Annotated in this window: 94 protein-coding genes; 29 read left to right on the top strand and 65 right to left on the bottom strand. The window is 61.2% G+C overall.

The annotated features are described in order from the left end of the window. The 5 genes from BLP99_RS15240 to BLP99_RS15260 form a co-directional block, all read right to left on the bottom strand. Positions 1 to 8,330, bottom strand: an 8,330-nt coding sequence (locus BLP99_RS15240) for a non-ribosomal peptide synthetase (RefSeq protein ID WP_143007952.1), incomplete at its 3' end; no start/stop codon positions are given. Positions 8,331 to 8,385: 55 nt separating this feature from the next. Beyond that, complete coding sequence (locus BLP99_RS15245; protein WP_092180711.1) at positions 8,386 to 11,448, bottom strand: non-ribosomal peptide synthetase; 3,063 nt, start codon at positions 11,446 to 11,448, stop codon at positions 8,386 to 8,388. 107 nt (positions 11,449 to 11,555) lie between these two features. Continuing rightward, complete coding sequence (locus BLP99_RS15250) at positions 11,556 to 12,602, bottom strand: TauD/TfdA family dioxygenase (RefSeq protein WP_072398401.1); 1,047 nt, start codon at positions 12,600 to 12,602, stop codon at positions 11,556 to 11,558. 17 nt (positions 12,603 to 12,619) lie between these two features. Then, positions 12,620 to 16,048, bottom strand: a complete 3,429-nt coding sequence (locus BLP99_RS15255) for a condensation domain-containing protein (RefSeq protein ID WP_092180714.1) — start codon at positions 16,046 to 16,048, stop codon at positions 12,620 to 12,622. Positions 16,049 to 16,056: 8 nt separating this feature from the next. After that, a complete protein-coding gene (locus BLP99_RS15260) occupies positions 16,057 to 17,034 on the bottom strand; it encodes a TauD/TfdA family dioxygenase (RefSeq protein WP_072398399.1) in 978 nt (325 codons plus the stop codon). 247 nt (positions 17,035 to 17,281) lie between these two features. Here BLP99_RS15260 and BLP99_RS15265 point away from each other — a divergent pair, with 247 nt between their 5' ends. The 5 genes from BLP99_RS15265 (at position 17,282) to BLP99_RS15285 (ending at position 25,726) form a co-directional block, all read left to right on the top strand. Beyond that, a complete protein-coding gene (locus tag BLP99_RS15265; RefSeq protein ID WP_072398413.1) occupies positions 17,282 to 19,351 on the top strand; it encodes a TonB-dependent receptor in 2,070 nt (689 codons plus the stop codon). A 108-nt stretch (positions 19,352 to 19,459) separates the two neighbouring features. Then, on the top strand, positions 19,460 to 20,881 hold the full coding sequence (locus BLP99_RS15270) for a diaminobutyrate--2-oxoglutarate transaminase (RefSeq protein ID WP_083532849.1): 1,422 nt from the start codon (positions 19,460 to 19,462) through the stop codon (positions 20,879 to 20,881). A gap of 60 nt (positions 20,882 to 20,941) precedes the next feature. Continuing rightward, positions 20,942 to 22,096, top strand: coding sequence for an efflux RND transporter periplasmic adaptor subunit (locus BLP99_RS15275; protein ID WP_072398398.1), 1,155 nt, complete (start codon positions 20,942 to 20,944; stop codon positions 22,094 to 22,096). A gap of 19 nt (positions 22,097 to 22,115) precedes the next feature. Continuing rightward, entirely contained in the window at positions 22,116 to 25,256 is a 3,141-nt protein-coding gene (locus BLP99_RS15280) for a multidrug efflux RND transporter permease subunit (RefSeq protein WP_092180717.1), read from the top strand. Between the two features lie 86 nt (positions 25,257 to 25,342). After that, positions 25,343 to 25,726 carry a hypothetical protein gene (locus BLP99_RS15285; RefSeq protein WP_072398396.1) on the top strand — a complete coding sequence of 128 codons (384 nt, stop codon included), beginning with the start codon at positions 25,343 to 25,345 and terminating at the stop codon, positions 25,724 to 25,726. A gap of 75 nt (positions 25,727 to 25,801) precedes the next feature. On the opposite strand, the gene BLP99_RS15290 is transcribed toward BLP99_RS15285, so the two are convergent. Then, positions 25,802 to 26,230, bottom strand: coding sequence for a DUF2628 domain-containing protein (locus BLP99_RS15290; protein WP_072398395.1), 429 nt, complete (start codon positions 26,228 to 26,230; stop codon positions 25,802 to 25,804). A gap of 264 nt (positions 26,231 to 26,494) precedes the next feature. On the opposite strand from BLP99_RS15290, the gene BLP99_RS15295 reads away from it, so the two are divergent. Next, entirely contained in the window at positions 26,495 to 27,421 is a 927-nt protein-coding gene (locus BLP99_RS15295; RefSeq protein WP_092180720.1) for a Gfo/Idh/MocA family protein, read from the top strand. 110 nt (positions 27,422 to 27,531) lie between these two features. On the opposite strand, the gene BLP99_RS15300 is transcribed toward BLP99_RS15295, so the two are convergent. The 4 genes from BLP99_RS15300 to BLP99_RS15315 form a co-directional block, all read right to left on the bottom strand. Next, positions 27,532 to 29,772: a xanthine dehydrogenase family protein molybdopterin-binding subunit gene (locus tag BLP99_RS15300; protein ID WP_092180723.1), complete on the bottom strand. Its 2,241-nt coding sequence runs from the start codon at positions 29,770 to 29,772 to the stop codon at positions 27,532 to 27,534. 12 nt (positions 29,773 to 29,784) lie between these two features. Further along, positions 29,785 to 30,258: a (2Fe-2S)-binding protein gene (locus BLP99_RS15305; protein WP_072458945.1), complete on the bottom strand. Its 474-nt coding sequence runs from the start codon at positions 30,256 to 30,258 to the stop codon at positions 29,785 to 29,787. A 499-nt stretch (positions 30,259 to 30,757) separates the two neighbouring features. Beyond that, positions 30,758 to 31,018 (bottom strand): hypothetical protein, encoded by a 261-nt coding sequence (locus BLP99_RS15310; RefSeq protein WP_072398391.1) that lies wholly within the window; start codon positions 31,016 to 31,018, stop codon positions 30,758 to 30,760. 183 nt (positions 31,019 to 31,201) lie between these two features. Then, entirely contained in the window at positions 31,202 to 32,305 is a 1,104-nt protein-coding gene (locus BLP99_RS15315) for a polyamine ABC transporter substrate-binding protein (RefSeq protein ID WP_072398390.1), read from the bottom strand. 136 nt (positions 32,306 to 32,441) lie between these two features. On the opposite strand from BLP99_RS15315, the gene BLP99_RS15320 reads away from it, so the two are divergent. After that, on the top strand, positions 32,442 to 33,233 hold the full coding sequence (locus BLP99_RS15320; RefSeq protein ID WP_072398389.1) for a helix-turn-helix domain-containing protein: 792 nt from the start codon (positions 32,442 to 32,444) through the stop codon (positions 33,231 to 33,233). A 45-nt stretch (positions 33,234 to 33,278) separates the two neighbouring features. Here BLP99_RS15320 and BLP99_RS15325 read toward each other — a convergent pair whose 3' ends face one another. Genes BLP99_RS15325 through BLP99_RS15345 form a run of 5 tightly spaced genes read right to left on the bottom strand, consistent with a single transcriptional unit; the run spans position 33,279 to position 37,839 of the window. Next, positions 33,279 to 34,214: an alpha/beta fold hydrolase gene (locus tag BLP99_RS15325; RefSeq protein WP_072431200.1), complete on the bottom strand. Its 936-nt coding sequence runs from the start codon at positions 34,212 to 34,214 to the stop codon at positions 33,279 to 33,281. Between the two features lie 47 nt (positions 34,215 to 34,261). After that, on the bottom strand, positions 34,262 to 34,984 hold the full coding sequence (locus BLP99_RS15330; protein WP_207956433.1) for a TetR/AcrR family transcriptional regulator: 723 nt from the start codon (positions 34,982 to 34,984) through the stop codon (positions 34,262 to 34,264). Between the two features lie 14 nt (positions 34,985 to 34,998). Continuing rightward, positions 34,999 to 36,369, bottom strand: a complete 1,371-nt coding sequence (locus tag BLP99_RS15335; RefSeq protein ID WP_243750386.1) for an ATP-binding protein — start codon at positions 36,367 to 36,369, stop codon at positions 34,999 to 35,001. Further along, positions 36,332 to 37,018 carry a response regulator transcription factor gene (locus tag BLP99_RS15340; protein WP_072458943.1) on the bottom strand — a complete coding sequence of 229 codons (687 nt, stop codon included), beginning with the start codon at positions 37,016 to 37,018 and terminating at the stop codon, positions 36,332 to 36,334. The genes BLP99_RS15335 and BLP99_RS15340 overlap by 38 nt, the downstream gene beginning before the upstream one ends. Further along, the gene (locus BLP99_RS15345) at positions 37,018 to 37,839 is read right to left on the bottom strand and encodes a MipA/OmpV family protein (protein WP_231991071.1); all 822 of its coding nucleotides are present in this window, start codon (positions 37,837 to 37,839) and stop codon (positions 37,018 to 37,020) included. The genes BLP99_RS15340 and BLP99_RS15345 overlap by 1 nt, the downstream gene beginning before the upstream one ends. Positions 37,840 to 38,043: 204 nt before the next feature. Between BLP99_RS15345 and BLP99_RS15350 the strand changes: the two genes are divergently transcribed. Both BLP99_RS15350 and BLP99_RS15355 read left to right on the top strand, forming a co-directional pair. Beyond that, a complete protein-coding gene (locus BLP99_RS15350) occupies positions 38,044 to 39,237 on the top strand; it encodes an efflux RND transporter periplasmic adaptor subunit (RefSeq protein WP_072458942.1) in 1,194 nt (397 codons plus the stop codon). Further along, positions 39,234 to 42,365 (top strand): efflux RND transporter permease subunit, encoded by a 3,132-nt coding sequence (locus BLP99_RS15355; protein WP_092180726.1) that lies wholly within the window; start codon positions 39,234 to 39,236, stop codon positions 42,363 to 42,365. The genes BLP99_RS15350 and BLP99_RS15355 overlap by 4 nt, the downstream gene beginning before the upstream one ends. 107 nt (positions 42,366 to 42,472) lie before the next feature. Here BLP99_RS15355 and BLP99_RS15360 read toward each other — a convergent pair whose 3' ends face one another. From BLP99_RS15360 to BLP99_RS15375, 4 genes are all read right to left on the bottom strand, one after another. Next, positions 42,473 to 42,718 carry a hypothetical protein gene (locus tag BLP99_RS15360; protein ID WP_143007953.1) on the bottom strand — a complete coding sequence of 82 codons (246 nt, stop codon included), beginning with the start codon at positions 42,716 to 42,718 and terminating at the stop codon, positions 42,473 to 42,475. A gap of 463 nt (positions 42,719 to 43,181) precedes the next feature. Then, a complete protein-coding gene (locus tag BLP99_RS15365) occupies positions 43,182 to 43,823 on the bottom strand; it encodes a TetR/AcrR family transcriptional regulator (RefSeq protein WP_092180732.1) in 642 nt (213 codons plus the stop codon). After that, entirely contained in the window at positions 43,810 to 44,661 is an 852-nt protein-coding gene (locus BLP99_RS15370; protein WP_092180735.1) for a 3-hydroxybutyryl-CoA dehydrogenase, read from the bottom strand. Before BLP99_RS15370 ends, BLP99_RS15365 begins: the two co-directional genes overlap by 14 nt. Positions 44,662 to 44,675: 14 nt before the next feature. Next, positions 44,676 to 45,860 carry an acetyl-CoA C-acyltransferase family protein gene (locus BLP99_RS15375; RefSeq protein ID WP_072458940.1) on the bottom strand — a complete coding sequence of 395 codons (1,185 nt, stop codon included), beginning with the start codon at positions 45,858 to 45,860 and terminating at the stop codon, positions 44,676 to 44,678. A gap of 133 nt (positions 45,861 to 45,993) precedes the next feature. On the opposite strand from BLP99_RS15375, the gene BLP99_RS15380 reads away from it, so the two are divergent. The 3 genes from BLP99_RS15380 to BLP99_RS15390 all read left to right on the top strand — a co-directional run bounded on the left by BLP99_RS15380 (position 45,994) and on the right by BLP99_RS15390 (position 51,624). Then, positions 45,994 to 47,010 (top strand): AraC family transcriptional regulator, encoded by a 1,017-nt coding sequence (locus BLP99_RS15380; RefSeq protein WP_092180737.1) that lies wholly within the window; start codon positions 45,994 to 45,996, stop codon positions 47,008 to 47,010. Positions 47,011 to 47,213: 203 nt separating this feature from the next. After that, complete coding sequence (locus BLP99_RS15385) at positions 47,214 to 48,731, top strand: sensor domain-containing diguanylate cyclase (RefSeq protein WP_231991072.1); 1,518 nt, start codon at positions 47,214 to 47,216, stop codon at positions 48,729 to 48,731. Between the two features lie 352 nt (positions 48,732 to 49,083). Next, on the top strand, positions 49,084 to 51,624 hold the full coding sequence (locus tag BLP99_RS15390) for an EAL domain-containing protein (RefSeq protein WP_072398378.1): 2,541 nt from the start codon (positions 49,084 to 49,086) through the stop codon (positions 51,622 to 51,624). Positions 51,625 to 51,716: 92 nt separating this feature from the next. Here the strand turns inward: BLP99_RS15390 and BLP99_RS15395 are convergent, their stop codons facing one another. The 3 genes from BLP99_RS15395 to BLP99_RS15405 are packed head-to-tail and all read right to left on the bottom strand — an operon-like array spanning position 51,717 to position 54,495. Then, the gene (locus tag BLP99_RS15395; RefSeq protein WP_072398377.1) at positions 51,717 to 52,637 is read right to left on the bottom strand and encodes a sugar ABC transporter substrate-binding protein; all 921 of its coding nucleotides are present in this window, start codon (positions 52,635 to 52,637) and stop codon (positions 51,717 to 51,719) included. Positions 52,638 to 52,682: 45 nt separating this feature from the next. Further along, positions 52,683 to 53,474 carry a TIM barrel protein gene (locus BLP99_RS15400; RefSeq protein WP_092180740.1) on the bottom strand — a complete coding sequence of 264 codons (792 nt, stop codon included), beginning with the start codon at positions 53,472 to 53,474 and terminating at the stop codon, positions 52,683 to 52,685. Positions 53,475 to 53,478: 4 nt separating this feature from the next. After that, on the bottom strand, positions 53,479 to 54,495 hold the full coding sequence (locus BLP99_RS15405) for a Gfo/Idh/MocA family oxidoreductase (RefSeq protein ID WP_072398375.1): 1,017 nt from the start codon (positions 54,493 to 54,495) through the stop codon (positions 53,479 to 53,481). A gap of 164 nt (positions 54,496 to 54,659) precedes the next feature. On the opposite strand from BLP99_RS15405, the gene BLP99_RS15410 reads away from it, so the two are divergent. After that, positions 54,660 to 56,681, top strand: coding sequence for a sigma-54-dependent Fis family transcriptional regulator (locus BLP99_RS15410; protein WP_072398374.1), 2,022 nt, complete (start codon positions 54,660 to 54,662; stop codon positions 56,679 to 56,681). Between the two features lie 30 nt (positions 56,682 to 56,711). Here the strand turns inward: BLP99_RS15410 and BLP99_RS15415 are convergent, their stop codons facing one another. The 3 genes from BLP99_RS15415 to BLP99_RS15425 are packed head-to-tail and all read right to left on the bottom strand — an operon-like array spanning position 56,712 to position 60,235. Further along, entirely contained in the window at positions 56,712 to 57,824 is a 1,113-nt protein-coding gene (locus BLP99_RS15415) for an FAD-dependent monooxygenase (RefSeq protein WP_072431212.1), read from the bottom strand. A gap of 4 nt (positions 57,825 to 57,828) precedes the next feature. Beyond that, positions 57,829 to 59,406: a GMC family oxidoreductase gene (locus BLP99_RS15420; RefSeq protein WP_092180743.1), complete on the bottom strand. Its 1,578-nt coding sequence runs from the start codon at positions 59,404 to 59,406 to the stop codon at positions 57,829 to 57,831. A gap of 55 nt (positions 59,407 to 59,461) precedes the next feature. Next, positions 59,462 to 60,235 carry an alpha/beta hydrolase gene (locus BLP99_RS15425; protein WP_072398371.1) on the bottom strand — a complete coding sequence of 258 codons (774 nt, stop codon included), beginning with the start codon at positions 60,233 to 60,235 and terminating at the stop codon, positions 59,462 to 59,464. An 87-nt stretch (positions 60,236 to 60,322) separates the two neighbouring features. Between BLP99_RS15425 and BLP99_RS15430 the strand changes: the two genes are divergently transcribed. Further along, positions 60,323 to 61,762, top strand: a complete 1,440-nt coding sequence (locus BLP99_RS15430) for an HD domain-containing phosphohydrolase (protein WP_092180746.1) — start codon at positions 60,323 to 60,325, stop codon at positions 61,760 to 61,762. A 90-nt stretch (positions 61,763 to 61,852) separates the two neighbouring features. Here the strand turns inward: BLP99_RS15430 and BLP99_RS15435 are convergent, their stop codons facing one another. The 5 genes from BLP99_RS15435 to BLP99_RS15455 all read right to left on the bottom strand — a co-directional run bounded on the left by BLP99_RS15435 (position 61,853) and on the right by BLP99_RS15455 (position 64,787). Further along, positions 61,853 to 62,152, bottom strand: a complete 300-nt coding sequence (locus tag BLP99_RS15435; RefSeq protein WP_072398369.1) for an antibiotic biosynthesis monooxygenase family protein — start codon at positions 62,150 to 62,152, stop codon at positions 61,853 to 61,855. A 41-nt stretch (positions 62,153 to 62,193) separates the two neighbouring features. Then, positions 62,194 to 63,168 (bottom strand): zinc-dependent alcohol dehydrogenase family protein, encoded by a 975-nt coding sequence (locus BLP99_RS15440; RefSeq protein ID WP_092180749.1) that lies wholly within the window; start codon positions 63,166 to 63,168, stop codon positions 62,194 to 62,196. A 65-nt stretch (positions 63,169 to 63,233) separates the two neighbouring features. Then, on the bottom strand, positions 63,234 to 63,536 hold the full coding sequence (locus BLP99_RS15445) for an ArsR/SmtB family transcription factor (RefSeq protein WP_072398367.1): 303 nt from the start codon (positions 63,534 to 63,536) through the stop codon (positions 63,234 to 63,236). A gap of 85 nt (positions 63,537 to 63,621) precedes the next feature. After that, positions 63,622 to 64,299, bottom strand: a complete 678-nt coding sequence (locus BLP99_RS15450) for an HD domain-containing protein (protein ID WP_092180752.1) — start codon at positions 64,297 to 64,299, stop codon at positions 63,622 to 63,624. A gap of 110 nt (positions 64,300 to 64,409) precedes the next feature. Beyond that, positions 64,410 to 64,787, bottom strand: a complete 378-nt coding sequence (locus BLP99_RS15455; protein WP_072398365.1) for a MerR family transcriptional regulator — start codon at positions 64,785 to 64,787, stop codon at positions 64,410 to 64,412. A gap of 84 nt (positions 64,788 to 64,871) precedes the next feature. Here BLP99_RS15455 and BLP99_RS15460 point away from each other — a divergent pair, with 84 nt between their 5' ends. Continuing rightward, positions 64,872 to 65,786, top strand: coding sequence for an alpha/beta fold hydrolase (locus BLP99_RS15460; RefSeq protein ID WP_076406978.1), 915 nt, complete (start codon positions 64,872 to 64,874; stop codon positions 65,784 to 65,786). Positions 65,787 to 65,796: 10 nt separating this feature from the next. Here BLP99_RS15460 and BLP99_RS15465 read toward each other — a convergent pair whose 3' ends face one another. Both BLP99_RS15465 and BLP99_RS15470 read right to left on the bottom strand, forming a co-directional pair. Further along, positions 65,797 to 67,092 (bottom strand): OprD family porin, encoded by a 1,296-nt coding sequence (locus BLP99_RS15465; RefSeq protein WP_092180755.1) that lies wholly within the window; start codon positions 67,090 to 67,092, stop codon positions 65,797 to 65,799. 226 nt (positions 67,093 to 67,318) lie between these two features. Beyond that, the gene (locus BLP99_RS15470; RefSeq protein ID WP_072431219.1) at positions 67,319 to 67,810 is read right to left on the bottom strand and encodes a DUF1543 domain-containing protein; all 492 of its coding nucleotides are present in this window, start codon (positions 67,808 to 67,810) and stop codon (positions 67,319 to 67,321) included. A gap of 149 nt (positions 67,811 to 67,959) precedes the next feature. Here BLP99_RS15470 and BLP99_RS15475 point away from each other — a divergent pair, with 149 nt between their 5' ends. From BLP99_RS15475 to BLP99_RS15485, 3 genes are read left to right on the top strand one after another with little or no spacing between them, the layout of a single operon-like run. Then, on the top strand, positions 67,960 to 68,490 hold the full coding sequence (locus tag BLP99_RS15475; RefSeq protein ID WP_092180758.1) for a chalcone isomerase family protein: 531 nt from the start codon (positions 67,960 to 67,962) through the stop codon (positions 68,488 to 68,490). An 11-nt stretch (positions 68,491 to 68,501) separates the two neighbouring features. Next, positions 68,502 to 69,038 (top strand): DUF3833 domain-containing protein, encoded by a 537-nt coding sequence (locus BLP99_RS15480; protein ID WP_092180761.1) that lies wholly within the window; start codon positions 68,502 to 68,504, stop codon positions 69,036 to 69,038. Next, positions 69,035 to 69,340, top strand: a complete 306-nt coding sequence (locus BLP99_RS15485; RefSeq protein WP_092180764.1) for a DUF6482 family protein — start codon at positions 69,035 to 69,037, stop codon at positions 69,338 to 69,340. Before BLP99_RS15480 ends, BLP99_RS15485 begins: the two co-directional genes overlap by 4 nt. A gap of 17 nt (positions 69,341 to 69,357) precedes the next feature. Here the strand turns inward: BLP99_RS15485 and BLP99_RS15490 are convergent, their stop codons facing one another. The 7 genes from BLP99_RS15490 to BLP99_RS15520 all read right to left on the bottom strand — a co-directional run bounded on the left by BLP99_RS15490 (position 69,358) and on the right by BLP99_RS15520 (position 74,866). Further along, positions 69,358 to 69,846, bottom strand: coding sequence for a DUF2878 domain-containing protein (locus BLP99_RS15490; RefSeq protein ID WP_072398408.1), 489 nt, complete (start codon positions 69,844 to 69,846; stop codon positions 69,358 to 69,360). Next, the gene (locus BLP99_RS15495) at positions 69,846 to 71,108 is read right to left on the bottom strand and encodes an SAM-dependent methyltransferase (protein ID WP_072431220.1); all 1,263 of its coding nucleotides are present in this window, start codon (positions 71,106 to 71,108) and stop codon (positions 69,846 to 69,848) included. The genes BLP99_RS15490 and BLP99_RS15495 overlap by 1 nt, the downstream gene beginning before the upstream one ends. Next, positions 71,083 to 71,892, bottom strand: coding sequence for a DUF1365 domain-containing protein (locus BLP99_RS15500; RefSeq protein ID WP_072398358.1), 810 nt, complete (start codon positions 71,890 to 71,892; stop codon positions 71,083 to 71,085). The genes BLP99_RS15495 and BLP99_RS15500 overlap by 26 nt, the downstream gene beginning before the upstream one ends. Next, complete coding sequence (locus BLP99_RS15505; RefSeq protein WP_072398357.1) at positions 71,889 to 73,136, bottom strand: NAD(P)/FAD-dependent oxidoreductase; 1,248 nt, start codon at positions 73,134 to 73,136, stop codon at positions 71,889 to 71,891. The genes BLP99_RS15500 and BLP99_RS15505 overlap by 4 nt, the downstream gene beginning before the upstream one ends. 6 nt (positions 73,137 to 73,142) lie before the next feature. After that, positions 73,143 to 73,895 carry an SDR family NAD(P)-dependent oxidoreductase gene (locus tag BLP99_RS15510; protein WP_092180767.1) on the bottom strand — a complete coding sequence of 251 codons (753 nt, stop codon included), beginning with the start codon at positions 73,893 to 73,895 and terminating at the stop codon, positions 73,143 to 73,145. Beyond that, positions 73,892 to 74,314: a nuclear transport factor 2 family protein gene (locus tag BLP99_RS15515; RefSeq protein WP_092180770.1), complete on the bottom strand. Its 423-nt coding sequence runs from the start codon at positions 74,312 to 74,314 to the stop codon at positions 73,892 to 73,894. The genes BLP99_RS15510 and BLP99_RS15515 overlap by 4 nt, the downstream gene beginning before the upstream one ends. 105 nt (positions 74,315 to 74,419) lie before the next feature. Continuing rightward, a complete protein-coding gene (locus tag BLP99_RS15520) occupies positions 74,420 to 74,866 on the bottom strand; it encodes a PAS domain S-box protein (protein WP_092180773.1) in 447 nt (148 codons plus the stop codon). A gap of 129 nt (positions 74,867 to 74,995) precedes the next feature. On the opposite strand from BLP99_RS15520, the gene BLP99_RS15525 reads away from it, so the two are divergent. From BLP99_RS15525 to BLP99_RS15540, 4 genes are all read left to right on the top strand, one after another. After that, a complete protein-coding gene (locus BLP99_RS15525; protein ID WP_256327861.1) occupies positions 74,996 to 75,883 on the top strand; it encodes a MerR family transcriptional regulator in 888 nt (295 codons plus the stop codon). 227 nt (positions 75,884 to 76,110) lie between these two features. Then, complete coding sequence (locus tag BLP99_RS15530) at positions 76,111 to 77,199, top strand: hypothetical protein (protein WP_092180776.1); 1,089 nt, start codon at positions 76,111 to 76,113, stop codon at positions 77,197 to 77,199. Between the two features lie 214 nt (positions 77,200 to 77,413). After that, complete coding sequence (locus BLP99_RS15535) at positions 77,414 to 78,301, top strand: DMT family transporter (protein ID WP_072398351.1); 888 nt, start codon at positions 77,414 to 77,416, stop codon at positions 78,299 to 78,301. 117 nt (positions 78,302 to 78,418) lie between these two features. Beyond that, positions 78,419 to 79,054, top strand: coding sequence for a hypothetical protein (locus BLP99_RS15540; RefSeq protein ID WP_072398350.1), 636 nt, complete (start codon positions 78,419 to 78,421; stop codon positions 79,052 to 79,054). 42 nt (positions 79,055 to 79,096) lie between these two features. On the opposite strand, the gene BLP99_RS15545 is transcribed toward BLP99_RS15540, so the two are convergent. Further along, the gene (locus BLP99_RS15545; protein WP_072398349.1) at positions 79,097 to 79,642 is read right to left on the bottom strand and encodes a hypothetical protein; all 546 of its coding nucleotides are present in this window, start codon (positions 79,640 to 79,642) and stop codon (positions 79,097 to 79,099) included. A 229-nt stretch (positions 79,643 to 79,871) separates the two neighbouring features. Continuing rightward, on the bottom strand, positions 79,872 to 80,780 hold the full coding sequence (locus BLP99_RS15550; protein ID WP_092180779.1) for a LysR family transcriptional regulator: 909 nt from the start codon (positions 80,778 to 80,780) through the stop codon (positions 79,872 to 79,874). A gap of 126 nt (positions 80,781 to 80,906) precedes the next feature. On the opposite strand from BLP99_RS15550, the gene BLP99_RS15555 reads away from it, so the two are divergent. Beyond that, positions 80,907 to 81,659 carry an SDR family oxidoreductase gene (locus BLP99_RS15555; protein ID WP_072431229.1) on the top strand — a complete coding sequence of 251 codons (753 nt, stop codon included), beginning with the start codon at positions 80,907 to 80,909 and terminating at the stop codon, positions 81,657 to 81,659. A gap of 125 nt (positions 81,660 to 81,784) precedes the next feature. Here the strand turns inward: BLP99_RS15555 and BLP99_RS15560 are convergent, their stop codons facing one another. The 16 genes from BLP99_RS15560 to BLP99_RS15635 all read right to left on the bottom strand — a co-directional run bounded on the left by BLP99_RS15560 (position 81,785) and on the right by BLP99_RS15635 (position 99,992). Beyond that, the gene (locus BLP99_RS15560) at positions 81,785 to 82,654 is read right to left on the bottom strand and encodes a DUF6282 family protein (RefSeq protein WP_072398346.1); all 870 of its coding nucleotides are present in this window, start codon (positions 82,652 to 82,654) and stop codon (positions 81,785 to 81,787) included. Then, positions 82,651 to 83,427, bottom strand: coding sequence for an alpha/beta hydrolase (locus tag BLP99_RS15565; RefSeq protein WP_072431230.1), 777 nt, complete (start codon positions 83,425 to 83,427; stop codon positions 82,651 to 82,653). Before BLP99_RS15565 ends, BLP99_RS15560 begins: the two co-directional genes overlap by 4 nt. A 17-nt stretch (positions 83,428 to 83,444) precedes the next feature. Then, positions 83,445 to 84,434, bottom strand: coding sequence for an NAD(P)H-dependent flavin oxidoreductase (locus BLP99_RS15570; protein WP_092180782.1), 990 nt, complete (start codon positions 84,432 to 84,434; stop codon positions 83,445 to 83,447). A 61-nt stretch (positions 84,435 to 84,495) separates the two neighbouring features. Then, positions 84,496 to 84,864: an antibiotic biosynthesis monooxygenase family protein gene (locus tag BLP99_RS15575; protein ID WP_072398343.1), complete on the bottom strand. Its 369-nt coding sequence runs from the start codon at positions 84,862 to 84,864 to the stop codon at positions 84,496 to 84,498. Positions 84,865 to 84,892: 28 nt separating this feature from the next. Then, complete coding sequence (locus BLP99_RS15580) at positions 84,893 to 85,453, bottom strand: flavin reductase family protein (RefSeq protein ID WP_083526354.1); 561 nt, start codon at positions 85,451 to 85,453, stop codon at positions 84,893 to 84,895. Further along, on the bottom strand, positions 85,450 to 86,619 hold the full coding sequence (locus BLP99_RS15585) for an LLM class flavin-dependent oxidoreductase (RefSeq protein ID WP_072398342.1): 1,170 nt from the start codon (positions 86,617 to 86,619) through the stop codon (positions 85,450 to 85,452). Before BLP99_RS15585 ends, BLP99_RS15580 begins: the two co-directional genes overlap by 4 nt. Positions 86,620 to 86,657: 38 nt before the next feature. Continuing rightward, a complete protein-coding gene (locus BLP99_RS15590; protein ID WP_072398341.1) occupies positions 86,658 to 87,365 on the bottom strand; it encodes an RraA family protein in 708 nt (235 codons plus the stop codon). Further along, entirely contained in the window at positions 87,362 to 88,552 is a 1,191-nt protein-coding gene (locus BLP99_RS15595; RefSeq protein ID WP_072398340.1) for an isocitrate/isopropylmalate dehydrogenase family protein, read from the bottom strand. Before BLP99_RS15595 ends, BLP99_RS15590 begins: the two co-directional genes overlap by 4 nt. Then, a complete protein-coding gene (locus BLP99_RS15600; RefSeq protein WP_231991073.1) occupies positions 88,552 to 89,682 on the bottom strand; it encodes an aldolase catalytic domain-containing protein in 1,131 nt (376 codons plus the stop codon). The genes BLP99_RS15595 and BLP99_RS15600 overlap by 1 nt, the downstream gene beginning before the upstream one ends. A 207-nt stretch (positions 89,683 to 89,889) precedes the next feature. Then, a complete protein-coding gene (locus tag BLP99_RS15605; protein ID WP_083526353.1) occupies positions 89,890 to 90,810 on the bottom strand; it encodes a LysR family transcriptional regulator in 921 nt (306 codons plus the stop codon). A gap of 90 nt (positions 90,811 to 90,900) precedes the next feature. Beyond that, complete coding sequence (locus BLP99_RS15610; RefSeq protein ID WP_072398338.1) at positions 90,901 to 92,091, bottom strand: MFS transporter; 1,191 nt, start codon at positions 92,089 to 92,091, stop codon at positions 90,901 to 90,903. Next, entirely contained in the window at positions 92,088 to 93,089 is a 1,002-nt protein-coding gene (locus BLP99_RS15615; protein WP_072458923.1) for a zinc-dependent alcohol dehydrogenase family protein, read from the bottom strand. The genes BLP99_RS15610 and BLP99_RS15615 overlap by 4 nt, the downstream gene beginning before the upstream one ends. A 78-nt stretch (positions 93,090 to 93,167) precedes the next feature. Next, on the bottom strand, positions 93,168 to 96,341 hold the full coding sequence (locus tag BLP99_RS15620; RefSeq protein WP_072458922.1) for an efflux RND transporter permease subunit: 3,174 nt from the start codon (positions 96,339 to 96,341) through the stop codon (positions 93,168 to 93,170). Further along, positions 96,341 to 97,357: an efflux RND transporter periplasmic adaptor subunit gene (locus BLP99_RS15625; RefSeq protein ID WP_231991074.1), complete on the bottom strand. Its 1,017-nt coding sequence runs from the start codon at positions 97,355 to 97,357 to the stop codon at positions 96,341 to 96,343. Before BLP99_RS15625 ends, BLP99_RS15620 begins: the two co-directional genes overlap by 1 nt. Positions 97,358 to 97,533: 176 nt before the next feature. After that, complete coding sequence (locus BLP99_RS15630) at positions 97,534 to 98,682, bottom strand: acyltransferase family protein (protein ID WP_092180788.1); 1,149 nt, start codon at positions 98,680 to 98,682, stop codon at positions 97,534 to 97,536. Positions 98,683 to 98,861: 179 nt separating this feature from the next. Further along, entirely contained in the window at positions 98,862 to 99,992 is a 1,131-nt protein-coding gene (locus BLP99_RS15635) for a serine hydrolase domain-containing protein (protein ID WP_371128605.1), read from the bottom strand. Between the two features lie 182 nt (positions 99,993 to 100,174). Here BLP99_RS15635 and BLP99_RS15640 point away from each other — a divergent pair, with 182 nt between their 5' ends. From BLP99_RS15640 to BLP99_RS15650, 3 genes are all read left to right on the top strand, one after another. Beyond that, on the top strand, positions 100,175 to 101,053 hold the full coding sequence (locus tag BLP99_RS15640) for a LysR family transcriptional regulator (protein ID WP_072431235.1): 879 nt from the start codon (positions 100,175 to 100,177) through the stop codon (positions 101,051 to 101,053). A gap of 544 nt (positions 101,054 to 101,597) precedes the next feature. Beyond that, on the top strand, positions 101,598 to 101,888 hold the full coding sequence (locus BLP99_RS15645) for a DUF3144 domain-containing protein (protein WP_072458953.1): 291 nt from the start codon (positions 101,598 to 101,600) through the stop codon (positions 101,886 to 101,888). A gap of 123 nt (positions 101,889 to 102,011) precedes the next feature. Next, positions 102,012 to 102,530: a hypothetical protein gene (locus tag BLP99_RS15650; protein ID WP_072458918.1), complete on the top strand. Its 519-nt coding sequence runs from the start codon at positions 102,012 to 102,014 to the stop codon at positions 102,528 to 102,530. A 103-nt stretch (positions 102,531 to 102,633) separates the two neighbouring features. Here the strand turns inward: BLP99_RS15650 and BLP99_RS15655 are convergent, their stop codons facing one another. Further along, positions 102,634 to 103,260, bottom strand: coding sequence for a tetratricopeptide repeat protein (locus BLP99_RS15655; protein WP_256327862.1), 627 nt, complete (start codon positions 103,258 to 103,260; stop codon positions 102,634 to 102,636). A gap of 74 nt (positions 103,261 to 103,334) precedes the next feature. Beyond that, positions 103,335 to 104,015: a hypothetical protein gene (locus BLP99_RS15660; protein WP_176776509.1), complete on the bottom strand. Its 681-nt coding sequence runs from the start codon at positions 104,013 to 104,015 to the stop codon at positions 103,335 to 103,337. 347 nt (positions 104,016 to 104,362) lie between these two features. Between BLP99_RS15660 and BLP99_RS15665 the strand changes: the two genes are divergently transcribed. After that, entirely contained in the window at positions 104,363 to 105,010 is a 648-nt protein-coding gene (locus tag BLP99_RS15665; protein WP_076406991.1) for a hypothetical protein, read from the top strand. A gap of 184 nt (positions 105,011 to 105,194) precedes the next feature. Here BLP99_RS15665 and BLP99_RS15670 read toward each other — a convergent pair whose 3' ends face one another. Beyond that, positions 105,195 to 106,055: an AraC family transcriptional regulator gene (locus BLP99_RS15670; RefSeq protein ID WP_371128603.1), complete on the bottom strand. Its 861-nt coding sequence runs from the start codon at positions 106,053 to 106,055 to the stop codon at positions 105,195 to 105,197. A gap of 569 nt (positions 106,056 to 106,624) precedes the next feature. Here BLP99_RS15670 and BLP99_RS26885 point away from each other — a divergent pair. After that, positions 106,625 to 106,933 (top strand): tyrosine-type recombinase/integrase, encoded by a 309-nt coding sequence (locus BLP99_RS26885; protein WP_371128606.1) that lies wholly within the window; start codon positions 106,625 to 106,627, stop codon positions 106,931 to 106,933. 13 nt (positions 106,934 to 106,946) lie between these two features. After that, positions 106,947 to 107,459, top strand: coding sequence for an NADAR family protein (locus BLP99_RS15680; RefSeq protein ID WP_092180803.1), 513 nt, complete (start codon positions 106,947 to 106,949; stop codon positions 107,457 to 107,459). A 1-nt stretch (position 107,460) separates the two neighbouring features. On the opposite strand, the gene BLP99_RS15685 is transcribed toward BLP99_RS15680, so the two are convergent. From BLP99_RS15685 to BLP99_RS15705, 5 genes are read right to left on the bottom strand one after another with little or no spacing between them, the layout of a single operon-like run. After that, positions 107,461 to 108,528 carry a PfkB family carbohydrate kinase gene (locus tag BLP99_RS15685; RefSeq protein WP_092180806.1) on the bottom strand — a complete coding sequence of 356 codons (1,068 nt, stop codon included), beginning with the start codon at positions 108,526 to 108,528 and terminating at the stop codon, positions 107,461 to 107,463. 28 nt (positions 108,529 to 108,556) lie between these two features. Further along, complete coding sequence (locus BLP99_RS15690) at positions 108,557 to 109,600, bottom strand: hypothetical protein (protein ID WP_092180809.1); 1,044 nt, start codon at positions 109,598 to 109,600, stop codon at positions 108,557 to 108,559. Between the two features lie 5 nt (positions 109,601 to 109,605). Next, the gene (locus BLP99_RS15695; RefSeq protein ID WP_092180812.1) at positions 109,606 to 111,504 is read right to left on the bottom strand and encodes a hypothetical protein; all 1,899 of its coding nucleotides are present in this window, start codon (positions 111,502 to 111,504) and stop codon (positions 109,606 to 109,608) included. Beyond that, entirely contained in the window at positions 111,497 to 112,615 is a 1,119-nt protein-coding gene (locus tag BLP99_RS15700) for a phosphoribosyltransferase-like protein (RefSeq protein WP_092180815.1), read from the bottom strand. The genes BLP99_RS15695 and BLP99_RS15700 overlap by 8 nt, the downstream gene beginning before the upstream one ends. Before the next feature lie 19 nt (positions 112,616 to 112,634). Beyond that, positions 112,635 to 114,332 carry an HAD hydrolase family protein gene (locus BLP99_RS15705; RefSeq protein ID WP_176776510.1) on the bottom strand — a complete coding sequence of 566 codons (1,698 nt, stop codon included), beginning with the start codon at positions 114,330 to 114,332 and terminating at the stop codon, positions 112,635 to 112,637. Positions 114,333 to 115,343 lie beyond the last annotated feature (1,011 nt).

The raw sequence follows: 115,343 nt of genomic DNA on the forward strand, positions 1-115,343 counted from the left end.
AAGGCGTCCTGCATCCAGTACAGGCGGTTCATCAAGGCGCCGTGTTCGTTCATCACGCCTTTTGGCTGGCCGGTGGAACCGGAGGTGTAGAGCACGTAGGCCAGGTCATTGGCGGCGACGCTGATGGGTTCGAACGCCGGGGCCTGGGGCAGGGCGTCGAGGGTCCAGGCCAGGTGCCCGGCCGGCAGGCGCTCCAGCCACTGCGCCTGGGTCAGGGTGACCTTGGCATCGGCGTCCTGGATCAGGAAGGCCAGGCGCGCGACCGGCAATTGCGGGTCCAGCGGCAGCCACGCGGCGCCGGCATGGACGATGCCGAGCAAGGCCACGACCATTTCCACCGAGCGTTCCATGCACACCGGCACGATGTGCTCGGCGCCGATACCGGCGGCGCGCAGGGCGCGGGCGACGGCCTGGGCACGCTGGTCCAGTTCGGCATAGCTCAGGCGTTGGCCTTCGAACACCAGCGCCGGGGCGTTGGGGCTCAGGGCTGCCTGCTGGCTCAGGGCCGTGTGCAGGTTGGTCGGGCCACTGTAGTGGCGGTCAGTGGCGTTCCATTCGACCAACTGGCGTTGGCGCTCGGCTGCCGCCATCGGCGTCCATTCCCCGAGACGGGTCTGTGGCGCGTCGAGCATGGCTTCCAGCAGTTGCTGCCATTGCGTCAACCAACGCCGGGCGGTGGTTTCGCTGAACAATGCGGCACGGTATTCCAGCAACACCGACAGCACTTCGCCGTCGTGCACTTCCCAGTTCAGGTCGTACTTGGTGGCCTGGGCGGTCACCGCTCGTTCGCTGACGTGCAGTCGCGGCCAGTGCCGGCCGCAGGCATCGGCGTTCTGCATGGCGAAGAGCACCTGGAACAGTGGCGTCTGGCCGAGGCTGCGGGAAGGCTTGAGGTGGTCCACGACCTGCTCGAACGGCACGTCCTGGTGCTGCTGGGCGTCCAGTACGCGGTTGCGCACCTGGCTCAGCAAGCCTTCGAAATCCAGGCTCGGATCGAGATCGGCGCGCATGACCACGGTGTTGACGAAGCAACCGATCAAAGGCTGCAGCTCGGCGAACGGCCGCTGGGCCACCGGACTGCCGACCCGCACATCGCGCTGGTTGGCGTAGCGGCCCAGCAGCAGTTGTGCCGCACTCAGCATCAGCATGTACAGGGTGGCGCCGCGTTGCTGGGCGAATAGCCGCAGACGCGCTACCAGCGCTGGTGGCAGTTGCAGTTGGACGGCACCGGCGGCCGGCGCGAGGTGGTCGGGACGACCTTGCTCGGTGGGCAGGTCCAGCAGGTAATCGCCATCCTCCAATTGGTTGCGCCAGTATTCCAGTTGCTGGCTGAACAGGCGCTGCTGGGCGGGTTCGCGTTGCCAGAGGGCATAGTCCGGGTATTGCAGGGCCAGCTCTGGCAGTACTGTCGCGGTGCCCTGGCATTGGGCGGCGTAGAAGCGACCCAGCTCATCCAGCAGGTTCTGGCTGGACGCATCGTCGGTTGCGCAATGATGCACGGTGAGCAACAACAGCGACTGGTCACCGCCACTGCGCTGTATCAAGGTGGCGCGCACGGGGATTTCGCGGGCCAGATCGAACGGACGTCCGGTTGCTTGGCGCAGGGCATCGTCGGTCAACTGCTGCCAGGCGGCGTCGCAGGCAGCTTCCAGCACCGTTGCCTGCAGCGGGACGTCGACCTGCCCATCGACCACCAGCATCAGCTCGCCGTCGGTGTCGCGCACGATGCGGCTGCGCAGGATCTCGTGACGTTGGATCACGTTGTTCAAGGCTACCTGCAGGGCCTGGGTATCGAGTTCGCCGTCCAGCTGCACCGCGCTGACCACGTTGTATTCACCGCCACCGACGCTCAGTTGTTCGAGGAACCACAGGCGCTGCTGCTCGAACGACAACGGCAAGCGCGCCGGGCGTGGCGCCGGGACGAAGGCCGTCGCCGCTTGCAGGGGATCGCCCAGCAAGGCGGCCAGGGCTTGGAGGGTCGGGTGTTCGAAAACGGCCCGCAGCGGCGGTACCGTGGCGAACTGTTGGCGCAGGCGGGCGAACAGTGTCGCCGCCAGCAGCGAGTGGCCGCCAAGGTAGAAAAAGTGGCTGTCGCGACCGATCTGCGCCGCCGGCACCTTCAGCAGTTCGGACCACAGGGCCGCCAGTTGCCGCTCGGCACCGCCGCGTGGCGGATCCAGCGCGTCCGGCGCGGCCTGGATGTCCGGCGCCGGCAACGCCTTGCGGTTGAGCTTGCCGTTGTCGGTCAACGGCAGTTCATCGAGCACCACGAAGGCCGAGGGCACCATGTAGTCGGGCAGGGCTGCGCCAATGGCCTTGCGCCAGGCATCGATATCGGCCTGCTGTTCGCAAGTGACGTAGGCCACCAGGCGCTTGTCGCCGGGCACGTCTTCGCGAGCCAGCACCACGGCCTGGCGCACGCCTGGTTGCGCACCGAGCAGGGTTTCGATTTCCCCCAGTTCGACGCGGAAGCCACGGATCTTCACCTGATGGTCCATGCGTCCGAGGTATTCGAGCTGGCCATCGGGCAACCAGCGCACCAGGTCGCCGGATTTGTACATCCGCGCACCGGACAGGGACGAGAACGGGTCTTCGATGAAGACCTTGGCGGTCTGCTCGGCGCGGTTGAGGTAACCCAGGGTCACGCCGGCACCGCCGATGTGCAGCTCCCCCGGGACGCCCACCGGCATCGGGTTGAGGAAGGCATCGAGCACGTAGGTGCGCACGTTGGCGATAGGGCGGCCGATGATCGGGCGCTGGGGGAAGTCGTCCACCGCGCAACCGGTGGCGTCCACCGTGCATTCGGTGGGGCCGTAGGTGTTGAAGAAGCGGCTGCCGGCAATCGCTGGCAGGCGTTGCCACAGCTGGGTGTCCACGGCATCGCCACCGAACAGCACGAAGCGGGGCAGGTACACCTCGCCACGTCGCACGCCTTCGCTTTCCAGCAAGGCCTTGAGCTGTGCCGGGGTGCACTCGAAGGCCTCCAGGCGGGTCTCGCGAAAGAACTGCGCCAGCGCCTCGGGGTCGTAGCGCACGTCTTCCGGCGTCAGGTACAGGCTATGGCCGTCGAGCAGCAGGATCAGCTCGGCCACCGAACTGTCGAAGGCGAAGGAGTAGTTGAAACTGGTACGCATCGGCTGGTCGGTGTAGCGCCGGTACAGGCCATGGATACGTGCCCAGGCCAGGTTGACCACCGAGGCCTGGGTAACCAGGGTGCCCTTGGGCTTACCGGTCGAGCCGGAGGTGTACATGATGTAGGCCAGGTCTTGCGGGCCGGAAAGCGGCGCCGGGTTGCTGTCCGGCTGGTGAGCGAACAAGGCCGCGTCGCTGTCCAGATGAACGCGTGGCAGCCCGGCCCCCAGTTGTTCCAGCAGCCCGTGCTGACCGAGGAGCAACGTCGGCTGCGCGTCTTCGAGCATGTAGGCCAGGCGGTCCGCCGGGTAGCTCGGATCCAGCGGCACATAGGCGCCCCCGGACTTGAGGATGCCCAGCAGGCCGATCAGCAGTTCCAGGGAGCGCTCGACACACAGCGCCACCGGGCTGTTGGCGCCCACGCCACGCCCGCGCAGGTAGTGCGCCACCTGGTTGGCCCGGCGGTTCAGTTCGCCATAACTCAGGCAGCGTCCTGCGAAGGTCAGTGCGTCACGCTCCGGAGTTCGCTCGGCCTGTTGTTCGAACAGTTGGGCGAAGGTCAGGTGGCGCGGCACCTCCATTTCGGTGCGGTTCCACTCGACCACGGTGCGCTGCCATTCGTCCGCCATCAGCAACGGCAACGCTGCCACCGGACGTTGCGGTTCGGCGAGCATCCGCTCCAGCAGATGCTCCAGGCGGGCCAGGGTCTGGCGGGCGCTGTCGGCCACGAACAGGTCCAGGGCGAACATCAGTTCCAGCTGGATCGGTGCATCGGCCGGACACAGCACATGCAGGTCCAGGTCGCATTCGGAGTGGCGCAGCGGGGTGTCCAGGGCCTCGAATGCCAGCCCGGGGAAGCGCAGGCGCGATTCCATGGCCAGTTGCTGGGCGACCATTACCTGGTACAGCGGTGCATGGCTGAGGCTGCGGGGCAGTTGCAGGCTGTCCACCAGCTGTTCGAAAGGCAGGTCCTGGTGCCGCAGGCCGTGGCGCAGCCGCTCGGCCACCTGTTGGACCAGGGCGGTGAAGTCCGCTTGTGGCTCGAAGTCGGCGCGGATCGCCAGGTTGTTCAGCAAAATACCCAGCAGGCCTTCGGTGCCCGGCTGTTCACGGTGGGTCACCGGGGTGCCGACCAGCACCGTGGCGTCGCCGCTCAAGCGGTGCATCAGTACGGCGAAGCCAGCGAACAGAACGGTGAATGGCGTGGTGCCGAGGCGACTGGCAAAGGCCTGAACTCGCTTACTGAGGTCGGCGCTGAGTTCGCGCTGGACGATCCCGGCGCGGTAGCTCTGCACCGATGGCCGCGGATGGTCGGTGGGCAGGGCCAGCAGTGGGCTGCCTTCGCTGTCGCGGCGATCCAGGGTGGCGGTCCAGTAGTCCAGTTGGCGCTTGAGTTCGGCGCCCTGCAAATGCTCCCGCTGCCAGAGGGCGAAGTCGGCGTATTGCACCGGCAGCGCCGGCAGCTCGGCGGCGGCACCGTTGCAGCGGGCTTCGTAGCCCAGGGCCAGCTCGCGCAGGGCGATGGTGGCCGACCAGGCGTCGGAGACCATGTGGTGCAGGGCGATGCCCAGCACATGTTCATCCGGCGCCAGGCGCAGCAAGCGGGCGCGCAGCAACGGCGGGCAGGCCAGGTCGAAAGGCTGTTCGAAGGTCTCTTGCAGGGCATTGAATTGCGCACCCGCCCGAGCGGTGGCGGTCAGGCCCGACAGGTCCTCGAAGGGCAACGCGATGTCCAGGGTTGCGCTGATGCGCTGGCACGGTACGCCGTCGACGCTGTGGATGCCGGTGCGCAGGATTTCGTGGCGAGCCAGCAGGTCGTTCAGGCTGGCGTGCAGCGCCTGGACATCGAGTTCACCCTTAAGGTGCAGGGCGAACGGGATGTTGAACAGGGTAGTGCCCGGTGTCAGTTGCTCGATGAACCACAGTCGTTGCTGCGAGAACGACAACGGCAGCAACGCCGGACGCGGCTGGGCCTTGGGGGCACTGATGGGCGCGGCTTGCGGTTCGGCGGCCTGGGCCTGGCGGGTGGCGATGGCCACGGCCAGCAGGGCCACGGTGGGATGCTCGAACAGCACACGCAACGGCAGGTCGAGTTTGAAATGGGTACGCAGGCGAGCCACGATCTGGGTCGCCAGCAACGAATGCCCGCCAAGGGTGAAGAAGTTGTCTTCCACCCCCACTGTGTCCCGACCCAGCACCTCGGCCCAGATCTTCGCCACGCTGCTTTCCAGGTCGTTGCGCGGGGCGATGCTTTGCCGGGTGTCGCCCTGCCAGTCCAGTTCCCGTGCGGCGAGGGCCTTGCGATCGACCTTGCCGTTATTGTTCAGGGGCAGTTTGTCCAGGCAGACGAACGCGGCCGGCACCATGTACGGTGGCAGCTGCGCCCGCAGGTGTTCACTCAGGCCGTCGCTGCCCTGGGCCTGGTCATGGGCCGACCAGTACGCCACCAGCCAGGCTTCGCCGACGGTATTTTCCCGCAGCAGGACTGCGGCTTCGCGCACGTTTTCATGCTGCGCCAGACGGTGTTCGATTTCGGTCAGTTCGATGCGGTGCCCACGCAGCTTTACCTGCTGGTCACGGCGGCCGAGGTATTCGATCACGCCATCTGCACGCCAGCGTCCCAGGTCACCGGTGCGATACAGGCGTCCTTCGAGTTGCGGATGGTCGATGAACGCCTGCGCGGTGCGCTGTGGATCGTGCAGGTAGCCACGGCCGACGCCGACGCCGCCGACACAGATTTCCCCGGCCACGCCAACCGGCACCGGGCGCAGGTAATCATCGAGCACATACAGGCGGTTGTTGGCCGTCGGACGGCCGATGGGCATGTGGCTGACTTCGGCCGCCGGTGCTTCGAAAATGGCCTGGAACGCCACGTCATCGGCGCATTCGGCCGGCCCGTAGGCGTTCATCAAGGCAATGTCGGGAAAGCGCGCGAACCAGTCCCGGGCCACGGTCGGTGGCAGGGCTTCGCCAGTGGGCAACACCCAGCGCAGATCGGGCAATTGCAGGTCGCACGGGCACAGGGCGAGCAGGGTGCGCATCAGGCTCGGAACGATCTCCAGCACGCTCAGGCGCTCCTCGGCCAGGACCTGTAGCAGGCGCTGCGGGTCGTGGGCGACTTCGTCCGCAAGGATATGGACGGTAGCGCCGAGCACTGGCGCGGCGAGGAACTGCCACACCGAGATGTCGAAGGCCACCGAGGCGGTCTGGGGAATCCGGTCGTCGGCGCCAAGCCCCAGGGCCGGCACTTTGCCGAAGATATTATTGAGCATGCCCCGTTGCTCGATCATCACGCCCTTGGGCGTACCGGTCGAGCCCGAGGTGAACAGCACGTAGGCCAGGCTGTCCGGGCCGGCGAGGGCCGGCAAGGGCGCGTCGTTGCCGGATGCCCAGCAGGCTTGGGCGAACAGGGCTTCGGGGGCCTGGTCGAGGCCGCTGAGCAATTGATCGAGCAGGCCGCTGCAACCTTCGCTGGCGATCAGGAACGGGGCACGGGACAGGCCAAGGATTTCCCGCAGGCGCTCCGGCGGATGATTGACTTCCAATGGCAGCATCGCCGCGCCGGCCTTGAACACCGCCAGCATCATGGTCAACAACGCCAGGCCCCGAGGGGCCAGCAGCGCCACCAGGTCACCCTCGCTGGCGCCGGCGGCGCGCAGGGCATGGGCCAGGCGGGTGGAAAGCCGGTCCAGCTCGGCGTAGGTCAGGGATTCACCGGCGCAGACCGCGGCCACCTGCCCACCTCGCTGGGCGACCTGGGCGGCGAACAGTTGCGCGTAGCTTTGATCCAGGGGGAACTCATGGGGATTGACCGCCCATTCGCCCAGCAGTTGCTGGCGCTCTTGTGGGGCGAGCAGTTCGAAGCTGCCTAGGGGCGCGTCGGGCGCGGCCAGCATGCTGTGCACCAGGCTGGCGATGTGACCCAACAGGCGCTGCACGGTAGCGGCATCGAAGCGCTCACGGTCATAGGACACCCGGATACCCAGCTGTTCACCGGGCAGGATCACCACGGTCAGGCCGTAGTGGGTGTGCACGCTGTGGTCCATGCCTTCGAGGCTGAACTGGAAGCCCCCTTCGAGGATCTGCTCGTCGATGGGTGCGTTCTCGAACACCAGGATGCTGTCGAACAGGGTTTCGCCGCGAGGGAAATCGCTCCAGCCCTGGATGTCGGTCAGCGGTGTGTGCTCGAAGTCGCGCATGTCGACATTGAGCCCCTGCAAGGCTTGCAGCCAATTGCCGAGGGCAGCGTCCGGGTCCACTGAAACCCTCAAGGGCAAGGTATTGATGAACAGGCCGATCATTTCAGCCACACCGGTCAGGTCGGCGGGCCGACCGGCTACGGTGACGCCGAACACCACGTCCCGTTGCCCGCTGTAGCGCGACAGCAGCAACGACCAGACCCCTTGGAAGAACGTGTTCGCAGTGATGCGACGTTGGCGGCAGAAAGTGGCCAGCGCCTGGGTTTGCTGTTCGTCCAGGTGGATCAATTGATCGTCCACCAGCACCGCATCGGTGTAGCGGTCGCGGCTCACGCCGTTGTCCACGGTCAGCGGCGTGGGCGCACTGAGACCTTGCAGCTGGCCGCGCCAGAACTGCTCGGCCTTGCCGGCATCCTGGCGCTGCAGCCATTGGATGTAGTCGCGAAAAGGCCGCGGGCTTTTGAGTTCCGGCGTGCGGTCGTTGCACAGCGCTTCATAGACCTTGAGGAAGTCCACGGTCACCAGGGAAATGCACCAGGCATCCATCAGGATGTGGTGGAAGCTGCGAATGAACTCGTAGGACTCGTCGGCCAGGCGCACCAGGCGGAAGCGGATCAGCGGTGGCTTCGACAGGTTGAAGCCAACTTTCTGTTCGTCCTCCAGCAGTGTGCGGATCCGCGCTTCCTGCTCGTGGGGCGCCAGGCCGCGCAGGTCGAGGGTGTCCAACGGCACCTTGACCTCCCGGTGGATCACCTGCACCGGTTGCTTCTGGCTTTTCCATTGGAAGCTGGCACGCAGGGACGGGTGCAGCGCTACCACCCGACGCCAGGATTCGAGGAACGCCACTTCGTCGATGGCCCCGCCGATGCGGTAGCGATCCTGCATCAGGTAGACGCCGGAGTCTTCATGCAGCAAGGAGTGAAACAGCATCCCCTGTTGCAGTGGCGACAGCGGGTAGATGTCTTCGATCGGATTGCTGGTGGTTTTTTCGGTGGTCATTGAAAGCGTCCTGCGTAAAAAGGGGCGACGGCGGCACGGCGGCGCAAGGAACCGGTCACAGGTCGGTCTCGTTCAGTTCGGCCATCAGGGCTTGCATTTCGTCATCGGACAGGCCCGAGGCGCTGAATTCGGTGCTCTCGGCCACGGGCTCGACGGCGTCGGCGGCCAGCGGTTGCGCAACTTCGGCCATGGCCGCGATGGTCTGGCGTTCGAAGACTTGCTTGGCCGACAGCGCGATGCCTTGCTCGTGGGCCTGGGCCACCACTTGCAGGCTGAGGATCGAGTCGCCGCCGATGGCGAAGAAGTTGTCGGTGACGCTCACGGTGGACAGCTTCAAGACCTTGGCGACGATGGCTTGCAGGGTGGTTTCCATGGCATTGCGCGGGGCCACGTGGGCGCTTGCGTCGAACTGGTCCGGATCAGGCAACTGGCGAATGTCGAGCTTGCCGTTGGGGGTACGCGGGAAGGTCGGCAGGGTCAGGACCTGGGCCGGCACCATGTACGAGGGCAGGCGCTCACCGAGGAAGCGCTTGATCGCCTCCGAGTCCGGGGCGTAGCCGTGGGCGGCCAGGATGTAGGCGAGCAGGCGCTTGCCGGCGGTGTGCTCCTGGACGATCACCGCGGCTTCGCGTACGTCGCTGTGGCTGCACAGCTGGCGTTCGATTTCTCCCAGTTCGATGCGGTAGCCGCGAACCTTGACCTGATGGTCCTTGCGGCCAAGGAACGCCAGGCGTCCATCCGCCAGCCAGCAGGCCAGGTCGCCGGTACGGTAGGCGCGGGTGCCGTCGGCCAGGGTGACGAAGGCCTTGGCGGTTTCTTCGGGTTTGTTGCGATAGCCACGGGCCAGGGTCGGGCCGGCGAGGACGATTTCACCTGGCTCGCCGACGCCGCAGGCAACGTCCTGTTCGTTGAGCAGGCGCAAGTCCATGCCGGCGATGGGACGCCCGATGCTGACACTGCGGTTGGGTTCCAGAACTTCGTAGGTGGCCCATACCGTGGCTTCGGTGGGGCCGTATTCGTTGACCAATCGGGCTTGTGGCAGGGTCTTGCCGTGTTGCGCCACCAGGGACGGCGGACAGGCTTCGCCGGCGACGATCCAGCATTCGAGGCTGTCGCTCCCGCCGCTGCGCTGCAACTGATCGAGCAAGGCCTGGTACAGCGATGGCAGCGACAGGCCGTGGCTGACCTGGTGCTCTGTGATCAATTGGGCCAGGCGCGCCATTTCCAACTCTTCGCCGGTGGCGGGCAATACCAGGCGTCCGCCCTGGGCCAGGGTCCAGAAAATCCCGGCGACCGAACTGTCGAAGGCGAAGGAGGACAGCAGCAGATAGGCCCGCACCGGCGTCTCATAGGCGGCCATGCGCACCTGAGTGGAGAAGCTCAGGGCACCGTGAGTGATTTCCACGGCTTTGGGTGCACCGGTGGAGCCGGAGGTATAGATCAGGTAGGCCAGGTCGTCCGCTCCTGGCGTCGGCAGGGCTGGCAGATGGCTGGCGTCCTCGGCGCTCAGCTCGTCGAGCACGAAGCGTTGCAGGCTGGCCGGTACGCTGTCGGCCAGCTCGGCGCTGACCACGATATGGTCGATGGCGCTGTCGGCGAGCATGTAGGTCCGTCGGTCGGCCGGGTAGGTCGGGTCGATTGGCACATAGGCACCGCCGGCCTTCAGGACCGCGAGCATGGCGACAATGGCGGCATTGCCGCGCGGGAACACAATCCCCACGGGCACCCCCGGGCCGATGCCGACGCCGACCAGTCGATGAGCCAGGTGCGTGGCGCAGGCATCCAGGCGGCTGTAGCTCAGCTCGCCGTCCTGGTCGCTGAGGGCGATGGCATCCGGCTGCTGGCGAACGCGGCGGGCAATCAGTTCCACCAGCGTCAGCGGTTCGATGTTCGGCCGGTTCGGCTCGTTCGCCACCACCTGCGACTGGAGCGGTCCACCAAGGGGCAGATGGGCCCAGGCCCGTTGCGGTTCCGCCAGGGCACCCTGCAGCAATTGCAGCCACTGCTCGGCCAGGCAGGCGGCGGCTTCGGCGCTGAGTGTGTGGCGATCATAGACCAGATGCGCCTGCACGCGGTCGGGGAGCTGGCGTACGTTCAGGCAGGCCTTTGCCGGCGCCATCACCGCCCCGGCAAAACGTTCCCGGGCATCGCCGCAACGCCAGGCGAAGGCGTAGCCCGCAGAGAGATCGTGGGTATAGTAGTCCTGCCAGCCCATGGCTCGTTCGACGCAGGCATCGACCTGGGTGCTCTGCTCCAGCAACGTCGCCTGGGCATCCAGTTCGAGGCTGACGGGCAGGCATTGCTCGAACAGGCCCAGGGCGTTTTCCAGTTCCGGGCCACGGCTTTCATGGACCACGGCAAGGGGAACCTGTTGCTGGCCCGCCAGCCGGCCGAGTACGACGGCCCATGCGGTCAATGCCAGGTTCGCCGTCAGGGCCGGGTGGGTGGCCAGGGCGGCGGGCAATGTCAGGTCGTAGCGGGCAGGGGCGAAAGCGCCGGCGCTCGCCGCTTCGAGGGACAATTGCAAGGCAGCCTGTTCGGTTTCGCTCGATGGTTTCCAGAAGCTGACGCCGGGATGATCCGGTTCGTCTTCCACCAGGCTCCAGCGCCATTCGGCGTAATCGGCATATTGCAAAACGTCCGACAGCGGCGCGGTGCTGTCCTGCAGCAATGCACCGGCCAGCCACTTCAGGCTGGCCAGATCCAAATGGCTGCTGGCGGCCGCCAGGTCCAGCACGCTTTGCTCACCGGGCAGGCGCACCAGGGTCACGTACAAGGGTGTCGCCCAGTCGCGGGCCTGGATGGCCAGTCGCTTCAAGGCGCTGTCCTGTTTGGCGGGGCTGTGTTGTTGCAAGTCCAGCAGCTCCACTTTCAGGGAGCCAGTCTCGTCGATCACCTGCACCGGATGGCGCAACCCCGGCACCGGCATCAGGCGTGTGCGCAAGACCTCGTTGTCGGCCACGAGCGCGAGCAGGCGCTCGTTCAACGCATCGACCTCCAGCGGCAGGGACACCGCCCACTGTAGATGGCAGCTGAACGAATGGGCGGCCACGCCGTTGAGGTGGGGATATACCGATGCCTGTTGCGGCGAAATGCGAAAACCTTGAAGTCCGTTCATGTTGATCTCGACTGAAAAAGGGCTTGAACCTGGGGTGCGGCACAGCGCTCGGGGCTTGTCGACAGGTCGGCCAGGCCTCCGGGGAACGGTGGGTGCCCCCTTGAATGTCAGACGGCGACGTCGCTCGACAGCAGGGCTTCAGCCATGCCGGTCATGATTGCGCGCTTGCCGGTAAAGGGTTCACGACCGTGGACGGCGAGCATGTTGTCGATGAACAACACGTCGCCCTGTTGCCAGCTGAACCGCACCAGCGAGTCGAGATAGGCCGTGCGCAGGGACTCCAGCACGTGCGGCTCGATGGGTTCGCCGTCGCCATAAAAGGTGTTGGTCGGCAGGTCCAGGTCGTTGAAGTTGCTCTGCAGCGAATCGCGGATCGCCGGGGGCAGGGTGCTGATGTGAAAAAAAGTCGCGTGGTTGAACCAGACTTCCTCGCCGGTGCGTGGATGACGCACCACGGCCGGGCCGCGCTGGCGGGTGCGCAGGCGATTGTTTTCTTTCCATTCCACTTCGATGCCAACGCTGGCGCAATACGCCTGCACCTCGTTGCGGTCTTCGGACTGGAACACGGTTTGCCACGGCAAGCCGAAACCGTCGCCGTAGTTGCGCACGTACAGCACGCCCTTTTCCCGGAACCGCGCCTCGATCTCGGGACTGATCCGGGCTTTCACGGCTCGGGTGGAACCGATCGGGGTTTGCCCGCCAGTCTCGGACGGCTGCTGGCAGTAGAAGAACAGGCGCAGCGGAAAGCGTGGCGAGTAGGAATGTTCGTTGTGGGGAAAGATCATCTGGTCGGCCGGGTAGTCGGTCGAGGTATAGATGTTGCCGCCGACCCGGGTACGGGGCGAAGCCCGGAACATGTATTCCAGCGCCCCGGGGGAGAGGGCGGCAATCACCTGGTCGAACTGTTCGACGGACGTTACGTTGAAGCCGCGAAACAGCAGCGCGCCGTACTGCAGCACTTTCTTTTCCAGCGACTCGCGTTCACGGGCAGCCCAGGCGGCCAGATCGACGCCACTGACAGCCGGCTCGATCACCAGGGGCAGGGCATGTTCCGGGCTGAGCAGGCGCTCGCTGACCAGTTGTTGTTCAGAGACGTTCATGGCTTTACGACGCACGGCGCCCAGGGCGCGTGGCGATGAGGGCAGGGTAGACATAACGGCATCCGACTCGGTTAAAGGGACAATGAGCGACGTTTGGCTTGCATCATCTGGCTGCGACCGGCCAGCGCCTGGGACTGTTGTCGTTCACGCTGAAAAGCCTGGTCCCAGCCATCGATGCGCTCGGCCAACGCCGGCAATGGCTCATCCAGCAGGTTGCGGGTCTGCTCCAGCAGGCACATCCACAGGTGTTGCAGCCGCGCGGCGCGATCCTGGTCGAAGTATTCGCCGCGGTACTTGAGCGTCGCGTCGAGGCCTTCGGCGCCATGCACCAGGTCGAGGACCAGATGGAAGTCCCCCGGTGCCTGGGCTACGTCCAGCGCCGATAGCTGCGCGCCGGCGATTTCGGTCGGTGTGACGCGTGACGGTTGATAGTTGAGTTTCACCTGGAACAGCGGCGAATGGCCGGCACGGCGTTGCGGCGAGAGGGCCGAGACCACCAGGTCGAACGGCAGGCCCTGGTGGGCGTAGGCCCGTCGGGCTTCATCGCGGACACGTTCGAGGAAACCGGCCAGGGTCGCTTCGCCGTGCAGGTCGCAGCGCAGCGTCAACTGGTTGACGAAGAAACCGATGACATCCGCGTGTTGCGCCAGCGGCCGGCCGCTGACATCGGTGCCCAGCAGGAACTGCTGCTGGCCGCCCAGTTGCCGCAGGACCAGTTGGTAACTGGCCAACAGCAGCATGAATAAAGTCATGCCCCGGTCGCGAGCCAATGCCGCCAGCTGGTCGCAGGTGGCCTGGGGCACCTTGAAATCCAGGCTGTGCTGGCCCGGATTCCTGCCGCTGCCGCCCAGCGCCAGGGACTGAGGCACGCCGGCCAGGTACTCGCGCCAGAATGCCTGCTCCGTGGCAATCCGTTGTTCGCTCCAGTGCAAGGCTTCCCATTGTGCGAAGTCCAGGTATTGCACCGGTGGCGCGGTGTCTGCCGAACCGGCCAGTTCCTCCAGCAATACTTGCGCCGAGCGCCCATCGAAAGCGATGTGATGCAGGGTCAACAGCAGGTCGTGTCGCTGGTCATCCTGGCTGAGCAACTGCGCGCGCAGCACCGGCCCGGCGTCAAGATCCACGGGCGTGGCATGTTCGTGGGCCAGGCGGTCACGCATCGCCTGCTGTTGCTGCGCCTCGCTCAAGCTGCGCAAGTCATGCTGCTCCAGCGCTACCGCCGTCACCGGCAGCACCCGTTGTTGCGGGCCGTCGACGCTGTCGCGGTATACCGTGCGCAGCACGCCATGGCGCTGGACCAGGGCGTTCAGCCGCGATGCCAGCGTCTCGATGTCCAGGGGACCGTGCAGTTGCAGGTGCAGTACCAGATTGTGCTGGGTGTCGTCCGGGTTCAGTTGACGCAGGAACCAGAGGCGGCTCTGAGCGAACGACTGGCGACCGGCCTGGAGGTCGGCGCGCTGCATCGAAGTGGTGGCGCTCGGTGCCGGGGCGCGGAGAAACTCCTCCAGGGCCAGGGCCCATTGCCCGAGGGTTCGTTCGCCGAACAAGTCCTGGGTGTCGAGGTTCCAGCCCAGGTCGTTGTACAGCCGAGCGGCGAAGTCGGCCACGCCGATGGAATCCAGGCTCTGGCCAACCAGGCTGAGTTCGAAGTCTGCCGAGCAATAGGGATTGACCTTGTGCAGGGTCTGCTCCAGCCACTGACGGCATGCGGTCGGCGCCAGTCGAGCGGTTTCGGCTACCAGGCGCTTGAGGTCCTTTGGTTCGAGCGTCTCGCCGCATGCGGCGAGGCTGCCACCGCTCTGGGCAATGATGCTCAGCGTTCCCGCCGCCAGCTGCTTGCGTGCGCCCTGTCGGGCAATCTTGCCGCTGGTGGTCATCGGGATAGTGCCGGCTTCCACCAGGACAATCTGGTCGATGCCACAATCGGCGGCTTCCCGCACGGCGTTCTGCATCGAGGCAAACAGGTCTGGGTGGCGCGCCGGGTCGACGAACCTGCGCTGTGGCTCGGCGACGATCACCAGCTTCTCGCGGCCCAGCACCGGGTCCATTTCCGAGAACGCGGCGATGCGCCCGGTGCGGATGCCCGGCTCGGCATCAGTGATGGCGAACTCGATGTCGTGGGGATAGAGATTGCGACCGTTGAGAATCAGCAGATCCTTGAGCCGTCCGCAGATCACCACCTGGCCTTCGTGCATGAAGCCCAGGTCGCCGGAGCGCAGGTAATGTTCCGATGAGCCGACAATGCGCGCCTCGAAGGCTTCGCGAGTGGCCTGGGGATTGTTCCAATAGGATTCGGCGTTGCTCGGGCCCTTGAGCCAGACTTCGCCGATGCGATCGGCGGCGCAGCGCTCGAAGGTCTGCGGGTCGACGATGGCAATGCTGTGCAAGGGCTGAGGGAAGCCGCAGGCGACGAACTCCACGGCGGGGGCATCGTCGGCGGCCAGTGCGACGCGACCGGTTTCCAGCATCGCCTTGTCCAGGCGCAAGACCACCGGCAGGGCATCGGCCGGCGTGGCGCTGACGCACAGCGTGGCTTCGGCCTGGCCATAGCCGGGGCTGATGGCCAAGGGGTTCAGGCCGCAGGCGGCAAACCGTTCGGCGAACGCTTCGAGGGTGCCGGGGTGGATCGGTTCGGCGCCGTTGATGGCGTGCTTCCAGTTGCTCAGGTCCAGTTGGGCGATCAGGTTGTCACTGACCACCCGGTTGCACAGGGCGTAGGCGAAATTGGGGGCAAAACTGGCGGTGGCGCGGTAGCGGCTCAGCGCCTGCAGCCAGGTGGATGGCGCGTTGACGAAGGTCTGGGAGGCTATCAGGTAGCACGGCATGCCGCTGTAGAGCGGCGCCAGCATGCCGCCGATCAGGCCCATGTCATGGTACAGCGGCAGCCAGTTGACCATGGCGCCGTGTTCATCGAAACCGTAGGCCCGGCGCATCAGTTCGACGTTGGCAATGAGGTTGCGCTGACGCACTTCGACGCCCTTGGGCGACCCCGTGGAACCGGAGGTGTATTGCAGGAATGCCACGGTGGATCCGTCGATGGCCGGTGGTTGCCACTGGCTGGCCGGCGGCGTGCCCAACTGCTGCACGGTCAACACATCGACCTGGCCTTGCACCAGCTCCCGCAGGCCTTCGCAATGATCCGCCGGTGCGAGGATCAGGCCCGGCTCGGCATCCACCACCACATTGCGTACGCGGTCCAGGTGGCGTGGCTTGCGCGACGGTGGCGGAAACAGCGGCACGGCGATCAGCCCGGCATATAGGCAGGCGCAGAACGCCCGGGCGTAGTCGAGGCTGGTCGGCAACATCAATAGCATGCGGTCGCCCGGCGCGTAGCGCGATTGCAGCGCCGCGGCCAGTGACCGGGCTTGCTCGTCGAGCTGGGAAAAAGTCAGGGTTTCGCCGATCTCTACACCGTCCGGCAGAAAGTGCAGGGCAGCACGCTGGGGGAAGTGCTGAGCGTTGGCTTGCAGCACCTCGATCCAATGTTCGAATGAAAACATGAGTCAATTCACGCCATGGCCACGATGACCTTGCGGTCACCGGTGAAAGGATTGCGACCGTGTGCCACCAGTCGGTTGTCGAGCATCAGGATGTCGCCGGGCTGCCAGGGGAAGCTGATGGCAGTCTGGCGATAGACCTCGCGCACGGTGTCGAGCATCTCGTCGGCGATCGCCGAGCCATCGCCGAAGTAGACATGGCGCGGCAGGTTCTCTTCACCTACCGCCGCCAGCAGGCTGGCGCGTACGCTCGGCTCGATGGCCGACACATGGAACAGGTGCGCCTGATTGAACCAGACCCACTCACCGGTATCGGGATGCTGTTGCACCGCGGCGCAACGCTGGCGGGTGCGCAGGTCACCATCGGCTTTCCATTCCCACTCGATGTCGTTGTCCTGGCAGTAACGTTCGACCTGGGCACGATCCTCGGTGTTGAAGACTTTCTGCCAGGGCAAGTCCAGGGCGCCGCTGTAGTTGCGCACGTAGAGCAGTTCGCGGCTGGCGAACAGCTCGAGGATCTCGGCGGGCATGCGCTGGTAGACCAGGCGGCTGTCGGCAATCGGCGTTTCGCCGCCCGTGTCGCTGGCTTTCATGCAGTGGAACCAGATGCGCGAAGGCCAGGGCCGGGTGTAGGCCTGTTCGTTGTGCAGGGGAATGAATTGATGGGCCGGGTATTCGGTGGAGCTGTAGACCCCGGCAAAGACTTTGCTGCGAGGCGTGGAGCCGAATTCGTAACTGGCCAGCGGCGCGCCGAAACTGGCGGCGAAGCGCTTGAAGTCGATGGGCGTGGCGACAGTGAAGCCGCGAAACAGGACGCCACCCACCGTCGCCAGGGTATTGGCCACGCTGTCGCGAATCGAGGCGTCCAGATCGTGGATCGACTGTCCGGCTGTCGCGTGCACCACCACGGGGAGAGTCCCCGCGCTTCCTTGCGTGGATGCGATTGAAAACGGCTCGGAACGCCCGTGCAGGTGTTCGATTGAGGTCATCCTTGTGCTTCCTCTTTTATCTTTTTCGACCCATCAAAGACCGTGAAAGCAAGGCAGTGGTCTATGGTGCGAGACGGGGCGGCAAATGTATCCAGATCAATACACGGCGGCATATTAGGTACAAATGAGATGGATTATCAATACTATTTATTTAAAATTTTTTTTGGATTAGACTCCGCTCCGCTGGCCCGAGATGGGGTTCGGCTGGCTCAAAAAAACCAAAAAAATCTGTCGCAGGGGACGGGGCGTGAATTTCAAAAAAAATACAATTGCGTTGGCGGTGGGGTCGGCGATCGGTCTGCTCAACTGCGCATGGGCGGCTGAAGAATCCGATGCTTCCAACACTCTGGAAATCGCTCCGATCACGGTGTCGGGGGAAAAGATCGACCGTACCCTTGAGCAGACTCAGTCCAGCGTCGTGGTAGTGACTGAAAAGAACCTGCGCGAGCATGCCGACAAGGACCTGGTGGATGTATTTGCCCGCACGCCAGGCGTCTATAGCCAGGCCGGCAACGAGAACTGGGGTATCCGTGGCGTGCCGGTGTCCGGTTTCGACGACCAGGGCCCGGCGGCCCTCAACGGTGCGGTATCGGTGTATGTCGACGGTGCCGTACAGCCCAACCGCGCACTGACCCTCAGCCCGGTCCCGCTCTGGGATGCCGAGCAGGTCGAGGTTTTCCTGGGGCCGCAGTCCACCACCCAGGGCCGTAACTCCCTGGCGGGTGCGGTGGTCATCCGGACCAAGAACCCCACCTTCGAACCGAGTTTCTCGGCGCAGACCAACGTGGGCAACTACGGTGAGCACGGTGCTGCCGTGGCGGGCGGCGGCTCGATCATCGACGACAAGGTCGCGGGCCGTATCGCCGTGGACTATGGCGAAGGTGATGGCTACATCCGCAACACCGCCCTCAATGACGACGCCAACCCGCGTCGCACCAGCAACGTGCGCGGCAAACTGCTGATCCTGCCCAATGACGACACCGACGTCCTGCTGACCTACGCCCACAGCGAACACCGCCAGGGCGACCGTTCTACCATGCGCGTCAACGGCAAGCCGAGCTATTACGACATCTCTTCCAACACAAAGGCTTTCGACAACCTCAAGCAGGACACCCTCAGCGCCAAGGTGGACTATCGCCTGAACGACGCGTGGTCGCTGACGAGCATGACGGCCAATACCCATACGGATTACAGCAACCGGTTGGACTCTGATCAGACTGCCTCGCGAAATATCGTCATTCTGCGTAAGCATGACGGCGATTTGTTTAGTCAGGAATTGCGTTTGAATTACGCCTCGGACACGGTGAAGAGTTTCGTCGGTGCATACTATGGTCATAACACCAACAACTTCGACGACCGGAGGTTTAACAACGACTTGCCGGCTGGCAACGTCAAGGGTGATACCAGCATCGAGAACAAGGCGATATTTGGTGAAGTCAACTGGACGTTTGCCCCACGCTGGACCTTGATCACCGGCCTTCGTTACGATCACGAGACGAACGATACTGACGTTGAACAGGACAGTTTCTCTACCTCTGAACAAGTCAAAAAGTCGTTTGATGCGGTACTGCCGAAACTCGGTGTTGATTACGAGCTGGCCACGGATCAGTATCTCGGCTTCATGGTGCAGAAGGGCTATCGTGGTGGCGGTGTCAACGTCCGCGCAGGTAGTAGTCACCAGGCTTACGATCCGGAATACACCACCAACTATGAGCTGTCTTACCGCGGTTCGTTCTTCGACAAGACCCTGCGTACTCGCGCCAACCTGTACTACACCGACTGGAAAGATCAACAGGTCAGCGTGATTGAGCCGAACACCGAGGTTCTTAATGTTTTCAACGCCGGTCGCAGTGATATCAAAGGCCTGGAAGTTTTTGTCGAAAAAGATATCACCGAACAATTGACCCTGAACGTCGGTGGTGCCGTTACCGATAGCAGGTACAAAGATTTCGTCGCTGACGATGGACAGGACAGAAGTGGCGAATCGTTTCTCTATTCGCCCAAGTACAAGGTGTCGGTCGGTGGCGTCTATCGCTTCGATGACCGCTTCACTTTCGGCACCGATGTTACCTACCAGAGCACCGCGCCTTCGGAATACGAGTTCGACGCCAGCGGCAAGGTGAGCGGTGAGCGCCGTAGCGACAACTACGTACTGGTGAACTTCAACACCGAGTACAAGGTGACCAAGAACGTTGCGGTGTCCGCCTACGTGAAGAACGCTTTCGACAAGGAATATGTCACCGTCAACCGCAGCGGCGACACCCTCGACGTCGGCGCGCCGCGTACGTTGGGCATGATCCTGCGTTACGACATGTAAACCCACGAGCGCGGGGAGGCAATCTCCCCGCGCCTGGTTTGCAACGTCACGGATGTTTGTTTTCAGGCTGTTTGTTCCCTTCCAAACCCAGCCTCCATGGAGGAAATCATGAATACTTCTTCGAATGCCACGGCGGGTGGCGCGCAACAGCTACGTCTGTTGCACACCGGTCTGTCGACCCCTTACTGCCTCGATCCGACCCCGTTGCTGGAGCGTCAGCAACAGCAGGAATCCAATGCCCGCAGTTATCCGCGACGCATCCCCCTGGTGCTCGAAAGGGCCCACGGCATCTATGTACAGGACAGCCGAGGGCAAGTATTCGTCGATTGCCTGGCCGGCGCCGGGACCCTGGCGCTGGGCCACAATCACCCGGTCATCATCCAGGCCATCACCCAGGTCATGGCGGCGGGTGTGCCGATGCATACTCTGGACCTCATGACTCCGGTCAAGGACGCATTCGTCCAGGAAATTTTCGGGTGCCTGCCGGCCGAGTTCGCTCGTAACGCACGCATCCAGTTCTGCGGCCCCAGCGGGGCCGATGCGGTCGAGGCCGCCCTCAAGCTGACCCGCACCGCGACAGGGCGTCACTCGGTCCTGGCGTTCGAAGGCGCCTATCACGGCATGACCCTGGGCACGCTGGCCATCAGCGGCAACCTGTCGCCGAAAAACGCCCTGGGCGCCCTGATCGCGGGGGTGCAGCGCCTGCCATACCCCAACGATTACCGTTGCCCGTTCGGCGTCGCCGGCGAGCAAGGAGTCACGTTGAATGTGCGTTACCTGGAGCACCTGCTCAACGACCCGGAAAGCGGTGTGACCGCGCCGGCGGCGATGATCCTCGAACCGATCCAGGGGGAGGGCGGCGTGATCGCCGCGCCTGACCGCTGGCTCCAGGAACTGCGCCGGCTGACCCAGGCCCACGGTATTCCCCTGATCGTCGACGAAATCCAGTGCGGCATCGCCCGCAGCGGGCGCATGTTCGGCTTCGAGCAATCGGGCATCACGCCGGATGTGATCACGTTGTCCAAGGCCATCGGCGGCGGCCTGCCGCTGTCGGTCGTGGTCTACAACGATTCCCTGGATGTCTGGCAGCCGGGGGCCCACGCCGGAACATTCCGAGGCAACCAGCTGGCGATGGCGGCGGGCACGGCGACCTTGCGCTTCATCCGCGATGAGGGCCTGGTGAAGCACGCCGAATCCATGGGGGCGCATCTGCGCAAGCACCTGCTGGCCCTGCAAAGCGAGTTCGCCTGGATCGGCGATGTGCGTGGTCGTGGCCTGATGCTCGGCATGGAAGTCGTCGATCCCCAAGGCACTGCGGACGTCCAGGGCCATCCGCCGGTGGACACTGCCAGGGCCAAGGCCTTCCAGCAGGCTTGCCTGCGACATGGCCTGATCCTCGAACTGGGAGGCCGTCATGGCGCGACCGTGCGCTTCCTGCCGCCGCTGATCATCACCGAGCAGGAGATCGATTTCGTCGCGCAAATCCTGTTCCGTGCCGCCAGCGCGATCAATGAGCGTCCGGCTGGCTGATCGGACACCGTACAAGGCCTGCCTGCCATGGCAGGCCTTTTTCATGGACAGGGAGCGACGATGCCCAGGGTTCTTGCCTCGATGAAACCCGCCTGGCTGATGCTGGCGGTGCTAGGGATAGGCGGTTGCGGCGAGCCGAAGCCATCCAACGAACGTAACGTGCCGGTACCCCGGGTCAAGACGCTGACGGTACAGCCGCAGGCGTTGGCCATGACCACGGAGCTGCCCGGCCGTATCGAGCCGGTACGCATTGCCGAGGTGCGCGCCCGCGTGGCCGGTGTGGTGCTGACCCGGCACTTCCAGGAGGGCGCCGACGTCAAGGCGGGGCAGTTGCTGTTCAGCATCGACCCGGCGCCGTTCAAGGCCGCGTTGATGCGCGCCGAGGGGGCGTTGGCCAGGGCCGAGGCGGATGTCTATCGGGCCAAGGCCCAGGCAAGGCGCTTCAAGGAACTGGTGGCGATCAATGCCATCAGCCCACAGGCCTTCGACGACGCGGTCTCGGACCTCAAGAGTGCCGAGGCCGATCGCCTCACCGCCCGGGCCGACCTGGACAGCGCCCGGCTCAGCCTGGGGTACTGCCAGGTGCGGGCGCCGATCGATGGTCGTATCGGCCGGGCCCTGGTCAGTGAGGGATCGCTGGTCGGGCAGGACGAGGCCACGCAGATGGCGCGGATCCAGCAACTGGACCCGATCTATGCCGATTTCACCCAATCGGCCGATAAAGTCGTGGCGCTGCAGCAAGCCCTGGCCGACGGCCGCCTGACCCAGGATGGCAGTGGCTCGGCGCAGGTGACCGTACAGGTGGGCGACCCACCCCAGGTGCGACATGGCAAGTTGATCTTTTCCGATATTTCCGTCGATCGCAGCACCGGCCAGGTCACTCTGCGTGGCGAATTTGCCAACCCGGACAACCTGCTGTTGCCCGGCATGTATGTGCGCGTCAAGGCGCCGGCCGGCGTCGATCCGCAGGCGTTGTTCGTTCCGCAACAGGCGGTGCAGCGCGGTGCCGATGGCCAGGCCCGGTTGATGCTGGTGGACAGCGGCGCGGTGGTGCGCGAGCGGGTGGTCAGCACCGGTGTAATGCAAGGTTCCAACTGGCAGATCACCCAGGGGTTGTCGGCCGGCGAGCGGGTCGTGATCGAACGGGCCGACAAGCTCGGCGCCGGGACCCAGGTCAGCCCTATCACGCTGGCCGAGCAACAGGCCCAGCACTGACGGTCAAGGAACAACAACCGTGCCGCAATTTTTCATCAATCGTCCGAATCTTGCCTGGGTCATTGCCCTGTTCATCGTGCTGGCGGGGCTGCTGACCCTGCGTACCCTGCCGGTCAGCCAGTACCCGGACGTGGCTCCACCGCAGATCAGTGTCAGCGCCAATTACCCCGGGGCGTCCGCGCAGATCGTCGGCCAGAACGTCACCAGCCTGATCGAGGAGGAGCTCAACGGCCTCAAGGGCTTGATCTATTACGAGTCCACCAGCGCCAATGGTGGGGCCGATATCACCGTCACCTTCACTCCGGGGACCGACCCCGACATGGCACAGGTCGATGTGCAGAATCGCCTGCAGCGAGTGATCGGGCGGTTGCCTCAAGCCGTCATCGAGCAAGGCCTGAAGGTGGAACAGGCGCGCTCCAACTTTCTCCTGGTGTATGCCCTGTCCTATGTCGACGGACAGGCCGACTCCGTGGTGCTGGCGGATTATGCGGCCCGGGCCATCAACAACGAAATCCGCCGGGTGGCCGGTGTCGGGCGGGTGCAGATGTACACCTCCGAACGGGCCATGCGGATCTGGGTCGATCCCGCCCGCCTCGTGGCGTACAACCTGTCGATGGCCGATGTCGGCCGGGCCATTGCCGCGCAGAACGTGCAGGTGCCCGCCGGCAGCACGGGAGAACGGCCGGGGCCCGCCGAGCAGCACATCACCGCCACCGTGATGGTGCAGGGGCAACTGGAGTCGGTCGAGGCGTTCGGCAATATCGTGTTGCGGGCCAACGACGACGGCTCCAGTGTGCGAATCCACGACGTGGCGCGGGTCGAACTGGGGCGCAAGGACTATCGTTTCGACGCGCGCCTGAACGGCAAGCCTGCCGCCGCCATGTCGGTGCAGCTGGCCCCCGGCGCCAACGCGCTGCAGACCGCGCAAGCGATCAAGGCGCGGCTTGGGCAACTGTCGAGTACATTGCCGGCGAACATGGCCCTGAGCGTGCCTTATGACACTTCCTACTTCGTCGATGTGGCGATCGAGCAAGTCCTCTACACCCTGGCCGAAGCCATGGTCCTGGTGTTCCTGGTCATGCTGCTGTTCCTGCAGAACCTGCGTTACACGCTGATTCCCGCCGTGACCGTGCCGGTCTGCCTGCTGGGAACGATCGCGCTCATGGCGCCGTTGGGTTTCTCCATCAACATGATGACCCTGTTCGGCATGGTCCTGGCCATCGGCATCCTGGTGGATGACGCCATCGTCGTGGTGGAAAACGTCGAGCGGCTGATTTCCCGCGAGCACCTGTCGCCCGGGGAGGCGACCCGCAAGGCCATGCAGCAGATCAGCGGGGCGATTGTCGGCATTACCCTGGTGCTGTCCGCGGTATTCGTGCCACTGGCGTTCATGGGCGGATCGGTGGGAGTGATCTACCAGCAGTTCGCCATGACCTTGTCGATATCCATCCTGTTTTCCGGGTTCCTCGCCCTGAGCCTGACGCCCGCCCTGTGCGCGACCCTGCTCAAGCCCCACGACCCGACCCGCCGGGCCGGCGCTCATCGCTGGGCGCACGCCTTCAATCGGCGCTTCGATGCCCTGGCCGAGCGCTTCGAGGGACTGGGAGCCAGTTGGGTCCGACGGTCCGGGCGCAGCATGGCTGTCTACCTGGTGTTGCTGCTGGTACTGGCCTTGGCCTACCTGCGGCTGCCAACCTCGTTCCTGCCGGACGAGGACCAGGGCTACATCGTCACCGATATCCAGTTGCCGCCTGCGGCGTCCGCCTCTCGTACCGATGTCACGGTCCGGGCGTGGGAGGACTATGCCCTGGCGCAACCGGCCACCGAGCACGTGCTGGCGATCATGGGCTTCAGCTTCTCCGGGGAGGGCGCCAATGCGGCGCTATCCTACGTCACCCTCAAGGACTGGTCGTTGCGCAGCAGCGGCCAGGCCAGCGACGAAGTGGCCGAGCGGGCTAACGAGGCCTTCGAGGACATTGCCGACGGTACGCTCTACAGCGTGGTGCCGCCGCCGGTGGATGGGCTCGGTACGTCCGGTGGTTTCGACTTGCGCCTGCTGGACCTGGCGGGCCGGGGGCACGAAGCGCTATCGAAGGCGCGTGACCAGTTGCTCGAGGGCGCCAAGGCATCGCCGCAGATCGGGCATCTGTCGGAAGACGGCCTGGCTGATGCGCCCCAGATCAATGTCAGCATCGACCGTGAAAAAGCCGAGGCCCTGGGGGTGAGTTTCGACGTGATCAGCTCGGCATTGGCCGCCGCCCTGGGCTCGGAGCAGATCAACGAATTCGCCAATCAGGGGCGGATGCAGCGGGTGATCATCCAGGCTGACGGCGTCAGCCGGCAGACGCCCGAAGCGCTGCTGCGCCTGCAAGTGCCCAACCGGCAGGGGCGCCTGGTGCCGCTGGATGCCTTCAGTCGTTTCGAGTGGCAGGTCGGGCCCCTGCAGATCGCCCGCTACAACGGCTCGGCGTCGTTGCGTTTTTCCGGAGAGCCGGCGCCGGGGTACAGCACCGGCCAGGCGATGGAGGCGTTGCAGGGCATCGCGCGGCAGTTGCCGTCCGGGTTCAGCCTGGAGTGGGCGGGGCTTTCCCTGCAGGAACAGCAAGCCAGCGACCAGGTCCCCTGGCTGGTGGGCTTGGCATTGACCATGGTCTTGCTGGTGCTGGTCGCGTTGTATGAAAGCTGGTCTATTCCCTTCGCCGTGTTGCTGGTGGTGCCGCTGGGCATGCTCGGTTCGGTATTGGCGGTGACGGTGATGGGCATGCCCGATGACGTCTATTTCAAAGTAGGGCTGATCACCATCATCGGCCTGTGTGCAAAGAACGCCATCCTCATCGTCGAGTTCGCCAAGTCCCTTCATGGCCAGGGCGTCAGCCTGGCGCAGGCGGCGGCCCGGGCGACCCGCCTGCGCTTTCGGCCGATTGTCATGACGTCCCTGGCTTTCATCCTGGGGGTATTGCCCCTGGCGTTGGCCAGCGGCGCCGGAGCGGCGAGCCAGCGTGCAATCGGCGTCGGTGTCATCGGCGGCATGCTGGCGGCGACGGTGCTGGGCATTCTGTACGTCCCGGTGTTTTTCGTCTGGGTGCTGTCCATCGCCCAACGGCGACGTGATCGCCGGGGGCCGGTCAGCGCGCCAGTGCCCGGGGAAGCGGGGCCATGACTCGCACCGCAGGCTGACAAGGGCAACGCGACGGCCGGGAGCGGTCGTTTCCGGTTTTACCAGGTAGGTGTTGAAAAGGATTTCTCATGAACGACCCATCGGCCTCGTTGCCGCGTATCAGACCACAGCAACCCTCCCTCGGCGTCGGCCGAGGGCTTGCCGAGGATGATCGCGACACGAATCGACGTATCCGTGAATTGCTGCGCTTCTATGGGCTGCGCACCAGCCTGATTCGTTTGAAGGTGATCGAGGCCATGCTGGTCGCGGCCAGGGCGGATCATGCCCTAGAGGTGCGTGAACTGCATGCCGCCCTGGGCGAGCCTTGCGCACAGCTGTCATTCATCAGCGTGAGGGAAGTGCTGCGGCGCTTATGCGAGGAGGATGTCGTTCTCCTGCGGGACAAGCGTTACAGCTTCACCGTCGACGCCCGGGCGATGTTGCACCTGGACACTGGTCAAGCGTTCGGATGAGGTTGTTCACTGCACAAAGTGCAGCGCCCGCGCCCTTTTTACGGGGCGCGGGCGCTTGAGCGGACCGGCGTGCAATCACAAACGCATGCCCTGGAACGGGTTCCAGCCTTGCTCGCCTTTGACTTCCTTGAGGTAGTAAGCGTAGTTGGTCATCAACGCGTAGGTCATGGAGAACGCGATGCTCAGGCCGGTATTCAGAGGCCTTGGCACCTCCATGCCCATGATGGCGAAAAGCACGCTCAGCGCGATGTTGATGGCGATGATGAGGCCGATCATGGCCAGGTTCTTCTTCCACAGCCCCAGGACGAAGAGATAGATCGGGCCAAAGAAGAAGGCGATGATGTTGGCGTTGATGAGGATCTTTGTCCTGAAGTCGGGCAGCTTTTTCATCGCTTCCTTGTAGCGCGGGTCGCTCGGCGCTCCGTAGGTGTCGAAGAAGTTGAAGCGCTCCTGCCACTTGGCACTGTATTTGCCGCTATCTTGCAACTGTTCGGTGGTGCTCATCCGGGGCTCCTTGGGGTCCATGAGGGGGCAATCGTTCTTCCGGGATTTTCCTGTGCTTGCGCTGCAAGCTTTATAAGCGTTGGGGCGAAAAAATACTCCACCGCCTGCCCGTGGGACCGCCTGATCTGTGACCCGTATCACTTTCCTGCGCACACCGGCCCGCCCTCATTCGGAACGTGCCCATTGTCTGGCACGGCAATTACGTCTAGTTTGCTGCCCGACCCTTAAATAAAAACCAGCGTACAAAAAAATCAGGAGTCCCAGATGCAACCGATTCGTCTCGGTCTGGTGGGCTATGGCAAGATCGCCCAGGACCAACACGTTCCCGCCATCCAGGCCAACCCCGCCTTCCAGCTGGTGGCCGTCGCTACCCAGGGCAAGCCCTGCGCCGGCGTGGAGAATTTCCAGTCCCTGGGCCAGTTGCTCGATAACGGCCCGCAGGTCGATGCCATTGCGTTCTGCACGCCGCCCCAGGGTCGATTCGCGTTGGTGCAGCAAGCGCTGGCCGCAGGCAAGCATGTCCTGGTGGAAAAGCCGCCGTGCGCCACGTTGGGCGAAGCCATGGAACTGGTGAGCCAGGCGCACAAGCACGGTGTCAGCGCGCTGTTCGCCTGGCATTCTCGCTACGCGCCGGGAATCGAAGCCGCTCGCAACTGGTTGGCCACCCGGACGTTGCAGAGCGTGCAGATCGACTGGAAGGAAGACGTGCGCAAGTGGCATCCCGGCCAGGCGTGGATCTGGCAGCCGGGTGGCCTGGGTGTGTTCGATCCCGGAATCAACGCGCTGTCCATCGCGACCCATCTGCTGCCCTTGCCACTGTTCGTCGAATCTGCCGAGCTGCGGGTTCCGGACAATTGCCAATCACCTATCGCCGCCAGCATCAGGATGTCGGATGCACGCCACCTCGATGTCCGGGCGGAGTTCGATTTCGACCATGGTCATGATGAGCTCTGGAGCATCGAGATTCGCTGCGCCGAGGGTGTCCTGCGGCTGGACAACGGTGGCGCGTTGTTGAGTATCGATGGCGTGCGCCAGGCCGTTTCGGAGGAAGGGGAATACCCGGCGGTGTATCGGCATTTCCGGCAGTTGATCACGGACAAGGCCCGCGACCTGGACCTGCAGCCCTTGCGGCTGGTGGCGGACAGCTTCTTCGTGGGCAGCCGGACGCTGGTCGAACCGTTCTACGATTGAAGATCGGGCAACGGCACTGCACCCATTGGCGTGGCAAGGTCATCGCCAGGCCCCATGTGAGGCTGCCGGACACTGCGACTCGCTCGCAGAGTCCGGCAGCCTTTTTCATGTCATGCCAGCTGGAACGGCAACTGGCGTAGCGGCTTGCCCGTGAGGCTCGCGATGGCGTTGGCAAAAGCAGGTGCCAGGGCCGGCAGGCCGGGTTCACCCATCCCCGTGGGAGGCTCGGCGCTGGGTACGACATGGACGGCGATGTCCGGCATGTCGGTGATGCGCGGCACGCTGAAGTCGGCGAAGTTGCTCTGCTGCACCACCCCGTCCTTCAAGGTGACAGCGCCGCCTGGCAGGCACATGGACAAGCCCATCACGGCCGCGCCCTGTACCTGGGCTTCCACGCTGCGCGGGTTGACCACCAGGTTGCAGTGCACGCCAGCGGTGGCGCGATGCAGCACCGGGCGACCGTCTTGCACGGAGGCCTCCACGACATAGGCCACCACGGAACTGAACGACTCATGGACCGCCACGCCCCAGGCATGGCCGGCGGGAAGCTGACGCTTGCCATATTCGCTCTTGTCCACGGCCAGTTGCAGGGCCGTGCGATGGCGAGGGCTTTGGTCGCCGAACAGCTTCATCCTGTAGGCCACCGGATCCTGCCGGGTGGTGCGGGCGATTTCGTCGATCAAGGTTTCCATGACGAAGGCGGTGTGGGTGGAACCCACGCTGCGCCACCAGAGCACCGGTACGTTGAGTTTGGGATGATGGACCGTCAGGCGCATCGGCAGCGGGTAAGGGTTGCGCATGCCCTCGGTCGCGGTAGGATCGATGCCGTTTTTCACCCGGCCACCGAACAGGGTGCCGCTGAGGATCGACTGCCCGACCAGGGCGTGGTCCCAGGCCAGTACCTTGCCGTTGTCATCGAAGCCTATTCGCGCGCGGTGCAGGTGCATGGGCCGGTAGTAGCCGCCCTTGATGTCGTCTTCCCGGCTCCAGAGCGTGCGTATCGGGACCTCCAGCCCACTGGCGCGGGCAGCCTTGGCCACCTCGCAGGCCAGGGCGACGAAATCGCCGCTGGGGACACCACGCCGGCCGAAGCCTCCGCCCGCCGTCTGCACGTTGACCAGGACCTGTTCCGGCTTGAGATTCAGCACCTTGGCGGCCACGCTCCCATCGCCGCCGGGAAACTGCGTGCCGACCCACAGGCGGGCGCCATCGTCGGCAAGCTGCACGGTGCAGTTCAGGGGCTCCATGGGGGCATGGGCGAGGTAGGGGAATACGAATTCGGCTTCGAGCTTGTGCGGTGCGGTGGCCAGGGGCGCCATGTCGGCCTCGAAATGCAACGGGCCGGGCTGGCCGGCGAGTTCCCGGTACTGGACCAGTTGCTTGTCGCTGTCGACTTTCTCCAAGCCAGCCAGGTTCCATTCCAGCTTCAAGGCGTCTCGGGCGAGCTTGGCTTGCCAGTAGCCATCGGCGATGACCGCCACGCCTTCGGCACCGCCATCCAGCGGCACCCGCACCACGGCTTTCACGCCCTTGGTGGCACGCGCCGCGCTGTCGTCCAGGGAGCTGATTTTCGCGCCGAATACCGGTGGCCTGGCGACGACGGCCGTAAGCTGCCCAGGCAGGTGCATGTCGATGCCGAAATCCTGCTGGCCGCTGCTCTTGGCCTTGGCATCGATGCGGGTGGTGGCCTGGCCGATGATGCGGAAGTCCTTGGGGTCCTTGAGCGTGATCTGCTCGGGCACGGGCATTTTCATTGCGGCTTCGGCCAGTTCCCCATAGCTTGCCTGGCGTCCTCCAGGCCCCAGCACCTTGCCAGATTGCGTGCTCAGGCTCGCCACGTCCACGTTCCAGCGCGCGGCCGCGGCGGCAAGCAGCATGGCGCGAGCGCGGGCGCCGAGTTCGCGGTATTGGATGTAGCTGTTCTTGATCGAATTGGAGCCGCCGGTGAGGTGGATGCCGAAGATCGGGTCCTGGTAGGCGGCGTCGCCGTTGCCGTTGCGACTGCGCACCAGGCTCCAGTCGGCATCGAGTTCTTCGGCGAGAATCATCGGCAGGGCGGTCTGCACCCCTTGGCCGAACTCCAGTCGATTGATGATCACGATGACCTCTCCGCTGGGGGCGATCTGCACGAAGGCAGACGGTTGCTGGGCCGGTTTGAGAGGGGCGCCGGCAGTGTCGTCGGCCTGTTGGGCCATGGCCAGGTGCGGAAAGGCACCCAGCGCCAGCCCGCCGATGCCGACGATCTTCAGGAAACTGCGACGGGGCAGGGTGGTGGGGCCGTCGGCAAGATCGCGCTCGAACATAGGCTGCAAGGCGCGGGGAACCTCACCGGGAAAGATGTCGTTCAGCATGACGAGCTCCGATCAGGCAAGGGCCTTGGCGGCATCAGCCACCGCGGCGCGAATACGGGCATAAGTGCCGCAACGGCAGATATTGCCGGCCATGGCTGAGTCGATTTCAGCCGCGGTGGGTTGCTTGCCCTTGGGTTGGGCCTTGAGGAAAGCGGTGGCACTCATGATCTGGCCGCTCTGGCAGTAGCCGCACTGCGCCACGTCGTGCTTGACCCAGGCTTCATGGACGGCGGTGCCGACCGGATCGCTGCCGTTGGTGGCCGCTTCGATGGTGGTGATGTGCTTGCCTTCGGCGGCGGCAATGGGCGTCACGCAGGAACGAATGGCCTGGCCATCGAGGTGAACGGTGCAGGCGCCGCACAGTGCCGCGCCGCAGCCGAACTTGGTGCCGGTCATGCCCAGCGTGTCGCGCAGGGTCCAGAGGATGGGCGTTCCAGGGTCTACGTCGACCGTGTATTCACGGCCGTTGATAGTGAGTGCACTCATGATGGGCTAGCTCTCCGGACAAGAGTGGGTCAGTGCTTGGATACGACGCGTGTTGAAGACAAGGGGAGGCCGGTAGCGGAAGGTCAATCTGGCCCACTTCCGCTGTGGACACACCGCATCATCAGGCTTTGCACGAAAAGCCTTGATACTCGCTCATGCTGCGTTGAAAACAGCCTCGCCTGAACTTCGTCTCAAGACTTTTCGTATAGAGCCTGGCGCCGTGACTCGATCAGATACCGATTTGATGTGAATGACTCTAACCCACTATAGAAGTCATTGCGTTAGACCGGATTGCCTGATCCTCTCGAATAATTGCCTGATCTGGCAAATTGGCGGGTCAGTCGAATCGAAGTTGTCGATAGCCGCTTCGCCTCATCCAGGGCTCCTGAGGGCGCTAGGCTCGGTACGGAAAGCCTTGACACTCGTTCAGGCTGCGTTGAAAACCGCCTCGCCTGATCTTCGCCTCAAGACTTTTCGTACAGAGCCTGACTGTCAGGATTCAGCGCGTTGAGCGTCTGTTCGATTCGTGATCGGCCGTTGCGGCCGGGGCAAGTTCCGGGAACTGCGCCAGCAGCGCCTTGTTCCCGGCGGCGATGAGTTTCTTCACTGCCTGGGTGATGTTGAGTCGGACCATTCCGGTGGAAATGGAATACATGGCCCAGGCTTGTTCGGGTGTGCAATGGATGATTTGCTCTTCAATTTCCTTATAGGCCTTGCGGTCGTCTGACTCCGGATAGCCCTGGTGGTTACTTTGGTGCATGAATGGATTCCTTCCCTCTATGACAGCCCTGGCGTCGGGCTGTCTTTTCCCTGGGTGACGTTCATGGCTTCAGATAGCCGCGTCAGAACTGCAGCGGTTCTCCCACCCTGGGCGCTGTCTGAAAAGCCTCAAACAGAGCCTGATTCAAGCGTTGCAGGAGGCGTCAACGACAACTCCGTCAGATCAAGTGCCGCTCTTTACCTTGGTCCAGACCCGGGTGCGGATGCGCTCCAGTTTCAAGGGCAGGGGTTCGAGAGGAACCAGTGTGGCAATCGTCTTCTTGTCCGGATAGATCCAGGGATTGTCGCGCAGCTGTTGCTCGACGAATTCCGTGGCGTCTTTATTGGCGTTGGGATAGAGGGTGTGATTCGAGGTCTTGGCGATGACTTCCGGACGCAGCATGTAGTTGATGAATGCCATGCCTTCCTTCGGGTGGGGGGCGTCTTTCAATAGAACCAGGTTTTCCGACCAGACCAGCGCACCTTCGCGGGGAAGGCTGTAGGCGATCTTGCGACCAGTGTTGTTCTTTTCGTTGATGGCCTGCGCCGCAAGCGCACCGTTTGCCCAGCCCACGACCGCGCAGATATTGCCATCGGCCAGGTCGGCGTCGATTCGCGACGAGTCGAAATAGAGGACGTAGGGACGGATTTTCAGCAGCAGCGCCTGGGCCTTCTGGTAGTCGTCCGGATTCTTGCTGTTGCTTGGCAGCCCAAGGTAATGCAAGGCAATGGAGATGATCTCGCTGGGAGAGTCGAGCATCGCCACGCCACACGACTTGAGTTTGCTGATGTTCTCTTCCTTGAAGATCAGGTCCCAGCTGTCCACCGGCGCATCGTCGCCCAGGGCGGCCTTGATCTTGTCCACGTCATAACCAATGCCGGTGGTCCCCCACAGATAGGGCACGGCATAGCGGTTGCCTGGATCATTGACTGCCAGTTGGGCCAGGATGTCAGGGTCGACATGGGACAAGTTGCCGAGCTGGTTGCGATCCAGCGGTTGCAGCACACCTGCCTGGATGAGGCTTGGCAATACATTGGAGGTGGCCACCACCACATCGTACCCTGTACGCCCGGCCATCACCTTGCTCTGCATGATTTCGGCGCTGTCGAATGGGTCCATGTGGAATCGGGTGCCGGTTTCCTGCTCGAACTCTTTCGGAGTCTGCGGTGCGATAAACCCGAACCAGTTATACAGATACATCGTCGGTTCTGCGGCACCCGCCGAGCTGTTTATCCCGATACAAAGAAGCGAAGCTGAAAGAATGCGGCGCAGGCGCGACTTGCTCATACAACTATCCTTGTCAAGGCGATGGCCTTCATGGCCGTCGTAACCCGGGACCGAATATACCCCGCATTGACGAATAGTAAATACCTACGAATACTTATCCGCGCCCGACGAATCCCTAACCCTAAAGGGGTAGAAAATGCCGCTCGACCTTCACAGCCTGGCTTGGCATCGATCGATCGGACAACTGATCATGCGGTTGAATCGTCCAGAGTTCTGGAGCTCTCTTGTCCGTCTTTTGAATGAACATGTGCAGGTCGATAACTGGGTCGTATTGATTTTCAGCAATCAGCAAGTTCAAGTGGTCAGCCTTCCTGAAGTGGCCGACACGGAAGAAGTCGATGCGTTCATTCATCGCTATGTAAAAGGGCTCTACATGCTGGACCCGTTCTATATAGCCGATCGGGAAAATCCGCAGACCGGTTTCTTCCATATGTTGGATGTGGCGCCGGAGCACTTTCTCGAGACAGAGTATTACCACCAGTATTTTGAACAGTACATCTCGGTGGATGAGGCGCAATACAACGTCAAGCTCGATCCCGAAAGAACGCTATGCGTGTCCTTCGGCAGCAATGTTCGCTTTACCCAGGAACAAATCACGACGCTCGATATCATCAAGCCCTGGGTGACAGCGTTGATGCACCAGCGCATGGCTTTTGAAGTTGACGTGGCAAAACATCCTGGCGAGCCAGCACCCTGGCCAGAGACCATCGCCTCGCTGGGGGCACAGATCACCGTGCGTGAAAAAGATGTGCTCAAGTTGTTATTGAGTGGCTTTTCAAACAAGGAAATCGCAGGAAAGCTTTCCCTGTCGGCGGAAACCATAAAAGTGCACCGTCGTAACATCTACGCCAAGTTGAATATCAAGTCACAGTCCGAATTGTTTGCACGATTCTTTACCTCCAAGCAGGACGCCATGGCGTTGAGTTGAGGCCGGTATGCCTTTGCAGAATGAGCAGAGGCACCGCTATTTCCCTCACGGCTTGCCGAAGAAATCAACCAACAGGTCGGCCACGCGGTTGGCCGCTTCCTCTGGCAGGTAATGCCCGGCATCGAGGATCACCTCGCCTTGCACATCTGCCGCCAGAGGCTTCAATGCATCGATGATGTGATTCGCGACACCTCGCTGCGCTCCGAGGGCCAGGACGGGGATGCCGAGTGGCGTCTCGGCGCGGCGACGGTTCGCGGCGACCCCTTCGCCGGACAATGCAGATTGGTAGTAGCCGGTCACCGCCCGTAATGCGCCAGGGGCCGCAAGCTGGCGTGCATAGACGGCGATGTCTTCAGGCGTGATGGTCCAGGGCTGAAGGGCCTTGGCCCTGAACAGCCAGGTGAGAAAGGCCTCTTCGCGCCCGGATATGAGTAGCTGGGGGAGGTCATCGAGCTGGTTGAACGCAAAGTGCCAACTGCGTCGGTTGGCCTCATCGACAGGCAGGTCGGTGCGAGGCGTTGAAAGGCCGGGTATCAACGCGTCGAGCAGTGCGACGCGACGGATGTCCGAGCGCCAGTCCGCGGCCCAGGCGTAGGCGATCCAGGTGCCTACGTCATGCCCCGCGACATCGATGGGGCCGTTTTCGAACAATCCGAGGACCTGGGCGAACTGGTGCAGTTCGGTGGCGACAGTGGCCAGGTCATAACGACCGGCAGGCGCATCGCTTTCACCCATGCCGCGAGGGTCGAGCGCGATGACCCGATAACCGGCGTCCACCAGTTGGGGCATCACATAGCGCCATGCATACCAGCTTTGCGGCCAACCTGGGATCAGCAGGATGGGTGGGCCTTCGCCGCCCTCGACGTAGTGAATATTGACGTCACTTACCTGTGTGCTGGCATGGCGAAAACGCTGCCAGAAGTCGGTGCGGAGCAGGAAATCCTGACCGACGAAATCAGGCTGTGCTGATCGAGTGTTCATGTGGTTTCCTCAAATGGAACTGAATGTTTCCTAATTGGGCAAAAAAATCATTCGAGCAAGCGCATCAACTCGAAAACCATGCCAGACATTGCCTCGCTGCTGGATCCGGTCTTTCCCAATACCCGCATGCCTTGCTGGAGTGCCAGCAGGAGTTTGGCCAGGGGAGCGGCATCGATCTGTGCATTGACGGACCCGTCGAGCTGCCCTTCTTCGATCAGGCGACGCAACTGTGCCTCCCGCCTGTTCTGCTGTGCAGCGATCCGGTCTGCCACGTCCATATCGGCCTGGGAAAGCTCCACGGCGGCTTCGACCACCAGGCATCCGGTGCGGCCCGGGATCTCGCCGCTCAGCTGCGCGTATTGAGTGAGCAAGGCCTGGATTTTGTCGCGGCCCGAATGCCTGTCCAGCAACTGAGCGGCGATGGCTTCGGCGCGCAGCGCCATATAGCGATCGAGCGCCGCCAGAAAAAGTCCGCGTTTGTCGCCCCAGGCCTTGTAGATGCTGCCCGACGTCAGCCCCAGGCAGGCGTTCAGGTCGGCGATGGAGGTGCCGTGATAGCCATATTCGCTGAAGCGCTTGATTGCCTTGTCCAGCACCGCATCCGTATCGAATTCGCGGGGGCGGCCTGGGCGGATGGATATTTCGGATTGAGTCGTCATGGCGACAGCATAGGAAACATTTGTTTCCAAATAAAGGGGGGGAAACAAAAAATACCGTTGCCCCCACAGAAAGACAGGCGGGTCCAGGCGAACCCGCGCCTCCTGATGCATGGCTCCGGGGCGTCTCACTGCTGCCGGATAAGCTGGAACCGTAGCCCGGGATCCGCTCGCTGTACGGACAGTGTCCAGCCGTGGGCCGTGGCGATTTCCTGGCAGATGGCCAGGCCCAGCCCCGCGCCGTGATCACGCCGATGGGCCCCGCGCCAGAACCGCTCGAAGAGATGCACCAGATGCTCTTTGTCCACGCCCGGACCGTGATCGCGCAATGTCAGGGTGTCGGCATCCACTTCGATATGAATGTCGCTGCCTCGAGGCGCATGCTGGAGAGCGTTTTCCAGCAGGTTCTTGAGTAGCGTGAAGAGGGCGCCTCGATCCGCCAGCCACTGTGTGTCGGCATCGCCGCCGACGAGCAGTTTCACCTGTGCCGTGTCGGCCATTCGTTGCAGGTAATCGACGGTTTCCCTGACCACTTCGCGGACGTTGACCGTAGCGAACCGGTAGCTCTGGATCTCGCTCGCTTCGGCCAGGTGCAGCAATTGATGGACCTGGCGGGTCATGTGCTCGACGTCGTTGAGCAGCGCTCCGCGTTCATGGCCTTGATCCAATAATTCGATCTGGGCACGGATCAAGGCCAGCGGCGTCTTCAGCTCATGCGCCGCTTTGGCCAGGAATTCCTGCTGCACGCGATAACCACGTTCCAGGCGCATCAGCACGTGGTTGAAACTCTCGACCAGGGGCGCGATTTCCGCCGGAACCGAAGCGGTTGGCAGGCGTGCGTGAATGGACCGGGGGGAAATGGCGGCGGCCAGGTTCGATATGTCGCGCAGTGGCTTGAAGGTGTATTTCAAGGTGACGTAGACGCAGGTGCCGAAGACGAACAGCAGCACCAGGCTGAACAGGGCGATTCCCAGCCCGGTGAAAGGCAGTGCGAAGGCCCGGTAGACCAGGTGCAGGAACCTCGTGCTGGCGGCGAATTGCAGATACCAGACGCGTCCCTCGTGTTCGACGACCGCGGTGGCGCCGTGCATCCGCACGTCAGCATGCGTGAACACGAAGCGCTCCGGTGGCGGCAGGCTGGCCGCGCTGTAGGGCGGCCATTGGACTTCGCTGGCGGAAGCCAGCGCGACCTTGCCGGAATCGTCCAGCACGCGGTAAGCCGTTTCCTGTTTAAGGCTGTCGAACACCCATTCGACGTCGAAGTCGGTGACGTCCAGGTCCACCGGATTGCCCTGGCTGTCGAACACCAGGTCATCGACCATGTCGTGTGTCGTATCGGCCACTTCTGCGCCCGAGAGCAGGTCGCTCTGGGAAGAGGACATCGAAACCACCACCAGCACCACCAGCGCGGTGGTCAGCGCTGCCCCGGCGACATACGCGAGCAACACCTTAACGGCGAGGCTATTGAACCTGATCATGCGTGCCCAGGGCATAGCCATGTCCCCTGACGTTCACGATGGTGTATTGCGACCCCACCATGATCAATTTACGACGAATGCGGTGCAGGGCGACGTCCAGTGCATTGGGTGTGACCGCATCGGTCAATCCCCAGGCTGCCGCCTCCAATGCTTTGCGTCGCACCACATCGGACTGATTGCGCACCAGAAGCAGCATGATCTGCATTTGCGCAGCGGACAGGGCCATGCTCCTGTCCCCTCGGCACAGTACGCCGGTGTCGGGTCGCAAGGTCAGGTCGCCATGGCTGGGATTGAGGGTGCTGAGCTGGACGGGGCGGCGAAGCAGCGCCTTGACCCGTGCCACCATCTCATCCATGGCGAAGGGTTTGGGAAGATAGTCGTCCGCGCCGGCGTCCAGGCCTTCGACGCGATCATGCAGCGCATCCCGCGCCGTCAAGACCAGGCACGGCAAGCCCAGGGCGACCCTGCGCATTTTCTGCAGCAGCACGAGCCCGTCGCCATCCGGCAGCCCTCGGTCCAGGACCATTGCCTGGTAAGGAAGCCGCTGCACGGCCGCCCAGGCGGTGTCGATGCGGCCGACCACATCCACCGCGATGCCGACGCCGGCCAGGCCCTTGCAGATCAGCTGCGCAAGCCGTTCGTGGTCCTCGACCAGGAGTATGCGGCTCATCAGAAACGGTACAGGTAACCGAAGCGCACGCTGTTTTCGGTAGAAGCATCCACCAGCGGGCTGTCCTTGATCTCATTGGCCAGGCGTACCGCTTCCAGGTCGAGAAATACCGAGTGGTGTCGATCGAACAGGTAGGTACCACGCAGGCCGAATTCAGTGTTCATAGCGGACTTCCCGTCATAGGCTGGGCGATCGGAACGGGCTTCCTCGTCGCGAACCCCGAAATAGTAGTCGACATAGTCCTTGTCCTGCCAGACGGCGGCCAGCCGCGGAGTGAGCCTGATCCGGTCGCCCAGCTCCCACGTCCTGTCCAGGCCGAGGGTGAAGCGCTGTCCATCGCTGTTGCCCGAGGCGTCGGCCGTCCACTGCGCCGTGACGTTCGCCCATGGGTTTTCCCATTTCACGTTCCCCCCGGCCCATAGGCCGCCGTCCCGGTCATCCATACCGTCGAGAATCCGTGCGTCGTCGTCCTCATAGCCGCTGGAGTCGTAGTGGATCACTGCGTTGAACTTCAGTTGCTGAGTGTCATCGAGGCGCAGGCTCGGCAGCTTGATCTCGGCAGTGGTGCCGAACACCTCCAGATAATCGTTCTCGAAATAGATCAGCGGTATGACCTGGTTATCCCGATCGATATCGGTATAGGGCTGTTGGCTGCTGGCGGCACCGATCCCCAGCCCCCAGGATGAACTCCCTTCGGCGCGTTCCGGTTCGGCGGCGCGGACCACCAGGGACGTACTCGACCCAACCAGAGCGGCTGAAATGACCATGCAGCGCGTCAGCGCCGTCAAGCGTTTCGGAGCAGGGAAGCGTGAAAGAGACATGCAGCTCTCCAGAGCGAGGATAAGGACGCCGCGATGATCGGCAGCTTCGTCTTACCGAACACTTACCGGGCGACATCTTTCGCTCCTTGTCCCTGGTAAGGATCTGGAAAGGCTTCCCGCTGGATAGTGGCCGCCTTGCAGCGATTTGCGCACAAGCCCCATCAGCATCGCGCCGACAGCGCTGTGTCCAGGAATACCACCCGCATGAAATCGATCTCCCGCCAAACGGCTCTCGTGGCCGTGAGCACCGCCGCAGCGATCATTTTGGTGATCGTCGCCCTTGCAACGAGCCCCTCTGAATCCACGCCGGATGTCAGCCAGACAGCCCCCGCGGCAAAGCCTGCGCTTTCGGTCGCGGTCACCACGCTGCAGCCGTTGCGGCTTCCCGTGCGGATTCATGCCAACGGCGACATCATGCCGTGGCAGGAGGCGAGCATCGGGACCGAGGCGGACGGGCTGCGCCTGGCGGAGGTCAAGGTCAATGTCGGCGACCGGGTCCGGCGCAACCAGTTGCTCGCCACCTTTGCCCCCGACACGCCTGGCGCCGAGCTTGCGCAAAGTCAGGCCGCCACGGCGGAGGCGCGGGCTGCCCTTGTCGAAGCCGAGGCCAATGCCAAGCGGGCGCGCTTGCTGGAGGTCGACGGTGCGATGTCAGCGCAGCAGATCACCCAATACCTGGTGGCCGAGCGCACCGCGCAGGCCCGGCTGAAGTCCGCCGAGGCCACCGAGCAGTTGCGGCGCCTTCGACTGGCCCACACCCAGGTACTGGCCCCGGACGACGGTGTCATCTCGTCTCGAACCGCCACCGTGGGCGCCGTGCTGCCGGCTGGCCAGGAACTGTTTCGCCTGATCCGTGGCCAGCGGCTCGAATGGCGGGCCGAAGTCGCGGCCGCCGATCTTGCGCGGTTGAAACCCGGCCAGGTGGCCAGGGTACGCCTGGCCGATGGCCAGGTGGCGCAGGGCACCCTGCGGATGATCGCGCCCACGGTGGATACGCAAACCCGCAACGGGATGGCCTATGTCGATCTGCCGGCCGGTGGCGTCGCCCGTGCCGGCATGTTCGCACGAGGCGAATTCGAGGTGGGTGCCGATCGGGCGATGACCTTGCCGCAGAGCGCGGTACTGTTGAGCGATGGCTTCAGCTACGTGCTGCGCGTAGGGCCGGACGCCAGGGTCATGCGAAGCAAGGTATCGGTCGGGCGCAGCGTGGGCGAGCGGATCGAAATCATTCATGGCCTCGACCCTGCTAGCCCCGTGGTCCTGGCCGGTGGCGGCTTCCTGAACGAAGGCGATCATGTCCGGGTCGTTGAGGCGCTGCCGGCTCCCGACCCTGACCAGGTGACATCCAGTTCGAGGGTGGGTGCTGGCAGCCTGCGTTTGCCGGAGAGCCAGCCATGAGCCTGAACGTGTCGTCCTGGTCGATCCGAAACCCGACACCGGCCATTCTGCTGTTCATCCTGCTGACGTTCGTTGGCCTGATGAGTTTCGCGATGATGAAAGTGCAGGAGTTTCCCGATATCGACTTGCCGGTGGTGACGGTGACGGCTGAATTGCCGGGCGCTTCGCCGGTCCAGCTGGAAAACGACGTCGCCCGCAAGATCGAGGATTCCCTCGCCACGGTGCAGGGCGTCAAGCACATTCGCAGCACCCTGTCCGACGGCACCGTGGACATCTCCGTCGAGTTTCGTCTGGAGAAGTCCAGCCAGCAAGGGTTGGACGAGGTTCGCGACGCCGTGGCCCGTGTGCGCGCGGACTTGCCCGCCGACCTGCGGGACCCGGTGATCAGAAAGGTCGACATCGCCGGCTCGGCGATATTGATCTATACCCTGGCATCGACGCGCCTGGACGATGAAGCCCTGTCCTGGTTCGTCGAGCACGAACTCAGCAAGGCGCTGCTGGCGGTTCGGGGTGTCGGGGCGGTTTCCCGCGTCGGTGGGGTCAGTCGTGAGGTGCGCATCGACCTGGATCCGGTGAAACTGCTCGCCCTCAATACCAGCGCCTTGGATATCTCCCGCCAGCTGCGGCAGATGCAGCAGGAGGCGTCCGGCGGCCGGGCCTATCTGGGTGGCGCGGAACAGTCGATCCGCATGCTGGCCAACGTGCAGTCGAGCGAAGAAATCGCCCGTTTCGAAATCACCCTGAGCGACGGTCGCCGTGTCAGGCTCGACGAAATCGCCTCCGTGGCCGATACGGTGGCCGAACCGCGTTCAGCCGCACTGCTCAACGGCCAGCCAGTGGTCGGTTTCGAGGTGCTGCGCGCGCGCGGCGCCGGGGAGGTCGAAGTGGGCGAAGGCGTCCAGGCCGCCCTCGACGCCCTCAAGGCCAGGCATCCTCATATCGTGGTCACAGAGGTATTCAACTCGGTGGAGCTGGTGGTGGAGAACTATGACGGTTCGATGCGCCTGCTCTACGAAGGTGCCGCCCTTGCCATCCTGGTGGTGTTTTTCTTCCTGCGTGACTGGCGAGCGACCGCCGTTGTCGCCGTCGCGCTACCCCTGTCGGCCATTCCGACCTTCGCCGTGATGCACTGGATGGGATTCACGCTGAACACCGTAACGCTGTTGTCCTTGTCCCTGGTGATCGGTGTGCTGGTGGACGATGCCATAGTCGAGATCGAGAACATCGAGCGCCATATGCGGCTGGGCAAGACTCCTTATCAGGCCGCGCTGGAGGCCGCTGATGAGATCGGGTTGGCAGTGATAGCCACCACGTTCACCTTGATCGCGGTATTTTTGCCGACGGCGTTCATGAGCGGGACCGTCGGCAAGTTCTTCGTCCAGTTCGGCTGGACAGCTGCCATTGCGGTGTTCTTTTCACTGCTCGTCGCGCGAATGTTGACCCCGATGATGGCGGCCTACCTGCTCAGAGCACCGAAGTCGTCGAACCGACAGTCTTCACGGTGGATGAACCTGTATCTGTCCTGGGCTCGCTGGTGCTTGCGTCATCGTCTGTTGACGGTGACGATCGCGGCGGCCTTTTTCGCCGGTGGCCTGATGCTCGCGGTGTCGTTGCCAGGAACGTTCATTCCTGCCGATGACGATTGGCAAACCCAGGTCACGCTGACACTCGCTCCGGGCAGCAAGATGGCCGATACCCTTTCCCTCGCCGAACGGGCACGCCGGATCGTCGAACAGAACCCCCAGGTAAAGCGGGTTTACACCGCCATTGGTAAAAGCGCCGCCGAGGATGATCCAGGCGAACCGCCTGCCAGTTCCGCCGGGGACGTGCGTACCGCCGTACTCACGATCAGCATCGCACACCGCAATGACCGCCCCGGCCTGAGCAAGCAACAGATCGAGGGCGAACTGCGCGAAGCGCTGGGCGTGTTGCCGGGAGTGCGGGTCGGGGTCGGCATGGGCGGTTCGGACAACTTCGTGCTGGTGTTGGCGGGTGAAGACGCTCTGGTGCTGACCCGACATGCGCAGCAGGTAGCGCGCGAGCTGCGTACGCTTCCAGGGGTCGGCGCGGTCACTTCAACCGCCAGCCTGGTGCGACCCGAGTTGATCGTGCGTCCTGACTTTGCGCGCGCCGCCGACCTGGGCGTCACCTCCGCTGCGATCGCCGATACCCTGCGGGTCGCTACCCTGGGGGATTACGACCAGGCGCTCGCGAAGTTGAGTTTCAGCGAGCGACAGGTGCCGGTGGTGGTAAGGCTTGCCGATGCTGCCCGGGCAGACATCGAGGTGCTCAAGCGGCTTCCGGTTCCCGGGGCCAGGGGGCCTGTAGCGCTGGAGAATGTCGCCACGCTGGAAATCGGCAGCGGTCTGGCTGAAATCGCACGCTACGACCGCATGCGCAACGTCGACATCGAAGTCGAGCTCAACGGCCAAGCCTTGGGAGACGTAGAGCAGGCGGTGCTGGCGTTGCCCAGCCTGCGGACGTTGCCGGCAGGGGTGGTGCAAACCTCCGGTGGCGATGCCGAGGCCATGGGCGAGCTGGCCATCGGCTTCGGCCTGGCGATGCTGACGGGCGTCCTGTGCATCTACATGGTGCTGGTCTTGCTGCTGAAGGATTTCATGCAGCCGTTGACAATCCTGGCGGCGCCGATGCTATCGATCCCCGGGGCATTCGTGGCCTTGTTCTTCACCGACACCGAGATGTCGATGCCGGCGATGATCGGGCTCATCATGCTGATGGGCATCGCCACGAAGAACTCTATCCTGCTGGTCGACTACATCATCCTCGCTCGCCGGGATCATGGCCTTTCCCGCTGGGATGCGATTATCGATGCCTGTGGCAAGCGTGCCCGTCCCATCATCATGACCACGATGGCCATGGGGGGTGGGATGCTACCGGTGGCCCTGGGTATAGGGGCCGATCCGAGTTTTCGAGCGCCCATGGCCATCGGCGTATTGGGCGGCCTGATGACGTCGACCCTGCTCAGCCTGCTGGTGATCCCGGTGGTCTTTACCTATGTGGACGACGCCGCCCAGTGGATCGGCAGACTCACCGGCACCTTTGGCGGGCGGCCGATGGCGGGCAAGGAAGGGCATGCCGATCTTTCTGGTGGAGGTGCTGGGTCATGAGTGGACGATGCCGCCCGAGAACCATACGCCTTACGAAAAACCGTGCTACTCGTTCAGGCCGCGTTGAAAACAGCCTGACCTTGGGCTCAAGATTTTTCGGACAGAGCCTAAGGCTGCCTTTTGGTGTCGGTCGAGACCACGTTCTCGAGACCGGCCGCATGGGGTATGTTGATCGGCACGATCAATTGCACTTGCTGACGGCGGCATTTGAATTTCACGCCCTTGCGGGGCGCCATGCCCCTGGCCGTTTCCATGCATATTTCCTTGGTGGCATAGGTCGGTCCCGGCTTGCGTTCTTCCACGCAGCCTTCCTTGCCACTGCAGATCGCCATGACCATAACGTATACAGTCATCATCCCGGTGTTGCTCCCATAGAAGCGATGCGATTGTTGCGTCCTGCGCCAGCCCTTGAAGGGGCAAACGAGTAGCAATGACACGCGGATGATGAGCCTTCATTCGAACACCCAGCAATGGCATGGTGATGCCATTTGTCGGAAAAGCGTCACTATTTTAGTTTATGGCATTTTTGCCAAAAATGGCGACAGTATATTGGCGCTATTGCTTGGAGGGCTGGGTTAATACTATGGGTTGAGCTGAGGTAATGGCCCGTAAATAAAGGGTTGTAAGTGACGCTGCGGCTGGGTGGGGGGACTGCTGTTTCGATCCGTGGATTCTGCTCAAAAATGATCGTGCAATACCTTGATTCGAATCACTTTTAAAGGGCCCAGGGCTGCGATGGCGGGGGTACATGCCGCTGTCAACGCGATCTGGATGAGGGCGATAAGGGTGGGGCACCGCGGCGGGTCTCGAAGCAATTCACCCTTCGCAAGCCTGACCTGATTGACGAGCGGATTGTTTTCTCGCGCTGGGGCGAGAAACTGGCGACAGCAAGCGCTCGATGGCACCGCCCACCATATTTGTCATCATCAGGCCGCGTGCTTGTTCATCCAGCGCATATTGACCAAGCCAACTGGGCGCGCTGTTGAGCAAGGCGGCAATGGCATGAGCGGCAGCCATCTGGCCTTGTTCGTCGAGTTGCAGGCGCACGCCGAGCAGCAGCAAGAGCTTGCTCTCATACTGTTCGCGCAACTGCCGGACCCGTTCCTGTTGCGCCTTGTTCAGGCAACCGCTGTCACGTTCCGCCAGACGGAAATGCCAAGGCATCTCCAGATGCAGGTTCAGGTGCGCGCGGATCACAAGGTCGAGCCTGTCGCGTTTCGCCGGGGCGGTTCGTTCGACGCGTTGCAGGGTGGCGAGCAACTCTTCGTAGAACTCTTCGATCAGGTCGAGCAGCAAATGCTGCTTGCTGGGGTAATGGTGATACAGCGAGCCTGGGGCGAGCCCCAGGCAGGTTGCGAGCTCACGCATGCCGACCTGACCGAAACCCTTGCAGGCAAAGAGCTCCAGCACCTTGTCCCGGTATTCGGCGAAGCGTGAGCAGCGCTCAGGCATAGGCATGGAAACCACGCCCCGTCTTGCGTCCCAGGTAACCGGCGGCGACCATTTCCTTGAGCAACGGGGCAGGGCGGTACTTGCTGTCGTTGAAGCCCTCGTAGAAGGCTTCGAGGATTGCCAGCACCGTGTCCAGGCCGATCAGGTCCGCCAGGGCCAGAGGGCCGATCGGCTGGTTGCAGCCCAGGCGCATGCCCGCGTCGATATCCTCGGCACTGGCCAGGCCTTCCTGGAACACCAGGATCGCTTCATTGATCATCGGCACCAGGATCCGGTTGACCACGAATCCCGGACGGTTGCCGGCGGTGATGGCGGTCTTGCCGAGCGCGGTGGCCATGTCCAGCGCCACGGCGTGGGTGGCGTCGCTGGTCTGCAGGCCACGAATCACTTCGATCAGGCCCATCACCGGCACCGGATTGAAGAAATGCAGGCCGATGAAGCGCTCAGGTCGGCTGACGCTGGCGGCGAGCTGGGTTATGGACAGTGACGAGGTGTTCGAGGCGATCACGCAATCGGCGCCGACCTGGGCCGCGATCTGTTGCAGGACGCGCAGCTTCAAGTCGAGGTTTTCGGTGGCGGCCTCGATCACCAGTTGCGCATCCTGGAGGCTGTCGTAATCGCAGCGGGTGCGGATCCTGTCCAGGGCTGCGCATTTTCGCTCGGGTGTCAGCGTGTCCTTGGCGACCTGGCGGTCGAGATTTTTATCAATCGTCGCGATGGCTTTCTGCAGGGCCGTCTCGCTGATGTCGATCAGCGTTACGTCGAAGCCGGCCAAGGCGCAGACCTGGGCAATACCGTTGCCCATGGTGCCGGCGCCAATGACGCCGATATTTCGTGGATTCATGCGCATCTCCTGGATCACACCCGTTCGAACAACACGGCGATGCCTTGGCCGCCGCCAATGCACATGGTTGCCAGGGCATAGCGGCCCTGGCAGCGATGCAATTCATGGATGGCCTTGGTGGCGATGATGGCGCCGGTCGCGCCTACCGGATGCCCCAGGGAAATGCCCGATCCGTTCGGGTTGACCTTCTGCGGGTCGAACCCCAGCTCTTGCGCGACGGCACAGGCCTGGGCAGCGAAGGCTTCGTTGGACTCAATGACGTCCAGGTCGGCGACGGTCAGGCCGGCGCGCTTGAGCACCAGGCGGGTGGCGGGAATCGGTCCCAGGCCCATCATCGAAGGCTCGACGCCGGCATGGGCGTAACCCACCAATCGGGCCATGGGCTTGAGGCCTTGAGCCTGGACGACCTGGCCCGTGGCCAGGATCAATGCACCGGCCCCGTCGTTGAGGCCGGACGCATTGCCGGCGGTAACGCTGCCGTCCTTCTTGAAGGCGGGTTTCATGCGGCTCAATTGCTCGACATCCACCTCACCTCGGACATGCTCATCCGTGGCAAAGGAAACCGTTCCTTTGCGGGTGCTGATTTCGATCGGCACGATCTGCCCATCGAAACGCCCTTCGGCAATCGCCCGGGCGGCCCGCTGCTGGCTGAGGACCGCCAATTCATCCTGGGCCTGACGACTGATGCCGTAGTGCTCGGCGATGTTTTCAGCGGTGATGCCCATGTGGAACCCGCCAAACGGGTCCTGCAGGACCCCAAGCATGTAGTCGATGGCCTGCATGTCGCCCATTCGTGCGCCCCAGCGGGCCTGCGGCAGCAGGTACGCGCCTCGGCTCATGGACTCGACGCCACCGGCCAGCGCCGCGCCGGCATCTCCCAGCATCAGGCTTTGCGCGGCGCTGACGATTGCCTGCAGACCCGAACCGCAAAGGCGGTTGACGTTGAAGGCAGGCGTCTCTTTCGGCAGGCCCGCATTCATCGCCACGGCCCGTGAAATATAGGCATCACGCGCTTCGGTGGGGATCACATGGCCCATCACCGCATGGCCGATGTGTTCGGGCGCCAGGCCCGACCGCTCGATAGCGGCGCGGCAAATGTCGGTTGCCAGCTGGACAGGCGGCACATCCTTGAGCGAACCGCCGAAGCTGCCGATGGCAGAACGGACGGCGCTCATCACAAAAATATCGGAAGGGTTCATGGCGACTCTCCAGGCAGGTCTTTTTTGTTGGCTAGGAGTCTAGAATCTGCAGCGCCACTGGCCTATGCCAAAACTGTCCAGGGGTGATGGCGTTTTTTGCCATGTCCAGGGGTGACGAGAGGGGCGTTCAACAATGCGGGAAACGGACTCGGTGGCGGTCTACTTCATGTACCCCATGCTTCATGCACTGCGTGACGAGCCGCAGCGCCTGCGCTCGGTGCTCGAGCAGGTGGGGATCGATCCGGCATGGGTGGATCAGCCGACGGCACGGGTACCGGCCAAGGCTTTCGCCGCGTTGTGGCTGGTGCAGATTCGTGAGTTGAACGACGAGTTTTTCCAGCTGGACTCCCATGGCATGCCGCCGGGCAGCTTTGCCTTGATCTGCCGGGCATTGATCCAGGAACCGACGCTGGAAAAAGCCATGCGCCAGTGCCTGGCCAACTTCGGACTGTTCCTGCGTGATTTCCGTGGCACGTTGAGTGTGCGGGGCAAGCGCGCGGTCATCAGCTTGCAGACCCGTTCGCAGAGCCGTGAGCTCGTCAGACTGGGGGAGGAAACGTTCATGGTATTGATGATCAGCCTGCTGTGTTGGCTGGGCGGACGGCGCATCCCCATCGACCGGGCGGATTTTCACCATACCCGCCTGTCACTGCAGGATGATCCCTTGCTCTGGGGGCCGAACCTGACCTTTGGCACCGAACACACCGAAATCGAGTTCGCCAGTCACTACCTGCGGCTGCCGGTGGTCCAGGACCTGGCCTCGCTGAAAGTATTCTTGCGTACCGCTCCCCAATGGCTGGTGATTCGCTTCCGCAACCAGCATGGGTTGGCATCCCAGGTCTACCAGCGCCTGCGCCATAGCCATTACAGCGAATGGCCCACCTTGCAGGCCTTCGCCCTGGAACAGCGCCTGAGCCCCAGCACCTTGCGCCGCAAGCTGGGGCGTGAGGGCTGTTCATACCAGGAAATCAAGGACGAGGTACGGCGCGGGGTGGCGTTCGAACGGCTGCGCCAGGGCCAGGCGAACATCAGCGAGATCGCCGAGCAGCTGGGGTTCCAGGAGCCGAGTGCTTTTCACCGGGCATTCAAGAAATGGACCGGAGAGAGCCCTGGGCAGTACCGGTTGCGGTTTCAGGGGCGCGATGGTTGATTGCTTTGCGGCGGCTGGCGCGAGCAGGCTCCACTTAAGGATTATCCCTAAGTCGGTTATGAATGCATCCTGGCATTTGATATCATTCTGCTATTGAGAGTGGGCGGAGGTCCCTGACGGCACGCGGCGCGAACCTGGAATGTTCTGATGGCCTGGGTGAATTGAAATCCCTTCGCTGGAGGCATCCATTGTTACGACATCGAGTGACCAAGACCAAGGCTGGGTTAGTGGCTGCGGCAGCCTTGCTGCTGACTTTGGTACCCATGTGGGTCACCCTGAGCGCATGGCTCAAGCATGAGCAGGTCCTGGTGGAGCAGGCGGCGGGCAATGATGCCATGAACCTGGCCATTGCCTTCGAAGAACACATCCAGAGTGTGGTGCGTTATGCAGATGCTCTGGTCCAGGACATTCGAGAGGATGTCATCGAGGACCCGAGCGAATTCGAAGAGATCGTCAAGGAAGAGACCCAGGTCTACGGAGACATGGTTGCCCAGGTCGCCGTGATCGATGCCCAGGGCAAGTTGGTCTATTCCTCGCTGGGTCCGGTGAACGGTACTGTGGACCTGAGCGGCCGTGAACATTTTCAGGTGCATCGCAACAATCCGTCCCAAGACAAACTGTTCATCAGCAAACCCGTTCTTGGGCGGATATCGGGGATCTGGTCGATGCAGTTCACTCGGCCCATTCTCGATAAGGGCAAGTTTGCCGGTGTCTTTGTGCTGTCGATCCCTGTCAGCTTCTTTACCGACTTCTATCAGAAGATCAATGTGGGGCCGAACGGCCTCATTGCGCTCGTGGGGCAAGACGGCGTTCCTCGAGCCGCCGCTTCCAAAGTTGGCGTCAACACGGCTTTGGACGGAATCGTTCTGGCCCGGCATGAACCCTATTTCGCCTCCGACAAGCCGCCGCAAGGACTCTATCGGGGGCTGAGTGCCTTAGACAAGAAAGATAGCCTGGTTGCCTATCGACGCCTGATGCAGGCCGAGCTGGTGGTACTGGTTCAACTTTCGCCTGTGGACTATCTGGCGTCCTTCAATGAACGTCGTCAGTTTCTGTTGTTTTCTGCTGCAGCCATCTCGCTCTTGTTGGTCGCCTTTGCCGTGTTCATCTATTTCGCCACACGGCTGCATTTGGGCAATACGGCCGCGCTCAAGCAATCCCATAGTGCGCTAAGACAACTTGTCAGTATCGATGCGCTGACCGGTGCCCGTAGCAGGAGCGACTTTCTCAATGCCCTCGATAATGAATTCAGTCGAGCGAAGCGCCATGGCACGGAGCTCAGTCTCATATGGCTTGACCTCGATCACTTCAAGCGAGTGAACGATACGTTTGGTCATCCGATTGGTGACATCGTGTTGAAACAGGTGGCCACTCTCTGCAACGGCGTGCTTCGGGCCCATGACGTGTTCGGCAGGCTTGGAGGAGAGGAGTTCGGGGTGGTCCTTGCTCATACCAGCGGGGTCGATGCGCTGGAGGTGGCCGAGAAGCTACGCGTGACCATCGAAGCGGCCATTATTCAAACGGACCGAGGCCCATTGCAGATCACGATCAGTTGTGGAGTCGCCTCCCTGTCGCTGGCGGGAGACAGTCCGAGCCAACTGATCGTGCGTGCGGACGATGCGCTATACAGCGCCAAGCACGCAGGTCGCAATCGAGCACGAGCTGCTCCTGCCTGTGTCGAGCAGCCGACGCAATCCCAAGGGCGATCTGCAGACTGGTAGCAGGTCGTCAACGGTCAGGATCGAGGCCTGTCTCAACCGGTAGCAACCCACTGCTGCGGTTCGTTGATTTGAGTCAAGGGAGGAATGTCGGGTAGTGGCACATTGGTATTCATTCGCCTGTGCTTCTACCAATAAGAGATACGCCCGTATATGCCAGCCTGCAGCCGTGTTCGCAGAGGTTTCTTGCCGACCCGACGTCTTGCTTCAGTTCTTCCCGCCACCCCGTCACTCTTGGCTTGCATCTCCATTGCAACGTCTTCGCAGGATCGCAGCGAGGCTGGATTCGCCTCGCCAAGCATCAAGTACTGGAAGGGATTCTGCTCATGCCCATCTCCTTCAGTAGATCACTGCCATGCCGGATCATAAGGATCTTTCGCAAGTCTTCATCCAGACCCTGGAGCAGAGTGTCGACAGCGTCGTCGTCATCGACAGCCATAACTCCATCATCTTGTTCAACGAGGCTGCCCAGAAGCTTTGGGGGTACAGTCCTGACGAAGTCATGGGCCGAAATGTGGACCTGTTGGTCCCGCAGAAGATTCGCCCTCATCACGATGGGTTCATCGATGCCAACCGCCGCACCGGCATCAACAAGATCGTCGGCACCAGTCGCACTGTGCCGATCGAGCGCAAGGACGGGTCTCGTCGTTGGGGGGCGATGTCCATTTCGAGGGTCGAGACTCAAGGGCAGATCCTGTATACCGCCTTCATCAAGGACATTACCCAGCAACATGAAGAACAGCATCGCCTGTATCTCTTGTCGCTGGTCGTCGACACCACCGAAAACGCCATCCTCATAACGGATGCCTCCTGGCGGATCATTTTCGTCAATGACGGTTTCGTCCAGATGTTCGGCTATGGCGCTCAAGAGGCTGCCGGCAAGACGCCAATCGAGCTGCTCGCGCCGCACCTTGAACACCGCCAGGTCGCAGGGATTCGCCACCAGGTGGCCAGACACCATGTCTATCACGGACAGAACTATGGCTATCACCGGGAAGGGCCGCGGGTGTGGTGCAACATCACCAGCCATTCGGTCCACGATGCCCATGGACAACTGGCCAACACCGTAAGCGTGTTGACGGACGTGACGCATACGCGGATGCATGAGGTGCTGCGCCACAAGATTCTCGAGGCGATGGTGCGCGAGGAGTCATTGAAAACCGTCTTGAACCTGGCATGCCTCGAAGTCCAACGTATTGCCCCTGAAGTCACTGCTTCGGTCCTGCATGTCGATGACCGCGGGTGCCTGCAGACATTGGCTGCCCCTGGCTTGCCGTCAGGCTTTTGCATGGCCCTGGACGGCACTGCCATAGGAGCCGGGCTCGATGCCTTGGCTGCGACGGTATTCAGCGGCGAGGCCGCCACGATAAGCGAACTCGACGCTCATCCGTTCTGGGCACGATTCAAGGAGCAGAAGCAGCCACTGGGCCTGACGAGATGCTGGGCGACGCCCGTCAAGTCCAACGACGGACGAGTGCTCGGCCTGTTCGCTTTCTACTACCGCGACTCAGGCCAGCCAAGCAGGCTTCATCAGTTGCTTGTCGACGCCTGCATTCATTTGTGTGCCTTGGCGCTGGAGCGGGAAGAGTCGCGCCAGCACATACGCAAGCTGGCGTTCTATGACGAACTGACGGGGCTGGCCAATCGCAATCTGCTCCACGCCCGGGCCGAGCAGGCGATCGCCGATGCGTCCAGACATCAGTCGAACCTGGCTGTGGTGTTCATCGACATGGACCGGTTCAAGCAGGTCAACGATTCGTTGGGGCATCCGGCCGGCGATGAGTTTCTGCGTCTGGTCGCCCATCGCCTGTCCGAGGACCGGCGTGAGCACGATATCGTCAGCCGGTTATCGGGCGATGAGTTCGTGCTGGTGCTGCCTCAATGCGACTCGGCGCAGGCGATCGACCTGATCGAGAAACTGCGGGCACGCCTGAATGTTCCTAGCCAGGTGTGCGGTGTGACCCTCAGGCCCTCGGCGAGTATTGGCGTCAGCCTGTTTCCCGAGGATGGCTGCACCATGGAGGTGCTCCTGCACCGCGCCGACATGGCGATGTACCAAGCCAAGACTCGTGCGCGGGGAAGCGTCTGTTTCTTCAACGATGGGCTTAGCCAACTGACCCAATGCCGGTTGCGCCTGGAAGCGGCGCTGCGTGAGGCGATGGATCAGCGATCCCTGCACCTGGCCTATCAGCCGCAGATCGATCTGGGCCGGTCGGCGTTGTATGGGGTGGAAGTGCTCGCGCGTTGGACGCATCCCCAACTGGGAGAGATTTCGCCCGCTCGTTTCATTGCGCTGGCGCAGGAGTGCGGGCTGATCAGCGAGCTGGGCCTCTGGGTGCTCAGCGAGGCCTGTCGTCAATTGGCCGCGTGGCGCAAGCAGGGACTGTTGGTGCCGGCGGTATCGGTGAACATGTCGCCCACCCATTTTCATGACCGTGACCTTCCGACGATCCTGATGCGGACGCTGCGGGCCCATGGCCTGCAAGCCAGGGACCTGACGTTGGAGATTACCGAAAATGTGCTGATGGACATCAATCCGGACACGCTGACCACCATCGAGCAGGTTCATGCCTTGGGTATAACCCTGGCAATGGATGATTTCGGTACCGGTTATTCAAGCCTCAGCTACCTGCGGCGCTTGCCGATCCAGGAGCTCAAGCTTGATCGAAGCTTCGTCCACGACCTTGAGTGCGATACGACCAGCCAGGCCTTGAGCGAGGCCGTCATCCGTATCGGCGAAAGCTTGCAGATGAGAGTGGTCGCCGAGGGCGTCGAGACGTTGGCGCAACAGCAAGTCTTGCAAAACCAGGGGTACCGGATCGTTCAAGGGTTCCTGTATTCGAGGCCCTTGGTGGCCGAGGAAATAGGCCCCTGGATCAGGGCGCGCTACGTGTAGATGTGGTTGACCCGGCCCACGAGCCGGGTTTTTTATGGCCACCTGCTCGGGGCGCTGGGAGCGAACCGGCTTCAAGCGTGCATCGGCCTGCACTATTTGAAGCGTGCCGCATAGGTCGCCAGATTGTCTGCGGTGATCAGTTCGTAGGGGACCCAGACGTCTCCCTGCACCGGCTCCTTGCGGATCATCTTCAGCGCGGCCTGCACGGCCTGCAGCGCCTGGCCCCTGGGATCCTGAAACACCGAAGCCGCCAACAGGCCGCGCTTGATGGCCGCCTGGCCATCGGGCAAGCCATCCACACCCACCACGGGGACGTCCTCCCTGCCAGCCTGGCGCAACGCCATGGCAGCGCCGATCGCCATTTCGTCGTTGTTGGCGACGACGGCGTCGAAGTCTGTACCAGCGGTCAACCAGTTGCTCGTCAGGTCCATGCCCTTGCTGCGATCCCAATCGGCGTTCTGCTGCACCACCACCTGAATGCCCGGAAAGGCCTTGAGGCCCTCCTTGAGGCCTTCGGAACGGCCCCGGGTGGCGTTTTGGGTCAGTTCACCCATGATCAGGGCGATGCTGCCCTTGCCGTTCAACCGCTTGGCAATGAACCGGGCCTGCAGCTGGCCGGCCTGCAGGTCATCCGAGGCCACGGCAACCACGCCGTTGGGAATGCCGGGATCGTCGGGGCGGCGGTTGACGTAGACCAGCGGGACCTTGGCGGAGGTGGCGGCCTGGGTGATGTTGACGGTGGCGGCGGTGTCCACCGGCAGCACGATCACGGCGTCGACGTTCTGGGCCAGGAAACTCTGTACCTGGTTGAGCTGGCGCACGACATCGCCCTGGGCGTCCTCGAATTGCAGGGAGACCTTTTGCGTCTTGCCGGCTTCCTCGAGGTTACGGCGAACGTAGGTCATGAAGTTGTCGTCGACCTTGGCAATGCTGACACCGATGCGGTAGTCGGCCAGGGCCAGGGGAGTGAGGGAAAGCGCGAAGGCGGCGCACAGCAGTTTGCGAAGTAGCATGTCCGGTTCCTTTTGTTGTTATGCAAACGGGATGAAAACCTGGATCTATAACGTGAAGGCACTTTTGAAACGCTGGAGCGCACGTTCGCAATTGCCATCCGCCGCCCAGCCCTCCAGACCGACCACGCCTCGATAACCCAGCTCGGCAAGCGTCCGGGCGATGGCGGGGTAATGGATTTCGCCGGTGCCGGGTTCGCAGCGGCCCGGCACGTCGGCCACCTGGATCTCGCCGATAGCCGCCCCGGCGCGCCGGATCAACTCGATCAGATTGCCCTCGCCGATCTGGGCGTGATAGAGGTCCAGATTGAGCCGCAGGTGTGGGCTGTCCACGGCCTCGATCAGCGCCAGAGTGTCTTCGGCACGCGCAAAGGGAACCCCCGGATGATCCAGCGCGGTGTTGAGATTCTCCAGGAGGAAGACTTTGCCAGCGGCCTCGCCCAGGCGCGCGATCGCCATGAGGGTGTCCCGCGCGGCCAGCCATTGCGCGCCAGTCACGGTGGGCAGGGGCCTGACCGGCAGGCCGTTGCTGTCCAGGCCGGTGCCATGCAGGTTGAGGGAGGGGCAGCCGAGCCGCTCTGCGACGGCCAGAGACTCCCGGGCACTGGCCAGCAGTGCGGCGCGTCCCTCGGCGGTGACCAGGTCGCCCGAAACATACCCGGTCATGGAGGTGAAGCGGGCGCCGGTAGCGGCCAGGGCGTCGATGTCGTGGCGCGTCCAGTCCCAGATTTCCACTGCGAAACCCAGGGCGTGCAAGCGACGAACCCGCTCGACGAAGGGCAGGTCGATAAAGACCATCTCGGCGCTGACGGCCAGTACAAAAGGTGTGGTAGAGGTCATGGCATCACGCTCCGACGGCGACCGGCTGGCCGGATTTCACCGATTCGATGGCCGCCAGAGCGATGGCCAGGGCGGCCCGGGCGTCGGTTCCGTCCACCGGCACGGGGGTGCCGCCGCGCACGGCGTCGACGAAGGCGCGCAGCTCGGCCAGATAGGCGTCGCGCAGCAGCTGCGCATCCGAGCGCTGGGTGGTCTGGCTGATGCCTTCGGCTCCGTAGCAGACCAGCTCGCTGGTGCGCACGTCGCCGGCGGTGAGCATGCCTGCGCTGCCGAACACCTCGCCACGTACGTCATAGCCGTATACCGCCTGGAAGTTGGCCTCGGCGGTAGCGATGGCGCCGTTATCGTAGCGGACGGTGACCACTGCGGTATCGAGCAACCCCTGGTCGCGCAAATCGGGTCGTACCAAGGCGTCGGCCACCGCATACACCTGGGTGGCTTTGGCGCCTGGGTTGAAAAAGTTGAGGGTGTCGAAATCGTGGATCAGGGTTTCCAGGAAAATGGTCCAGGGTTTCACCGCGGCGGGATTGTGCAGGGCCGGATCCCGGGTGAGCGAGCGCAGCAGTTGCGGCGTGCCGATGCGACCCGCGAGGATCAAGTCGCGCGCCGTACGAAAACTGGTGGCGAAGCGCCGATTGAAGCCAACCTGCAGGGCGACACGGGCTTGGGCGCAGGCCGCGATGGCCCGGTCGGCTTCTTCCAGGGTCACTGCCATGGGTTTCTCGCAGAATACCGGCTTGCCAGCGCGGGCGGCCGCCACCACCAGTTCGGCGTGACTGCGTGCCGGAGCGACGATCACCACCGCGTCCACGGCGCGGTCCTCGATCAGTGCCTGGGGATCGGTGTAGATGCGCTCGACATCCAGGGTCTCCCCAAGTCGAGCGGCGGCACCCGGGGCTGGATCGGCCAGGGCAACCAGGCGGGCGCCGTAAAGATGCCGGGCGAGGGCGGTGGCGTGGAATGTGCCCATGCGACCGGTACCGATGAGGCCGAGGGACAGAGGTGTCTTGGAATGCGGCATGGAAGGGCGTCCTTTTGTGGTTGTTATAGGCGGCCGTGGGCCTTGATAGCCCGGGAGCAATCGCCATGCCACTCCTCCAGCCCCCGTTTCCAGGCGCTTTGGCGGCTTGCCTGCTACTGTCTATGTCTAGCTGGACATGTCCAACCTCTGGACAAGACTGACCCATGACGCCCCTGACCGCCGCGACCGACCTTGAACAAGAGCTGCTGTTCGTCACCGAGCTGCAGCAGCCTTCATCCGCCGACGCCACCCAGCATTCCCTGCACGCGGCATGGGAAGCCTGCCTGGCTGGCGATTGCGATCTGGCCGCTGTACGACCGGTGATTCGCGCGTCCTGGCTACGCAGCCGGGAGGCAGGCATTGCCGCGGATGAATTCCACTATGAATTCGTCTCCCCCGAGGATCTGGCGAGCCGTCTCGCTGCCCATCGCGAGCTGCTGGACATCGCCGCACCGATCATGGCCGACCTGTTGCGCTACAACCCGGACGGCCACCTCAATCTGGCGGACGCCGATGGCGTGACCCTCAGCGCTTGTGGGGTGGACCTGACCCCGTTGGGGAGCCGCCTGCTGGAGCAGGTTCAAGGGACCAATTGCACGGGTTTGGCGCTGCGCGAGCAGCGCCTGGTATTCGTCCTGGCCGCAGAGAACTTCAAGCGGGAACTGCGCGAGCGACACATGCATTGTGCTTCGGCACCGGTGCGCGATACCCAGGGACGCCTGCTGGGCGCCCTGACGCTCACAGCGGCCGTGGGCAATTTCCATTGCCACACCCTTGGCACCGTACAGGCAGCGGCCGAGGCCATCTCCCGGCAACTGGCGCTCAAGGCGTTGCTGGAGGAGCAACAGCGGGTACTGGAGGTGCTCAACGAAGGGGTCATCCTGCTGGACGATGACCGCCGGATCCGTAGCCTGAACGGCTATGCCCGGCGGCTGTTGCAGCTCGACGAGCCGCAGCAGGGCCGCCCCTTCGCCAGCCTCATCACCCAGGACACCGACCTCGATGTCTGGTTGGACCGGCGCTGGGAGCGCCAGGATCGCGATCTTACGCTGCTGCTGCCCGATGGCAGCGGTCTGCCGTGCCTGGCCTCGGCCTGTCCCATCGCCCAGGGCGGCTGGGTGCTGTCGCTCCGTGAAAACCGCCGCATCCGTGAGATTACCCGCCAGTTGCTGGGGACCCGGGCGCGCTACAGCTTCGCCGATATCCAGGGCCGTTCGGCGGCGCTGCAGGCCAGCCTGCAACTGGCACAGGCGGCCAGTCGCAGCGAAGCCACGGTGCTGGTGCTGGGGGAAAGCGGGGTGGGCAAGGAACTGTTCGCCCAAGCCATCCACAATGCCAGCGGACGTCGCCACGGTCCTTTCGTGGCGGTGAACTGTGGCGCCATCCCAAGGGATCTGGTGCAGAGCGAGTTGTTCGGTCATGTCGAGGGGGCCTTCACCGGTGCTGCGCGGGGTGGCGCGGCCGGCAAATTCGAACTGGCCGACGGCGGGACCCTGTTTCTCGATGAGATCGGCGACATGCCCCTCGAGGCCCAGATCAGCCTGTTGCGGGTGTTGCAGGAAGGCGAGGTCACCCGCGTCGGGGCGAGGAAGGCCCAGGCGGTGGACGTGCGGGTCATCGCCGCCACCCACCGCGACCTGGCCCAGGCCGTGGCGGAAGGAACCTTTCGCGAAGACGTCTTCTATCGCCTCAACGTCCTCACCCTGCAGGTGCCTGCGCTGCGCGAGCGCCGCGAGGATATCCCGCTGCTGGTGGCAACACTGCTCAAGCGCCTGGGCCGCAACCTGGAGCGACCGCCGCTGGCCATTTCCGACGAGGCGCTGGCGCGGTTGATGGCTCACGACTGGCCCGGCAACGTCCGGGAGTTGGAAAACGTCATCGAGCGAGCCATGAATCTCGCCCAGGGTGCGTTCATCGAGCCTGCCGACTTTCCCCCCGCGCTGCTCGTCGATACCGCAAGAACAGCGCAGGACGAGGAGCGCCTGACGCCCTTGGAGCAGGGGCAGCGCGAACTGATCCGTGCGGCCTTGAAAGACTCGGGGGGTAACTTGCGCCAGACGGCGAGTCGCCTTGGCATTTCGCGGGCGGGACTCTACGTCAAGCTCAAACGCTACGGGCTTAGCGCAGCCAACTTTCGAGGGGCCTCGGCGCCTTCGCCACGAATGTCAGGCCGGCGCCACGAATAGGAGGGCGTCGGCGCCTCGTCCAGCCGCGGTTCATATCGGTTCGGTCAATGGCGTGTAGCTTCGCCGGTACAGCAGATTGCCCGCCAGCTTGAGCACAGACGCGCGGCCCCAGCCAGGCAGCCTGCGCATCTTGTCCCGGGCGATGCATTGCTTCTGGACCCAATCGACGCGTGGCTTGCGTCGTTGCGTATAGCCAGCAAGGGCATCGCCGATGCGCTCACTGGCGGATAGCATCTCAGCCAGCACCAGCGCATCCTCCATCGCCATCGCAGCCCCTTGTGCCATGCTCGGAGAAGACGCGTGCGCCGCATCGCCGATCAGCACTACATGCCCCGAGACCCAATCCTCCATGACCACCTGCTCCAGACGACCAGCATGGACCTGGGTGTGTGCAGGCATCTGCTCGACAAGCGCGGACAACGGTGCCGGGAATGTCTCGAGCAGGGCATTGCGGGGTAGTTGGGCCAGGTCCTGCTGCGCTTCCCGTTCGCTGGCGCTCCTATCGGCATACATGTAGACCTGCCCGTCACCGATGGGCAGCGCCAGCAGGCTCATCGAGTCCCCGAGCATCACTGTCCAGGCATCGATGCCCACGGTGTCGGCGGTGATGAAGCGCCAACAGACGTTCCCGACATACTGGCTCAAGACCTCAGGGAACACGCTTTGACGTACCTTCGAATGAACGCCGTCGGCGCCGATGACGAGGTCGTACTCGACCATGGTCCCGTCGGAAAAGGTCGCCAGGCTGGTCTTTTCGAGGGGTTCGATCTCGCTGATCGAAGTCCCGAAACGCAGGTGTGTTTCACGCAGCGATTGGCGCAGCGTCGCGTGGAGGACGCCACGGGGAAGCGCCAGGCACGGCCCGCAGGATGCCCAGACGTCCTGGGTCTGGGTAATGCTCAACGGTCGGCCTTTGTGGTCCAGGATGCGCTGGGTCTTGATCGGTGTCGCCAGCGCTGAGGTCGCATCCAGCAATCCCAGGGCTTGCAAGGCCCGGGCTGCGTTGCCTGGCAAGTAGAGCCCGGTCCCGCCTTGGGGCACGTCGGCCTTGCGTTCGATCAGGTCGGGGCGCAATCCCTTGAGTTCCAGCGCCCTGGCCATTGCCAGGCCAGCGATACCGCCGCCCACGATCAGTATTCTCATTGCATTACCCGATGGTTGCTGTGGTTGGCGCGATCATACCGTGCGCGGCGAGGAGGAGATCTGCGGCTCGTTCGCCGATGACCACGCAAGGGGCCATGGTATTGCCGACGGTGATCCTGGGCATGATCGAGGCATCGGCGATGCGCAGTTTCTCGAAGCCATGCACCCGCAGCCGATGATCGACCACGGACATCTCGTCGCGGCCCATTCTGGCGGTGCAGCACGGGTGCCAGTAGGACACGGCGGCGTTGCGGATGAATTGCTCCATGGCGCGGTGATCCCTGGGGCCGGGTACGACTTCGCGCTTGACCAGGCCGTCGAAGGCTTCGCTGTTGCCCAGTGCCCGGCAGAGATCGACCGATGCGAATGCCGCCGCCATGTCCTCGGGCGCGCTCAGCGAGTTCGGCTCGATGAGCGGGGCATCCAGGGGGCCGGCCCCCGACAGGCGCACGGCCCCTCGGCTGACGGGACGGGCCAGCCCGGCGAACATCGTCCAACCCTGTGGCGGTGGCTGGATGTCGACTTCGGCTGGGGAGGGCACCGCGAATTCCAACTGACAGTGCAGAAGGTCCGGGGCATCCAGGCGGCTGTCGCTTTTCCAGTACAGCGTGGTCTCACAACCACCGCCGCCCACCGCCTGGGGATGCAGGTACTCCCAGGTGCAGCCAAAGGCGATATGGTCCTGGAAATTGCGACCCACGCCGGGCAGGTGACTGATCGGCGCGATGCCATGGGGGCGCAGTTCGCTTTCCGGGCCGATACCTGACTGCATCAGCACCTTGGGCGTGTTCACCGCGCCCATGGACAAGATGACCTCGGCGTGGGCATGGAAGCGCTGGCGCTGACCATCGACCACCGCTTCGACTCCGATCGCCGTTGTGCCGCGCAACAGCACCCGGCAGACCCATGCGCCGGTGAGCACCGTCAGATTCGGCTGCTTCAGCAATGGTCGAAGATAGGAGTCGTAAACGGATTCGCGCCTGCCCTGGTTGATGCGCAGATCGGTGATCGCGACCCCGCCCGGGCTTTCCATCATCGCTCCGTTGGGACTGTCATAGCGGGGAATGCCCAGGCGATTGGCCGCTTCCAGCGTTGCCCAGGCCAGGGGCTGGGGCTCGGCCGGTTGCTCGACGTGCGCAGGACCACCCGAACCGCGCCGTGCGGCGTCCGGTATGCCTTGCCAGTTCTCGATCCGCCGGTAGTAGTCCAGTACCGAGTCGTAACCCCAGGCAGGATCGCCGGACTCGGCCGCGAAATGATCCCAGTTCGTTCGATGCCCGCGGGCCCAGACCATCACATTGATGCTGGAGCCGCCCCCCAGGCCCTTGCCCATGTTCAAGGCCAGGCGGCGACCGTTGAGATGGGGGTTGGGCTGCCCGGCGAAGGCCCAATCGCGCTCGGAGCCGAGGTTCAACGGCCATTGGCCGGGCTCGACCACCTCAGGGCCGGCGTACGCCTGGCCGGCTTCGATCAGCAGTACGCGTACGTTGTCCTGGCGAGCGAGGCGGGCCGCGACCACGCAGCCCGCCGTACCTGCGCCACATACGATGAAGTCATAGTGACGATCATGCAGATGATCCATGCGTCCGTTCCGTACAAATGCAGCGGTTGAGTTCAGGGCTGTGAAGAGGCGGCGATCACTGTTTGTCGACGCTGTTCACTGCCTCGAGGATCACCTTGGCCACTTCGGCTGGCTGCGACTGCTGGGGAACATGGCTGGTGCGCAGCTCCGTCAGGGTGGCGCCGATACGCTTGGCGGCGGAACGCTGGACATCGGGATGGATCATCCGGTCTTCGCGGGCGAGCAGGTACCAGGACGGCTTGGTCTTCCAGGCGGAGACGGTCGTCTTGTCCTCGAAGGCGGAGGCCTTGATAGGGCCTTGCGTCGCAGTCATCACGGCGGTCTGTGCCGCGGGGAGATCCTGGGCGAAGTCCTTGGCCATGCCTTCTGGCGTGAGGTAGAGGAAACCGTTGCCGTCCGCCTTGATCTGACTGATACCAGGAGGCGTGGGCGCGCCTTTGCCCTGTTCGCCGCTGGTTTGTCCGGCATCGGGCGCGAAGGCGGCGACGTAGACCAGGGCGCGGACTTTCTCGTCGTTGCCGGCCTGGGTAATGACAGTGCCGCCCCAGGAGTGACCGACCAGCACGACGGGGCCCGACTGGTTGTTGAGTGTTCTCTGCGTGGCGGCCACGTCGTCGGCCAGGGAGGTGAGCGGGTTCTGCACCACCGAGACGGCCACCCCTTTGGCCTGCAGAAGCGGCACGACTTTGGCCCAATCGGAGCCGTCGGCGAACGCGCCGTGTACGATGACGACCGAAGGCGTTGTATCTTTGGCCTGGCTGACACCGGCGGCGAATGTGCTTGCAACGGCAAAGGCGACGGTGATGGCTTTCAATCTGAATGTTTTCATGGGATGAGCTCCTGTGTAGGTGCTCGAATTCTGCTGACTGGCCTGCTCGCTGGGCATCGGTCATTTATCCGACCCCAAGGTTTTTCCATGGATAGTGCGTTGCGGCTGGACATTTCATTGAGCGGAGCGCTGCGGGCGATCGGCCAGGTTGGCGACCTCAGCATGGGACAACCCCTGGGGCACTCCCGCCGCGTCGCCACGTTGGCGCAGAGGTTGGCGCAGGCCGCGCACGGCGAAGGCGAGCACCTGGCAGTGGCGGAGCAGGTCGCCTTGCTGCGCTGGTCCGGCTGCACCGCCAACGCCGAAGGTTTTGCCGACCTGCTGGGCGATGACGTCGACGGCCGCCGCGCGATGCTCGACCTGACCTTGAGCCGCGAGGAAATGACCGCGGTGCACCAGGCGACCCCGTTGGCGGTGGTGCACTGCGAGGTATCCGGCGAAGTCGCCAGGACCCTCGAACTAGGTGAGGCGGTGCAGGCAGGCTTGTGTCGTGTATTCGAAACCTACGATGGGACCGGCCGGCCGCTGGGCCTGACCCATGAGCACATTCCGGAAGTCGCTTATCAGGTGGTGCTGGCCGGTGACCTGGATATCCTCAGCCGAGCCCATGGCCTGGACGCCGCCCTGCGCTGGATCCGGGACCAGTCGGATCGACGTTATCCCGCCGCGCTCGCATCGTTGCTGGCGGATAACGCCAATGATTGGCTGACCGAGCTGGAAAATTCTTCTCAAGCCCCGGCCGGTGAGCATGCCGAGCGTTCTGTCTCACTGACGTTGGTGGGGGATGTGATCGACTTGAAGCTACCCTGGCTGGCGGGCCATTCGCGGCGGGTGGCCCTCCTGGCGATGGAAGCAGCCCGTCTGTGGGGGGTGAGCGAGCCCACCCTGACGGCGCTCGGGAAGGCCGCGCTTGTCTACGGGCTCGGTCGGGCAGCAGTGTCCAACCAGCTCTGGAACACCGCCGGGGCACTGCCTTATGGCGCCGTGGAGCGGGTGCACCTGGTTCCCTACTGGACGCAACAGGCGCTCAGGCCGATCAGCGAACTGGTCGTGCCCGCGCAGATTGCAGCCCATGCCTACGAGCGGCTCGACGGCAGTGGTTATTTTCGAGGCGTGATGGGCGATGCGCTGTGTGCCGAACATCGGCTGTTCGCTACTACCGTCGCCTGGGTCGCGCTGAGGGAGGCCAGGCCGTGGAGGGCGGCCCATGGAGAATCGGAAGCGGCCAGGCTGCTCGAACAGGAGGCCGTCCGTGGCTTGTTCGACAGGGATATCTGCGACGCGGTGATCGCCGCCGCCCGTGGCGAGCGTCGAGCGCATCAGCCCAAGGCGTCGTTACTCACCGCGCGCGAGTGTGATGTGCTCCAGGAGATCAGTCGCGGCGCCAGTAACAAACAAGTGGCGCGACTGCTGGACATCAGTCCGAGCACGGTTCGCACACACATGGAGAGCATCTTTCGCAAACTGCAATGCTCGACCCGAGCCGCCGCGACCCTCAAGGGATTGACGCTGGGGTTGATCTCCTGAAGTCGGACAATAGCGTCAGTTCTCCATCAGGCTGGAAGTGCCATGGAAGATCGTCCCATTCGGCTGGCGAACACGAACGCACCGATGGCGTCAGCCCTCAAAGCTGCCCCCCTCGATATGGTAGACCTGCGGTTCTTCGGAAAAATATTCCTCCAGGCCCATCATGAACAACCGATGGTCTTCACTCGCTTCGAAGCCTGGCGTGTGATCTTCCAGTGATTGCCATCTCACGATCAGATTGAACACCTCGGGACTTTCGATCCCTTGTGCGAGCAGATGGCCGCCGTAACCTTTCGCACGGCTGAGCAAAGGGGCGACCTCGGCAAATGCGCCTCGGAACATTTCAATGCGTTCTTTGTGAACGGGAAGTCGAGCGATCTCGTAGATCATGGCGTTTCCTCTGGCTTGGCTTGATGATTGAAATTACCCACTCAAGGAATCAGCGATGGCTCCACTGCGATCGCGATTTTTCCTTGGAGACCGTTGTTGGGCGTTTCCAAACGGGCATGGGCGAGGGCAATGTCGGCGAGCGAATAGACGGCGCCGACATGAGGCCGCAGCTGACCGCGCGTTATCAATGCACTGAGCTCATCCAGCTTGCCGCGGTTTTGCCGGGTGAACACGAAGTGATAACTGGCGTTCTTGCCCCAGGCCTGGATGAGGTTTTGTGGCTGTGCGATGTCCACGATGGTGACGACGCGGCCAAGCTGGGCCAGCACGTCGGAGCTGCGTGACAATGTGTTGCCGCCAATGGTGTCGAAGACGACATCGACGCCGCGACCATTCGTTTCCCCCATGACGGCGTCGACGTAATCCTGTTTTTCGTAATCGATGGTCACGTCGGCCCCCATGCTGCGGGCGAATGCGGCGTTTGTCTGGCGTACGGTGGTGAACACCCGGGCTCCCATGGCTTTGGCCAGTTGAATCGCGACATGACCGACGCCGCCCGCGCCGCCGTGGACAAGAATGCTTTCCCCGACCCTGAGCGCCGCACGCACCACCAGCGCTTCCCATACTGTCCCGCCGACCAGGCTCAGGCTTGCCGCCTCGAGGTGGCTCAGCGAGGAGGGCTTCTTACCGACAATGCTTTGGGCGACGACGTGGTACTCGGCATAACTGCCTGGGCCTTCGAATATCTGTGGCGTGTACCAGACTTCGTCTCCCGGAACGAAGGCCGTCACCCCTGGCCCCACTGCTTCGACAACGCCCGATACGTCGTGCCCGGTAATGGCCGGCAGTGGTACCAGGTCGGGATAGTCGCCACGTCGAACCTGGTAATCCAGCGGATTGATGGACGTGGCGTGGACCCGCACCAGCACTTGCCCGGCTTGCGGTACGGGCTTGGGTACTTCGCAGAGCTCGAACGATTCAGGACCGCCGAATGCCTTGAGAATCATCGCTTTCATGGTTGAAAACCTCGTATCGATAAAAAGGGATATCGAGATATCTCGATATATTGCGGCAAAAAAATCTACAGCTCTTTCCCTATGATCTCGGCCAGTGCACCGATGGCCGCTTCATTGCGCTTGTAGTACGTCCACTGGCCGATGCGCCTGACTTCCACCAGGCCGACTCGTTGCAACGTAGCGAGGTAACCCGACACCGTCGACTGCGACAGCCCGATACCTTCCTGGATACTGCTGACGCAGACGCCGACCGTGAGAACGTCCCCTTCATCCTGTGGAGGGAAGTTCTTTACGGGGTCCTTCAAACCTTTCAGGATCTGAAGACGCGTAGGGTTCGAGAGGGCTTTGAATATTTCGATCAATTCCATGCGCCGAGGATATCGAGATTTACCGATATGTCAATACGAAAAAATTGGTCCGCCCGGTTTTTCCTCGGCCGAAGCATGCCGCTCTTCAGTCGAGGCGGCCGATGGCGTGGGCAAGGTTCGCACGTGCCTGTGTTTCAAACGCGTCGAAGTAAGTGGCAGTCGTATAGAGCCGCCCCCGGGCCAGAAAGCCCTCCAGCACCTGGCGCCGCTTTTGGCGGTAAAGGGGCAGGGGCACGTAGCTGTATTCCTGACGGATTTGCCGGTCGTACTCCTCGAAGCGTTCGGGCGGCGCCCCGAGAATCGCCAGATCCGTGTCCACCAGCACTGCCTGGTCTGCCGAAGCAGGGGCTGCGTCGTGCCGCGTCACCATGACCAGGTCGTACAGCCTGCGCTGTGTTTCGGCACACAAGCCGTGATCCCGAGCGACCTCGGCCAGCCACTGGGCACTGCGCAGCTCGTTGTCGTTGCGAAGTGGATCGTAGATCGCATCATGGAACCACAGGGCGAGGTCGACCTCGGCGGCTGCCTGGCAGCTGGCGTCGACGCCTCGTCTCACCCGCAGGCACTCAGTCAGGTGCTGGCGGTTGTGGTAAGCGCGATGTGGTTCGTCGTAGCGCCGAATGAGTGCTTCGTATGTCTCGTGCGACGCCGCTGTGACGCCCAGCACCGACCAGGCACGAGCCCAGGCCGAAAAGTCCATCGCGCCGGTGTCTTCATGTGTATTGGCTGGAAACGGGGTGCTTTTTTCTGATGATGCCGTCATTTCGTGTCCTTACCATCAATCCAGGGGCTTAGCTGCATGTGCTGGCAATAACCAGAGGAGGCGATACCTGATACAAGGATTGATTCGCCGGTCAAACCGAGCGATCTCGATCAGCCTCCTGAACTTTCAATCAGCATGGCGCGCAAGCGTTGGCGTTGTTCTTCGAGTGCATCGATCTGTCGTTCGAGCCTCGCCAGCCGCTTGCGTTGAGTCTCGGTGATGTCCGCGCAGGCTTTCGCTCCTTCGATCAACAGCATGCAATCGGGAAAGCTGCGGATTTCATCCAGGCTGAAGCCCGTGGCGATCAGGCGCTGGATCTGCTTCACCTGGGTGATGGCTTTTTCCGGGAACGCCCGGTAGCCATTTTCGCTTCGCGTGGAGGCCAGCAGGCCATGCTGATCATAATGACGAATCGAGCGCACGCTGACGCCGGTGGCCCGGGCCAGGGCACCGATCTTGAGCACGGTGGGGGGCGATATCTGGTTCATGGGCGAACGATAGCATTGCGGCTTGACTGTGACACTAATGTCAGGGTCCAGGCTGTGCTCTTTCAATACTTGAGGAGCTTGAACATGATGTCGTTCAAATGCATCAACCACGGGCGCAGCTGGCTGGCTGGCCTGCTGCTGATGGGCGCGTCCTGGCTGGCACAGGCCGCCGTGCAACCGTATACCGTGACGGCGCCTGACGGTGTGTCCATCGCGGTGCAAGAGGCGGGGGACCCGAACGGTCAGCCCATCATCTTCATTCATGGCTTGCTGGGCAGTCATCTGAGCTGGGAAAAACAAGTCGAGAGCCCTGAGCTTCAGCGTTATCGCCTGATCACCTACGACCTGCGTGGGCATGGGCGTTCCGGCCAACCCGGGGAGGGCGATGCCTACAGCGACGGACGACGTTGGGCCGATGACCTGGCGGCGGTGATCGCAGGATCAGGCGCCCGACGCCCCGTCTTGGTGGGATGGTCCCTGGGGGCTGCCGTAGCGACCAACTACCTGGCCGCCTATGGCGACGAGAAGATCGCCGGCGCCGTTTACGTCGGCGGCGTCATTGAGCTCAAGCCTGATCAGATCGTTGCGCACCCCTCTGTGTACAGCGGCATGACGTCGCCTGATCTCAAGACCCACCTCGATGCCGAGCGTGAGTTCGTCGCGCTGTGTTTCGCCACACGGCCTGATGCCGATACTTTCCAGCGTTTGTTGGCCAATGCGGCCATGGCTTCCGAAAACATGCAGAAAGCCGTGCATGGCATGTCGCTGGACGCCCCCAAGGGCCTGGGTGCGATGCACAAGCCGTTGCTCTTGATTTATGGGGCGCGTGACGCCCTGGTGCAGGCCGAACCGTCCTTCAATCGCGCCAAGGCGTTGAACCCCAGCGTCCTCGGCAAGTTCTACCCGAGTTCGGGGCATTCTCCCTTTCTGGAAGAGGCGCAGCGGTTCAATCATGACCTGTCTGCGTTCGTTGACGCTGCGATGCGCGCTCGGCGATGAAGCCGGCCGCTCACAGCTTCAACGGGTATTCGATCACGATGTAAATCCGGTCGATGTCATCCCCGCCCCGAGCGCTGTTGGCCCGATGGGACACGTGGGATACCTGCATGGACAAATCCTTGGCCGGCCCGGAGGGCACGATGTAGTGCAGGTCTATATCCCGTTCCCAGTGGCGTCCGCCATCCCCTTGTTGCGGGACGAACTGGCCGGTGTCCGGGTCGAGTGGGTTATACGCTCCACCTTGGGGGGCATGGGTGCCGTCGATACCGCGACCGGTGACGTAGCGGGTCATGAATTTCAACCCCGGGACGCCGAAAGCGCCCAGGTCAAGGTCATAGCGGGCCTGCCACGAACGTTCGCCGGCACCGTTGAAATCAGCGTATTTGATGGAGTTGGCAAGGTAGATCGAGTCGCCGCCCACAAAGTCGAATGGCGTGTCGCCCTGGATCTTCTGATAGGCCAGCGTGAATCCCTGTGCGCCAAGGGTGTATTTGCCCGACAGGCTGTACGCAGTGTTATCGATCCTGCCGGACGTAGCGTTGCCGTAATCCCGGGTGTGGTAGACGTTGCTGTCCAGGAAGAACCCGGATCGCTTCAGATGTGCATTGGCGTAGTACTGACGCCAGGTGTCGGTCAGCTCGGAAGCGTACAGGGCGCCGCCCAGGGGCTGGTCTTCGAAAAATTGGGTACCGAGAAAACTGATGCTGCCTGGGTCAGTGCTTGCCCCGTAGCCCGTGAAGTCCCCTTCGCTGGTGGAGGCGTCCTGATTCTTGAACGCGGTGAACCGCCCGGCCTGCAAGTGCACATCGTCGAACTCCCGACTGTCGAGCAGAAACCCTGTGGCATATTCCGGTTGCAGGCGTTTGTCGGCGGTGTCGAACACCGGGGTTTGCACGGTCATTTCACCGTAGGCCAGGGTGGTTCTGGACGAGCGCAGTTTCAACGCGCCACCGGCACTGGAGTATTCGCGCTCACTGCGGCCTTGCGAATCCAGCGGCAGCAATCCCGTTCCGGAATGCCCTCGGCCGCCATCCAGTTTCAATCCGAGAAAACCATGGGCATCGACACCGAACCCGACAGTGCCGGAGGTAAAACCGGAGGAAAACGAGGCGATGAAACCTTGGGCCCACTCCTGTTTGTAGTTTTTGTTCGCCGGGGAGGGGGATCGGTAGTCGTTCTGCAGGAAGAAATTTCGGCTCAGCACGCCGAAGGTCGAGCCGGCCATGACATCCTGCACCGAAGGCTCGGCAGCCAGGGCCGTGGTGCTGGAGCCGATCAGCACCATGGATAACCAGAGTCTGTGCATGGGTTGTGGCCACCGTTGCGTGCAAGCTTCATTGCTGCAAAGGCGCCGGGTTTTCACCGCGTGATTTGTCGTGTGCATGCTACAACCGGTTCGGTGACTTCAAAGGGGGGCGTCGGGCCATGTATGCGGGCGTGTGAAAGGCTCGCGCAGAGGGCTTGATTATTGGCTGCGGGGCTCTGGCGAGTGAGTTAAACGTTGTTAATTTCAAGCGGAACGCGTCGGGGCCTCAGATCAGGATGTAATCGCTGCGTTGGCCAATCCCCTTATGAGCGCCTGGAACCAGATGCACGTAACGGCCATTCACCAGGTCGACCGGCAAGCAATCGTCCACCTCGAGTACCGCGTCGGTGTGTGACTTGAGCCACCCGGCCGGCATGCGTTGCCTGCCCAGTTGTCTGGCCTGGGCCTTGTTCTGCGCCACCACCAGCAGGTAACGATGTGCCTCGCCAAACACACCGGGTTCGTAGCCCCCAAGGTTGATGAAAAACAGCCTCGGATCGTCGGGCCCCGGGGCCAATTGGCCGAGTTCGACACGGTAGGAGTCGATGCCGTCGACCTCCAGCCACGAGTCGATGTGCAGGCCCTTGGGGCTGCCGAACCAGGCGTCGCGCAGTTGCGGATACGCCTGTTGCAGTGAGTCCGCCTGGGCGAACAGCACATCATGTACCTCAATGCTCGCCCTTGGATGACGGCCACCGAGCATGACGATGTACAGCATGGATAACTCCTTCGGGACGCGTAAGGCGCGACATTCTGCGGATGATGGGGCGTTTATTCAAAGTCGTGAAAAACCTATACATGGTTTGAAATTATCTGTACAAGAAACTAGTCTTGTACAAGTATTTCTCTCGCCCTGATAGGTGCCTCATGGCAAATCCGGCTCGTTGGGCCTGCCTCTGCTTGCTGTTGACGGTGATGTCGTCGGCGGCAGCGGACTGGCGCACGACATTGCCCACGGCGCAACGGCTGGGAGGCGGTGATTTCACCTGGTTCGGCCTGCGCCTCTATACCGCACGGTTGTGGACTGTCGGTCTTGTACATGACTGGAACCAGCCTTTCGCCCTGGAACTGCTTTACCACCGATTCATGTCCCGGGAGACGCTGGTGCAGGCCAGCCTCGAGGAGATGCGCCGCCTGGGTTCCGGTAGCGTGCCTCCGCAAGACATCACGACCTGGACTGAAGCCATGGAAGCGGCTTTCGTGGACGTGCGCCCCGGCATGCGGATCACGGGACTGTATCTGCCAGGAGAGGGCTGCCGCTTCTATGTCGACGGCAAGCTCAGTCGGGAAATTGCCGACCCGGTCTTCGCCCGGGCGTTCTTTTCCATCTGGCTGGATCCCCAGGCCCGAGACCCACAACTGCGTCAACGCCTGCTTGGCCTGGCTGACAACGACTGAGGAACATGAACATGTACAAAGCGCTTGTGCTGGTAGCCTGCCTGTTTCTGGGCAGTTGCGGCAATGTCGGGGTCGAGCATTACACCGGGGAGCAGCCACGTCTGGACCTGGCGGCTTTCTTTTCTCGACCGGTGCAGGCCTGGGGCATGTTCCAGAAGCGCTCCGGGGAGGTGGTCAAGCGCTTTCATGTGCGTATCGACAGCCGTCGGGAAGGCGAGCAGCTGATCCTCGACGAACATTTCCTCTACAGCGACGGCACGCGTCAGCAACGCACCTGGACGCTGGTGCCGGATGGCCCGGGCCGGTGGAGCGGCACGGCGGGGGATGTGATTGGCCAGGCCCGCGGCGAAGTAGCCGGCAATGCCCTGCGTTGGCGTTACCGATTGGACCTGCCGGTGGACGGAGAACACTGGCAGGTGGATCTGGATGACTGGATGTACCTGATGGATGAGGACACCCTGATCAATCGCTCGAGCATGAGCAAACTGGGCGTGGAGATCGGTCAGATCACCTTGTTCTTCCGCCGCCTGCCGGAGGGCACACCATGAACCTGAACAATCTCGCCGAGCGAGTCACTGCCGGGGAAGTCCAAGAGCTTGAACTGCTGTCGCTGGAAGGAGGTTTCTACATCCTGCGGGCCCTTACTTGCACGGGGCCGATCACCCTGAGCGATGCGCAGGGGCAACCCCTTCGATTGCGCTCCACCACCGAGCTGCGCCAGTTACTGGCGGACATGCCTGCGGTGCCGTGCATGCTGGTGCAGCAAGTGGTGCATGACGAGATGTGCGGCCTGCGTGATGGCCCCGTTGCACCGCTGCGGGTACCGGTGTCGCTGACGACCCAGTGGTAACCGGTGGATGCTGGGGCTCAGCGCCACGCCGCGATGCGCACCAGCAGCATAAAGACCAATGCCCACACCACGGATAACAGCAGCGCTGTTTCCACGGTTCCCAGGGGCAGGCCCACATTCGCCAGCCTGGCGCCGCCCAGATACGCCAATGGCCCCCCAAGGGCACCCAGCAGTGCGCCGCGCCAGATGGGCCGGCCTGCCCAGGCCAGGCTGTGACGCAAGCCGCTGGCCAGCACCAGCCACAGCAACCCCAGCCACAAGGGCAGCGGCCTGGCGTCGAAGCTGAACACACCCAGTGCCCCCAGCACGCTGTCGAGCACGCAGCCGGCCAGTGCGACGCGCAACAGTGCCTTGGCCTCGGCAGCCAAGTCCGGGCAAAGCCACAGGTGCACTGCCAGGCCAAGGGGTACCAATAGCAACAGCCAGGGGCGCTGCGCGCCCAGGACGCAGATCCACCAGCCGGCCTGCAGCCAAAGGGCGTTGCCGATCAGCCAGTATCCGGGCATCAGGCTGGCCCGGACATTGGCGCGCGCCGTGCCTGGGGCGCCGCCCACAACAGTTGTGCCACACCGATGGCACGCTCCTCGAAGCCGCCCTGGCAATAACACAGGTAGAACTCCCACAGGCGCTGGAATGTATCGTCGTAGCCCAGCGTGGTCAGCTCGGCACGGGCATGGCGCAGGTTATCGCGCCAATGTTCCAGGGTGCGGGCGTAGTCCAGGCCGAAGTCCTCCAGGTGCACGAGGTTGAGCGGGGTGTGCCGGCTGGCGGTGTCCAGCATCACGCTCAGCGAGGGCAGTGCGCCGCCAGGGAAAATGTAGCGCTGGATGAAGTCCACCGAGCGCCTTGCCTGGGCGTAGCGCTGGTCGCGGATGGTGATGGCTTGCAGCAGCATGAGTCCATCGGGCTTGAGCAGTGCCGCACACTGGCGGAAATACACCGGCAGATAGCGGTGCCCGACAGCCTCGATCATTTCGATCGAGACGAGTTTGTCGAAGGTTCCTTCAAGGTCACGATAATCTTCACGCAGCACCGTCACCCGCGCCTCCAACCCCAACGCCTGAACACGCTGCAGGGTATGAGCGTACTGCGCCTCGGAAAGCGTCGTGGTGGTGACCCGGCAGCCATGGCGGGTGGCGGCGTGGATCGCCAGGCTGCCCCAACCACACCCGATTTCCAGCAGATGATCGCCGGGGTGTAATTCGAGTTTCTGGCAGATGCGCTCCAGTTTGTTCAACTGGGCCTGTTCCAGGGGCTGCCCGGGGTGTTCGAACTGGGCGGCCGAATACATCATGGTCGGATCCAGCAGCCGTTCGAACAGGGCGTTGCCCAGGTCGTAGTGGGCCAGGATATTGCGTCGTGAACCGCGCTTGCTGTTGCGGTTCAACCGGTGCAGCAAGCGCAGGGCCGGACGGCCGAAGCGTGCCAGGCCACCTTCCAGTGCATCGAGCACGTCCAGGTTGGCGACGAACAGGCGGGTCACCCGTGCCAGGTCCGGGCTGCGCCAGTAGCCATGGATGTAGGCCTCGCCGGCACCGATCGAGCCATTGCCGGCGATCATGCTCCAGGCGGTGTCATCCAGGACCTCCACTTCGGCCTGCAAAGCGCTGTCGGCATCGCCAAAATTCCACTGCTGTCCGTGGCTGAGCAGGCGCAGATGGCCGTGGCGCAGTTTGCCCAGTTGGGCAAGCACAGCGGTTCGCGCGAGGCCGCCGAGCAGAGGCGCCAGGCCCGCGGACTTGCTAACGCTCAGGGTAGGATTCGACATGATCGGGATTCTCGCAAGGTTGGCCGAGCGCCAGGTTGCCCCGGCGGGTCGTGTGGTCATGGATAGGGGTACGTTTGAACAACAGGCGCAGGGCTTGCCAGTAGATGGCCGAGACGGTGCGCAGGCTCATCCAGGGGAAGGCCAGGATGTATCGATGCAGTGCCTTTCGCTCCAGCGGTTGGCGGTGCAAGGCGAGGTCGGCCTCGAAGACCTTGTCGGCGCCTTGCCAGTTCTCCATGTGGATGCGGACGCGCTCCTCGTCCAGGACGAATCGCAGGCGATACTCCATGTCCAACGGCATGAACGGCGACACATGGAAAGCCTTGGCCATGGCGAATGACTTCGCATGAGCGTCTTGCACCGGCAGTACATAGTGAAAACGTTCATGCCAGGGGGTGTTGCGCACTTCCAGCAGGATCGCCGTCAGATGCCCGTCCCGGTCATGGCAAAAATAGAAACTCACCGGGTTGAACGACAGCCCCCAGCAACGCAGTTGGGTGAGCAAGCGGACCGGGCCCTCGGGCATCTGTCCCGTGGCCTGACCGACCAGCAGGCGGGCAGCCTGGGCCAGCGATTCACCCTGGCGGGTCAGCGCCGGCAGGTAGTCGGTCTCGCGCCAGCTCAGGGGCGCCAGGCGCCGACGCCCCAGCCACCGAGACAGGCCCAGCAGACAGGTTTGCTCGTCCAGGTCCAGGTAAAACATGCCGGTCCGGTAGCGAAAAGCATGGCGTCGCGGCGACAGGCGCCGATGGCTGATCCAGCCCAGGCAAAGGCTGCTGTTCACAATGATTCTCCGAAGTGCTCAGCCACCTTCAGAGCGCTGACCACGCCGTCTTCGTGAAAACCGTTGCCCCAGTAGGCGCCACAGTAATAAGTGAACTGCTGGCCCTGCAGCTCCGCCTGGCGCGCCTGTGCGGCGGAGGCCGCCAGGCTGTACTGCGGATGGGCGTACTGGAAGCGGGCGATGATTTTCGCTGGATCCACGAGCGCCGTCTGGTTGAGGCTCACGCAGAAGGTCTCCGGCGCCTGGAGGCCTTGCAGGATGTTCATGTTGTAGGTCACTGCGGCCGGAGCCTGCTCGGTGCCGCCGAGGCGGTAGTTCCAGCTGGCCCAGGCCCGGCTTCGGCTTGGCAGCAGGCGGGTATCGGTGTGCAGCACGACATCGTTGTCGGCATAGCCGATGGCGCCCAGCACGGCTCGTTCTTGCAGGCTGGGCGCTTCCAGCAGCGCCAGGGCCTGGTCGCTATGGCAGGCGAACACCACGTTGTCGAAGCGTTCGGTGCCGGCGGCGCTGACAAGAGTGACGCCTCCTTCGTCACGGCTGACGCGCAGGACTTTGCAACCGAGGCGGATCCGTTCGGCAAACGGCCGGCACAGCGGGGCTACATAGCTACGCGATCCGCCCTGGATAACCCGCCATTGCGGACGATCATTCACCGACAGCAAGCCGTGGTTGCGACAGAAACGCACGAAGAACTGCAAGGGGAAACCGAGCATGTCAGCCCGAGACATGGACCAGATGGCCGACCCCATCGGCACGATGTAATGGTCGATGAAGCGGTGCCCGTATCCTTGGGCCTGCAGGTACGCACCCAGGGTGGTGTCGGTATCGATACGCTGACTGTCCAGGTCGGCCAGGGCCTGGCGGTTGAAGCGCAGGATATCGCGCAGCATCCTCCAGAACCCCGGGGATACGAGATTGCGCCGTTGGGCGAACAGGGTGTTCAGGTCGTGGCCGTTGTATTCCAGGCCTGTGAGCGGATCATGGACAGAGAAGCTCATCTCGGTCGGCTGTGAGGTCACCTCGAGCTGATCGAGCAAACGGATGAAGTTCGGATAGGTCCAGTCGTTGAATACGATGAAGCCGGTATCTATGGCATAGGGCTGACCACGCCAGACCACATCGACGGTATGGGTGTGGCCGCCGATCCATTCGGCGGCCTCGAACACCGTCACCTCGTGTTTGCGTGACAGCAAGTGGGCACAGGTCAGGCCCGCGATGCCACTGCCAATAATCGCTATGCGCATTGATCGTTATTCCTGTTCATGACGGGCCAGGCGTTGGCCGAGAGCCAGACGCAGGCGCGCGGGCAGCGCCCCGAGCAGGCGCAGCACCAGGGTGAAAATGCCGGGGAAATTGATCTCCAACGGGCGTCTGGGCAGACGCCGGGCGATGTGTGTGGCGGCACGCTGCGCCGACCACAGCTGGGGCATGGGGAAGTCGTTGCGACGCGTCAGCGGCGTGTCGACGAAGCCGGGGCTGACCAGGGTGACGTCGATGCCCTCGCGGGCCAGGTCGATGCGCTGTGACTCCACCAGATAGCGCACCGCGGCCTTGGAGGCCCCATAGGCACCGGCCCGGGGCAAGGCCAGCCAGGTCACGGAGCTGCCCATCACCACCAGGTGGGGGCGTTTGCCGGCGCGAAGCAAGGGGAGGGCCGCCGCCAGACAGTAGCTGACGCCCAGCAGATTGGTGCGCAACACACGCTCGACCACGGCTGGGTCGAACTGGCCCGGCTCCAGGTACTCGCAGGTGCCAGCGTTGAGGACCGCCATGTCCAGCGCCCCCCAGGCCTGCTCGATCCGGGCGGCGATTCCGGCAACCTGCTGCGGGTCGTCCAGATCGCCGATGGCCAGCAATACCTGCCCCGGAAAGCGTTCAGCCAAAGGAGCAAGGCGATCGGCGCAGCGACCACCCAGTGCGACCTGATGACCTTGCTCCAGCAGGCTTTGCGCCAGGGCGGCACCGATACCGCTGCTGGCGCCGGTCAGCCAACAGCGGCTCATGCCAGCCTGCCTTTGAGCCAGCGGATTGCGCCGCCCATGACGGGAATGTGTTCGTAAAGCAGGGCGCCAGCGTCGAAATAATCCTGGTGGAAGTGGACACGGTCATGCCACTGCAAGTGACTGCATCCCTGCAAGGTGATCTGTTGTCCATGGGCCAGGCGTGGATGGCGGAACTGCAGGGTCCAGCGCAGGTAACCCTGCCCGGGCTGCACTTCGTCCGTGCCGCTGATGAGGTAGCGGATATCCTCTGCGTTGGCGTACAACTGGGCGAAATAGGCCCGCAGGTCCTGCAATCCGCGAATACGGTGCAGGGGGTCGCAGAAGACGACATCTTCACTGTACAGCTTTTCCAGCGTGTCGAGGTTATCCCCATCGAGGCTGGCGAAGCGCTCGGCGAATTGCTGCAGATAGGCTGACATGGGTGGCTCCGGGCAATCTTGTACAAGAAAGAATATCTGTACAAGTATTGCTGAAGCCTAAGGCTAAATCTGTACAAGTCAATGTCTTTGTACAGTTATTTTGAGTCAGCGTTTGACTGCGTCCAGTTGGCGGCGCAATTCAGCGACTTCTGCCTCCAGTTCGCGGACCTTCTCTTCGGCCGATATCTGCGCGGTGACGTCACGCTGGATGCCGATGTAATAGGTCAACTGGTCCGCCTCATTGTGCACGGGCGTGATGGACAGTTCGTTCCAGAACAGGCTGCCATCCTTGCGGTAGTTACGCAGCACCTGGCGGCAGGGCCGGCGTTCGCGAATCGCCTGGCGGATGGTCGCGATGCCCGCCTGGTCATGATCCTGGCCCTGGAGAAAACGGCAATCCTGATAGAGGATCTCGTCGGCGCTATAACCGGTGAGGCGCTCGAAGGCAGGGTTGGTGTAGATGAGGATGCTCTCGTGGCCCTCCTGCTCGGCGACGACGATGCCATCGTTGGAGTGCTCGACCATCAATTGCAGGAGTTTGGCGTCGATCATGGGGGTCACCTACAGGATTATGCGGCGCTATGCGAAGCGCCGAGGCGGTTCGCTACATGATGACCTACGCAGGCTCGCCGCAAAAGGTATCTATGGGTTTAGAATGTGCCACCCTTCGGAAAACCACGTATGACTCAAACCCCTTCACCCGATCTGCTGCCCATGCGGGATGTGGTCAGCCTGACCGGCATCAATCCGGTGACGCTGCGTGCCTGGGAGCGGCGCCATGGGCTGATTCGCCCGCAACGCACCGACGGTGGGCATCGGCTGTACACGCCCGACGATGTCCAACGGATACGCGACATCCTGCGCTGGACTTCCGATGGCCTGCCCATCAGCAAGGTCGGCGAAATGCTCCAGGGCGAACGCGATGAGCCCCCTCGGCAACTCAATGCCATCCAGGATTGGCGCGCCGCCGTATTACGCGCCACGAAGGCATTCGATATCCAAGCGCTGGAAGAGACTTATCAGCAACTGTTCACGCTCCTGCCCAGGGCAACGGCATTGCGTGAAGTGTTGATGCCGGCCTGGCACGAGCTGTCCTCAGGCAGCGCGTTTGGCGAGTGCAGTCAATGGCTGCTGCTCGATACCTTCCTGCGCGCTCGCCTCATGCTGCGCTTGCAGATGAACCAGGTCGAAGCCCCGCGCGTACTGCTGGCGGGCACCGAAGGGCATGCCGAGCTGCAACTGCTGTGCGCCGGTGTGCTGTTGAGCGGCAGGCAACAACGCATCGAAGTGCTCGGCTGTGGGCAACCACTGGAGGAGCTCCACTTGCTCTGCGCGGCGATCCAGCCTGCTGCGCTGGTGATTGCGGTACAGGCACCAGTGAGCCCGATCCTGGCCAAGCGGCTGCGTTCGTTGCAGATGGAAATCGCCTGTCCACTGGCCCTGACAGGGGCGGGATCGGCGGGTTCGCAGGCTGCCTTGCAAGGTATTCCGCTGTGTCTGTTGAACGAGCAGGACGCCGATGTGGCAGGGGTGCTCAGTGCCTTGATCAAGGGCACCCTGGACCTTTGATTTGCATGGCCTACCGTGGCTCCGCTACGTATAGCCTGCCAGTATTGCTCCTCCTGGCCCGAAAAAAGACCGTAGGCCTGCACGCCTAGCCAGCGGATATCTGGGTGGCGATCACTACGACGCTGGTTCTTGCCATGGAAAAAATGATGGTAAAGTGATGGCGTTGTCTGAGGGTCAATCGAGCTACGCTGGACGTTTTCAAGAGCCAATTCGAGCAAGGAAGCCAAATGAATCAAAATGCATCCGCCACTGATTTCCAGCTACCTGAGCGCATAGGTATCGCAGCTGACCTGTGTTTTTCAGTTTCAGATCATGTTGGCTACCTGGCGGATTGTCTGCTCGTTCATGACGAAGTCGTGATTCCACTCGACGCTGCGGTATTGAACCGACTGGAGGCAGCTTTTGATACAGGCCCCCTCCATCTGCTGATACAGAAAAAACGTATTCGTTTTTGCCCGTCCTACTCGTTAAGTCATGCAAACGGCGTCGAGCCGCAAACGTATGATCGCGATCGATTTTTCGCCAGTGTCCGCGACAGGGACATGCATAAGCATGGCAGTGATCGCGATGCGCTGTTCAAGGACATAGAAGACACGTTCGTTGACCCGATTGGATTCAACTACTCAACCTGGTTGCCAGCCAGGGATGTCATTGAAGATGCCTTCGCTTATTACGAAGGACGTCCAGGTTATGAGTTTCTCTTTCCCAGCGCGCGGTACTATCTGAGTGGTGCAATAACCGGGGTCGCCAGAATGAATGACCTGATGCTGGCCGGGGTCCCCTCCATGGAAATGGATCTGGAGTTACCTCAGTTATTGGAATTGTGCTACCCCATCAAACGATTGAAAGGCGCCTCCCCAGAAGCTGACCATTTCGCGGCAAAGGGTGTAATCGAGCAACTTCATAAGGTTCAGAATCTTCCAACGTTTGAAAAGCTCGCTTCAAGTTCACTCAGGCGAGAAGAGGAAATCAAAGACATCGTGGACATCATCTTGAGTGATGAAGCCCACGACCTGAAGTCTTGGCTGGCAAGAAATCTGAAAGCCGATCTTGATGTACGTGCAGCCTATGATTCGGCTGAAAAGCGGCTGCCGTCCAAAAAGTCATGGACGAATTGGGTCAGGTTCGGGATGTCCACCGGCGTCGGTACGGTTGCCGGTTTGTTCCTGGCTGGACCACCAGGTGCCATAGCGGGGGCAGCGATAGGAGCAGCAGATCTGGCCGGAGGTGAAAAAGCAGTCGCTCTTTTTGATGGCTATCACCCTAAATTATGGCTGTCACACATACAACGAACCGGGCTACTGAAAAAAATCTGATCCCGATCGCATCGGGTGCGTATGCCTTGAGCAAACGCCTCCAGCGATGACAGGCGAAAGTTCATGTTTGCCTGCAAGCAGCGTTCGCGCACCGTAGCCGGACGCTACCGTCCTACCTCAGACGTCCTCGACCAGCCACAGGTCGTTTCTGGAATATCGAGGCGCCCAGCTAAGGGGCAGTGTGCTGATGACCTGCTGACGCCGATGGATTCTGATGAGTGACCCAATGGAACGCATACCCTTGGCGCAGCAGGTGCCTCGCCCGCAGCTGGGGATTGTCCTGTGCCTGCTGTCGATGATGATATTCGCGTTCCAGGACGCGATCACCAAGGTCATGGTGAGGGACCTTCCGGTCACCCAACTGGTGATGGTCAGGTATTGGGCCTTCCTCGCGTTCGCTATCGTCTACAGCCTTTGCAAGGGTGGTTTGCGCGCCGCGTCCAGAACCCGTCACCCTTATCTGCAGGTCATCCGCGCGCTGATCGGCATTGGCGAGATCGCCTTGTTCGGCATCGGCCTGCGTTATCTGGGACTGGCGCAAACCCACGCACTCTTTGCGGTATTCCCGTTGATGACGTTGGCTTTGGCCGGCATTTTCCTGAAGGAATTCGTCGGAATCCGCCGATGGCTGGCGGCAGCGGTAGGCTTTGCCGGCACCCTGGTCATCCTGCGCCCGGGTAGCGGGGTATTCGAGCTGGCGGCGCTTATTCCCCTGATTGCAGCGCTGTGCTTCGCTGTTTTCAACGTCCTGACGCGAAGAATCAGCCAGGGCGACGCCTTCGCCACCAACATGCTCTATATGGGGTTGGTGGGAGCGGCCGCCATCACGCTGGTGGGATTTCCCGGCTGGGTCGCGCCAAATCCGTTGCAATGGGCATTGCTGGGCGTCCTTTCGATCACCGGCGTCGTGGCCCAGCTGCTACTGTTCCAGGCCCTGCGCTATGCGACGGCTTCTACTTTGCAGCCTTTCAATTACACGCTGCTGGTGTTCGCCACGCTCATTGGGTTGTTGTTCTTTGGCGAGCTTCCCGATATCTGGACGGTGACAGGAGGCTGCATGGTCATTGCGGCCGGCTTGTATGCGGCGCGGGTCGCGAGGTAAAGCCCAGGCGAGGGGAGAGAGCCTAGAGATGATGGCCTTTTGATTTCAGCTGGATCCGGCTAGAATTCGTGCCCCTCTCAGTGAGCGGCATGTAGAAATTCACGCAAGGAAGTTGATATGCAATTTGCAAAAGCCATAGGCCTCGCCTTGGCCCTGAGCCTCAGTGGATGCGCCAGTTTCACCAAAGATGAAGTCGCACCCGTGAACCTGCCTTCAATGGCCAGCTACTCGAACAAGCCAAACGTTTATGTCGACTTCGATTTCTATCAAGGCGAACCTGGCAATGCCAAGGCCACCGAGGTGCCACAGGCGCGTGACATGCTCAAGCCCGAGCTGAAACGAACCTTCGATGAATCGGGGCTCTTCGGGCGGGTGGTCTTCGACGAGTTCCAGAAGCAACCAGGCGACTACAGCCTTCGACTGAAGGTCTATAACCATGCGCCAGGCGGCGGACAGCTGGTATTGGCGTTCATCAGTGGTTTCACACTGGGTGTGATACCTGCGGTAGGAACCGACCAGTACACCATGAGCCTTGAAACCCTGGACGATCAAGGACAGCCCCTGGCCAAGTCCAGCAATCATGATGCGATCAATACCTGGATCGGCATCTGGTTCCTGCCGCTGGCAGGCAACACGCCCAAGGCTGCGGTCACTGATACCTTCAACCGGCAGGTCAATGCGCTGTTGAAGAACTGGGTCGACACCAACCGCATGAAATACTCCGCTGTCGACACCCGCATCCCAAGGGGCTGACGCCGATGAAAAAAGGAGCCGCAATCGCGGCTCTTTTTTTGATTACTTCAATGCTTGAGTGAACTGTGGGTCGCTGTACAGGCTCTTGAGCAGATCGTGCACCATCGGGTTGTAATTGTTCGCGGCTGCCGGAATGGCGATTGCGCCAATGAAACTACTGTCCCATTCACGTTGCACGTCCTTGGTGGACTCGTACAACACCTGATCACCTTTACGCAGCGTGAAGCGTGCCGCCAGTTCCCCGTGCCCAGTGCCCATGCCTGCGGTCAGCTGACTCTTGACCAGCTGAACCTGCAGCTGCCGGTCAGCACGTGGGTCCAACAGACCCGCCTGGCGAAGCTCATCGTTGATCGCGGCCTGGATATGCAATGGAACGCTGCCTGCGGGGGAGGAAATCGGGTTCATGCGCACCATCAGCGACCCTTGGCCGGAATCGGCATTTACCTGTGCTTCGCGAAGAGGTTGCATGGGTTCGTTTTTCTTGAGCTGCTGAACGTTCTGGAAATCGGGTTCATAGCGGGTCATGGTGACGCCACAGCCCTGGAGCAACAGAGCGCAGATTGGTAGAGCCAGATAGAGCTTCTTCACAGCAAATCCTTATGTGCTTTTTTGAAGGGGGGATTATCGGTAGATAGCTATTGGCCATCAAGGAATAAGTTCTGCGGCAGCAGATACGCCTGACGTCGTGGTAGCTGCGATGTGCGATGAACCTTGCTCATTGCCGGAGCCGAAACGGTTCAAATGAGGGCCAACCGACGAGACGGCCGATCTGGAGCAGACCGTGATCCAGACCTCTGAATCCAGTCACCATGTCCTTTCACGGCACCGGAAAAGGAATATTGCCGTTCAGGGCCGCAGTCCTCGAGAACACCTCAGCCATGAAGTCCATGAACACGATTGCCCGCGTGGGGAGCAGTCTGTTGGCGACATAGACGATCTGCACCGGGACGGGCGGAGCGACGTGGTCCGCCAGGATGAATTGCAATCGACCACTGCTCAAGCCTTCCTCAAACAGCCACGCGGGCCCATGTCCCACCCCCAAGCCTGCCGTGACCGCAGCACTCACGGCGTCGGGCGAGTTGACCCGGAACCTGCCGGAAACCGCAATTTCAGCGTCAAGCAAGCGCCAGGTCGCCCCGGACGCCAGCAGGGTGTAGATGACGCAGTCGTGGTCGCGCAGGTCATCCGGTGTCAGCGGGACTCCGCGTTTGCCCAGGTAGTCCTTGCTGGCCACGAAGACGCGGTCGTACCATCCAAGACGCCGGGCGCGCAGGGCGCTGTCTTCCAGGTGTCCGATGCGAATGGCAAGTTCGGTTCCTTCATTGACCAGATCCACGTAGCGATCGTTGAGCTGAAGATCCAGGGTCAGTTGGGGGTAACGCTCCAGAAACGCCGGTACGTGCGGCAGCACGAACGCGTGTGCAAGCGCTGTCGGGCAGGCTACACGCAAGAGTCCCGACGGCTCGATGATGTTTCGCAAGGACGACTCGGATTCATCCACCGCATCGAGGATTCGCCGCACGTCCGCATAGTAGCGTTCACCCTCCGGCGTCAAAGACAGCTTTCGCGTCGAGCGGTGAAGCAGACGCGTCTGCAAATGCTCTTCCAGCGCCGCCACGTAGCGACTGACATTGGGTTGCCCCAGTCCCAGGTCGCGGCCCGCAGCGGAAAAGCTTCCGGTTTCCACGGCGCGTGCGAAGCATGACATCAAGAGAAACCGATCCATACCACTCCCTGGATTCATGTAATTTCTGCATGAATCATATTCAAAAGCTGGATCTTATCTATTTGTTGGCATGAGCGCACATTCTCCATCCCGACCGTGTGGGTCGCTATTCCCAGGAGAAACCAAATGTCGCGCTTGCAAGGTAAACGTACTCTCATCACTGGCGGCACCAGTGGCATCGGCCTGGAAACCGCAAAGCAGTTTCTGGCCGAAGGCGCCCGGGTCATCGTCACGGGCGTCAATCCCGATTCGATCGTCAAAGCTCAGGCTGAACTGGGATCCGAAGTCCTGGTACTACGGGCCGACTCGGCCAGTGTCGCCGCGCAACAGGAACTGGCACAAGCCGTCAAGGACCACTACGGCCAGTTGGATGTTGCTTTCCTCAATGCCGGGATATCTGTCTGGCTGCCCATCGAGCAGTGGACACCAGAGATGTTCGAGCGCTCTTTCGACATCAATGTCAAAGGCCCTTACTTCCTGATGCAGGCGTTGCTGCCGGCCTTTGCGAATCCTGCTTGCATCGTACTCAACACCTCCATCAGCGCACATGTGGGCGCGGCCCGCTCGTCCGTGTATGCCGCCACGAAGGCTGCATTGTTGAACATGTCGAAGACACTTTCGACTGAACTGCTGGGACGCGGTATCCGTGTCAACGCCGTCAGCCCCGGACCGATCGACACCCCCCTGTACGATAAGCTCGGGGTTGCGGATGCGTATCGCGAGCAAGTCAACAAGGAGATCACGGCAAGCATTCCGCTTGGCCGCTTCGGTACGGCCGAGGAGGTTGCCAAAGCGGTGCTGTATCTGGCGTCCGACGAGTCGCGCTGGACCGTGGGTTCTGAAATCGTCGTTGACGGTGGCCGCCTGCTGAATGGGTAAGCGCACCGCCCGGATGTTGGGCGAAAGCGACTTGGCATCGGGCCGATGCAACGAGGCGCTGAAGGTTTGCTTCAGCGCTGAGCGACGCGCCGACCTATTGGCGAACAAAGCGCGCGCCTTGCGCACTACAACGCCAGCTGCAACAGTGCCTGCGCGTGCCCTTTGCTGACCTGCTGCGCTCGCTCAGTGCCTAACCCCATTTTTTCAAACCACAGCAAGCTGTCTACCTGCCATTGTTCGATATCAGGCTGAGAGGTCTGGCCCAGGTCGGAACTGTAGAGCGCCCTGGGGACTTCGCACAGGACCTTGCTGAAGTCTCCCCAGGGCTGGTAGCCGAGCAGATAGGTCAGGGCGGTTTGTTCGGTGTAGACCATGGGCGCTTGAGCCAGCTCCAGCAGAGCGGTGGCGTCCAACCCGGTCAAGGGATTGGCCGGCTGGTTGAGCATAAGCCTGGGCACATCCAACCGCACCGCCGCGTCTACCAAAAGACGTACTTCCCGGGCGTCGGCATGACCGGTGGAAATGACGATCGGATAGTCCCGGGCCATCCGCAGCACATCCAGGGTTTGCGCATTGAGTTTCCCCTCCTGACTGACGGTGAGCGGCCGGATGGGGTATTTATCCAGAATCCAATGACTGCTGTTGCGTTTGAGGCGGGACTGGTGGGAGCGGCCTGTGACGGTGGGAAGGTGCACGATCAGCCGGGCTTCGCTGTCCCCGTGGTGGCACAGCGAACGCTGCACCACCCTGAAATCGATACCGCCGGCGATTTCATTGAGAACCACCGACCCTGAAACCGGAAGCCCTTCCTGCCTGGCCTCCCAGGCTTGGGACGCGCTGCAGCCAAGGTGGTTCTTCAGCACCACCCAGCCGTTCAACGAGCGGTAATGCCGACCGGCCTCCATCACGCCATGGCGCCGCAGGTACGCGTCGGGACCGGCGTGATAATGCACATCGATGAAGTCAGCCTCGAACAAACCCAGCGGGCGGCTCATGCGGCCACCTCCAGGTTGATGCCCAGGTGATCGCGCACGGTGCGCATGACCAATGCCGGCGCGTCGAGCAATGGACGCATGCCGCCATCGGGAATGGATAGCCGGCAGTGGCGGGCCTGATCGTTGACATGCACGTTTATACCCCGCACCAGCTGCGACTGTTCGCCATAAACCGCCAGCAGTGCGCCGGAAAAACCGTGGCTCGCTTGCCGCAGGTCGAGGCGATTAAGCAGCCGGAAACCCAGGTGCAGGCGCCTGGCCTGGCGTGCGGCGCTGGCCTGGTCGATGGCGATTGGCCCGCTGGGACGTATCCGGGTCGCCGGTTGTACAAGCTGGTCGAGTAGCTGGAGCGCTTGTTCGAGATCGCCGAGCAGGGCCAGGTCAGCCATCTTCCCCAGTCGACCGTCGAGGATTCCATCGGCGAAGGCAGGGGAGGACAGCAATAGCACTTTGCTGATGTGCGGGGCGAGGCTGGTGCCGAGTAGCGCCTGGACGACCGCGCCACCCAAGGCCGATCCCACCAGCAGATCGATCTGGCCCAACGCCGACAACTCTTGGCGCCAGCGCTGTGAAAACTCTTCAAGCGATTCGTTTTCGTCGCCCAGCAGCGATAGCGTGTCGAAGACCACTATCCGGTAACCCGCTTTTACCAGTGGTGCGATCATGGGTTGGAAGAACTGCCCTTCATCCCATACGGGCATGACCGGCGACATGACCACTGCCAGTTGATTGCCGTTGCCCCAACGGCGGCTGACTGCATTGGACGTTTGCATAATCCTTCTCCGGATGATCAGGCGATTTTGCCGAGAGCCAGCAGTTGCTGGCTGTTGCGCAAGATGCGCGTGGTTTCGCTTAACAGGTTATGGACGATCTGGCGGGCGGGCTTGATGTCGCCTACCAGGTCCAATACTTCACCTGCCCAGATCGCCCGGTTGTCGAGATCATCAGCGAGCACCGCCCTGGCGTAGTCCTGGCGAATCGAATCCGGCGCCTCTCGCAATGCCTCGTCGCGCCCCAGCCAAGCTTGCGAGAAGCGGTTGGCAATGGCCCGGCCGCTGTAGTGCTCAGGCCATTCGATGCCACGCACCAGATCGAAGATCCGGGTGCGCACGGTGTCCGACGTGCTGGATTCGATCAGGCGCTTCTTGAACGCGGCCGAAGGCAGGGCCTCCTCGGTCGCGAGCAAGCGTGTGCCCAGCATGACCCCATCGGCACCCAGCATCAGCGCCGCTGCCACGCCACGCCCGTCTGCGATGCCGCCGGCCGCAATCAGCGGGATTTTGTCCCCGACCCGATCCTGCACCGCAGGCAACAATGGCATCAGGCCCCGGCGCAAGCTGTGCCCGCCGGCTTCGGCACCTTGGACGATCAAGGCATCAGCCCCGGCGTCCAGGGCCGCAGTGGCCTGGTCAAGCTCATGAATCTGTACGATGGCTTTCGCGCCGGCCCGATGGATGATCGGCACGAATGCGGCAGGATCGCCAAACGACAATGCGACGGCGTCTGGTCCGTATTCCAGTGCCAGGTCCAGCAGCGCCATGTTTCGGGCTACGGTGAACATCACCAGGCCAACGCCCCATGGTTGCTTCAGGTCCCGCATGGGCGCCAGCTCGGTGCGCATCCACCGCTCCTCGCCATAGCTGGCGCCGACCAGGCCCAGCCCTCCGGCCTGGGATACCGCAGTGGCCAGCCTGGCCCCAGAGGCTCCCCCCATGGGCGCGAGGACGATCGGGTGGGAAATATTGAAGGCCTGTGTAAGGCGCGTGTTGAGCTCAGCCATATCGATACTCCTGTTCTCGTGCGGGCAGGCCGTTTCGGCCTGCCCGTTCTGGCTTTGGGATTTATTCAGCGATGAGCGCCGCGGCCAGGGCCTGAGGAATGAAATCGCTCACCTGGTAAAGGTGGAACTCCCATGTCCCGGTGTCCTTGAGCCCTGAATAACGTGACATGAATGACTCGTCCTGAAACAACGAATCAAAGGCATCCTTACTGCTCCATTGGGCCTGGTTGATGACCGTTTTGCCATCGAGGCTCTTGTACAGTCGGCTCCACTGGAAGGCAGGGTAGGTTTGCGCCACGTACTGGACGGTTTCGCGCAGGACGGCGAGGGCGGCATCTTGCTGGCCCGGGTTCACATGGACGACGTTCACCAGGAAGATGGCCTGGTCTTCGCCCGATTGCGGTGCCTGGAATTGTTCGATTTGTGTCATGAGTCATTCTCCTTGGGATTGGGGCGGGTCATTGCGTCAGGCGGGCGGATATCGCCGGGCTGCCGTTTTCCCAAAGCAGTGGATTGATGCAGTCGGCGAACCGGACTGCGTCGACGCGACCGATGATCACGTCGTGGGTGCCGTAGCTGAGGTGACTGTCCAAGGTGCAGACAAGGCTCGATTGCGCATCCGCCAGGCAGGGCAGGCCTTGAATGTCTTCCCATTGACCATGGGCGAAACGTTCGGGCCCTTTGACCTGGCCGGCGAACACCGGCACCAGGTCGCTATGGGTCGCGCTCAACAGGTTGACGCTAAAGCGCCCGGATAGCATGAGCGGGCTGTGGAGGCTGGCTGAGCGGTTGATGCATATCAGTAGAGCAGGGGGGCTGGTGCTGACTGAGATCACAGCGGTCGCGACCATGCCCACCGGGGCATCGCCGTCGCGGCTGGCAATGATCGCCACGCTCGATGTCAACCTGCGCATGGCGTGCTTGAACTGATCCGCCAGTTCGCCAGAAACCACGTCCGTGGTGATCGGCAGGACCGCGACATTGCCCGTAGCACTGCGGGCCTGGGAATATCTGCTCATGCCACGGCCTCCATGATCCTGCCCGGCTTGTGCGGCGCGCGTTGGCCGGCTTGCTCCATCAAGGGCAATACCTCCTTGACGAAGCGCTGAAGCCCGCTCTGGTAGTCCAGCCAGGTCAAGTTGATGCCGTCCACCCCCAGGTCGGACCAGCGCTGCATCTGGTCGACGATCATCTGGGCGGTGCCCACCAACGGCACGCCGGCAAAACCGGCCTTGAAATGGAAGCGAAAACGCTCGGCATCGGCGGCGTCCTTGAACATGCCGCTTTGTACGCCGATCTCGCGGGTTACGTTATCCAGCGCCGCGTCGTCCCCATGCTGGGTCACGTAGTAGTCGAGTTGCTGGTGCGCCTGGTCCAGTGTGTCTTCGTGGACGACGTAGGCGTAGACCCAGATCTGCAGTTCCCGGCCATGTTCCAGGCGTGCCAGGTCGCGATAGGCCTTGATCTGCGCGCGGATGGTGTCATCGTCATCTTCATGCTTGAGGATCAGGAACGCGGCATCGCAATGTTGGGCGCAGAATTGCCGACCCCTTGGGGAGCCACCAGCGTTCATCAGAAACGGCCGGTTGATCGGCTTGGGCTCCGCGTAGCCTTGCTTGACGTTGAAGAACTCGCCCTCGTAGTCAAAGTACCCGTTGGCCTCCCACGCTTTTTTAGCGATCGCTATCCACTCATCGGCATGGTCGTAGCGTTTATCGTGGTCACGCTGGTGACCATTGAACATGCCCATTTCCTGGCCGAACCAACCGCAGATCATGTTCAACCCGAAGCGACCGCCGCTGATGTGATCGATGGTCGCCGCCTGCTTGGCGGCAAACAATGGGTGGACGGTGGACAAGTGTGATGTAGTGAACAGCGCGATCTGCTCGGTGACCGATGCCAGGCCTGCTGCCCAGGTGTAGGTTTCGTAGGAAACGCCCATCGGATTGCTGGCGCCTTCCCAGCCTCGCCAGCGGCCCACGGGTAGCAAAAGCTCAAGGCCTGCGCGATCGGCCAGTGTGGCGATCGCCAGGTTGCTTTGCCAATCGGCTGCCCTGTGGCGCTCTGGAACGGTGGTCAGTGTGCAACCGCCTTCGATGTTGAAACCGAACACGCCGAGTTTGATTTTGTTCTGGCTGTCGCGAACCGGATTAGGCTTGCGAATGGACACGTTTGCAGTGGTCATGTCTTGAATACTCTTTCGAATGGGGAAATAAGTCGAAATCAAGCGTTCGCCTGCTTTTCCTTGGATGACAGCCAAGGCTGGTCGTAGCGGTGCAGGGCGCGGGCCTGTTCCAGGGTGTAGCCATTGCTCACGCTCTGGATAATGTCCTTCTCTGTCTGCTCGACAGCCTGGGCACGCCGGATGACCTCTTGGGCCTTGTCTGCCGGAATTGCCAGGCAACCGCTGCTATCGCACACCACCACGTCGCCCGGATTGATCGTCACCCCGGATATCTGCACGGGTATCTGGGTTGCCTTGAGCTGCACTCGGTTTTTCGCCGATTGCATGAAGCGGGCTCGACTGAATAACGGGTAGTTCAGGCGCTGGACCGTATCGATATCCCGCGCGGCCCCGTCGATCAGCGTTCCTCGAATGCCTCGGCTTATCGCCACATGGGTCAGGATGTCGCCCCAGGTTGTGCAGTCCGTGCGCCCGGGATTGCTGGAAACGATGACCGCGTCGGGCGGCACTTCATCGATGTAATTGGCGGCGGACCTGAAGCCGTTCCGTTCCTGGACTGGCTCGTACAACACGGTGTAGGCGAAGCCGATACAACGGGTCCCTGGCACCTGCTGGTTGAGGCCGGCCAGGCCCCCGGCCAGCCCCAGGCTGTCGAGTGCATCTGACAGGCTGGCGGTGTCGAGCGCCTCGCAGGCCTTGAGCAGCGCATGGTTGTTTTGCAAAGCGGGAGAAATGATGGCGTTCATGCATGGGCTCCTTTTTTCAGGCCGTGCTTGTCCTGGTCTCCGGACTGCCGGGATGTCAGCCCGTCAAGCCGCGCCACCCATTCGAGAGCTTGCTTGACGATGGCGGCCGCCACTTCGAAGGTATTGGCCGTTCCGCCCAGGTCGTAGGTGCGGCAATCACTGCGTGCGACCTGGGAGACGGCGTTGCGAATCGCCTGGGCGGAGTGCCGATGTCCGAGGTGCTCGAGCATCAGCGCGACTGACAGGAACATTGCGCTCGGGTTGGCCCGACGTTGGCCGGCGTAGGCGGGCGCGCTGCCATGGACCGGTTCGAAGTAGGCACCCTGGGCCCCGATGTTTGCGCTGGGCGCCAGGCCCAGGCCACCCATGACCCCGGCCCCGAGGTCGGAAAGAATGTCGCCAAACATGTTTTCCGCCACGATCACCCCGAAGCGCTCGGGCCGTCGGACCATCCACAACGCAACGGCGTCGACGTTATCGATGTTGCACTGGATGTCGGGAAAGTCCGCGGCAACCGACTCCAGGATCTCTCGGGCAAACGCGCCGCTGTACCGCAGGACGTTGGGTTTGTCCGCCAGCGTGACGCGCTCGTGGCCCTGCTGGCGTGCGTACTCGAAGGCAAAGCGGAACAGGCGCAGTAGTCCTGCGCGGGTTTGCAGGCGCACCGTCATCGTGGCATCGGTGCAACTCTCTCGCGACCATGGCGCGCCATTGCGTTCGCGCTCAGCCAGTATCGGTTCGAACGCCTGCGGAATGCTGGCAAAATCCAGCCCAGCATACAGGCCCTCGGTATTCTCTCGAATCACCGAAAAACGATAGCGGTTGTTGCCCAGTACATCGGTGACAGGCCGTACATTGGCAAACAGTCCAAGTTTTTGGCGAAGCTGGATAACCGGAGAAACATAGACTCGCCCGGTTCCCCTGAGTATCGATGAAAGTTCCGCTTCCGCTTCACGAAGAGGCTTGCTGGTAATCGCTCCTAATAACGTGGCGTCACTTTCATTGATCAAGTCCCAGGTTTTATCTGGAATGCAATTTCCTTCTTTCTGCCAACAGCTCCAACCGATATCCCCAAACTTTAGATCGATGGGCAATCCAAGGGCTTCGAATAACGGCAGTACCGCGTCGGTAACTTCGACGCCAATGCCGTCACCTGGCAATACACATACTTGTTGTCGCCGGCTCATTAGCGGATACCTCCGCTTGCCAGGGAGGGCGATAGAGTCGTCGGCAATGGCTTTATAGACTTTTCCGGCTTGCGGCTACCCTGTTCGTGCAATATCTGCAAAGCGTGGAAAGTTGAAGCGGGGCTGTACGCCTTTATCACATCATCCAGGCGTTGCTGAACATCGAAGGGCATGTTGTAGGTGCCCATCATGACATCTGTCAGCGACAATGGCAGGCTGCTGGCGGGCACGGTGTCGGCGGTGAGCTGGGATAAATGCAGGGCACTCACCAGGTCATAGTCATTGCGAATGCCGGCACGGTGCAGGTAGGCGACAAAAACACCCAGGTGCAGATTGCCCGCCCCCTTGCCCATGCCACAGATTGAAGCATCGATGTATTCGGCGCCGGCATCCATGGCGGCAATGGAATTGGAAAGCGCCAGGGAAAGGTTGTTGTGGGCATGGAAGCCCAAGGGGATCAGGACCCGGCTGGATATCCGAGTGATCAGCCGGTCTACATCGGCAGGTATCATGTTGCCGTTGGAGTCCGCGAACACCAGCAAGTCTGCCCCGGCGTTCTCCGCGCGCAGGCTCATATCGGAAATTTCCCCAGGACCCAGGGTTGTGACATGGGTGATATTGGCGCTTACCTGGAAGCCATGAGCCTTGGCCAGTCGCACGGTGGCCAACCCGTCGTCCAGACGGTCGCGGCGCAGGCAAACCCTGATCATCGACACGCCATATTCCTGAAGCAGCTGGAAGTCGCTGGCATCGACATTGTGCGGATGCACCATGACGCACAAGTCGATCCGCCCCGCGGCGGCGTCATGGACCGCACTCAGGTACTGGGCGTCGACAGCGCTGGTGAGCCCATGCTCGTGCTTGCGTACGAACGAACCGTTGCGGTAACCGATTTCGCAGTACGGAATGCCGGCTTCGACCATTTGAGAAATTGCAGACTGGGCGTAATCAACGGTGAAGTTGAAATCATTGCGGTATCCACCGTCTCGCAGCGTGACATCGATAATCTTTATCTGGCTCATGAATACAGTCCCTTTTTCATGTTTCGAAGGCACGCAAGTGTGCCGCTTTAACTTCGAATAAGCAGAGGTAACCAGGAGTAACAATGTCTTGCGCAGCCGTATACGCATAACGATCAGCCGACAGTGGCGGCGTTATTGGCGTAAAAGGCAGGGGGATTATTATTATAGGAATGTAACGGTTTTCTACGAGGTCATGATTTCAGCGAAAACTCGTTCGCCTGACCTGATTCGATACTGGACAACATTCCGCAGATTGTAAACAGGTTGTTTTTAACAGCTGCTGTTAAAAAATTCCCAGTCGGGTCGAACCTTTTATTAACGATGTTGCTGTGCAAAGCAATGAATGATGAAGTCCATCATGGCCCTTATTCCGGGAGCCGTTCGCATGTCGCGATGGACCACCAGCCATAGCTCAGCATGTAACGGCCGCTCTTCGATCGAGACCCTGTGCAGGCCGCTTTGAGGATTGGCCATGAATACGGGGAGCAAGGCGATACCGGCGCCGGCCCTGGCCGCTTCGGCCTGTACATCGAAGGATTTGACCCTTAGCACCACTGGCCTTTGGCCCGCGGCATTCTCCAGCCAGATGCGCTGAGGGGAGGGTTCTTGTTCATCGTCATGGGCGATGAATTCATAGGCTGAGGGGGCACGGCCCTGGAGATAGGATTGCGCGGCGAAAAAACCGAAATCCAGGGTGCCGATCTTCCGCACGACCAGGTCCGTCTCGGTCGGTCGTCCGACGCTGATCGCGATATCCGCTTCGCGCCTTGCCATGGAGGCCATGCGGGGGTTGGACAGGATCCGCACGTTGACGCCAGGACATTGCTCCCTTAGCTGACCGAGACGGGGCGCAATGAAATGCGTCGTCAGGTGGGGAGGTGAGCTGAGGGTAATGTCTGCGACTTTATCGGTGCGGATCGCGCAGACCGCGCGGCTCAGCGCGCAGGCAGTTTCCTGCATGCGGTTACCCAACTGGGCGATCCGCTCGCCGTTTTCGGTCAATTCGTATCGGTGGCTGCGCCGGTCCACCAGGCGTATTTTCAGTGCCGTTTCAAGGGCCGCTATCCGCCGTGAAACAGTCGCGTGTTCGACGTTTAACGACCGCGCTGCGGCAGCCAGGGAGCGTATTCTCGCGAAGGCGATGAAATACCGAAGGTTCTCCCAATCGAACTGGGTGCTGTCCACAGGGAAATCGACGGCCTGCGAGGCGGTGAGTGAAGTGCTGCTAACATCCATATCGTAACTCCGTCCGAGTGGTTCTGACCGATAAAAACTCCGCTGAGTTCGAGAAAGACCGTGGCAGGCCACGGTCTCCGAGGAATGACTTTAGTGCAAAACCGCCTGGGTTTCCGACGCAAGGCCTGGTTGTCGGGCTCCATACACAAGCACCTTGGTCGCGATTGTCGCAGCTGCCAGTGCACAGAAAACCAGCCCGCTGACGATGGTTCCTTCCATTCCCAAGCGTGCGAGGAACCAGCCGCCGGCGGTTGCACCGAGCGTCACGCCCAAATTGATGAATGAGATGTAGAGCCCCGTCACAAACTCGGGAGCCTCCGGGGCTTCGGAGGTCAACCATACCTGCGTTACGATCAGGCCACTGGTGTGTGTGGCACCCCACAGCACGACGATCAACACCATCGGCAAAATGGCTGCACTGGCGAAGAAATGGAGGATCAGGTAGGACGCACCCAGCATGATCGGATGCATCAGCGTGGTACTCACTTTGTTCCTGGACAGCAAGCGGCCCGCCAGCAAATTACCGGCTACACCTCCCACACCAAAGAGGATCAACATGGCGCTGATCACCTCACCGCTCATGCCGGCTTCACGAGACAGGTATTCGGCGCTGTAGGAGTACACCGAAAACATCGCACCGAAGATCAGGGTGGAGGCCAGGATATTGAGCCACAGCGTCGGTTTGCGCAGGATAGCCAGCTGTTCCCCATAAGGGGTTCGCTGTCCGGCAAAGGTATCGGGTAGCCGGGCGATGATGCCGAGGCCGGCGATCACATTAACTGCGGTGCAGAACAGAAAGGCCGCCTCGTAGGAGAAGCGTGCGGCGATCCAGGTGGTGATAGGCACGCCCAGGACCATGCCCATGCTGGTGCCGACAAACGCTTTGGCCGTCGCTTGCGTAGCCTGTTCCTTGGGATAAAGAGACACCGCTGCGACAAAAGCCAGAGAGAAATACACCGGATGGAAGAACGCCGGAATGATCCGCAGGACCGCAAGCGATCCGTAATCGGGCGCATAGGCCGACAAGGCGCTGGAACCGGCAAAAATGAACAACGACAGGGTCAGGATCCGCTTGCGGTTGTAACGTGAAAACAACAGCACCATGAAGGGGCCGAATACCGCAATGATCAGGGCGAACAGGCCCACCAGATAGCCCGCCTGAGAGGCGCTGACGCTGTAGCGTTCGATGATCACCGGCAAGATACCGACTACGCCGAACTCGATGGTGTAGACCCCGAACAAACCCAGCGCGATGAAGAACAACGGGTTGAACATTTTCATGGCCGGTCCTCCAGGGTCACGATGACTTTGCCGAACTGCTCACCGGCCTCCAGGTATTCATGGGCCTCGACGATCTCGTCGAAGGTAAAGGTTCTGGCGATTACAGGGGACAGGCTGCCCTCGATCAGGCCGCTGGAGACGAACGCCTTGCCTTGGGCAAACAGGACCGGGTCGTTGACGATTTCGTGCAGCAGGTAGCCTCGCAGCGTGAGGCTTTTCCCTAGCACGGTGAACAGCGGAAAGGGCGAGGGCTCGCTGCTCAAGGCTCCGTACTCGATGATAATGCCGCCGCGACGGGTGGCATCCGCCAACGGCTCGATAGCCGGACCGCCCACTGGATCGAAGACAACCCTGGCGCCATCGCCGGCCGTGATCTCCCCGACACGTACCGCCAGATTTTCCTTGTCGCTGACAATCACATGAGCGGCACCGGCCGCCAGCAGCTTGCGGACCTTTTCCTCGCCACGGGTCACCGCGATAGGTATCGCCTTTACACGGTTGGCAATCTGAATGGCAGCCAGGCCTACACTGCTCGAAGCGGCGGTTATCAGCACGAAGTCACCTGCAACCAGTCCGGCGACGGGCAATAACGCGCCCCAGGCCGTGAGATATTGCATCCAGACGCCAGCGGCCTGTTCGAGGCTGAGGCTGTCCGGATGTTTGACCAGCATCGCCGCCGGCACCACCGCCTGCTCGGCATAGGTTCCCCATCGAGCGATGCTCGAAGGGGGAACGAGGCTGACCGGATCGCCTATCTCAAAATCGTGTACGGCATCGCCTAAGGCTTCGACAAAACCGGCTGCTTCGTACCCCAGCCGGCTGGGAAACTCAGCCTGCTCAAGGTACTGGCCGCGCCTGAACATGGATTCGGCGCGGTTGAGACCGATGGCTTTTACCCGGATGCGGACCTCATCAGGGCCTGGCTGGGCGACCGGTAAATCCTCGATTCGCAGGACCTCTGGATCACCATACTCATGGAACCGAACGACACGTGTCATGGCATTTCTCGCAAGGGTTGGGGACGTTTGCAGTCTAGAGGCGCGCCGAATGCAGAAAAACGCGCTGGAGTTCCGGTGTTAACGGATGTATGTGTCCGCAATGGGAATTGACCGGGCCTGGGGTAGCCGGCGGCCAACACTGCGAACCAGGACGTAGAAGAGCGGGGTGAAGAGCAATCCGAATGCGGTCACGCCCAACATGCCGAAGAACACCGCGACGCCCATCGCCTGGCGCATTTCCGCTCCGGCTCCGGTGGAAATCACCAGGGGGACGACGCCCATGACAAAGGCAATCGAGGTCATCAGGATCGGCCTGAGCCTCAACTTGCTGGCCTCCCAGGCGGCGCTCGACGGGGTGTGCCCCTGGCGTTCCAGATCCCTTGCAAATTCGACGATCAGGATGGCGTTCTTGGACGCCAGGCCCACCAGTACCATCAGGCCTATCTGGGTGAAAATGTTGTTATCGCCTCCGGTCAACCAGACGCCCGCGAGCGCCGAAAGCACCCCCATCGGCACGATCAGGATCACCGCCAGCGGCAGCAGGAGACTTTCGTACAGCGCCGCCAGAACCAGAAAAACCAGGAGCGTGCTGACCGCCAGCACCCAGGCGGTCGTGTCACCGGCCAGCCGTTGCTGGTAGGTCAGGTCGGTCCATTCCATACGTACGCCCTGGGGCAGGGTCTGCCGGGCGATGCGCTCGATGGCTGCTTCTGCCTGGCCCGAAGAGTAACCGGGGGCGGGGGCGCCGTTGACGTCCGCCGCTGTAAAAGCGTTGTAATGCACGACCATTTCCGGCCCATAGCCGGGATCGACCGACAGCAGCGTCGACAAGGGCACCATGTCGCCGTAGGCATTACGAACCTTCAAGCGTTTGATGTCTTCGGGGTGGGCCCTGAACGGCGCATCGGCCTGCGCCCTGACTTGGTAAACACGCCCGAAAAGGTTGAAATCGTTGACGTATAGAGATCCCAGGTAAATCTGCAGGGTCTCGAATACATCGGTTACCGAGACGCCGAGCTGCTTGGCTTTGACCCGATTTAGATCGACGTCCAGTTGGGGCACGTTTATCTGGTAGCTGGAGAAAAGGGGGCCTAATTCCGGCGCCTTGGCAGCCTCGGTCATGAAGGCTTTGACCGCGCTGTCGAGTGCGACATAACCCAGGCTGGCGCGGTCCTCGATCTGGAGTTTGAACCCGCCCAGTGTTCCCAGCCCAAGGACGGGGGGCGGCGGGAAGACCGCAGTGAAGGACTGTGCAATCTTGCTGAACTCGGCATTGAGTTCTGCCGCTATCCGGTTCGCCCCCAACTCCTCGCCGGAACGCTCGGCAAAGGGTTTGAGGATGACGAAGATGATCCCGGAGCTTGAAGAGTTCATCAGACCGTTGACGGACATGCCGGGAAACTCGAGGGTGTGGGCAACGCCAGGATGTTTCAGCGCGATGTCGTTCATTTGCTGGATGACCTGCTCGGTTCGATCCAGCGAGGCACCGGCGGGCAGTTGAGCGAAACCCACCAGGAACTCCTTGTCCTGGGCCGGAACGAACCCCGTCGGTAGCGTGTGGCTCAACCAGGCGCAGGCACACAGCAGAACCGCGAACACCGCGAACGTCCTGCCCTTGTGCGCCAGCACACCGTGTACGCCGGCACCATAGTGCTCCTCGGCTTGCTTGAATCGACGATTGAAACCTTTGAAAAAACGCCCCATGACTTTGTCGATTCCACGTTCCAGCGGATCCTTTGGCGCGCCGTGTGGCTTGAGCAGCAGGGCGCAGAGGGCCGGGGAAAGTGTCAACGAATTGAATGCCGAGATCACCGTGGAAATGGCTATGGTCAAGGCGAACTGGCGGTAGAAACCGCCAGAAAGGCCGGGCATGAACGCCAATGGAATGAACACGCAAACCAGCGTAAGGGTGATGGCGACGATGGGTTTGCTCACCTCTGCCATTGCCTGGTGAGTGGCCTGGTGCGGTGACAACCCTTGGCTGATGTTGCGTTCGACATTTTCCACCACGACGATCGCGTCATCCACGACGATGCCGATCGCCAATACCAGGCCGAACAGTGACAACGCGTTGATGGAGAATCCGAACGCCAGCAAGAACGCCAGTGTGCCGACGATGGATATCGGCACAGCCAGCAATGGAATGACCGAGGCGCGCCAGGTTTGCAGGAACACGATCACCACCAGCACCACCAGCACGATGGCTTCGAACAGAGTGCTGATCACCGCATCGATACTGGAACGGACGAACTGGGTCGGGTCGAAGACGATTTTGTAATCGACGCCTGCCGGCATATCGGCCTTGGCTTGAGTCATGATTTCCCGAGCCCGGGCTGAAATGTCCAGCGCGTTGCCGCCCGCCATCTGGAAAACTCCGAAGCCTACCGCCGGCTGCCCGTCGACTAGCGAGCGAAGCGCGTAGGTGGAAGCGGCCAATTCGATCCGGGCCACATCGCGCAAGTACGTCACGCCCCCGTCCGGTACCGTCTTGATGACGATATTGCCGAATTCCTCTTCGGTTTTCAGCCGACCTTTGGCGTTGACCGAAAGCTGCAGTGGAACGCCCGCGTTCATGGGCGACGCGCCTATGACGCCGGCCGCGACCTGAATGTTCTGTTCTCGTATGGCCGCCACCACTTCGCCGGCGGTGAGGCCTCGCTGTACAACGCTGTCGGGGTCGATCCAGATACGCATGGCGTAGTCGCCGCCGCCCCAGATGCGCACTTCGCCGACGCCAGGGATACGTTCAAGCTGGCTCTTGATGTTAAGGATGCCGTAGTTGCGAAGGTAGTTGGCGTCGTATTCGTTGTTGGGCGACACCAGATGAATCGCCAGGGTCTGGGTCGATGACGATTTGCTGGTGGTGACGCCAAGGTTCAACACGTCGGCCGGCAGGCGTGGGAGCGCTTCGGAGACACGGTTCTGTACCAACTGCTGAGCCTTGTCGGGGTCGGTGCCCAGCGCGAATGTCACATTGATCGCCAAGGTGCCATCGCTGTTGGCCTGCGATTGCATGTACAGCATGCCTTCCACGCCGTTGATACGCTCTTCAAGCGGCGCGGCGACGCTCTCAGCCACCACTTTGGGGTTGGCACCTGGGTATTGGGCGTTCACCACGATCAACGGCGGCACCACATCGGGGTACTCCGACACTGGCAGCCGCGTTAGCGAGAGTATCCCGGCCAGCAATACAAGAGCGCTGAGGACGCCGGAAAAAATCGGACGGTCGATGAAAAATCCGGAAATGTTCATCATTGTTGCGCCTGTGGTTGGGAAGGCGCACGTACCGGAGCAACCTGGGAGCCCGGTGTCGCCAGGTGCAGGGAACTCACGACCACCTGCTCCTCGGGTGAGATGCCCTGGTCAATGACCCGTAGCGCACCCTGACGTATCCCGGGCTTGACCTGGCGATACTGGACGCGGCCCTCGGCATCGACCACCAGTACGTACTTTTTGTCCTGGTCGGTGCCGATGGCGCTGTCGTCGACCAAGGTTGCCGGGCGGCTGGCACTGCCTGGCAGCAGGACCCTGGCAAACAGGCCCGGGCGCAGCTCTCCGTTGCTGTTGTCGAAACTGGCCCTGACGCGGATAGTGGCTGATCGAGTATCCAGCCGGTTGTCCAGGGAGCTCAGGTTGCCTTTGCGTGGATAACCCTCTTCGTGGGCCAGCCCGAGCATGACGGGTACCGGATCGCCCGCGGGGCGGTTGCCCAGGTAGCGCAGGAAGGTTTGTTCATCCACGTCGAAGTCCGCGTAGATCGGAGAGATGGACACCAGGTTCGTCAGGGCTGTGGAGCGCTCTCCCACGTCAACGATATTTCCCGGTGTCACCTCCACCCGTGAGGCGCGACCGTCAAATGGCGCGAGGATGCGGGTGTGCTCCAGGTCGAGCCGGGCCAGTTCGACCCTGGCCTGGGCTTCATTGACCCTGGCCTGAGCTTCGTTGGCGCTCTGTATGCGCTTGTCCAGGTCGGTTTTCGCGATGGCATTGCTGGTGATTAAATGCTCGTAGCGCTGCAGCTCTTTCTGCGCAAACAGACTCATCGACCTGGCGGCCACCAGCGCGGCTTGGGCTTGTTGCAGCGTCGCGGCATAAGGACGAGGGTCGATCTCGAACATCAGGTCGCCTTTGCGCAGCAGCGCGCCGTCCTTGAAGTGCACACTGATGAGCGTACCGGCCACCAGAGGCTTTATGACTACGGTGTCGGTGGCGACCAAGCGACCGGTGTAGCTCTGCCAGTCGACGACATCTCGCGTGATGGCGCTCATCACTTGCACCTGAGGCAGCGGAGCGGGGGCGCTTTTAGCCTGGGCTACCGGGGCCCGCATGCTGATTGCGAAGCCGGCGACTAGCGCCAGCGCCAATAAGCCGAGTGCCCAAACGGGCACGCCGCTCAACCTGCGAATAAACGATGACATGGCTAGCATCCTTTCCAGTGGAGAAATCAAACCTGAGGAACACTCATTGGTCGCTCGATCGGCTTGGCTTTGCCCCAACGTCGCATGGCGGGCCGCTCGACGAAGGCGAAAAGCAGCCAGCCCCCCAGGATCGACAGGCAGAACGTGGCCGCGAGAATCAGAGAGGCCGGTACTACTGCGAAACGTTGTCCATCCAACAGCGAAGTCACGCACATCATGATCAGCAGGTGGACCATGTAGAACCCGAACGAGATCTCTCCCAGCCAGACCATCAGTGGATGACGAAACCAGGACTTGAGCTGCGCGACGTCGGCGGCAGCCAGGCTGGTGATCAGCAAGGCAATCGGAATGACGGTGGTGAGTGACAGGCTGTAGATGAAGGGCATTTCTCCTGCGAGGAAGTATGTCGCCGTCGCCAATGCCAGCGTCGGTGCGACCGGGATCGCAATCCAGCGTCCCGTCATCAGGATGCGGGCCATCAACATGCCGAGAACGAACTCGAACAACCGTAGCGGCGGAAAGTAGTAAGCCAACCACCACTGGCTCAGGGAGATGGGGTATTCGGCGATCTGCGGTGCATCGTCGACAACCTCGGCGATGAGCCAGTGGGTCACAGCCATCGCACAGACTGTGAGGCCCGCGGTCAGCCAGAGGCGGTCCTCGCCGACCTTCCACAAGGCGCGCAAGAGAAACGGAAACGCCAGGTAGAAAACCAGTTCACAACACAGGGACCAGGAAGGCCCGTTGACACTCAGGAACACCGACATGTCCGGGACCCAGGCATGAACCAGCAGCAAGTTGGGCAACCAGGCACTCACGGCTGTCAGCGGTACAGCGAACAAGATCATCGCCAGGACGAAGGTGACCAGATGATTGGGATAGATCTTCACCAGGCGACGGCGCCAGAACGCCCCAAGCGTATCGTCCCTGCGGGCCGACCAGGTTATGACGAAACCACTGAGGACGAAAAAAAACGATACGCCAAGCCAGCCCCCCACGCTGAACAAGCGCTGGAAGCCGGCGACAATGTGCTGGTCGGCAAAGGGGTTGAATCCGATGATCTTTGTCAGTGAGGCGTGAAAGAAGAACACCAAGGCAGCCGCGACAAATCGAAACCCCGTCAGGGAGTCCAGGCGTACGTTGGCATGGTTGTGATACAGGCGTGAATGCGTCATGAGTCGATACCTTTCAATAAAGATCCGCGGCGCTGTCGAAAGCCCAGGCGCCTGGTCAATTCCATGGGGCAGGTAGCCAAAAAAAAGCTGGACAACTCAAACTGCATTCGCATGAAGGCCGGCTCTCAAGCCGGTCTTTTCATCATGAACTCCTTATCGCCGCGTGAACCTTTGGCCATTCAGGCACCGTATACGGCGTTGCATAGATCGACGGTGAACTGCCCGAACATGCCTTCGAACGCCGTGTTGGTGAAGGCCACCACGCAGATCTGTTGCACCGGATCGACGAACCAGGAATGACCGAAAGCCCCACCCAGACGCCACGTGCCAACGGACTCGGTCGTTTGTGCGGCCTGCGGGTCAGTCAGCACGGTGAATCCCAGGCCGAAACCACGGCCAGGCCAATTGGCGAGTTCCAGATTGCCGGTCTGGACACTTCCCATTTCTTTCGCAAGGGCCGCTGGCATGAGCGGCCCACCACCCTGGCGCAAGGTTTCGAGCAGGGTCAGGAACTCTTCGGCGGAGCCGATCATGCCGGAGCCTCCCGATGGATAGGCACTGCTATCGAGGGCCCGATCCGCGTCCATCCGGATACCTGCAGTGTTCTCGAATACTTCGATCACTTCGACGCCATTCATGCGGCGTGGAACGGGATCGGCATTGAGGTAGGCGGCTGTCAGGCGGGAGGTGTCGACGACGTTGAAGCGGGTGTCGGACAGGCCGAGAGGCTCGCACACCAGTTGATTGACTGCTTCAGCCAGGCTACTGCCGCATACCCTGGCGATGAGGGCACCCAACACGTCGGTGGCAATGGAATATCCCCAGTTGGTGCCGGGGCGATAGAGCAACGGCGCGGTCGCCAGCCGCCGGATGTTTTCCTCCAGGGTCAGCGGTGCGCTCTCCAGCCCGTCACACACACCGGCCTGCGCGTAGGCGCCGCCACCCTGGGCTTCGAGAAAACCATAATTCAGGCCTGCTGTATGGCTGAGCAATTGGCGCACGCTGATAGACACCCGAGTGCCGTCCGCCAGGGTCGGCTGGAACTCCGGTAGCCAGCGGGCGATAGGGTCATCCAGGCCAATGCGGCCTTGGGCAACCAAGGCCAGGGCGGCCGTCGAGGTGATAGGTTTGGTGACCGAGGAGAGCCGGAACAGGGCGTCGGTGCGCATCGGTATCCCGGCCTCTCTGTCGGCCAGGCCCACCGCGTTTCGATAGGTGATTTCGCCACGGCGGGCAACCAGTACGACAGCTCCCACCAGGCGTTTGTCTTCAATGGCGCTGCTCAGCGCAGCGTCAATTCGGGCCTGCATAGGGTCAGTGGCGATAGCGCTGGATAACTGAATGGATGCTTTGGCGGTCATGATCGCGATTCCCTGCTGTGATAGACGGTTGTCATGCTAGGTCGCAGACGGCAGGGGAAACAGAGGCTAGAATTCCGGACACATCGGACGTTTCGTTCCGCAATCAAAGCGCCAATACTCAAGGAGAGAGCGTGGACAACCTCAGCGGAATCTCGGTTTTCGTCCAGGTCGCCGAAACCCGTAGTTTTGTCGCAGCCGGTCGGCAATTGGGTGTGTCGTCATCGGCCGTTGGCAAAAGCGTCGCGCGCCTGGAGCAGCGCCTGGGAGTCAGGCTGTTTCATCGCAGCACTCGAAGCATCAACCTGACAGCGGAGGGCATGCTTTTCCTGAACCGCTGCCAGCGTGTGCTCAATGAACTGGAAGCAGCGGAGCTCGAGCTGTCCAGCTCCAGCAGCGAACCCCGTGGCAAGCTGCGCGTGAGCCTGCCCTTGGCAGGGCAGTTCCTGTTCACTTTGTTGTCCCGCTTTGCCAAGCGATACCCGGACATCCATTTGGAGCTGGACTTCAGCGACCGTCTGGTGGATGTCGTGGAGGAGGGTTTTGATGCCGTGGTCAGAACCGGCGAATTGAACGACTCTCGTCTGGTGGCGCGGCGATTGGGCGCCTTCCGTTTCCTGCTGGTGGGTGCTCCGGCCTATTTCCAGGCCCAGGGCGTGCCCTTGGACGCTGGCGACTTGAGCAACCATGACTGCTTGTTGTACCGAGTGCCTTCCACCGGGAAGCTCGAGCGCTGGCCGCTACCGGATAAAACTCACAATGGCGCGCAGGATTTGCCGGCAGTGCTGGTTTGCAACAACATCGACATGCTTTTCAACGCCGCCATGGAAGGTCGGGGCATCGCCTGCCTGCCGGAATTTGCCGTCAAGGATGCCCTTGAGTCCGGAGAGTTGCAGGCGGTGCTGACCCAAGATGTCACCCGCACCATCCACTTCAGTGTGCTGTGGCCGCCGAACCGCTTCATCACGCCCAAGCTGCGTTGTTTCGTAGATTTCATCTCCCTGCATATGTAAGTGATCAACCGTCTAGATCCGATGACAGTTCCTTGAGGAAATCCTGGATCTCGTCTTCGTCGATTTTGACGTTCAGCGTCTTGCAGAGATGATCGGGTCACCCTGCACGTGAGCGTAGCTGTCACCGAATGCGTGGATCAGGAACCCCGGTTCCCAGCTAGGCACCTCGAAGTTTGGCCATCCTTGCCGTAGTAGGGGATCAGTACACCCAAGTTGCCCGCCGACAAAGAGTGGACCTCGGATTGCCGGCCTGGATCGGCCCGGGGCACTTTGAGCCTGTGAATCTCTGGCGACGTTGAAGAACAGCCGTATAACAGCGCAAAAGCAACCTTTCCATAACTATCGAAATAACCGGATTGGTTGACCAATTCGCCCAGCGTTTCGCACGTGAGGCAGGGTTTGACGGTGTTGAAATCCACGGCACCATTGGCTGCGAAGATAAGTATTCCTTTGACTGGTCTTGCCGGGGCTCGATGGAGGCAGCTGCAATCCTGCCGCGCAATATGCTCCAATGGCATCCTTCCTTGAATATCGAGACCTCATCATGGCTGACGCCTCCGACCAAGCCTTCTACGACCGTGCAGACGCCCATATCGAACTGTCCAACGAACAGATCAAGACCCATGGAGATCTCGGTGGGGTCAGCGCCTCAATGATGTTCGGCACCACTCGTTTCAATGCTTGGGCGAGCGCGCAGAACTTCAAGTCTGGTGCCGAAATGGCTGATGCTCGAGAGGCGCTGTTGAAGTATTTCTGCGATCAGTACCGGATGATGCTCGAGGATAATCTTGATGATCACATCAACAATTTCAGCCAGTACATGCAGGTGAAATAGGTTCAGGTGCCGGCACATCCAGACCTACTCGCATCTGCACTCAATCCATTACCATTGAACCGCTTTTCAACAGTCCCAAGTCTCCGACTGGCTAGGGCACCCGATGGAACCAGGGAGAAAGGGATGTACGTCAATCAAAAGTCCGGCCGGTTCATCTTGCTGGCCGGCGCGTTACTGGTCAGCGGTTGCACTTCGTTTCTACAGGGCAAGCAATATGTCGTCCCCGGACCCGCTGACCCTTCAGCAACGGTTCGCCTCAAGGCTGGAGGAGGGGCGAGGCTGGATGCCATGACCTTCAGCGATAATGGATGCTATGCCGGTTATACGGTCCTGCCCTCCAACGGGGAACATATCGAATCACGGGTTGCCGTGGACAAAGAGCTGATCCTGACCTATTGGCAAGTCGCGGGTAGCAGCGCTTGCAAGATCCCGTTCTCCTTCAAGCCACAGAACGGAGCCACTTATACCTTGATTTCGGGCTCCTGGACCGAGCCTAAGGCTGGCATTCTTCCGATCTTCAACCGTGACGAGTCTTTCTGCGGGGTGGCCGTCATCAAGAAGGTCGGTGAACAGGAAAATATCGAACCCATTCAGCAACTGCGGATCAAGACCGGGTTCGGGTGCCTCAGGTTCGTCAAATAAAGACATTGAGGCCAGTGGCAAAGCAGAGGGGGAGTGCAATGACAATAACCATGGCACTGCGCCCCCAAGATCGAAACTGCCCGACATTAAGCCGGCTCAGCCATTACGGTACGGAAACCCCGAGTTCGGCGAGCTTGGCCTTATGTTTCTCCAGCAGGTATTTCTTGTCGACCAGCGCCAGGAATTTCTTGAAGTCGGCCCTGGCATCATCCTTCGCCCCCAAATGGTCGTACGCGACCCCGCGGGTGTAATAGGCCCAGGCATAGTCCGGCTGGCGTTCAAGGCCGGCGCTGAAGGCTTCGGCGGCCTCTCGGTATTGGCCCAGGTCCGTCAGGGCCAGGCCCAGATGATAGTAGGTCGGCATATGGAAGCCGGAGCCCTTACCGGCTTCTCCCAGTCCGTTGTCGAGGTTGTACTGCACAAGTTCGAGTGCTTTCCTGGGGTTGCCGGCCTCACGATACATCGCGCTCAAATCCAGGTTCGCCCGCGGATCTGGCTTGACTGCCAATTGGATGGATTTTTCCTTGGCAGTCACGGCTTGGGAAAATTGGTTGAGGTTGCTGTGGGCCTCAGCCTGCACCGCATAGATCACGCTTTGCAGCGAGGCGGGCAGTGTATTTTTCTGCAAGCACAGATCACCTTCCTGCAGCACCAGGGTGTAGTTTTCGGCCTTGAGCGCCTTCAATTGATTGGAGCAATGGGCGAGATTGGCTCTTTGCGGATTCTGCATCCCGGCGCATCCTGTAAGGAGGAGGGAACAAGCGATCAGTGCGGACCAGCGAGCATTCATGGAAAACATCCTTGTCAGTCGAGCAGATGAGCGTTGAGGTCAGGGCGATAGACCTGCAGCAACGGCGCGGTCACGGTGCCTTGTAGCGAGCAGAACACGGTGGTACGTCCTGCGAGCGGCGGTTTCATGTCGCCCGTATCGACCATCAAGGCGCGGTCTACGAAACCAAACGGAGTAGCAACCCCCGGGCCGGTCAACCCTTCGGTGCGCCATTGGCCGATCGGATCACCGATGCGACGGATTTCGGCGCGGGTGATGGCTTGGCCCTGGCTGGCGAAACGTGCGTTATCGACAATGAGTGGCTTGAGTTTCGTGGCCACCTCTTGTGGCGAGCCATCTGCCACGAATCCCCAAAACAGAAAATTGCCGACGCTTTTGATGGTTTGGGCCTGGTTGTAATAGCCGACCATACGCACGCCATTGATGATCAGGGGTGTTTCGAAGTGCTGGTAAGTGCCACCTTCCTGCAACGGATCCCTGACGGTCGGCGCCTTGACCGAGCCGTAATCACTCAGGCGCAAGGTAGCTGCAGGGAGACGGGCGTCGCGCAGGCTTTCGAAGAAATGTGCATCGCAGCGAGAAAATTCGCTAAACAGTTGCTCGGGCGTGGTGACGGGCTGAGCCTGGGCCGTACAGGCAGCGGCGACGGCGAGTAAGGCAACGCCGGGGAGAACAGAGCGGAACATTGAAATCATCCGTGAGACAAGAATGAAGGCTGTCGGCCTATCAGGGGCGAACTTTAGTAAGACGGGGCGGTGGAGGAGGGGTTAGCGTCGACGTCTCAGAGTAAAAGATCGGGTCTGGTCGAGGATGGCACAGCAGAAATTTTCAATTGATCACTACACATCGTTGGGGTGGCCAAGCCACCTTGGATGATCATGGTTGAGCTCATTCTCGTCGCGTCTTGCCGCGGGGCGAGACAGGCTTCTCGCGATCTTGACCCGACATCCGTCGTGTTCCTGTCGCTTGCGAAACGCCGAGCCTGACCTAGCCTGACGAGGTGGCTTCATCGTCTCCAGCAATATCTTGTGAGAAACAAAGCATGCCTACAGACTACATAGTGACAAAGAGACAGGCACAATTGCTGAGGCTTGGCAACGCAGTGATCGACATTATCAAGGGGTTAACTCCCTACGGTAGTGGCAATCAGTTGGATGAGGAGTACGCCGCCTCACACATTCGTACTGCGGCCACCTACAACTTCATGGAAAACCCAGTCAACAGCGCCATGCTAAGACCTCGGCGTATATTAGAAATCGCCAAAAGAACAGGAGCGGGCAATTGCGATCAGCTGGGGGCAATGGCTTACGCAATCTGCAGGGATTATCTGTCGTCAGATTATTATTCAGCATGGGTCGGCACCAACGCCCACACGTTTGCTTTGATTGGACATAACTCTGGAGATGCTGAGGACGCCATAGCGGTGGACGCTTGGCCTCAGCGGCCGCAAGCGGTGTTGTATAAACACCACTTCTGTTACGGCATGCAATTCGACACCCATGTCGCAAAGCCAGGTACAGGGCGAGGGAGGTACAAGGAATCAACGGCAGCTGAAGGCCTTAATTTCAAAATGTCGAATCAATGGGACGCCGTATTCAACAATGCTGAGATTCAAAACTGGAGATATGAGAATAATAACGTTGTGACCCCATGGAGGGGCCGTCAATATCGATACGTTACCGTCGGTTAACACATATCGCTGTCGCATCGAGTCTCGCGTTTCCACACAATCTTATAGACACACATAAACATTGAATCGCCCCGGGTTTCGTAGGCCACTACATGCGTGTCGACGAGCTAGCTGCCCATAGGTAGCCACTGTGAAGTGTCCTTAGAAATAAGAAGTGGCTACCCAAGGCAGTGTATCGTTCACGCTATTGCAACGGAACATACACGTCAGTTTGCCACTGGTCTTGCGGCGTCTCGGGAAAGAGGCTCAGGTAATGGAAGAACAGTGGCTGGTCACGCAGTTCCTCTCCACTGGCAGGAAGCCAATCGCGGTAAATCGGATAGATCGTTTCGCCGATGTGATCCGGTGACCCCACATGTCGCACCACGGCGCAGCGCCCGCCTGGAATCACGGTCTCCCGCACCCCGAACTCATTTGGCGCCACGGCCTCGTGAATTTCGCCGCAGATTGCGAAGCGAAATGCTTGCGCAGGTGTCGTATCGGGGTTGCCAAAGGGAATGCCGAAGCTGCGACTCGAAGCTACCGGCGACTGTCCGCTTTGCTTGCGCCACTCGATGAACTTGCGCACGCTCTCATTGAGAAGCCCGGCGGGCCCGCAATGTTCAAATGCCGCGACCCTGACTTCAGGGAATTGCACGACTCGTATCTGCATCATGATCGTCCTGGAAAAATGAGGGATTGCGAACACCGTATTCCAGACCTGCCAGTTCGGCTCTTTTCTGAAAGCACTCGGCGACATACCGAACGCCCGGCTGAACGCCCTGCAAAATGCCTCCGGACTTTCGAAGGCAGCACCCAGTGCTGCCTCCAGTACCGAGTGCTCCGCGACGGTTGCCAGGCGATGCGCCGCGCGTCGTAATCGCATCAGTTGCACATAACGTGAAACAGGCACACCTACGAACGCGCTGAATTGCCGATGGAAGTGAAATGCCGAAAAGTTCGCCACACGGCTCAACGTATTCACCGACAGATCACCTTCGAGATTCTCATCAATGTAGGTGAGGACGGCGTTGAAGCGTTTTGTGTAAGCGACGTTGGTCGACATGTCGGGCACTGGGTAAATGCTCCTGGAGGTACGGTCGGCGATAGAGTCGACTATAGCAACGTGAACGTGCCTAGCCGCGTTTGCTCAATGCACGGATCGGATTGACTCATGTAGCTCAACGCAGCTCAAAGGTCGAGCATGTCAATTCAGCAAGGCTGAGCGAGGCATTGCGAGGGTGCTTGTCCGAATCTTTCCAGTGCTTGCGCGAGGTGGCATAGAGGGAGGCAGGGTGGGAAGGTCGTTGGTTTGGCTGGATTACGGTAATGGCGGCAAAGTTCGGTTTTCAGGTACAGGTGACAGCTAGTGATAAACAGGAAAACACACACTGTTTAACAAGTGGGCGATGTCAGATGTTCATAAGAAGCGCACGGGCCTCGAAACTGCTCACGCAGCGCTCGATAAATTGAGTCGATTGTTCATCGATTGATGTTCATAGAATCAGTTTCCCCACCCGTTTAGCCTCGCTGCCCCAACCTCTGACGGTCCCAATATTCCGCGGCATTGATCGCTGGGGGCACTTCGGAGAAGGAGGTTTGCACCCGAACGGTGTAATTCCCCTATTACGAGCAGTGCTTCAGGGGGCAGGGCTGCCGGGCGAACTGTACAGCAGCCATTCCTTGCGTCGGGGCTTTGCTACATGGGCTACCAGCAGTGGGTGGGACCTCAAGGCACTGATGCAGTATTTCGCGTGGCGCGATGGTCAATCGACCTTGCGTTATGTAGAAAGTAAGGGAGTATTTCCAGGGCAGCTGAACCCCTCGAAGCTCGTTCTCAGCGCAAATAGTCCTGCCAGCATCGTTGCAGTGACAAACAACGTTTGCGTTCTAGCGTGCCGCCTTGGCAACCCATATGCTTGGCCTCAGGCCGATAGTCATTAGGTGAGGAGCAGTAATGCAGGAAATTCGGTTCTACCGCGCAAACGAAAAGCCTTATGGGGCCTTAAGCAACCTGTATAAGCGCGAAGTGTTGTTTGAGGATGTCGTGTATCCCACCTCCGAGCACGCTTACCAAGCGGGCAAGCCTCGCAAGGAAGCCGTGCGGGATTGGATCCTTGCGGCTCCATCGCCAGCGCTAGTGGCAATGGCTGCTCACGGTCTTTACTGGTGGGACATTCGCCCGGGCTGGTCGAAAGTTAAATTTGAGCGCATGCGAGCCATTCTCCTGGCCAAGTTCACTCAGCATGAGGATCTGAAAGCGCTCCTGCTTTCTACCGGTGAGGCCCGGCTCGTCGAGTCGGCCACTGTTGATAACGAGGTCAACAGGACTTGGGGCGAGGTCAATGGCAAGGGCAAGAATATGCTCGGCGTGCTGCTGATGGAGGTTCGCGAAGAGCTTCGCAAGGCAGAAGCAAAGCCCGTCAGAGCTGCTAAAAAGCCGCCGAAAGCTGCTGTGACAGTCGACTAGATCAGCGGGCCTGACAGCACACTTCAAGTAGGTCCGTGCTACTGACCGCGATGGTGTGTGTCTTCTGCCAGGCAAGCTTCCCGAGTTGCGAGGCTGTCGCTGTTTCGCTTGCCTGATTGTCACGGCCAGTGCACAGCTGCTGGGCGAACGAAAGAATCTCGTCGGGTGTAAGAACCCCCAGCAACCCTCTAGCGCCACGGGTGAGGCAGTTCATTGAGGAAAGCGCCTGACCAAACGCCAGCGCGTGTTCCAGCTCGCTTTCCTCGAGGTCATTCCAGGCGTGCACGCGATTTTGCTGTAGGGAGTACACCAATCCAGCGGTGCACCAGTCACCTGCGCCGGCAGTGTCTTCAATCTCCGGCAGGCGAAAGGCTGACAGATGGCGCCATGAGCCGCCGGAGGCTGGACTGCGGAAACGCAGGCCGCGTGGGCCTAGAGTCTGGATTTCAACCAGAATGGAGCTGGGGAGTGGTCGCGAAAACGAATGGAAGCGCTCATCCGCGTATTTGATGATGTGGACGTTCTGCAGAATTGCGGAAAAAAGATCTTCATCGTCGCCGGCAGCAGAGGGCTCGAAGACGACCAAGGCTCCAGATTCATAATAGGACTTGGCTAGCTCATAACCTGCCTTGGTAGGCCGATCGAGATAGAACACATCGGTCTTTGATTGCCCCTGCAGAGCTTTGTTGACGATGCGGTCGTCACACTCGACTACGGGGTAATGCTTCTTGCCACAGCAGGGGCAGCTGAAGCTAAAGCGGTGTGTCGAAGAGCTACCGCTTTGAGGCGCTAACTGATGCTGGTAGATCACGTTCGTGCGTTGGGAGCTGGAGAAATCCACGAATCGGAGATCTGCCCCAATGGCTTGAAGCTCATTGCAGAGTCTTTCGCCGGCAGGGTCCTGGCCAAAGCTTGCAACAGGCGTAGCGGCCCAACCCAGGGATCCCAGGATGGACAAAACGTTACCTGTCGACCCACCTAGTGCAGAACCCAAGCGGCGAGAGTCCGCTCCTAAAATCACGTCCAAGGCAAAGAGCCCGGTACCGACAATTCGATTCTGCTGCCACATACATCCTCCTCCCCATCCTGGGGAACCCTTACAGATGGCGTAACCAAGCGTGCCACATGCGGTCTGGCATCTCTGTTGAGACCGGCGGGACTATTTGCTGTTCACACCTATATCCCATAGTCTCCGAGTATACCACTGGAAGATCAAGCGCTATGGCCGCAAAAAGCATGCCCAGGCTGCCCATCTTGCTGCCGCTGGGCGACAAAATGGTACGTGGCGGTGTTTTTTGGAAGCCATCCAGAGCCACTTCTCGACCACAGTGAATGCGCCTGATCGTCTCGAACACATCCGTCGGATCTGACTCGTGTGCATAGATGATGTCCAGCAGGTTCACGTCCCAATCTGAAAGAATCAGGTCATGAAATTCGCGCAGAAGTTCATCGCCACGGCGAGGATTCACTGCGGGGAAGGGGAGAATGGGGGCAACCTCATCTGGGCGTTCCTTACGAAAAATGCGCTCCAGTGAGTCATGGTTGTTCTCGGAAAGCTGGGGGATCCAAAGCTTGATCGCGTCTTTGACCTTATCGGTGTCCATATCTGCCTGGAAGCCATGCATGTACTGCGGCGAGTCGGTGTACATGGCAGTGGTCTTCAGCGGAGAGGCGACACGATCAGCGATCACTACATGAGCGCTGGTCTTACTCTCGTATGCTTGCTTCACCAAGGGGAAACACACGCCCCGGGACATGGTGGTCGCATCCACAATCACGTCGGTATAGCCGCTTGCCAGCCATTTATCAAAGGTCGAGGCGGCATTCCTGCCGGCTGTACTAGCTGTGTCATCCGCGATAATAGGGATTGATTCGAAGCTGAGCTTGTGCTGGCTCAGCATTTTCATCAGCTCCTGCCTATTTTGCTCTGCAGACTGCTCAAGGACCGGCGAAACCTCCGGGCGCTCTTCGATCAAGAAGAGAAAGTCAAAACACTCCAGATCGCAGATCATCCTCGGGAAGTACAGGCACGCGTCGTTGAAGCCCAGCGTACCCACAAAAAGCGCTTTTTTGGGCAGACTGAAGTAGCCGTTGAAAAACGCGTTACACTCCTCGGTGTCCTTGTGAGTAATTAAATTCATAATGCTTACTCCTTAAGCAGCGACTGCAGGCCAGAGAGAGTGTCCTCAATGAAGCCACCGCGGCGCAGGGTCAAACCATAGGCGATGCTCGGAATAGCTCCGATCTCCAGGAGGCACCAAACCCGCCCTTTGCATTTGTATTGTGGGACGAACACCAAGGCCTTATAGGCAAACGCAAAGTGAAGAACACGGGTAAGGCGCTCAGACCGAGCGAGCACCTTGTCCATTTCTTCCTGAGGAATACCAATGGCATTGGCGCCATGGTCGAGGGGGGCGTTGGGCAGTAGCGTCCGATCCAAACAGCGCTTCGCCATGCCGGCCAGAAGGTCTTTGACCAAAGCGTGATAAGGGAAGTCCCATTCGTCCATGATCTTCAGTGAGAGCTTTCGTAAAGCATCATGTTGAAGCTTGGCTGAAAGCTCTGGCTTCCTGTTTCTAACGACACGGACAATCAGCTCGTCGATGAGGGATCCAGACAGGCGAATGAACTGCTCAATGTTGTTGTTACTAGCCTCTGCGAGTTTGTCCATGCCGAAGTAATACGGCCGACCAAACTCATGGAACAACTGCAAGCGAGCACCCTCGAGCAGAGCAGGGCTGACGGTGCGATCACCTGTCAGCGGTTCATCTGTTGGATCGTCATCCAGCAGGCCAAGCTGAGGGGTCTTATTCCATTCGCGCCTGAGTAGAATCCGGAGGGCTGCTAGAGCCTCGTCAGGTTGGGTTGTCTCTGGAATTCGAGCACGTAATGAGTCGATTACCGTTTTAGAAAGCCTCGACTCCTGCTGGAACTCCACCACGCTCTTGCGCAGCTGCTCAAGCTGAGACGCAGTCAAAGACACGTTGTTGTGATCAAGAATATTAGGGAGTGTCTTGATCGAACGGCGGGATAGCTCATTTATGCCGTTGAGATACCGACTGCTGATATCTCGAGCGACAACCAAAAAACGCTTGGCGCTGCGGTTGCTTGGTTGCATCAACCTAAGAATGTAGTCTCGTCCACCTGTTGTGCCTGGTCGTTGCTCGCCATCTTCTATCACCTCCTTGGCCATCGCATCTCGATAATCCTCAGGAGATACGACATCCGGACGGCACATCACCCAGCGGCCGATATTGATGTTGCGGCGCTTCAGCCAGTCTCGTAGCTGAGCAAATTGGAGAGGGTGCAGTTCGTGGGCATCGTCGACGATGGCCATCGGCAGTAGATCGACATACTCACCCGGCGTGCCAACAATCCAGTTCCTCACCCTGATTCGCTCTATGTATTCAAAGACGTCATATGATTCATTGATGATTTCTGCCAGGTCCTGCTCGCTGGGCGCTACAAGTGCAGTGATCACTTTGAATACCGCGAGCTCGATTCTCCGCGCGTATTCTCGAAAATCACTGGGCGAATCGGCCTTAAGGACTTGACGCGCGGACTCTGAATCGCTGCCTGTAACAATCTCGATTTGCTCGATGTCTAGCTCTTCGACAGTCTCAAGCTGTCGGAACCAACCCAAAACCGCCTTGGACTGCACATAAGCACGGAGCAATGTCGCCCGGATGGATTCTGAATACGGAAGATCCCAGATGCTGCGAAAGTTTGTGGTCATCGGTAAGCGATAAGCCAACAGGGACGGCGTCCCATCCTTCAGGATGCTGAGTTGCGTAAGCGCTACAGCTAGCTCCTTGTTGATCTCAACTGGGTCACGAGCGAGTGTTGCCAGGGAGTCAAATTCGATGACTCGGGCGATCGTGGTTTTGCCGCATCCTGGTGTTCCCACAACGATGCTGAGTTTTTCCAGCAACTCAACGCCATCAAGCGAGAAGAACTCAAGTAGCGGAGTGTGGCTAACCAGGGGTAGCAAAGTACTGGGTTCTGCCACGTACTCAGTGGCGCGCTTCTTAAACGGATTATCCATTGGTCGAGTGCCGTTTGCGTCGAGCGAATAGGGGTTTCATTTTGTGCTGCTCAGTAAATTCACTCCCGGTTGAGTCAGCCCAGAGCAAGGCAATTGAATTATTCGGTGTGTTGTGTTCGAGCACCAAAGGCAAACCGCAATCGCTATAGCCAAACCATATGTTGTCCCCAACATGGTTATCTTGAATGCCTTTGTTGTAGTGGCATTTGATGAGGTCGATCAGCTCTGGCGGGAGAGTTTGATCATCAACCACAATGCTTTGCGGGAGCACGTAAGAAAATGTGGCGTTGTAGCTGAACTCCGGATGGTCTCCACCGAACCGTGCTAGCCGATCATTGATCGCCTGCTCAGCCTGGAACGATGCCAAGTGGTGGTGCGCATAGAGGCGGCATTTTTCCGCAAGAATGTCGCCGATCTTTTCGCGATTGACATCATAGAACTTACTTATTTTGCCTTTCCAGATCTGATCTTCATCGTCAAACCGGAGCAGGGAGTCGCCCGAGCCTGAAAAGTCGTCCACTAGGCATACTGCTTCAAACGAAGCAGGTTCGTCTTGATAGTCGTACTTGTCCAACCACTCTCTGAGTTCCTTGATAAGGCTCTTCCATTTCTGGCTGGACATTTCGCTGAAGGGAACGACTTGCTCGTTGGAAATCTTGCCCTCGTTGTAGCGACGGAAGACATCGATACGCGCACCATCGCTTAACCCTACAAAGAGTGTTCGACGTCGAAGAAGGCAAAGTCGCCGACCAGCGGCCGGATCAGTCCACGTTTCGTAGAACTGAACGCCTAACTCCTTCGCAATTTGCTTGCGCATGAGTCTGTCTAGCTCCGGCATCATCAGACTCACCAAGTGATGCATCTCGCGCTGCGTGATGTAGACCAGACGCTCTTTGATAATGCTGAACGCGACACGCCTTTGTGCGACGTCCTGAAATTGGCTTAACCAATTCAGTAGGGCGACATGGAAGCGCGAGGCCGGCTGAAACCCCTGATAGCCATCGTACTTGTGGGTGATCATCAACTGAAGTGCAGAGAACTCTTCCGTTGCCTCCTCGTCACTCCAGTCCAGCTGTTCAGCTAACAACCTCAGGGCAATTTTACTCTTCAAGTAACACCTTCCTTGGAGATTAGAAACGAAGCCAAAATCCTTCGTCAGTTTTCTGCAAGTAATCCAGATACTGTTGGGTCGCACCGGCTTGGCTCGAACCTGGGGAGGCGAAATTCCAGCAGGAGGTCAACGATGCAGACACACGGTCAGCGCTTAGGCTGCAGCCTTGGCTCAACAAGTCGTAGTCGTTCCCTTCCTCATCACCACTATCCCCAAGACGTAAAACCTGGGTAAGTGGGTCGAAGCCAAATTTCTCCCCAATCGCCTTTACCACTTTATTCTTGCTCGTGTCGCCATCCAAGACATCGATCGAGTGACCTGAGCAAAACACTTTCCAGTTTCCGAGCCCTTCTGCATTGAGGCGGGTGCGTAAAGCCAGACGCAGTTTTCTAGACTCTTCTGGGCTGGAAACCGTGATGGTCAATTGCCCACCCCTGGATTTTTTAGAATTTTCCAGCCGGGGGTAGTACGCGGTGGTCTTGAGCCAGCCTAAAAGATCTTCGAACACCGGGTTGGGGGGCGGATGCTCGACCTCTGCATCAAGGGGTTGAATCAACGAGCCGCCGTAATAACCGACCCATATCGCTTTGTGATACTCCGGCGGTAATGCCTTAACAAGATCCTTGCGCAAGGATCCGCCCCTACCCGAGGCGATCGAGAAGATCAGGCCATTATCGATAAGCTGAAGAATCCGCTTTGCAATGTGCGGGCACATGCCGCTGTAGCGGTCTTCTGCATTGCATAAAGTACCGTCGAAATCACTGATGATCGCCTTGTAGACGGCGGCCTGCAGCTTACCCTCATAGACTTTTGCCGCATTCTCGGCTGTGTCCATTTCGTCTGCTGAGACGTTGCGATGATCGAACTTTCGCCGAGCCGCCAGCGAATATCGATTTTCTGATTGACCCCAACCGCGAAAGTGCTGGCTGCTATCCAGTCGATAAATCTCCCGGCCAAAGGTTGGAACCGTTGGCTGCCCGGGGTCCCGACCCACTGCACTGGCGATCGTCTCGGTTAGGAGTGTTGCCATCACCAGCCCGGCGACCACCAATTCATTTGGTTCCTCACCAGGAATCTCAAGTTTGAAGGTCAATACATTCGATGGGAAAAGCCCCAGGGTCGCTTCCGCCAGATCCTTGGAATCCCGGCTGAAAGCAGCAATGACTGCGGTGCCGGCGGCGCCATCTGCCAGTTGCAGGTGTCGACCATGAGCGAACTGCCGGTAATCGGCAATTTCAACCTTGGCGACTGCGGACTCGGAGAGTTTGGATTCCAGGTCGATGGCAAAAGACTTGGTCATCGGGTCGTGAAGAACGATGAAGTTTCGCCCACCCATCGTCTTCATCGTGGTGTTCGCACGCCACTGATTGCGGTACTGGAGCAAAACCTCCGCATCGAACAGCTGCGCAAGAAACTCGCTTCCTGTGCCTTCAGGAAAGAGAGCCCTGTGTAGCAACAAAACGGTCGCGATCAGGCTATTCGTTGCCAAGTAGCCGTCTTTCCTCCATGGCATCTCATAAGAAAAAATTCGTGTTGCCCGGTTCTCTATAGCGCGCCTGGTGAGCGGATTGTCTTTCGTAAGCGTTAGCGCCGCACAAGTCATATCAGACTGCATCGCGTAGGTCGCTGCAGCCAGAACATCTGGATTGCGCCCCTCGGCTGAAAGCAGCATGACCTTTGAGGTAGGAGTGAACCTAGCCTTGGCCGACAGTTCCATTGGGGTCAGTGCACGGGTAGGGGAGCCATGCGCGATTTCCCTCAACTCAGCGGCTGCGAACGCTGCTGAGTAAGAGCCGCCAGATCCGATGAAACATGCATATTCACCGGTCCATCTACTCAAGTACCGATGGAGTCGTAACACATCCTGCTGTGTTGCCCACGAATAGGTAGCATGAATAGCATCCAACTCCGCATGATATGGTTTTCCCACCTGCAACTCCTTCCTTGCTCGTTGATCATGCCGCACGTAGTGGCACCTTGCCTTTCTTTAGGCGTTTGAGCAATGGCATTATTGAGCAAGCATTTCAACAATGATCAGATTCTGGAAGTCATAATGCTTGCAGGCTTCTAGCGTACTCTCTCTTACCTTGCCAATGGCCTCAAGCTGCCACTTGAAACTATTGGAGCGCGATTCAGCCAGTTCCAAGGCTAGAGGCCACGCTGAAAACCTGGAGCCGGCGCTGTGCCTCAAGGCCAGCGCCATCCGGTGTGCCTTAGGCGCTCTGCAATGGCCGTTATCTCGCTGCGCCCCCAAAATGCGCTCACTACTGTCATTGAGAGGGTTCAGCTGTGAAGGCCTAACCGCTGCATTGTACTTTTTTGATGAGCACGCGATGACTGCGCAGCACCGACACTTCGAGGCGGAACACGAACAGTTCCGGGAAAGCTTGAGACGCTACCTGGAGCGCAGGTTGTTCCTCACCAGAACGCATGGGAAGAAACTAGGATCGTGCCGCTAGAAGCCTGGTTAGGTATGGGGACACAGCAATTCCAAGGCGCGCCTGCAATGGGATGTCATTGGAGTGCTGCGCACTCGTAAAATGACTGGCGACCTGTTCCAACATGGCTAGGCGATCCTTGAAACCGTGGATTATGTCCTTTTGAATCGCAGCGTAGAAAGTCGGCCAATCCACCGTCATCACTAGCGACTCAACCTCGGGCTTGGAGGCAGGGCCCCCTCCATAGGTACCCTCAACTTTTTCCCTGAGCCGCGCCTTGATTTTCCAGA

The sequence above is a fragment of the Pseudomonas sp. NFACC32-1 genome (assembly GCF_900101215.1).
In the GTDB taxonomy this organism is placed as follows: Bacteria; Pseudomonadota; Gammaproteobacteria; order Pseudomonadales; family Pseudomonadaceae; genus Aquipseudomonas.

Excerpts from the sequence above, each read along its gene's own strand:
- BLP99_RS15245 (WP_092180711.1), bottom strand. The coding sequence starts at position 11,448 with ATGAACGGACTTCAAGGTTTTCGCATTTCGCCGCAACAGGCATCGGTA.
- BLP99_RS15250 (WP_072398401.1), bottom strand. The coding sequence starts at position 12,602 with ATGTCTACCCTGCCCTCATCGCCACGCGCCCTGGGCGCCGTGCGTCGT.
- BLP99_RS15255 (WP_092180714.1), bottom strand. The coding sequence starts at position 16,048 with ATGTTTTCATTCGAACATTGGATCGAGGTGCTGCAAGCCAACGCTCAG.
- BLP99_RS15260 (WP_072398399.1), bottom strand. The coding sequence starts at position 17,034 with ATGACCTCAATCGAACACCTGCACGGGCGTTCCGAGCCGTTTTCAATC.
- BLP99_RS15270 (WP_083532849.1), top strand. The coding sequence starts at position 19,460 with ATGAATACTTCTTCGAATGCCACGGCGGGTGGCGCGCAACAGCTACGT.
- BLP99_RS15275 (WP_072398398.1), top strand. The coding sequence starts at position 20,942 with ATGCCCAGGGTTCTTGCCTCGATGAAACCCGCCTGGCTGATGCTGGCG.
- BLP99_RS15285 (WP_072398396.1), top strand. The coding sequence starts at position 25,343 with ATGAACGACCCATCGGCCTCGTTGCCGCGTATCAGACCACAGCAACCC.
- BLP99_RS15290 (WP_072398395.1), bottom strand. The coding sequence starts at position 26,230 with ATGAGCACCACCGAACAGTTGCAAGATAGCGGCAAATACAGTGCCAAG.
- BLP99_RS15295 (WP_092180720.1), top strand. The coding sequence starts at position 26,495 with ATGCAACCGATTCGTCTCGGTCTGGTGGGCTATGGCAAGATCGCCCAG.
- BLP99_RS15300 (WP_092180723.1), bottom strand. The coding sequence starts at position 29,772 with ATGCTGAACGACATCTTTCCCGGTGAGGTTCCCCGCGCCTTGCAGCCT.
- BLP99_RS15305 (WP_072458945.1), bottom strand. The coding sequence starts at position 30,258 with ATGAGTGCACTCACTATCAACGGCCGTGAATACACGGTCGACGTAGAC.
- BLP99_RS15310 (WP_072398391.1), bottom strand. The coding sequence starts at position 31,018 with ATGCACCAAAGTAACCACCAGGGCTATCCGGAGTCAGACGACCGCAAG.
- BLP99_RS15315 (WP_072398390.1), bottom strand. The coding sequence starts at position 32,305 with ATGAGCAAGTCGCGCCTGCGCCGCATTCTTTCAGCTTCGCTTCTTTGT.
- BLP99_RS15320 (WP_072398389.1), top strand. The coding sequence starts at position 32,442 with ATGCCGCTCGACCTTCACAGCCTGGCTTGGCATCGATCGATCGGACAA.
- BLP99_RS15325 (WP_072431200.1), bottom strand. The coding sequence starts at position 34,214 with ATGAACACTCGATCAGCACAGCCTGATTTCGTCGGTCAGGATTTCCTG.
- BLP99_RS15330 (WP_207956433.1), bottom strand. The coding sequence starts at position 34,984 with ATGCATCAGGAGGCGCGGGTTCGCCTGGACCCGCCTGTCTTTCTGTGG.
- BLP99_RS15335 (WP_243750386.1), bottom strand. The coding sequence starts at position 36,369 with ATGGCTATGCCCTGGGCACGCATGATCAGGTTCAATAGCCTCGCCGTT.
- BLP99_RS15340 (WP_072458943.1), bottom strand. The coding sequence starts at position 37,018 with ATGAGCCGCATACTCCTGGTCGAGGACCACGAACGGCTTGCGCAGCTG.
- BLP99_RS15345 (WP_231991071.1), bottom strand. The coding sequence starts at position 37,839 with ATGTCTCTTTCACGCTTCCCTGCTCCGAAACGCTTGACGGCGCTGACG.
- BLP99_RS15350 (WP_072458942.1), top strand. The coding sequence starts at position 38,044 with ATGAAATCGATCTCCCGCCAAACGGCTCTCGTGGCCGTGAGCACCGCC.
- BLP99_RS15355 (WP_092180726.1), top strand. The coding sequence starts at position 39,234 with ATGAGCCTGAACGTGTCGTCCTGGTCGATCCGAAACCCGACACCGGCC.
- BLP99_RS15360 (WP_143007953.1), bottom strand. The coding sequence starts at position 42,718 with ATGACTGTATACGTTATGGTCATGGCGATCTGCAGTGGCAAGGAAGGC.
- BLP99_RS15365 (WP_092180732.1), bottom strand. The coding sequence starts at position 43,823 with ATGCCTATGCCTGAGCGCTGCTCACGCTTCGCCGAATACCGGGACAAG.
- BLP99_RS15370 (WP_092180735.1), bottom strand. The coding sequence starts at position 44,661 with ATGAATCCACGAAATATCGGCGTCATTGGCGCCGGCACCATGGGCAAC.
- BLP99_RS15375 (WP_072458940.1), bottom strand. The coding sequence starts at position 45,860 with ATGAACCCTTCCGATATTTTTGTGATGAGCGCCGTCCGTTCTGCCATC.
- BLP99_RS15380 (WP_092180737.1), top strand. The coding sequence starts at position 45,994 with ATGCGGGAAACGGACTCGGTGGCGGTCTACTTCATGTACCCCATGCTT.
- BLP99_RS15390 (WP_072398378.1), top strand. The coding sequence starts at position 49,084 with ATGCCGGATCATAAGGATCTTTCGCAAGTCTTCATCCAGACCCTGGAG.
- BLP99_RS15395 (WP_072398377.1), bottom strand. The coding sequence starts at position 52,637 with ATGCTACTTCGCAAACTGCTGTGCGCCGCCTTCGCGCTTTCCCTCACT.
- BLP99_RS15400 (WP_092180740.1), bottom strand. The coding sequence starts at position 53,474 with ATGACCTCTACCACACCTTTTGTACTGGCCGTCAGCGCCGAGATGGTC.
- BLP99_RS15405 (WP_072398375.1), bottom strand. The coding sequence starts at position 54,495 with ATGCCGCATTCCAAGACACCTCTGTCCCTCGGCCTCATCGGTACCGGT.
- BLP99_RS15410 (WP_072398374.1), top strand. The coding sequence starts at position 54,660 with ATGACGCCCCTGACCGCCGCGACCGACCTTGAACAAGAGCTGCTGTTC.
- BLP99_RS15415 (WP_072431212.1), bottom strand. The coding sequence starts at position 57,824 with ATGAGAATACTGATCGTGGGCGGCGGTATCGCTGGCCTGGCAATGGCC.
- BLP99_RS15420 (WP_092180743.1), bottom strand. The coding sequence starts at position 59,406 with ATGGATCATCTGCATGATCGTCACTATGACTTCATCGTATGTGGCGCA.
- BLP99_RS15425 (WP_072398371.1), bottom strand. The coding sequence starts at position 60,235 with ATGAAAACATTCAGATTGAAAGCCATCACCGTCGCCTTTGCCGTTGCA.
- BLP99_RS15430 (WP_092180746.1), top strand. The coding sequence starts at position 60,323 with ATGGATAGTGCGTTGCGGCTGGACATTTCATTGAGCGGAGCGCTGCGG.
- BLP99_RS15435 (WP_072398369.1), bottom strand. The coding sequence starts at position 62,152 with ATGATCTACGAGATCGCTCGACTTCCCGTTCACAAAGAACGCATTGAA.
- BLP99_RS15440 (WP_092180749.1), bottom strand. The coding sequence starts at position 63,168 with ATGAAAGCGATGATTCTCAAGGCATTCGGCGGTCCTGAATCGTTCGAG.
- BLP99_RS15445 (WP_072398367.1), bottom strand. The coding sequence starts at position 63,536 with ATGGAATTGATCGAAATATTCAAAGCCCTCTCGAACCCTACGCGTCTT.
- BLP99_RS15450 (WP_092180752.1), bottom strand. The coding sequence starts at position 64,299 with ATGACGGCATCATCAGAAAAAAGCACCCCGTTTCCAGCCAATACACAT.
- BLP99_RS15455 (WP_072398365.1), bottom strand. The coding sequence starts at position 64,787 with ATGAACCAGATATCGCCCCCCACCGTGCTCAAGATCGGTGCCCTGGCC.
- BLP99_RS15460 (WP_076406978.1), top strand. The coding sequence starts at position 64,872 with ATGATGTCGTTCAAATGCATCAACCACGGGCGCAGCTGGCTGGCTGGC.
- BLP99_RS15465 (WP_092180755.1), bottom strand. The coding sequence starts at position 67,092 with ATGCACAGACTCTGGTTATCCATGGTGCTGATCGGCTCCAGCACCACG.
- BLP99_RS15470 (WP_072431219.1), bottom strand. The coding sequence starts at position 67,810 with ATGCTGTACATCGTCATGCTCGGTGGCCGTCATCCAAGGGCGAGCATT.
- BLP99_RS15475 (WP_092180758.1), top strand. The coding sequence starts at position 67,960 with ATGGCAAATCCGGCTCGTTGGGCCTGCCTCTGCTTGCTGTTGACGGTG.
- BLP99_RS15480 (WP_092180761.1), top strand. The coding sequence starts at position 68,502 with ATGTACAAAGCGCTTGTGCTGGTAGCCTGCCTGTTTCTGGGCAGTTGC.
- BLP99_RS15485 (WP_092180764.1), top strand. The coding sequence starts at position 69,035 with ATGAACCTGAACAATCTCGCCGAGCGAGTCACTGCCGGGGAAGTCCAA.
- BLP99_RS15490 (WP_072398408.1), bottom strand. The coding sequence starts at position 69,846 with ATGCCCGGATACTGGCTGATCGGCAACGCCCTTTGGCTGCAGGCCGGC.
- BLP99_RS15495 (WP_072431220.1), bottom strand. The coding sequence starts at position 71,108 with ATGTCGAATCCTACCCTGAGCGTTAGCAAGTCCGCGGGCCTGGCGCCT.
- BLP99_RS15505 (WP_072398357.1), bottom strand. The coding sequence starts at position 73,136 with ATGCGCATAGCGATTATTGGCAGTGGCATCGCGGGCCTGACCTGTGCC.
- BLP99_RS15510 (WP_092180767.1), bottom strand. The coding sequence starts at position 73,895 with ATGAGCCGCTGTTGGCTGACCGGCGCCAGCAGCGGTATCGGTGCCGCC.
- BLP99_RS15515 (WP_092180770.1), bottom strand. The coding sequence starts at position 74,314 with ATGTCAGCCTATCTGCAGCAATTCGCCGAGCGCTTCGCCAGCCTCGAT.
- BLP99_RS15520 (WP_092180773.1), bottom strand. The coding sequence starts at position 74,866 with ATGATCGACGCCAAACTCCTGCAATTGATGGTCGAGCACTCCAACGAT.
- BLP99_RS15525 (WP_256327861.1), top strand. The coding sequence starts at position 74,996 with ATGACTCAAACCCCTTCACCCGATCTGCTGCCCATGCGGGATGTGGTC.
- BLP99_RS15530 (WP_092180776.1), top strand. The coding sequence starts at position 76,111 with ATGAATCAAAATGCATCCGCCACTGATTTCCAGCTACCTGAGCGCATA.
- BLP99_RS15535 (WP_072398351.1), top strand. The coding sequence starts at position 77,414 with ATGAGTGACCCAATGGAACGCATACCCTTGGCGCAGCAGGTGCCTCGC.
- BLP99_RS15540 (WP_072398350.1), top strand. The coding sequence starts at position 78,419 with ATGCAATTTGCAAAAGCCATAGGCCTCGCCTTGGCCCTGAGCCTCAGT.
- BLP99_RS15550 (WP_092180779.1), bottom strand. The coding sequence starts at position 80,780 with ATGGATCGGTTTCTCTTGATGTCATGCTTCGCACGCGCCGTGGAAACC.
- BLP99_RS15555 (WP_072431229.1), top strand. The coding sequence starts at position 80,907 with ATGTCGCGCTTGCAAGGTAAACGTACTCTCATCACTGGCGGCACCAGT.
- BLP99_RS15560 (WP_072398346.1), bottom strand. The coding sequence starts at position 82,654 with ATGAGCCGCCCGCTGGGTTTGTTCGAGGCTGACTTCATCGATGTGCAT.
- BLP99_RS15565 (WP_072431230.1), bottom strand. The coding sequence starts at position 83,427 with ATGCAAACGTCCAATGCAGTCAGCCGCCGTTGGGGCAACGGCAATCAA.
- BLP99_RS15570 (WP_092180782.1), bottom strand. The coding sequence starts at position 84,434 with ATGGCTGAGCTCAACACGCGCCTTACACAGGCCTTCAATATTTCCCAC.
- BLP99_RS15575 (WP_072398343.1), bottom strand. The coding sequence starts at position 84,864 with ATGACACAAATCGAACAATTCCAGGCACCGCAATCGGGCGAAGACCAG.
- BLP99_RS15580 (WP_083526354.1), bottom strand. The coding sequence starts at position 85,453 with ATGAGCAGATATTCCCAGGCCCGCAGTGCTACGGGCAATGTCGCGGTC.
- BLP99_RS15585 (WP_072398342.1), bottom strand. The coding sequence starts at position 86,619 with ATGACCACTGCAAACGTGTCCATTCGCAAGCCTAATCCGGTTCGCGAC.
- BLP99_RS15590 (WP_072398341.1), bottom strand. The coding sequence starts at position 87,365 with ATGAACGCCATCATTTCTCCCGCTTTGCAAAACAACCATGCGCTGCTC.
- BLP99_RS15595 (WP_072398340.1), bottom strand. The coding sequence starts at position 88,552 with ATGAGCCGGCGACAACAAGTATGTGTATTGCCAGGTGACGGCATTGGC.
- BLP99_RS15600 (WP_231991073.1), bottom strand. The coding sequence starts at position 89,682 with ATGCGTATACGGCTGCGCAAGACATTGTTACTCCTGGTTACCTCTGCT.
- BLP99_RS15605 (WP_083526353.1), bottom strand. The coding sequence starts at position 90,810 with ATGGATGTTAGCAGCACTTCACTCACCGCCTCGCAGGCCGTCGATTTC.
- BLP99_RS15610 (WP_072398338.1), bottom strand. The coding sequence starts at position 92,091 with ATGAAAATGTTCAACCCGTTGTTCTTCATCGCGCTGGGTTTGTTCGGG.
- BLP99_RS15615 (WP_072458923.1), bottom strand. The coding sequence starts at position 93,089 with ATGACACGTGTCGTTCGGTTCCATGAGTATGGTGATCCAGAGGTCCTG.
- BLP99_RS15620 (WP_072458922.1), bottom strand. The coding sequence starts at position 96,341 with ATGAACATTTCCGGATTTTTCATCGACCGTCCGATTTTTTCCGGCGTC.
- BLP99_RS15625 (WP_231991074.1), bottom strand. The coding sequence starts at position 97,357 with ATGAGCGCCATCACGCGAGATGTCGTCGACTGGCAGAGCTACACCGGT.
- BLP99_RS15630 (WP_092180788.1), bottom strand. The coding sequence starts at position 98,682 with ATGACGCATTCACGCCTGTATCACAACCATGCCAACGTACGCCTGGAC.
- BLP99_RS15635 (WP_371128605.1), bottom strand. The coding sequence starts at position 99,992 with ATGCAGGCCCGAATTGACGCTGCGCTGAGCAGCGCCATTGAAGACAAA.
- BLP99_RS15645 (WP_072458953.1), top strand. The coding sequence starts at position 101,598 with ATGGCTGACGCCTCCGACCAAGCCTTCTACGACCGTGCAGACGCCCAT.
- BLP99_RS15650 (WP_072458918.1), top strand. The coding sequence starts at position 102,012 with ATGTACGTCAATCAAAAGTCCGGCCGGTTCATCTTGCTGGCCGGCGCG.
- BLP99_RS15655 (WP_256327862.1), bottom strand. The coding sequence starts at position 103,260 with ATGCAGAATCCGCAAAGAGCCAATCTCGCCCATTGCTCCAATCAATTG.
- BLP99_RS15660 (WP_176776509.1), bottom strand. The coding sequence starts at position 104,015 with ATGATTTCAATGTTCCGCTCTGTTCTCCCCGGCGTTGCCTTACTCGCC.
- BLP99_RS15665 (WP_076406991.1), top strand. The coding sequence starts at position 104,363 with ATGCCTACAGACTACATAGTGACAAAGAGACAGGCACAATTGCTGAGG.
- BLP99_RS15670 (WP_371128603.1), bottom strand. The coding sequence starts at position 106,055 with ATGTCGACCAACGTCGCTTACACAAAACGCTTCAACGCCGTCCTCACC.
- BLP99_RS15680 (WP_092180803.1), top strand. The coding sequence starts at position 106,947 with ATGCAGGAAATTCGGTTCTACCGCGCAAACGAAAAGCCTTATGGGGCC.
- BLP99_RS15685 (WP_092180806.1), bottom strand. The coding sequence starts at position 108,528 with ATGTGGCAGCAGAATCGAATTGTCGGTACCGGGCTCTTTGCCTTGGAC.
- BLP99_RS15690 (WP_092180809.1), bottom strand. The coding sequence starts at position 109,600 with ATGAATTTAATTACTCACAAGGACACCGAGGAGTGTAACGCGTTTTTC.
- BLP99_RS15695 (WP_092180812.1), bottom strand. The coding sequence starts at position 111,504 with ATGGATAATCCGTTTAAGAAGCGCGCCACTGAGTACGTGGCAGAACCC.
- BLP99_RS15705 (WP_176776510.1), bottom strand. The coding sequence starts at position 114,332 with ATGGAACTGTCGGCCAAGGCTAGGTTCACTCCTACCTCAAAGGTCATG.